This window comes from Flavilitoribacter nigricans DSM 23189 = NBRC 102662, from assembly GCF_002646595.1.
GTDB lineage: Bacteria > Bacteroidota > Bacteroidia > Chitinophagales > Saprospiraceae > Flavilitoribacter > Flavilitoribacter nigricans.
Genome location: NZ_PDUD01000040.1, coordinates 1 through 115,343, shown reverse-complemented (window position 1 = coordinate 115,343; position 115,343 = coordinate 1). Strand labels below are relative to the sequence as shown.

The window sequence follows — 115,343 nt, the reverse complement described above, 5'->3', positions numbered from 1 at the left end:
CAACCCCCGGGAAAGCGGAGGAAACCGGGGCGGAGATCGTACAGCAATTGGACCAGATCCTTGCGCAGGCCGTTCTTGCGATTTTTCCAGGTATCCTGGGGGAAGAGGGAGATCATATCGAGGTCCAGCTCGCCTTTGCCGCTGAAGGTGATCCGTAGTTTGGCTTTGGCCTCGGTTTTGGTCGCAGTGATCTCGGTGGCGTAATTAGCCCATTGTTTGGAGGTAGGAATGATGGTACCGGCACCGAGTACATTCCCGGCATCGTCGATAAGTTCCAGGGTGATCCTGCGTACGTTGCCGGACCTTTTGGCGGCCCGCAGCGTCAGATCGTAATGCGCACCCTGGCGGATACCCATACCTCTGAACCCTTCGTTGATAATTACATACTGATCCGGGTTATTCACTTCGACCCGGCAGAAATTAAACTTTTCCCCATCGTGCAGGGATTTGATCACCGTCGCGTAGCCGGAATTGGGATTGAAGGCCAGCTTTACACTATTGGGTTGTTGCCAGCCCATCATGGGTTCGTCGAATTCAAAGGACCGGTTTTTGATCATTTCCGGATAGAGCCCGCCGTCGGCCGCGAAGTTGATGTCTTCGTAAAATATACCGTACATCGTGGGCTGGATCCTGGCCACCGATTGCGAAACGTCAACGGTGAGATTGTTTTGGGCCAGTGCGAAAGAACCGAAGAGCAACAGGCTCACGAGAAGGGGCCAAAATCTTGTTTTGTACTTCATAAGTGGTTGGTCGTAATTAATGATATGGTTTCTGGTAACGGAGTCCGGATCATGCCTATTACCGTCAGATCCGGTAGTCGAAATCCAAACACTAATATAGCGGCCGTATCCGGTTTTCCAAAAACCATACCCTAATTCCACCGGCTTGTGCGTAGCGAGAGTATCGAAACACCCGTCCGGCCTTTATTTACGGACCATATCATTCGGTAGTGGTTCGGAATTGATACACTTCAAAATGAAATCGCGAAACACCGCTTCTCCTTCTTCCAGCGCTGCAACCGGTATCCTTTCGTTGAACTGGTGGATGCTATTCAGATATTCCCGGTCCATTCGGATGGGCGTACTGGCAAAGGCGGTAATCCCCCGCGCGCGGAACTGACCGAGATCGTTAAAATTGGGTTGCATAATGGAGATCGGTTCGGCATCCGGATAAGCCGCTTTGAGGGAGCCGGCCAGGAATTGATAAAAGGGGTGGTTATCATCCGAAGGAGTCATGGCGGGGGCTTCGTGTACCACCGTTACGTAGATGTCGTCATTGCGCAGCCGTTGCCTCACTTCTTTAATAAAATCCGACGTAGTTTGTCCGGGCATCAGCCGGCAATCCAGGTGGGCGGTGATCTTGGAGGGAATGACGTTGATGACGTCGTTGTGGCTGTCCATTCGCGTAAGCGTGACGGTATTGGAGAACAATGCGAACATTTCCGGTTGTTTCCGGACTTTGGGAATGATCGCCCATTTGAAAAATTTGGGGTTTTTCAGGGCAAAGGCATTCACTCCTTTTTCCAGTTGGCCCAGCTGTTTCAGCAGGTCGACGTTTACCGGGGTGTAGATGGCTTTTTGTTTGCGTTTCAGTAGTCGATCCAGCGCCAGCACCATTTCCTTATTAGCGTATTCCACGGGAGTAACGGAACCGTGACCGGAGGTGGTTACTTTCAGTTCCAGCTCCAGCCAGAGCGGTCGCTTGTGTGCCACGGAAATACCGAATAAATCCTGATCGGGATCGCTTTTCAGCACCTGGTCGATCGAGGGCGGGCCTTCTCCGATCACCACGGTAGGGTTTAGTTGTTCCAGGAAATTATCCAGAACGTACCGGATACCTCCTTCGCACTGCGTCTCTTCGCAGGAAACGGCCAGCAGGGTCACGTTGAAAGGAAGCTGGGTGCCCTGGAATTGGCGGGCAGTTTCAATAATGCTGAAAAGTTGCATAATGGCCGGTCCTTTATTATCAAAAGCTCCCCGTCCCCAGATATCGCCGTCCAGGACTTTACCGGAAAACGGAGGATGAGTCCACTGGGCACTATCACCGGCCGGAACGACATCCAGGTGGTTCAGGAAAATGATATTCGGAAGCTCCGGAGAAAGCGGAGCAATGGAGGCGGCAAAATTGAAATTTCCGTTTTCCTGCCCCATCGGAGTAATATACAGTCCGTTCTCCTTAGAGATCTGTTGGAGGAACTGTCCGGCTTCTTTCTCATTGCCGCTGACGGATGGGATCTGCAGGTAGTGGCTCAGCACTTCAGTCATACTGAGTTGCTGTCCTTTAAAACTTACGGTTAGGTTGTTGGGCGGGCTGTTCTGGCCGAAACCCTGTGGTACCAGTCCGCAGACTATGGCGATGGCAAAAAAATATTTCAGGATCATAATTGTAGTCTTGTGTGAATCGGGGGCCATTCAGTGATTAAAATGGAGCGCTCGCCCTTCGTTTTCCGGTGATATCCGATATCGGTCTGGCGCTCCTTTGGTTTTGAGCAAAACCTTTCGGAAAATCCCGAAGCGCTTTGCGTAGTGTCTATTAAACTCTTGTTTTGGGAAGCGAGTTCTTTTTGAAGGCGGGGATTTTTCTGCAATAGGTTGTTAATCAGTAGGTAGGGGTAGGTTTGGATTTGTTGGAATTACCACTTTTTTGGTTGCTGTACCGGAGCTTTTATGACTGGCTGTAGTACTGCCTGGGAGCTGTATTTTTGAATCTGAAAAAGGCTTGTTTTGAAAAGTTTAAAATGGAACTTTTTATTGGTTTAAGTGTTTAATATTCAGAGTAAAAGTTAAAGAAATGAACGATCTGGCAGCAAGGGAAAATTTGTACGATAAGCTGGTCCGTCTGGGACTGAGCCGGTCGTGGGCCCGCCGCAAAGTGCGGATGGTACGGCGCCTGCAGGAAGACATGCTAAAGAACCTCGTTTATGTCGTTTTTCAGCGTAAAGATGGGGTAGTGGTTCGCAAATTAGCTACCCTGAATCCGGCGTTCCTACCCGAAGGGAAAACCACGGTCATGCCGCGTCCCGATCATCCGGAGCAGATCATTTTCTGGAGTGTGGGTGACGGTGGATACCGCAGTTTCCTGGCTCAGAATCTTTTGAAAACAGAACAGCCCGAATCTATCGAAGCCCTGGTGGCGGAGCGCATTAAAGGTCGCCGAAACGCTTCGGGCAACTAGGCTGTCAACGTCTAACCACTATCCAGTACCCACCGTATTTTTCGAATTATATCTACAGTAAGAGACTTTCCGCATTTCGCTTCCCTGATCGGTTTATTTCCGGGATAACCTGCCGGCTTTCCGGGATTGTTTTTTCACCCTTCTAATAAAGGCATTCCCGACCTGACGGAATTTTTGAGGATCAGAAAACCAGGGATCGTGGCAGGCTCCATCGAAATAAACGATCTCCGATTGGGGTAAGACCAGGGCGTATTCATTCACCGCGGATAAGTAACGGCAGGGATCCGAGCCGTTCAGGATCAGGGCCGGGAGTTGGATGCGATGCAGGCTGTCCATTACCGGCGCACTTTCCATACTTACCACGGTATGACTTCGGATCGGCCCCCGAAAGGCGTAGACTTCCTTCTCAATGGGCACTTTACGGCGGACCAGATCTCCGTTCTCAGCTATTGCCTCTACCCATTTATGTTCCTGCAGGGGAAATTTTCGAATGACGGGATCGGGCTGTTCTTCGGGGTCCCGGTGCTGCAAGTAGGGGCGGTCCCGGATATCCTTACCTTTTCCCATCCAGGGTACCAGGCCGGAAAGGATCAATCCCTTGATATCCTCCGGGTAATGATAGGCGTAAAGTAGCGCCAGCAGGCTTCCCCAAGAAGAGCCGGCCAGAAAGACTTTTTGGCCGGGGGCGTGTTCCCGGATCATGCGTTTCAGATCACTCATATGGTCTTGCCACAGATAGCGCGATCCCGCTTTGCTCCGGCCACAGCCCCTCTGATCGTAATAAATGATCCGGGCGGACCTTTTCAAAACGTCGAATTCCGGCCGCAGGTAAGTATGTTCCACACCGGGCCCGCCGTGCAGGATGATCACCACTTCGGATCTCCGGCCTAATTCCCAGTAAGCCAGTTGGGGACTTTCCTTAAGATATCCGGTTTGCGCGAAAACCGGTAGCAAAAAGAGCACATTTAAGCTTAACATCAAAGATCTCATGATTCCGATTTTAAGGGTTTATTCTATGCCTGAATTGCAATAGACATGCAGTAGTGGAACCATGTGGCGGAGGTGAAGCTACCTCCCGGATCGGACGATCTTTAAAGATAAGAAAAACGTGCAGTATTTACTTCATACTCCTTCGGATCCTGGAGGCGCATTAGGTTGGGCAAAACAAAGCCCCGGGACTCGTACCATTGCTGTTGAAACGGTATGTCCCGGGGCGTTGAGATAAGAGTACGGCAACTGGCGTCCGTACGGATATTCACAATAAATTATGGTACCGGTGATCAGGGGTACAACAGGTATTTTTCCCGCATTTTTTTATACTCACTGAGGCCGGGTTCCCAACTGGCCCGGATCTCCGCTTCTGAGGCGCCTTCCTGGAGTTGTTTCCGGAACAAACCGTTCCCGATCAGTTTTTCAATAACGCCCATCTGGTTACTCAGGCTCGAATCGAAAAACTTTTCCTTATGCGGATGGGCCTGGTACAATTCCATGATCCACTGGAGGTTGATCTGACCTTTTTGCCGGAGGAGATCGGTATCGTACTCCCGCAGGTCCAGGCCGTAGCATGCCTGGTCCATGAACAGTGGCGTTTCGGCCATGCCCTTGATACCGGTAGGCGTATAGGAAAATTCGTAAATGCCCTTCAGCTCGGGGCTGCCGATCACCGCAAAGGGGGTATAAGTGCCCCGTCCGTGATTAAGGTAGGTCCCTTCAAACATACACATGGAAGGATAAAGCAATACCGATTGCTGGGAATTGAGATTGGGCGAAGGAGGCACCGGTAGGGTATAGGGCATCTCGTGCGTATAATTGGCTACCGGTATGATCTTCAGCGGGCATTTCACCTGATCGGTAAGCCAGCCTTCCCCGTTGGCCATCTGGGCAAATTCGGCAACCGTGAGCCCGTGGGACATCGGTAGGGGAAACATCCCGATCCCCGACTTATACTGCATATCTAGGATCGGACCATCGATCAGATAAGCATTCGGGTTGGGGCGATCCAGGATCAATAGCTCTTTGCCGTTGGCGGCGCAGGCTTCCATCAGCCGCGACAAAGCGTTGATATTGGTATAGAAACGCACCCCAACGTCCTGCAGATCGTAGATCAGTACATCGACATCGGCGAGGTCTTCCGCCGTTGGTTTATTTTTGGAACCGTAGAGGGAAATGATCGGGACGCCGGTCTGGGTATCGATCTCGTCTTTCACCTTGACCCCGGCGCTGGCATTTCCCCGAAAACCGTGCTCCGGGCCAAATACCTTGACTATATTGACGTTCAGGGCCAGCAGACTATCCACGAGGTGGGTCGCTCCGATAATGGAAGTGGGGTTAGCCATAATGGCCACGTTCTTTCCTTCCAGATAGGGTAGGTACCGCTCCGTTTGGTCGGCGCCGGTTAGTATCTTCTTTTCGGGTTCCTGGTGGAGTTCATTATTGGTAGCAACCGGACGGCAGGCGAGCAGGCCGGTTAACAGGATAAGAATTATCCATCGCATAAGCACTAAAGGGTATTTATAGATTTAATAAATCAAACCCTAAAGCTATTCAAAAAAACGATGTACCCGTTAAAAATACATGGCGCGAAGTGATTTGGTTTTGGCGTACTTGTAACAGTCAGAATTCTCCAAACTGCTTCGGTCCGTATAATTTACTGCGTTGGCGGTTGCGATGATTCAGAAAACCCTAAGGGATCCAGTTGTTTTCATCGGTAGCGTAGAGTTGGCCGGTGGAATCTTGAAAGGGACGTGGTATGCGAATCAGGAGTTAAAAGTCCTGTAGGGACGAAATACAGGTAGTCCGTCCAATAATTCGGTAGGCTCAGCGTGCCGTAGGTACGCAATATGGTTTTACAGGGCGTATCTACGGCACCTCAGCCGGGAAATAATTATTTTGCTACCAAAATTTTTGTGCCCAAAGGGACATTAATTCCAGGTTCAATTCCTGATTGGCACAAGGTATCCCCGTTTGCGGCCACTTACTTCATTTGCCGGACGGTGATTTGCTTATCCTCTCCCATAGTCCATTCATCTCCCTGGACTTCGATGACCGATCCGATCTCCACCGCTTTGTATTGCGTGGGATCGCTTAGGTTGGCGGTACTGACCGTGACGAAGTAAGTCTCATTGTCCTCCGTTTTGATCTTAGCCGTATATCCGTCTTTTCCGTTTTGAATACCTTCCACCGTTCCTTTGATGAAATGGTCCGGGGCTTTTTCGGGTGCCGAGCAGGCGTTCAGGGTCAGCATAAATAAACCCAAAGCCGCTAATAATCTGGTCATGCTCATAAAGATCTTCAATTGTTTTCAATGGCTAAATTGCCTGAATAAGAACACCGGCCGGTATCAATTGGATGAACGGGCAATGGTTTTTAGAAAGACCTTAACGATATTTCAATTTTGCAGCGCACCGGTTTTTAATGCTCCAGTAACATGACCGTACCCAGCCCCCCGTCGGCGCATACGCTTACGATCGCTTTCTTCCCTTTTTCCATCCCGGCCAGTTCTTTAACCGCCTGACTGAGAATACGGGCTCCGGTGGCTCCGAATGGGTGACCAATGGAAATGCTGCCGCCGTTGGGATTGAGCCGTTCCCAGGGAAATGGGCCTAGGTTGGAGGAGACACCGGCTTTTTCCAGATGCGCCGGATCCTGAATGAGTTGCACATTCGCGAGTACCTGCGCCCCGAAAGCTTCGTGGATCTCCCAGAGGTCGATATCCGCCAGCTTCAGACCGTGGCGGGCGAGCAGGCGCGGGATGGCGTAGGTCGTCGCCATCAGCAATCCGTCCGCTTCGATGTTTACGGCCGCTTGTTCCCAATCGATCACCTTCACCGCATAACGGGCCTCGGAGAAGCGATCCAGGCCCTTGGCACCCGTTACCCACAATCCGGCGGCCCCGTCCGTAAGCAGGGACGAATTTCCGGCGGTGTGGGTGCCCCGCTCCGTTCGATCGAATACCGGGCGGAGTTTAGCCAGTTTTTCCAGACTGGTATCCTGCCGGGGAATGGTATCCTGGTCCAAACCGTTTACCGGGGTCAGCAGGTCGGTGAAAAAGCCCCGCTCCCGGGCCTGTAGGTAGCGCTGGTGACTTTGCAGGGCGATCTCATCCTGGGGCGCCCTGGCGATTTCCAGACGCTGGGTGGTGATCTCGGAATGCTCGCCCATGCTCAGTCCGGTGCTACGGTTGGATACACTGGGAATGTGCAGGCGGATATCCCGAAATTTCAACCGGCCCAACTGGTTCAGTTTGTCCGAAAAGGATCTGGCCTGGAAGAGGCGCCGTAGCCAGTCGGAAAAATTCTGACTCAGACCGAGTTGCACCCGGCTCATACTTTCAACACCACCCACCAGCGCGACGGTATCTTCACCGACCATGGAGGCGGCTTCCATCGCGGCGAGCATACTGGTGCTGCAGGCCATGATGGTCGTAAAAGCGGGAATACGTTGGTCCAGCCCGGCATCCATTACGACTTCCCGACCGATATTGCTGTAGCCCAGATTGGGCGCGACGGAACCCCAGATCAAAAAATCCGGGCTGAGGGATTGTTCGGTAACCATAGCCCGAACGACGGGCACGGACAACTCGATGGCACCGAGATCCTTAAACGCCGTATCCACTTTGGCGAAGGGGCTTCTGCGTCCGGCGACCAGCCAGACTTCTTTTGCTGATTTTTTCATAATCGTATACATTTATCCGGATCTCAGGATCTCCATTTGCTATACAGCCAGTAGGCGGCCAGTAACCAAAGTAGGATGATCAGACTACCGGCCAGCCAGTTCTTCTTTTTATCGAAGGTGATCGTTTCCGCCATGGCCCGGCATCGATCCATTGTTTCCGCCGGGATAAGTCGGATGGCCAGCGCGATCAGCACCGGAACGATCAGCAGATCGTCGATCCATCCCAAGATCGGAATAAAATCCGGGATCAGGTCGATCGGACTCAGCGCATAGGCTACCGTGAATAAAATGATTAACCTGGCGTACCAGGGTACCAGATTATGGCTGACGGCTACCCGCAGGGCTTTTAATTCCTTTTTTAAGCCCTTTACCCAATTCAGAAATCGTTTTTGTATGGACATCTTGTTCGGTTCTAATGGCGGGAAATAGCCCTGGCTGGTTTATTTCCCGCTTCCTATTGCAACAGGTATTTGGTGGTATTTGATCGATAGATCGGAAAAAGCTAATGGCGGTTTTTATATGGAGGAATTAGCAGCGCTTTTTCGCTTCCGGAAGGAGCGCTGGCCGGCCGAATGATCGTCACGATATCACCATACCGAACATTTATTTCCATTATGGTCTTTTGGGGCGATACTGAGGGGAGGTCTTCAAAATATTCTTTGGTTGACCCTGGTCTGCTGGCAACATAATACGTTGCCTCTATGAAGATGTTAATTTTCATTTTAAATAAGTGATTTCATAGGACATTAAAAACTTATGCTTATATTTATGAAAACGCTTACAAATAAGTGCCTTTTTTCAGAGTATAAATAATTGAAGAACAAGTACTTAATTCATGTAAACGATTACATTTAAACGACATTTTATGGCAAATCTGAAAGATGTAGCGAAGAGAGCGGGCGTTTCGACGGCCACCGTTTCCAGGGTCATCAACGGCGACAGCCGGGTGCAGATGGATACCCAGCATAAGGTTCAGAAAGCCATTAAAGAATTGAACTACCGGCCGAGCCGGGTGGCCCAGCGATTGCGGTCCAAAGGCAAGGAAAGTAAACTGATCGGATTGGTGTTGCCGGACATCGAAAATCCGTTCTACGTGGATATGGTCAAAGGGATCGAACTGGCGGCCTATAACAAGGGCTATTCCGTCATCATCGGCAATTTTTCCCAAAACAAGGCCCGCTCCGAAATGTACATCGACATTCTGAAGGCGGAAGGCGTCAACGGATTCATTGTGGCGCCGGTGAATAACGATGACCAAAAGGTTACGGAACTGGTCAAGTCCGGCTACCAGGTTACCTGTGTGGACCGGGATATTGCCGGGGTAGAAGTAGATGTGGTGAAGGTGAACAATGAGGAAGCGGCATACGGAGCGATCAAACATCTGATCGATCTGGGACACCGGCGGATCGGCCACGTTGGCGGTCAGTGGGATATTCCCACCACCAAAGCCAGACTGGCCGGTTACAAGAGAGCACTGCTGGAAAGTGGCATCCCGGTAGAGGAGGACCTGATCATCACCAGATCCTCCGATTTTCAGAGTGGGGTAGAGTCCACCAATACCTTTCTGGATATGGAACATCCGCCCACGGCCCTGTTTACCGGAAACAATCTGCTGACCCTGGGGGCGCTGCGGGCCATTCACGCCCGGGAACTTCATATCCCCAAGGATATCGCCATCGTCGGTTTTGACGACATGTATTGGTCGGAATCGCTGAATCCGCCGTTAACGGCCGTCCACCAGGACGGTTTCGAAATAGGAAGGAGGGCCACGGAACTCCTGCTCAACCGCATGGTGGAACCCGACCGCCCCTGTATAAAAGTGATCATGGATGCCAAATTGAAGATCCGGAAATCCTGCGGAACGGAATCCCCTTCCGCTGCTAATGATCAGTCATAAGTTTTAAAGGTATGAAAGAACAAATGCAAAAATACCGGGGCGTTATTGTGCCCATGGTTACACCGATAAAGGCAAACGGTCAAATTGACGAAGGTGCCGCTATTAAGATCCTGGCCAACATCACGGATGCCGGTGCTTTTCCTTTCGTATGGGGCACTACCGGAGAGGCAATGTCCTTTTCCGTGGCCCAACGCAAAGAGTTAATGCGGGTAGTGAAAAAGTACGCCGGTGAGGTCGTTACCTACGTCGGTATAACGGCCAACAGCTTTGCGGAAACGGTCGAACTGGCCAACTACGCCCACGAACTGGGTTACGACGCCGTCGTTCCCCATCTGCCGACCTATTATCCGCTGCACGACGCTTTGATGACTCGTTATTTCCTCCAACTGGCCGATAGCACGGAAGCTCCGATCATGCTCTACAATATTCCCATCACAACCGGCATGTCGATCCCCTTACCGGTCATCGAAGAATTGAGCCGGCATCCCCGGATCGTCGGACTTAAGGATTCGGAAATGGGAGAGGAGCGTTTGCAGCAAAACCTCAACCTCTGGAAAGAGCGTGAGGATTTTGCCTTCTTCCTGGGTTGTGCCGCCTACAGTGCGCGCGGGATGTTAGGCGGCGCACAGGGCATTGTGCCCAGTATGGCCAATCTGATTCCCGGCCATTACCAGGCGATCGTCGATTACGCATTGGCCGGAGATCCCGAAATGGCGATCTTGAATCAGCAGATCTGCGACGATGTCTCCAGTTGTTGCCAGAAAGGACGTACCGTGGTGGATGCCATACCCGGCCTGAAATACATGCTCCACCTGGCGGGCTACTGTACGCCGGAAGTGGCTATGCCGATGGCTCCGCCGGATGAAGCGAACCGAAAACTGATCCACCGGGCATTAGTACCGATGATCGAAAAATACAATTTGCCCGTCCGGCTCCAACCGGTGGCGGCGACCTTTGCCTAGTAATTTAAGTAGCGAGGACAGTCACCAACGAGCTGTTCCGGAAAAAACCACTTGTAGCGGAATATGAAAAAACCTGTAATCGGCATAACGATGGGAGATCCCGCGGGGATCGGGCCGGAGATTATTCTCAAGGCCTGCACGGACCCCGAGGTCAGGGCGATCTGCAATCCGGTGGTTATCGGAGAAACGTGGGTATTGGAAGCCAGCAATCAAACGGTCGGTAGCGATTTGGAGATCCGTTCGATCACGAAGATAGCGGAAGCAGATTTCGCCTTCAATATACTGAATGTCTTTGATCTGAATGTGCTGCCGGAAGCCCCGCTGGAATACGGGGTGGTAAAAGCCGAATACGGCAATCTGGCATTTGAAGTCATTCGCAAAACGATTGAACTGGCGATGGAGGGGGAGATCGATGCTACCGTAACGGCTCCGATCCACAAAGAAGCATTAAATCTGGCCGGGCACCAATTTGCCGGGCACACCGAAATATACGCCCACTACACCGATACGGCAAAATACGCCATGATGTTGGCGGAAGAACACTTTCGGATCGTGCATGTCTCTACCCACGTTTCTTTACGACAGGCCTGTGATCTGGTTCGAAAGCCACGGATACTGGAAACGATCGAACTGGCCCACCATGCGTGCCGGCAGTTGGGGATCGAATCTCCCCGGATCGGGGTAGCCGGACTCAATCCCCACGCAAGTGACGGAGGACTGTTCGGCTACGAAGAGACCGAAGAGATCATCCCGGCAGTGAACGAAGCCCTGGAAAAGGGATACCAGGTGGAGGGGCCCCTGCCACCGGACACCATGTACCCCAAAGCGGCGGGTGGATTTTATGATTGCTGTGTGGCCATGTACCACGACCAGGGGCATATCCCCTTCAAAGTGTTGGGCTTCTCCTGGGATAACGATACGAATAAAATGAAAAAGGTAAAAGGGGTGAATATCACCCTGGGTTTACCAATTATCCGGGTTTCGGTAGATCACGGGACCGCCATGGAGATCGCCGGAAAGAACATGGCCAGCCCGGATGCAATGCGGCTTTCTCTGGAGTATGCAGTAAGATTTTGTCAACAAAGAAAACTGGTTGCCTGATGCACATTGTAATAGCGGATGATCTGACTGGTGCAGCCGAAATTGCCGGGGTAGGTCTAAGCCGCGGGCTAAAAGGAGTGGTATCCACCACCGTGGATCCCGGAGCCGGAGCTGATCTCTGGTGTCTGGCTACGGATACGCGCTCCTTTGCCCGGAAGGAGGCCGGTGAAAAGATCGAAGCCTCTACCCGGGAGCTCCATAAACTGCATCCGGATATTTTTTACAAAAAGATCGATTCGGCACTCCGGGGAAACGTCATGCTGGAATGCGATGTCTTTACCAAAACGCAGGGACTGGACCGGGCGATCATCATTCCGGCCAACCCCAGCCTGAACCGGATTGTGAAAGACGGCACCTACTATATCAATGATGTGCCGCTGGCGGACACCAATTTTTTCAGAAGTAAAAAAGGATCATCCCGGCTGCTGGATCTGATCAATCCTGATTTCCGGGATCGCACCCGGGTCATCCGGGAGATATCGGACATTGACGGTCCCGGCTTCTATATCGGTGAAGTAACCAATCACGAGGACCTGTTGAAATGGGCGGCATTGGCGGATCAGGATGTCGCCCTCTGCGGCGGCAGTGATTTTTTTGATGCCCTTTTAGAATACAGGGGGTTGCATCTGGCCGGCAATCCGGAGGAAAAAGTACCCTTCGGAGAACGGCAGCTGCTCATTCTGGGTAGCGCTACTGTGGACAATGAGTTTTTGATCAAGCAGATATCCGATCAGGGATTCAGCGTCTCCAATATGCCCTGGGAAATATTCAATAATGCCAAATTTTCGGCATCAGATATCGAACAGTGGTACGAAGAAATAAAGGTGATCTACGAAAATTCCAAAAAGCTGGTCATCACGATGAGCTACAAGGATCTGCCTTTTGAAGAAAGGCCTCACCTGAAGGTGGCTCTGGGCGATCTCATAATCGCGATGATGAAGCACTCCTCCGTGGATGAACTATTTGTAGAGGGCGGAGCTACTTCCTACGCTATACTGAATAAAATGGAGGCCGACGAACTTTACCCCGTGCAACATCTGGCCAGAGGGGTGACCCGCATGGAACTGGCCAAATATAAACCCCTGAAAATGACGCTTAAACCAGGCAGTTACAAGTGGCCCGATTCCATCTGGCCCCGACTCAAAATATCATTTTAAAATAGGTACAAAAGCAGGACATGCCTAAGCTACATTTGATCGATTATATCATTATCGTTCTTACCCTGGTAATCTCGGTTGGGATAGGAGTATGGTTCTCTGCCCGGCAAACGGATACCAAGCAGTACTTCAAGGCCGGTGGCAATCTGCCGTCCTGGGCGATAGGCCTGTCCATTCTGGCTACCCTGATCAGTAGTGTCACCTTTCTGGCGTATCCCGGTGAGGGTTTTTCCTCGAACTGGATCCTGCTGGTACAGGGGCTGATGGTGCCCATTGTACTGGTGCTGATCATCGGCTTTGTGGTACCCCTATACCGGAAGGTAATCAATCTGAGCGCCTACGAGTATTTCGAAAAACGGTTCGGGCTGTTTGCCCGCATTTACAGTTCCCTGGCTTTCGCGCTGGTACATTTTGCCAAGATGGGTACGGTACTGTATCTGTTGGGGCTGGCCATTTCCAGTCTGATAGGCATAGATACGATCGCCGTCATCTGGGGGCTCGGCATCTGCGTGATCATTCTGACCTTGCTGGGAGGAATTGAAGCGGTCATCTGGCTGGATGTAGTGCAGGGTATTCTACTGATTGTCGGTGGGATCATCACCCTGATCATCCTGATCAGCTCCATCGACGGTGGGATCTCGGAGATCATGCGGGTAGCCTCGGAGAACGGACGTACGGGATTCGGTCCCTACGATCTGGATTTTTACCATCTGACTTTCATCGTCATGGCCCTGAACGGGGTCTTTTACGCTTTGCAGAAATACGGCACAGATCAGACCATTGTCCAGCGCTACCTGACCGCCAAATCTGATAAGGAAGCCATCCGGGCCTCCCTTATTGGGGTATTGCTCAGCGTGCCGGTTTGGGCGCTCTTCATGTTCATCGGTACGGCTTTATTCGTGTACTATCAAACGGCTTCCGCCGGATTGCCGGCAGACATCAAGCCGGATGAGGTATTTCCGTATTTCATTAGTACCAGCTTTCCGGTCGGCCTGGCGGGTTTCGTTATTTCCGCGCTCATCGCGGCGGCGATCTCCAGTCTGGATTCCGACCTCAACTGCCTGTCGGCGGTATATGTCGAAGATTACTACAAACGATTTAAACCGAAAAGTACGGAACGCGATCAAATGCGGGCCGGTCGGATCACAGTGGCCGTTTCGGGTATCCTGGCGCTCCTGGTGGCGACCACTTACGTCACCGCCGGCAATAAAGGGGTACTGGGTATTGTCTTTACGCTTTATGCCATATTCTCCGGGGGCATCGTCGGCATGTTCCTGCTCGGCTTATTCACTACCAAAGCCAATAAACAGGGACTGCTCATTGGGATCATCGCCTGCGTGCTGTTCACGGCCTACGCACTGCTGACCTCCACCCCGATCGGTATTGAGGACAAAAGACTGTTGCTGGATCTGGGCAGTTGGAATTTTGAGCAACACAAGTATATGCTGGGGGTTTACAGCCACCTCCTGGTGTTCGGCGTAGGCTACCTGGCCAGCTTATTTTTCAAAGAACCGGAAGCAGATATAGCACTAACCTATTACGGTCGAAACCGATAACAAAAAACATCTCTATGGAACCTATGACAAAACACAAGGCCAATATATTATTAACAAAACCCATCACAATGGAGAATAATTACATCAAGATCATTCTGATGGCTTGCTGCGTATTATTTGCAAGTCATTTGAATGCCCAGTTCAGGTTCGGGGATAAGCCCAGTATCGGGCAGACCCTGAACGTCGACCCGGTAACCGGGGTCGCCACTTTTTTACTCGACTTCAATACGGATAAACCCAGTAGCTCCTGGTCGGCTGATCCGGAAATTTCCATTAGCTTTCAGAAGTGTCAGACCAACCGGGGTTTCCAGTCCAAGGTATACGAATCGGATGATCCCGCTGCCAGCACCATATTCAACGACGACTTTAAAGTCCGCCGCTGGAACAGCAACGAAAACGCCGTACACATGGCGAGCATCGATTCCATGGAAGCCATTTTCGACAAATGGGCGGAAAAATATGCCGGTACCGAAGATTCTGTGAAAAACACGATCTGGAAGCCGTCCGCCTGTCTGTTCGACGTCAATGGCGATCCGGATAATCAGGCATTTGGTACGCATCCGGGCCAGTACAAGAAGGTCGAATACGGCTATCAATTCAGCTTTTCCGGAACGGCTGTTATCTCGGATATTGAATTTGAACTAGATACTTACGACGCCGGCAACACGGGACAAACGGCCAGCTACGATCTGATCGTCGCCATTGGCAGTGAGAGCAATATTGTGTCTACCATCGAGGACATCTACGTCACCGGTTCTGGTCAAAAAACCGTTAAAGTTGCCGAAGCGATCGGTATGGATTACGCCGAATTCAGCAACCAGAAAGTCTATTTCTGGGTGAGTACCGAAGGTACGGGAACCCCCATTGCCCGGGATAGCTTCGATCCGACCATTGTATTTGATAACATGACCGTTGCCTACCAGCTGCCGGTTTGGGTAAATCCTCCCGCAGGTGCCGTCGGCAATTCCATTCTGGACAATCTGGATGACCCGCTGGTAGCTCCCGAAGGCGTAGCGACTTTGACCTCCATTCACCTGCAGACGACTTCCCGCCTGGGTGAACTGGTGATCACCAACGATCTGCAGGATCCCAGCGTAAAACTGCTGGACTTCCTGGAATCCGGTGCCCTGAAAGCCAACGACGGCTCCGGAAATTACACGGTTGATGTACCCTATACGATCGAACCGGCAATTTATGATGAGTTCGCCGGGCAATGGACCAAAGCCCGGATCACCGTGGGCGCACCGGCCGAAGGGACCATTGATGACGATATGATGCTCTACTTCAACGCCACGCCCCGTTCGGCAGCCCTGGAATTTGCCCGGATCGAACTGGATGCCGGTACCCGGATCTGGTTCGACTACTATATGAAAGGAGATGTGCCGCTCGGTAGCCTGCTCTATGTAGGTGCATTGGGACCGGACAGCCCGATCCCGAGTGATTCCGTCACGATCGATCAACTGGAAGCAGCCGGTTACACAGTGACGCTGATCGATGATAACGACGTAAGCGACGGCGGATACGATTACAGCCCGTACGATGCGGTGGTATTCGGTGAGTCTACGAGCTCCAGCCGCGTGGTAGCTTTTGGTAAAACGGATAATTATCCGATCCCCGCCGTAATCCTGGAGCCGCTGGCTGTACGGGATGACAAATGGGGATGGATCACCGACCGGGCCGATTTCACGGAAAACCGGGACTGCCTGGAAGGGACCAACTCCTTTACCATTCTGGACACAACCCACTACATCACCAGCATCTATAATCAGGGGCAGGTCATCGATTGGACGACCGCCATCTGCGGTATGCCGGAAACCATTGCCGCCTTTGGCTTTGATCTGGATCCGTATGTCGACGGTGCTATGGCCCTGGCCAAAAACAACAGTACGGCGGTGACTACCCCCAACCTGTGGGCCATTCCAGCCGGAACGGCCGTGGAAGGAGGTACCAAAACCACGGACCATAAGATCGTGTTACTCGGTATCCACGAGTTCGGGATCTATGGTAAGGACGATGATATGACGGAGTACGCTACCGAAGATTTCTACACCTTACTGACCCGTTCGGTGGAGTGGGTACTGATGTCCGATCCGGTAGCATCCAAAGGCAACCTGCTTTACGTAGGAGCGCTTGGGCCGGATAATCCCATCCTTAGTGACTCGGTGTCTATCGCTCAGATCGAAGCGGCCGGTTATACCGTAACCCTGGTGGACGACAATGATGTTACCGACGGTGGGTATGATTACAGCCCTTACGATGCGGTCGTATTCGGTGAGTCTACCAGCTCCAGCCGGGTCGTCGCTTTCGGTACGATCGATAATTATCCGATCCCCGCCGTAATCCTGGAGCCGCTGGCCGTACGGGATGACAAATGGGGATGGATCACCGACCGGGCCGATTTCACGGAAAACCGGGATTGTCTGGAAGGAACGAATTCCTTTACCATTCTGGATAATACGCACTATATCACCAGTGAGTTTGAACAAGATCAGGTGATCGACTGGACAACCGCGATCTGCGGTATGCCGGAAACCATTGCTGCCTTTGGTTTTGACCTGGGCAAATATGTAGACGGAGCCATTCCACTGGCTAAGAACAACAGCACGGCCGTAACCACGCCCAATCTCTGGGCGGTACCGACCGGTTCTTCGGTAGAGGGTGGTACCAAAACGACGGAACATAAGATCGTCTTGCTCGGTATCCACGAGTTCGGTATCTACGGCAAGGACGAAGATATGACGGAATACGCAACGGATGATTTCTACACCCTCCTGACCCGCTCTATCGACTGGGTACTGCAGGAAGATGTGGTAGAGCCGGTGGCCAACCTGCTGTATGTAGGCGCCCAGGGCCCGGCCAACGTAGTGCCGAGTGATTCGGTCTCTATCGACCAGCTCGAACAGGCTGGATACGCCGTAACCCTGATCGACGATAACGAAGTAGCTGCCGGAGGGTACGATTACAGCGGATACGACGCCGTAGTATTCGGAGAATCCTGTAGCTCCAGCAATGTGGTGGCCTTCGGAAATACGGATAAATTCCCCATTCCCTGTCTGATGTTCGAACCGCTTTCGGTACGCACGGATAAGTGGGGCTGGGTAGTTAATCCGGACCCGGGTACCTACGGTAACAGCGATTATCCCGGATTCAAGGAAGATCGCGATTGCCAGGAAGGAACTACTTCCCTGCAGATCCTGAATAGTAGCCACTACATCACCAGCGACTACATGCAGGACGAGGTAATTCCCTGGAGCACCGCTACCTGCGGAACACCGGAAACGATATTTGCTTTCGGTTTCAACATCAACCAGGATATGAGCGGCGGTATTCCGCTGGCTAAAAACAATAGCCTCGGTATTGCTGATGCCAACCTTTGGGCCATGCCGGCCGGAACCACTGTTACCGGCGATACCGTTACTACCGAACACCGACTGGTCGTATTCGGCATCCACGAACTGGGTATCTACGGTAAGGATGATGATATGACGGAATACGCAACTCCGGAATTCTACAACCTGATGTTGCGCTCGGTAGAGTGGATCCTCGGGAACGGAGACGACGGTGTAGTTGGAACAGCTGAAAAACCGGAAATTACCCGTAACATCCTGGCTTACCCGAACCCAACCAAAGAGCAGGTAAGACTGCGGTTTGATCTGGAAACTGCCGGAACGGCCAATCTGTATCTGTCGAATATGATGGGACAAAGAATTGAGATCTTCCGTAATCAGCAGTTCTTTACCGGAACGAATGAAGTGGAGGTTGATCTGAGCCGACTCACTCCGGGCGTTTACGTGTACCAGTTGGAAGCGGAAGGAAAAGCCTTCGTCGGAAAACTGATGATCGCCGAATAATGACGCACTTTGAATAATTGAGGCAGAGCGTATAGACACAGTACCGCTTTAGGACCAGTGGGTTTCAATATGCCGGATACTGCTCCCGCCGGGGACTATACGCTCTGCGCTCTAACTGATCCTGAATTTATTATTGAATTTTTTCACTCACAGCAACAGGATCCGGCTGCTTACCCTATGGTGACCGGGTCTCGATTATTAACAATTTAAGCCATAAAAAATGAGAACTTTTACATTCATTCTTACGCTATCTATTTGCATGATCTCCCATGCGCTCGTTTTTGCCCAACTCAATACCGGAACGGGTGTACCATGGGGCGAACTGAGTCCGACCGAGCCATTGGTCCTGGATGAAAATTTCCAGGGATTTGAATTTTTCCATTCGGACGAAAACCCGGATATGGGGAACAGCAGTAACGCCTACGACGAGGCTGGCGGGATCATTTACGGTTATAAGAACGACACGACCATCGTTGATGCCCTGAATGCACCGGGTATTAAGATCGGTTATTACTGCACCCAGTGTGCTTACGCTCCCGACTGGCAAACGGCTTACGCCTATCAGCAGGAGACGGAGAATACGGCTAATGTATCTAACGGTTTTGTAGAAGTGAGTCGGAATTTTCCTTCCGATCCTCCAACCATTGCCGGCGAATTTGTAGTAGACCTGCGGCAACTGGATTTCGTTGAAGTGATCCAGTGGACCCACTCCAGTACGGGAGGTAACAAAAGAGGGGTAATGCTGCAATTTTCTCTGGATGACGGGATGACCTGGGATACCCTGCGCTACCAGCCGGGCGGAGCAGCTTTCGGGGATAGCTTCACCAAAGATCCCACAACCGGTATCAAAACGCCGAACGGTTACCGCGCGGATCCCTCCGCTTTTGGGATGACCTGGGAAGATGGCGTTTATGCAGAAAACGTAATGCTGAAATTCCTGGAGGCCGGCGGTCAGACTCCCCGGATCCACGACCTGAAAGTCTATGCTTCCTTTACACCGATGACGCCGGTGGTTGATCTATACGAGAACGATCTGCGGATCGAGCAGGTCAATCGCCTGATCAACGTATCCGAAATTGCCGATATCGCCGTGTACCACACGAACGGACAACTACTGAAAACTGCCACTAATTCCGATCAGCTCCATCTTACCGAACTGCCATCCGGGCTTTATATAGTCCATGTCCAGTCCGGCAAGAAATTGAAATCTAAAAAAGTCTTTATCCGATAAGGGATTACCGCCGTCACCGTTGCCGAAATTGCCCGGTCAGCGGTGCGCAAGAGCCTGATCACCAGGTTTTTTGGGATTTTTCGACAGCTGGTTTTTAATGAGCTCTGTCTGCTAATCAGGGAAGGGTGAATACCATGATCCACATGATGGTACAGCCCTTCTTATACCAGGTGCGGTTTAAAACTAAGAAAATGTCAGTACAAGCATTCCAATTACCGAAAGGGGGAGTGACCGCCTTTATACTCTCCTGTATTCTTTGTTTGCTGGGGCCATTTCAAGGATATTCCCAGAGCAACAACCCGATAAGCGTTACCGGCCAGATTAGCAGTGAAGAAGGAGAACCGCTGATCGGGGCCAATATCCTGGTTAAAGGCACCTCCGAAGGAACGGTCACGGATTGGGAGGGCAAATTCCAAATGCAGGCCGGAGCCGGCGATACCCTTGAAATTTCCTACATAGGTTTTAACAACAAGCTGGTACCGGTGCAGGGCCGGAACAGTATCGATATTGTGCTGGAAACCAATGCCACGGGCCTCTCGGAGGTAGTGGTCATTGGTTACGGTGAAGTGAAACGGGCGAATCTGGTAGGTTCGGTCTCCAGCCTGTCGGCGGATGACATCGAAGATATTCCGGCCATTAACCTGACGAGCCTGTTGGACGGTCGGATGCCGGGGGTCAATGTGTCCCCCGCTCAGCCAACTGGTAATCCCGGCGCTCAGACGCGGGTGCGTATCCGGGCGGAAACCACTTTCGGTACTTCCGGCGGCGGAGCCAAGGATCCGGCACCACTGTATATCGTGGATGGTTTTCAAATGACCCAGGAAGAATTCGATGTACTCGATCCTACGCAGATCGAAAGCTTTTCGGTACTGAAAGATGCTTCGGCTGCCGTTTACGGAAGTAAGGGGGCCAACGGGGTGATCCTGGTCAAGACCAAACGCGGTCGGGTCGGCAAACTGAGTGTGAACTATTCCGGTAGTATGGGCCTGAGTGACGCTACCCAGCAAACGGAAATGCTCAGTGCTTACGATCACGCCCGGATGCTGAATGCCATCAATGTGGATAATCCCGGCTACGTGCCGATCAGCGCCGAAGAACTGGAAGCCATGCGCAACCTGAATTACAACTGGTTGGAAGATGCCTGGAAACAGTCTCTGCTGTCCAATCATTCCATCAACTTTTCCGGCGGTACGGAAAAGATCAAATACTTTGCGGGCGGTTCCTATACCTACACGGAGGGGAACTTCGAACAGATGGATGTCGGTAAATATTCCTACCGCCTGGGCCTGGATGCGCAAATCACCAATGACCTGCAGGTATCGGCTACCGTAGCGCTGGATAATCGCAATTTCAAACGGCCTTATCTGTCCGGGGCCGGCATCAATACCATGGAGGGCCTGTTCCAGCAATTGCTGCAGGCACCTAAATGGACGCCTCCTTTTATCGACGGATTGCCGGTATATAATAACCTGGATTTCAATCCGATGGCTTTGTTTAATTCCGGTAGTTATCGAAGTGATCTGGATAAAGGGAATACCCTTAACCTGCGGGCAACCTATAAATTCCCGACTATTGAAGGCTTATCCGCCACCGCTTCAATCAGTCGCCGGGAGGGATACAGCTACACCAAAGAATACAACATTCCCTATACGCTGTACGAATTCCAGCCGCAATTCCAGTATATCCTCAGCGACCAGCTGATCTCGGAGCAGCTGATCAACAACCGCAACCGGATCTCCGAATCGTTTTCCAATAAGCAAAATTATCAGTTAAACCTAAACCTCAATTACAATAGATCCTGGGGGGAACATACCCTTTCGGCTTTTGCCACCTACGAACAGATGGAAGGCAAATCTTCCGGCTTCGGTGCCCTGGCCGAGAATCTGTTGATCTACGGTGTGGAAACCCAGCGGGCTTTTGATTACCTCTCGGCCGTCAGCCAGGGTGCTGTTTACGAATCGGGCGATCTCGGCGCGGTGGCCCGATTGAACTATTCCTTTGCCGACAAATACCTCCTGGAATCTACGGTGCGCTACGAAAGCACGGTACTATTCGCTCCCGGCGAGCGGTCCGGATTCTTCCCGGCGGTGGCGATCGGCTGGGTGGCTTCCGAAGAACCTTTCCTAAAAGAGAATGTGAACTTTATTGACTATCTGAAATTCCGCCTGTCCGTCGGTCTCACCGGTTACAGTTCCGTGGGTGCTTATGAGTACAATCTGAGCTATGCGCCTTCCGGAAGTTATCTCTTCGGTGGGTCCACCGCCGTTCCCGGACTGGCCGTCTCCGGTAAAACGGATGTGATCAGTAGCGGGGTCAGCTGGGAAAAATCCCAGATGCACAACCTGGGCATGGACCTCAAACTGTTGCAGGGCCGCCTGAGTTTTGCGGTGGATGTATATTACACCAAACAATACGATATCCTGGACAAGCGGACGGTTGAGTTCCCGCAAAGCTCGGGGATCACCGATCTGCCCAGTGAGAACCTCGGTCGTTTGAACGCCTGGGGCTACGATATGTCCATCGGCTATCGCGGGCAACCCAGCCAGGATTTCTCCTGGAACATCAGCGGCAACTTTTCCTTTGCGACCAACCGGATCTTACAACGTCCCACGCAGTGGGCACCCAACGATTTCCGCTATCCCATCGGACAGAGTACTTTCGCAGCCGGACGGGAAGAAGGCTATTTCACGGAGGGCATCATCCGCACCCAGGAACAGCTGGACGCCATCAATGCCATGTGGGTGGAAACCTGGGGCCACGTCTATACGATTGAGGGCAAACCGGCCGAAGTGGGTAGCCTGTACTTTCAGGACATCGGACGACCCGGAGATCCCAATCTCGGCGAACCGGAAACCGTTTTCGAACCGGACGGCGAGATCCACCGCATCCACGATAAGACCTACATTGAACGGGTAAACGACAACTTTACCTGGAAAAACCTGCTGCCGACCAACATCAGTCTCGGTTTTACCTGGAAGAACTTCCGCGTCAGTACCTTATGGGGCATGGCCTACGGTATTTCCAACCAGGTAGTAGATAAACTGGCCCGCTCGGTGGTGGGTGCCCGGGAAAATTCTCCGGCATTCTGGTCCGATTTCTGGTCGCCGGATAATACCGATGCGGCCTATCCCAACCCGAAATTCGGGACCTACAACGAATGGGCCTCTACCTTCTGGATGCGGGATGTTTACCAGCTTCGGCTGAAGAACGTAAATATATCCTACCGCCTGCCCCAGGAACTTTCCGAAAGAAGAGGCATTCCCGAACTGAGGATATTTCTGGCCGGAACCAATCTCTGGTCACCGATCAGCACCTTTGATTACAAAGAAGATGCGATCTCCCGGTACAATACCTATCCTTTGCTCCGGTCGCTGAGCCTTGGCCTAAACGTGAGAATGTAAAAACCAGATGAACATGAAAGCAAGAAAAAATCAGTGGATAGTTCCCTTCAGTTTATTGTTTATCCTGTTGACGGGTTGCAGTAAAGTACTGGACAAATACGATCTGAACGTAGTGGATGACCGGATCTGGGAAGATGAAGGTCAGGCTATCCTTTATCTGAACAACTTATACGAAGATAATATGCCTCCCATGTCCCTGGGGGCCAACGATGCTTATTCCGACGAGACTTTTTCTTCTTCGCAAGCCATAACGGATCTGCTGTACGGTTTTTTCGGTGCCAGTGATATCGATGCGGTACAGGCATTACACCGGGATAATTACCGGCTCATTCGCCAGATCAATATCTGCATCGAAGGACTGGAGCGCTCCTCGCTGGACGAAGAGGTGAAAAGACCGATCCTGGGCCAGGCTTTGTTTTTCCGGGCCTGGAGATACTGGGAAATGGTGAAGCTGCACGGTGGCATTCCGATGGTCAACCGCGTGCAAGACCCCTTCCTGGAAGCGGACCTGAATGTGGCCAGAAGCCGAACGGGAGAATCGGTTGATCTTATCGTCGCCGATCTGGATCTGGCGATCGATTACCTGCCGGTTGAATGGTCGCTGGACCGCGACCGGGGCCGCATTACAAGTGGTGCGGCGGCGGCTTTCAAAGGCCGGGTGCTGCTCAACTGGGCTAGTCCACTTTTCAACCGGGGCAATGACCTCAGCCGATGGCAGCGGGCCTATGATGCCAATACCCAGGCGGTAGACCTCCTGGGACAGATGTCCGTACCCCGGGCTTTGCATCCCGATTTTAGCACCATTTTCACGGTTGATGTTCTGAATAATACGGAAGCGGTGCTTTACCGCCGTTTCGATCCGGGAGCCGGCGCTGATTATACCAGTGGTTGGGAAGGCCGGGTGCGTCCGCCGTCCGGCGGTGGAAGCGGGTCGTCCACGCCCACCTGGGAACTGGTGCAGGCGTTCCCCATGCAAAACGGCAAACATATCGAAGATCCCGAATCGGGTTACGATCCGACCTACTACTGGCGGGATCGCGATCCCCGTTTTTATGCGACCGTTGCTTTCAATGGCAGTGAATGGGAAATGAACGGTCGGGAAATGACCCACCAGTGGACCTATATCCGGAATATCCACGAGAATAACCGCTCGCCGGCTACCGGTTTTTACAACCGCAAAGCCACCAACCCGGAAATTCCGCAGGAAAATATATCGATGACGGGAACGGACTGGCACGAGATCCGTTACGCCGAGGTGTTGCTGAATCTGGCCGAATGCGCCAATGAACTGGATAACCGCAGCGAAGCGCTGGAGCTGGTCGGTCGCATCCGCCAGCGGGCCGGCATCGACGCCGGTGACGGTAATTTCGGCATCGCTGCCTCGGTGAGCAAAGAGGACCTCCGGGAACTGATCATGATCGAGCGGCAGGTGGAATTCGCTTTTGAGAACAAGCGATACTGGGACCTGCGGAGAAGACTGATGTTCCGGAATGACCTCGGCCGCTATGTCAAAAAACTGAATGGAACCCAGCGACACGGTCTGCTCATTGAGCCGGCCTCTCCTTGGGATGAACGCATCCTGGATGCGGATTCACCCTACCGGGGATGGAGACGGATCGATACGGTAGTGTTGTTCAATCACGTCGATATCGAAGATGCCGAATCCTACAACAGTTATTTCAATACGGAAACCCGGGTACTGGAAAGCCTTATCGGGGGGACGACCCAGAGTTTGAACTACCTGGACCTCTACGATTTCTTTGCGGTTCCATCTTCCTTTTTACAAAGCGCTCCATTGGTAGAGCAGACCAACGGCTGGGTAAACGGCTCTTTTGATCCCCTGGCCCAGTAAAGACCAGAACGAAAAACGACCTCAAAAAACAAGTAATAATGAATGATTCAATCAGCAAAAAACTGATCCTGTTCCTGTGCGGGATGTCTCTGACCTGGGGCGCTTTTGCGCAGGTGGTGGCTTTTCCCGGAGCGGAGGGATACGGCCGGTTTGCTTCCGGTGGCCGGGGGGACGGACTGACCAATGAGGTCATAGAGGTCACCACCCTGGAAGATGATCTCGACAATCCGCCCGCAGGTAGCCTCCGCTGGGCCTTTGACCAGGCTATCGTGGAACGCCAGGATCCCATACTTGGAAGTTATTTGGTGAAATTACCGATCACGATCGTGTTTCGCGTCGGCGGGGTCATCAACCTGAAAGGCGAATTGCGGGTAGACCGGGATAATATGACCATCGCCGGACAGACTGCTCCCGGCGACGGCATTTGCATTCGTGGTGCCACGACTAATTTTTCCGGCAGCCGCAATCTGATCGTCCGGCACATCCGTTTCCGGCCGGGCGATGAACTGGGCGAGGAAACCTCTGCCTTCCGGATCGAGAACGGCGGCAACTTCATCATCGACCATTGTTCGATGAGCTGGGCCATTGAAGAAACCACGCATTTTTCCAGTAACGAGAATACGACGGTGCAATGGTGCATCATCAGCGAATCCCTCTATCAATCGATCCACAAAAAGGGCAATCGGGGCTACGCCACCCAGTGGGGCGGCGAATACGCCAGTTATCACCATAACCTGCTGGCCCATCACAACTCCAGAATGCCACGGATAAACGGTTCCAACCGGAACGATGTGGAATCGCTGGTGGATTATCGCAATAACGTCAACTACAATTGGGGCAGCCGGGGCGCTTTTTACGGCGGTGAATTTGAAGGGACTGACGGGCAGGGATTCAGTTACGTCAATGTCGTAAACAACTATTTCAAACCCGGTCCGGCTACCAATGAAACGATAATCTTTGCGCACCCATCCTACAATCGTTCGGGAGTAGAGGTCGACGGATACGCCGACTGGTATTTTTCCGGAAACGTCATGGTGGGTTACCCCGAAATGACCGAAAATAACTGGCAGGGAGTGGATGCTTCCTCCGTCGGTGGGGTGGATAATATTCGTTCCGAAACGGTTTTTGTCAAAACGGACGGTGCTCTGGAACAGTATGCCGATTATACCGAGTCTGCCGAAGAAGCTTATACCTCCGTACTGGCCGGTGTCGGCGCCAATTTGCCCCGGCGGGATACGATTGACGCAAGAGTGATCGCAGAGGTGGATGGGCAGTTACCCATCGAACGTTATGTATACGAAACGGAAGACGGAACGCAAACTCCGGTAAAAGGCACGGCATCCGGACTGATCGACACCCAGTGGAATCTGGTACCCGATTCCCTGCGGGACCAGCAGACGGCCTGGGACGTATACGAAACTTCTGTTGAAGCGCCGATCGATACGGATCACGATGGTATCCCCGATGAATGGGAGATCGCGCGCGGTCTGGATCCGATGGATTACAACGACGGCCGTACGATCACCGCAAATGGCTACAGCAACCTGGAAAATTATCTCAACAATACCGATCATACGGTAGCTACTTACGAACTGGACCCGGAACTTCCCTTCAAGGTCTATCCGAATCCCACCGCTGGTCAGTTGACTATTGAGTGTGCAGAGCGGCTCCAGCGGGTTGATGTGTTCAATCTGTCCGGTCAGCTTATGCAGTCGGTGCGGAACGAGGCCGGTATTCACTCCGTGAATGTCGAAGGTCTACCCGCCGGTATGTACGTACTCAGAGCCCTTACGATAAACCGGAAGATCGTTTCGCAGAAGGTCCTGATCGCGAAGGATTAAGCAATCATTTATCATACTAAAATTAAAACGTCCGATATGTACTATATACGAATAGCAGCCTTACTGCTCTTTTCCTTTTCAATCGCAGAAACTACTTATGCCCAATATCCCCAGGTGCCGGATGATGTAAAAATGGCCACCAATAAGATGATGGATGCCGCCTACGCCCATTCGGACAGCATGTGGCAACTGGCCTTGCCCATCATAGAAAAGGAGGCCGCTGAAGGTCGGCCGTATATTCCCTGGGCCAAAAGACCTTATGACCTGCCGCAGGCCAGTATTCCCGCATTTCCGGGCGCTGAGGGCGGCGGCATGTACTCCTTCGGCGGACGGGGCGGCAAAGTGATTACGGTTACCAGTCTGGCCGACAGCGGCCCCGGTACCCTGCGCGAAGCCTGTGAGACGGGTGGAGCCCGTATCGTGGTTTTCAACGTAGCGGGTATTATCCGGCTCAAATCGCCCCTGATGATCCGGGCACCCTACATTACCATTGCCGGACAGACGGCACCCGGAGACGGAGTTTGTGTAGCCGGTGAAAGTTTCTGGATCGATACGCACGACGTGGTGATCCGCCATATGCGTTTCCGGAGAGGAGAGACCAATGTCGGACGGAGAGACGATGCCATCGGGGGCAATACCATTGGCAACATTATGATCGATCACGTTTCTGCCAGTTGGGGCCTGGATGAAAATATGTCCATGTACCGCCACATGTACGATGACGGAACGGGAAAACCAACGGACGAAAAATTACCGACCGTTAATATCACCATCCAGAATTCCATTTTCTCCGAAGCGCTGGATACCTGGAATCATTCCTTCGGGAGTACTCTCGGCGGAGAGAACTGCTCCTTCATGCGCAACCTGTGGGCCAACAATACCGGTCGAAACCCATCCATTGGCTGGTACGGCATTTTCAACTTTGTCAACAATGTGGTCTTCAACTGGATGCACCGTTCCATCGACGGCGGCGACTACCGGGCCATGTACAATATCGTCAACAATTATTTCAAACCGGGCCCCGTAACCAATCTGGAACGTCCCATCAGCCACCGGATACTCAAGCCGGAATCCGGCCGGAGCAGGTTGGATCACCTGGTATTCGGTCGGGCCTACGTGGAAGGTAATGTCGTGGAGAATAACAAGCGGGTCACTAATGACAACTGGGCCGGCGGCGTACAGGTAGAAGATATGGCCAATGCCGGCGAATACCGCGATCAGATCAAATGGGATCAGCCGTTGCCCATGCCGGAAATGACCATTCTCGATGCAAAGTCTGCTTACAAGTTTGTACTGGAAAATGCCGGTGCCACTTTGCCGAAAAGAGACCCAGTGGACGAAAGGATCGTTCGCGTGGTGCGTACCGGTGAGATTGAATACGCTGCCGATGCCCAACCGAGTGAGCCACAGTTCAAACACCGTCGGCTGCCGCCGGATTCCTACAAGCTGGGCATTATCACGGAAATAAGTCAGGTGGGCGGATATCCGGAATACCAGGGAGAACCTTACCAGGACTCGGATATGGACGGCATGCCGGATGAATACGAAAAGCAATACGCCGAATTGGGGCTGGACCCCAATGATCCGAAAGACGCGCAGCAGGATTGCAACGGTGACGGATACACCAATATTGAAAAATACATCAACGGTATTGACCCAACGAAAAAGATCGATTGGAGCAATACACTGAATAATTTTGACACTTTAACCGCAAGCAGAAGTTGTTGTTCCAACTAGTGGGACAACATAATTTTCGGGCTTTCGCCAGATGGCAATGTCATGTTGCCATTTGGCAAAGCTACTTTTTTTATTGGGTAATAGCCTGAAAATTACGCGTTTGCTGTTCAAAATAAATTTCATTCCCGACCGCTGACTACGAAAGATGCCGGTTCAATAACCCGGACGGGCGGGACTACTTCGACAAACAACTGGTAAACGATTTTATAGATTCATTAAATCCCTACCGACAGGACGCACCAAAGATATTGGAAAAGCTAAACGGTTTAGTGTACATGCAAAACAGGACCATCCGCCATTTATTGAGGAACCTACTGCTGGTTTCGATCGTGCTGCTCCCCTTCACGGGCAAAGCGCAATCGGAAGCACTGCCCTTGCTGCGGCCGCAGAATGGCGCACTCCTGTATACGGCGGATAGCCTGGGAAACCGGATCCCCGATTACTCTTACTGCGGCTACCGATCCTCGGAAGTGGAATTACCGATCGTCCCGGCGGTATTGGTCGTACAGCCGATGCAAGAAGATGCGACTGCGACCTTGCAAGGGGCCATTGACCACTTGTCAACCCTGCCGGTACAGGCAAACGGATTCCGGGGAGCTATATTACTGGAGGAAGGTCGCTACCGTTTGAACGGCCGGTTGACGATCCGGCATTCGGGGATCGTAATTCGCGGCCGGGGTGCGGAAACGGTCCTGGTCGCCGGTGGCACCGACCGGCAGACCCTGATTCGGGTACTCGGAAAAGACGATCGGGAATGGTCGGCCAATACTCCGGTAACGGAGGCTTACGTCCCCGTCGGGGCCCGGGAATTACAGGTAGAAAACCCGGAAGCTTTTCGGGCCGGAGATCAGGTCACGATCCGGCGTCCTTCAACTCAAACGTGGATCGATCTGCTGGGCATGAACGAATACGGCGGTGGCACGGGCTGGCTGAAGTGGCGGCCCGGCGAACGGGATTTGCTCTGGGAACGAACGGTCCTTGCCGTTGAGGGCTCCCAACTGCAACTGGATGCCCCGCTGACCTCCGCGCTGGATACCGCCTACGGAGGTGGCACAGTAGCTAAACTACAATGGCCGGGAAGAATTGAACAGATCGGTATTGAAAACCTGTCGCTGCAATCGAGTTACGATCCGGAAAATCCGAAAGATGAAGGCCACTGCTGGAATGCGATCTCCTTTGAGTACGCCCGTAACGCCTGGGTGCGAAACGTGAGTTTCCGGCACTTTGCGGGTTCGGCGGTGGCGCTGTACGAAACGACCGATCAGGTAAGCGTGCAGGATTGCGTGTCAACCGACCCGGTATCCGAGATCGGCGGAGAAAGAAGAAATACCTTTTTTACCATGGGCCAGCGTACCCTTTTTTTGCGCTGCTACGCTGCACTCGGACGGCATGATTTTGCCGCCGGATTTTGTGCCCCAGGACCCAATGCTTTTGTCCAGTGTACGAATTATCTGCCTTATGATTTCAGCGGAGCCATCGATAGCTGGGCCTCGGGCTTGTTACTGGACAACGTACTGATAGATGGTCAGGCTATACGATTCTCCAATCTGGAACGTACCCGGCAGGGAGCCGGCTGGAATGCGGCCAATAGTATGATCTGGCAAAGCGCTGCCGCTAAGATAGAATGTTACAATCCGCCAACCGCCAATAACTGGGCTTATGGCGTCTGGGCCCGCTTTGCCGGGGACGGACATTGGTACGAAGCCAACAGCCATATTCAACCGCAGAGTTTATTTTTTGCCCAGTTGGCGGAACGAACCGGCAGAGAATTAAACTCCTTTGACGATCAACTCCTGAGCTATCGGGGCGCATCGACGAGCAAACCCAGTCACGAGCAGGCGGCGGAAGCCACCGAATTTGTGGCTATGCCGGCCCCAGACCTACTCCATCTTATCGCAAGGCATGGTCTTCCGGAATCACTCGATGCTAATCTGTCGGGAGCAAGGATTATGGAACCGGTACTGCCGACAGAATCAGGCAACAAAACTTCGGCAGCCGCTTCGGTTAGCGTGCGAAATGGGCTATTACTTTTTCAGGATAAAATACTAACCGGTCGCCAAATGGGCGTGCCCTGGTGGCGCGGTGACGATCGGCCTTTCAATACCGAAAAGTCCCAGCCGGCGATCACGCGATTTGTTCCCGGCCGGACCGGACTCGGCTACACGGACGAACTCTCCGCAGTAGTCGACTACATGGTCCAGGAAAAGGTCGCCCTCGTCGAGCACAATTACGGACTTTGGTACGATCGTCGCCGGGATGATCACGAGCGGGTACGCCGGATGGACGGTGACTCCTGGGCCCCGTTCTACGAACAACCGTTCGCCCGCAGTGGGCAGGGGGAGGCCTGGGACCGCCTGAGTAAATACGATCTGACCCGTTACAATCGCTGGTACTGGTCGAGACTGGCGGATTTTGCCAGAATTGCCGAACCGAAGGGGCGGATCTTGATGCACCAAAATTACTTCCAGCACAACATACTGGAGGCCGGTGCCCACTGGGCCGATTCTCCCTGGCGTCCGGCCAATAATATCAACGATACCGGTTTTCCGGAACCGCCGGCCTACGCCGGAGACAAACGCATCTTTTTTGCCGGACAGTTTTACGATGTGGATCATCCCGTTCGACGCGCTTTGCACAAGGCTTACATCCGGCACGGGCTGGATCAGTTGAAGGACCGGAGTAATGTACTGCAAAGCATCAGCGCCGAATTTACCGGTCCGCTGCACTTTGTGGAATTCTGGCTGGACGTGATCGCCGAATGGCGCTCCGAGAATAACTCCAGGAACCTGATCTGCCTGAGTACGACCAAAGATGTCCAGGATGCAATTCTGGCTAATCCAAAATATGCCAAACTGGTCGATGTGATCGGTATTCAATACTGGGCTTATCGCGCGGATAGTTCACTCTACACACCACTCGGGGGGATCCATCTGGCACCCCGGCAAAATGCCCGGCTGGAATCCCCTGGCAAGCGGTCCTTTGCGTCCGTTTACCGTTCGGTGTCCGAATATAGGCTTCGTTATCCCGATAAGGCCGTCATCTATTCCGAGAACGGGGATCCGAGATGGGGCTGGGCCATCCTCATGGCCGGAGGCTCTCTGCCGCCGGTACCGGAAGAACTGCCGGAAGCTTTCTACGCGCTGGCGGCAAGCATGCACCCGGTGAAAGGATCGGGACCGGCTACCGGCTACCTCCTGGAAAACGATCGGGATGAAATGATCATTTATCTGGTAGCGGGAAGCAGTGTGCGTCGCAATTTGCCGGCTGGGAATTACCAGGTCGATCATTTTACGCCACGTGGGAAAGCCGTGAAACGAGAAAAATGGACTAGCCGAAAAGGACCCTTCACATTCAAAAATGACTCGGAAGCGGACTTGATACTTTGCCTTCATAAAGACAACTGGAAATAAATTAATGCAAACGCATGAAGTGGTTTAAATACATCTTATCCCTTTGGGCAGCTTTGTTGCTGCTGGCGTGTCAGTCTACACCGGCACCGGAAGAGCAGGTAGCAGAAATATCGGACGGGCTGCCCGCCCTGAAAGTTTCGGAAAATCATCGCTTCCTGGTACAGGAAAACGGTGATCCATTCTTCTGGCTGGGGGATACCGGGTGGTTACTATTCTCTACCCTGGACCGGGAAGAAGCGGACCGCTACCTGAGCCACCGCGCGGAGCACGGCTTCAACGTGATCCAGGTAATGGTGCTCCACGAACTGGACCTGGCGAATGCCTACGGCGATTCGGCCCTGGTCCGGCAGGATGTCAGCCAGCCTTTACTGACCCCGGGCAATGAACCTACGGATTCTATAGCTTACGATTTTTGGGATCACGTGGATTACATCATTGATCTGGCGGCCGAAAAGGGACTGTATATGGCCCTCGTACCGGTTTGGGGAAGCAATGTAAAAAGTGGCGGGGTCAATCGCTCCCAGGCGGATGTATATTCCAAATGGCTGGCAGAGCGGTATAAGGATCGGTCCAATATTATCTGGCTCAACGGCGGGGATATTAAGGGTACGGATTCCACGGCGGTTTGGCAGGTGATGGGGGAGAACCTGGACCGTTACGATCCCAACCACCTCATTACTTTTCATCCTTTCGGTCGTTCTAAATCCTCTACCTGGTTTCACGACGCAACCTGGCTGGATTTCAATATGGTACAGACTGGTCACCGTCGCTACGATCAGGATGACTCGGAGCTGGCCTATGGACAGGATAACTGGAAGTACATCCGGGATGATTATCAGTTAACGCCCGTTAAACCGACCGTGGACGCAGAGCCGTCATACGAAAATATTCCCCAGGGGCTGCACGATTTTTCCCAGCCGCGCTGGCTGGCCCCGGATATCCGGCGGTATGCTTACTGGGCGGTTTTTGCCGGTGGTTTTGGGTTTACCTATGGGCATAATGCCGTGATGCAAATGCACCACCCCGGAGCCAAAGCTCCTAATTTCGGCGTGGAAATGAACTGGTGGGATGCGCTGGATGCACCGGCGGCTCTCCAGATGAAGTATCTGAAAGAATTGATCTTGAGCCGGTCCTATCTGGACCGGGTTCCGGATCAATCCATCATTGCGGGCGAGGCCGGTGAAAAATACGACTACGTCATTGCTACCCGCGGCGACCACTACGCTCTGGCTTACACCTACAACGGCCGTACTTTTGAAGTCGACCTGGCTAAACTGGGTAGAGGCGAGATCAAAGCGTCCTGGTTCAATCCGCGTGACGGTCAGGCGGAAGTGATCGATTCCTATCCGGGTGAGGGCATTGTAGCATTTGATCCACCGGGAGGAGTAGCGGACGGAAACGACTGGGTACTGGTGCTGGATGCACAGGCAACCGGAGATTAAAGAAAGATACGGACTACCAAAATCAGTCAAAAGAACGCATGAAAAACGTTTTGCTTTATATCGCTTTCCTGCTGATGGTAATGCCTTCCTGCCAGTCCGCCAAGGAGGTTTATCTGTTCAGTACCTTTCGGGAACCGGCGGATAAAGGTCTGTTCCTGGCCTATAGTTTCGACGGGCTCAACTGGGAAGATCTGGGCGGACCGTGGCTGGCCCCGGAAGTCGGCACTCAGAAAGTCATGCGTGATCCATCGGTAGTATCCGGTCCGGACGGCACCTTCCACATGGTGTGGACCTCTTCCTGGCGGGGCGATCTGGGATTTGGGTACGCCAGTACGAAGGACTTCATCAACTGGTCACCACAGCAATTGATCCCGGTGATGGATTTTGACACGAGTACGGTCAATGTCTGGGCGCCTGAGCTCTTTTACGATCAATACCAAAAGGAGTATATTATCATCTGGGCCTCCACCATTCCCTACAAATTTGAAAGAGGGATCGAGGCGGAAGACAACAACCACCGGATGTATTATACCACCACCCGGGATTTCCAGAACTTCAGCGAAACAAAACTCTTTATTGATCCGAAATTCAGTGTAATCGATGCGGTCATTGTAGAGCGGGGGATAGGGGATTATGTACTGGTGCTCAAAGACAATACCCGGCCGGAAAGGAACCTGAAGGTAGCCTTTGGCCCTTCCCCCCTGGGACCCTACAAAAATATCTCTGAACCCTTCACCGGCCAGTTTACCGAGGGGCCGACGCTGATCCGGAAGGATGATGCCTGGTATATCTACTATGACGCCTACGAGCTCAAGCGCTACGGTCTCCATAAGACCACGGATTTCATCCATTTCGAGGATGTTTCCGATCAGGTTAAATTGCCGGAAGGCCATAAGCACGGTACTATTTTTAAAGCCGATCGACGCCTGCTCAAAAACTTGATTAAAGCAAACAAAAAAGCAAAATAAGCATGATTAAGCGGAGTATCGTTTGCCTGTTTTGGATCCTACTGACCTGCATGAGTATGTGGGCTCAGGAAGGGATCTACTATACGGGTGATACCAAAGTGAATGTAGATTACCACCACGGACAACTGCCTCCCGCCATGGGAGTGCACAACATCCAGGTAATGCGGGCGAGCCGGGAACAGCCGGAAACTGCCGATGGAATTGGCTGGACCTACAACCACGCTCCGATGCTGGCTTACTGGAACGATCGGTTTTTTCTCGAATACCTCAATAATCCGGTGGGTGAACACATCGCTCCGGGACGCTCTATGCTGGTTACTTCCCCCGATGGCTACGAATGGTCCGCTCCCGAAACGGTTTTTCCGGAGTACCGGATTCCGGACGGTACGTACAAGGAAGGTGCCGAGGAGGTAAAAGCCAAAAACCAGATGGCCGTCATGCACCAACGTATGGGGTTTTACGTTCCGGCTTCCGGGGATAAATTACTCTGCCTGGGGTATTACGGTATTTCCCTGCACGAGAAAGATAGCCCGAATGACGGGAAAGGAATCGGACGGGTGGTACGCGAGATTAAGCAAGACGGCTCGTTCGGACCGATCTACTTTATCCGTTACAATGCCCGGTTTAATGCCAAGAATACCCATTTCCCTTTTTATAAAGAAAGTAAGGACCGGGATTTCGTTGCCGCCTGTGATGAATTGCTGGCCGATCCGCTGATGATGCAGCAATGGGTGGAAGAAGCGGACCGGGATGATCCGCTTATCCCGCAGAAAAAGCAGTACAAGGCGTTGAGTTTCTATCATCTGGATAATGGAGAGGTAATCGGTTTGTGGAAACACGCCCTGACGGCACGCAGCACGGATGAAGGAAAGACCTGGTCTCAGCCGGGACGGGCTCCGGGTTTCGTTAACGGTAATGCCAAGATCTGGGGACAAAAAACTTCCGATGGCAAATACGCTACCGTCTATAACCCTTCCGAGTTTCGTTGGCCGTTGGCCGTATCGGTTAGTGATGACGGATTGGATTACCAAAATCTCCTGCTGGTAAACGGTGAAATTACGACGATGCGCTACGGCGGCAACTACAAGTCATACGGCCCGCAATATGTTCGGGGTATCCAGGAGGGGAATGGCACCCCTCCGGACGGAGACCTTTGGGTAAGCTACAGCATGAATAAAGAAGATATCTGGGTGTCCAGGATTGAAGTGCCGATCCGGTCCGAAGCGACCGCCCAGGTAGACGATAATTTTTCGGGCCCGGATGCAGAAGCCGCTTTCTCCGCCTGGAATATTTACAGTCCGGTTCGGGCGTCCGTTCGTCTGGAAGACCGGCAGGGCGATCAGGTCCTGGCTTTACACGACGGTGATGCCTTTGACTACGCAACGGCCAGCCGCCTGTTTCCCGCTTCCGAACACGTTTCGGTGGAATTTGAGATCCTGCCGGGACAAAATGATCACGGGCAGTTGCAGGTCGAATTGCAGGATCGGGAAAACGCACCGGCCTTGCGCCTCATCTGGGATGAGGACGGCTACCTGAAGTACAAGGACGGTTACCGGGTAAAGAATATCAGCACTTATAAAAAGAACGAGTGGTCTACCGTCCGACTGGAGGCCGATGTGAAAAATCGTTTCTGCAGCCTGTTCATCAATGGGGAGCAGGTGCGCAATTTTCTGTTCTTCAATCCCGTACAAAGTCTCCAGCAGCTCCTGTTCCGGACCGGCGAAACGCGGCGCTTTCCCAATGCCGATACACCTACGGATCAGGATTATGATGTGGACCAGGCCGGTAAAAACGTTGAAGAGGCTGTATTTTTCCTAAAGAGCCTGACGACTGCTCCGGTACAGAAATCCAGAGCGGTGTTGGATATCAAGGATTACAAAAAGTACGTGGATTATTTCAACCGGATGGAAGATGAAAACATCGTGCAGGCGATCCCCAACGATCAATCCTGGGACTGGATGCAGGAAAATATTCCCCTTTTCGACTGTCCGCAGGACAACTTCCGCGAAATGTATTATTACCGGTGGTGGTCTTTCCGCAAACACATCAAACGCACCCCGGTGGGCAATGCCATAACGGAGTTTCTCGTCGAGCGATCCTACGCCGATAAATTCAACCTGATCGCCTGTGCGATCGGCCATCATACCTACGAATCCCGCTGGCTACTGGATAATGATTACCTAAAGAGTAATCTCCACGTTTGGTACCGGGGTCTTGAGGGCGATCCGATGGGTAAACTCCACAAATTCAGTAGCTGGACGGCCGACGCCGTGTATAAATATTACCTGCAATCCCTGGATACGAGCTTTGTTGTTGATCTGCTACCCGATCTGGTGAGCGATTACGAAAACTGGGAAGTGGAACGTCAACTGCCCAGCGGATTATTCTGGCAGGAGGATGTGAAGGACGGCATGGAGGAACAGATATCCGGCGGCCGCCGGGTCAAGAATCGCCGGCCGACGATCAACAGCTATATGTACGCCAACGCTAAGGCGATCTCGGCCATGGCCGGACTGGCCCGCAAACCGGATCTCGCCGAAACTTACGATGAAAAGGCGATGACGATTAAGGCACTGGTGCAGGATAGCCTGTGGAACGAAGAGAGCGGTTTTTTCGAGACCATTCGGGAAAAGGGTGGATTTGCCGAGGTCCGCGAAGCGATCGGCTATATTCCCTGGTATTTCAACCTGCCTGATGCCGGCTACGACAGCGCCTGGGCCCAGGTGCTGGATCCGGAAGGTTTTCTGGCACCTTTCGGACTGACAACCGCTGAGCAACGCCATCCCGAATTCCGGAGCCACGGTTGCTGCAACTGCGAATGGGACGGAGCGGTCTGGCCCTTCTCCACCTCGCAGGTGCTGACGGGAATGGCTAATCTGCTCAATAATTACGAGCAGGAAGTGGTCGATAAAGCCGACTATTTTGAACTTTTGGACACCTACGTAGAATCACAGTATTACCGGGGCCGCCCTTACATCGGAGAGTATCTCGATGAGACCACCGGCTACTGGCTGAAGGGAGACCAGGAGCGTAGCCGGTATTACAACCATTCCACTTTCAACGATCTGATCATTACCGGTTTGGCCGGATTGCGTCCGCGGCCGGATAACACAGTGGAAGTTAATCCCATGTTACCGGCCGATCAGTGGGACTGGTTCTGTTTGGACCGCGTGCCCTATCACGGAGTAGAACTGACCATTATCTGGGATAAGACCGGGCAAAAATATAAGCGCGGAGCGGGGTTGACGATCCTTCAGGATGGCCAGGAGATCGGCCATGCGGATGAACTGGGGCCGATCCTGTGCGAATTACAATAGGCGAACTTTTACAGCAAAACGAAAACAACATGAAACCAACTCATAAAACGCCTTTCCAAAGCGGAGCAAACTGGCCGTTGCTGCTCTTCTGCATGATCGGGTTGAGTCAGTTGTATAACTGTGCAACTCCGGCAGAAACAAGCCGTAACCCTTTACCGGATTTTCGAACCGGTATCGTTCAGGAAGCTTTTGTCTACGAGCAGGCGCCTTATCCATCCTGCCACGCCGCGACGATCGCCGAAACGCCCGACGGTTTGGTGGGAGCCTGGTTTGGCGGCACCCACGAACGTCATCCGGATGTCGGCATCTGGGTTGCGCATTACCGCAATGGTAAATGGACGGAAAGCACGGAAGTGGCCAATGGCGTGCAGAGCGATACGCTGCGCTATCCCACCTGGAATCCCGTACTCTTTCAGATACCCGACGGTGATCTGCTGCTTTTTTATAAGGTCGGTCCGAGCCCTTCTACCTGGTGGGGAATGTTAAAGCGATCCACCGATGGCGGCATGACATGGAGCGAGGCCGATAAGCTACCTGATGGCTTTATCGGACCGGTAAAGAACAAACCGGTCCTGCTGCCCAACGGTAACCTGATCGCCGCCTCGAGCACCGAAGGCGACGGCTGGCGGGTCCATTTCGAGATCAGTTCGGATCAGGGGAAAAGCTGGCGTAAGGTAGGACCGATTAACAATACCAGTGTCTACAATATAATCCAGCCAAGTGTACTGCAACACGAGGATGGTCGCTTGCAGATCCTGTGCCGAAGTCGCAATAGTGTACTGGCCACCGCCTGGTCGGATGATCAGGGCGAAAGCTGGTCGCTTGTGCGGGAATCGGGCCTTCCGAACAACAATTCCGGAACGGATGCGGTCACCCTGGCCGACGGCCGGCAGCTGGTAGCTTACAATCACGTTAAAACGCCCATCGGGGCTAAAAAGGGACACCGGACACCGCTCAACATTGCGGTATCCAGGGACGGCAAACACTGGGAAGCCGCGCTGGTGATCGAAGATTCGGATATCAGTCAGTATTCCTATCCGGCGGTGATCCAAACCGCCGACGGGATGGTGCATCTAATGTATACCTGGCGGCGCGAACGGATCAAACACGTCGTGATCGATCCGGATAAACTGCTTACGGCACCCATCGTGAATGAGCGCTGGCCCGAATAATAAATCCGACTCCACTAGAACCACTCTGCACAAAAATCAAAGCGATCTCCATGAGAATTACCTTACTGCTGTTGAGTCTGACTCTAAGCGTATTGCCTTCGATGGCTACGGCCCAGCATACTTCCGATTACAAGATTGCGGTCTGTGACTGGATGATCCTGAAAAGACAAAAGCTGGGGGCATTCGATCGTACCGCAGAGATTGGTGCTGACGGACTGGAACTGGATATGGGCGGACTGGGCAACCGGCCCACATTTGACAACAAATTGCTCGACCCCATTCAGCGCCGGCAATTCATTGATGCCGCCGAGCGGACCGGCTTGGAGATCGCTTCCATCGCCATGTCCGGCTTTTACGCTCAGAACTTCGCCGAACGGGAAGGTATCGAACGCATCATGGATGACTGCATCAATACCATGCAACTACTGGGCGTGCAGGTGGCCTTTCTGCCATTAGGTGTACAGGGCGATCTGGTGAAATTCCCTGAGAAAAGAGCGGCCGTTGTGGAACGCCTGCAATTATTTGGGAAGAAAGCCGAAGCGGCCGGAGTGGTCATCGGCATCGAAACGGCCCTGCCCGCCTCCGAAGAAGTGGAATTGCTCGAAGAGATCGGTTCGGATGCGATAAAGATCTACTTCAATTTTCAAAATCCGCTGGAAGCCGGTCGGGACCTGTACGAAGAATTGAAAACCCTGGGTAGAGACCGGATCTGTCAGATCCACTGTACGGATACCGACGGCGTGTTGCTGGAGCACAATACCCGCATCGATATGGAGCGTGTAAAAAAAGTACTGGATGAACTGCAATGGAGCGGCTGGCTGGTGATCGAGCGCTCCCGGGATAAGGATCAGGTTAGAAATGTAGTGGGAAATTTCGGTGCAAATACCCGGTATCTAAGATCCGTATTTCAGGAATAACCGCTGGGGAAACCGCCGGTGGTGTCATTTATCCTTGACAAGCCTCAAACATGAAAATCTACCTCTTAACTATAGTTTGTACACTGAGCTTTGCTCTTCTGAACCCGGCAATCGCAGCCGATATTTGGGTGGCCCCCAATGGGAATGACGGAAATCCGGGTACGGAATCAGCTCCCTTACTGACTATCGCCATGGCCCAGCGAAAAGCGCGGGAATTGCGGCGACTGGGTGATCCATCGATTGCGGATGGGATCAATATCATCCTAAAAGACGGTAAATACACCCTGATCGAACCCCTGGTCTTCCGGCCGGAAGATGCCGGTACGGCGACCAGCCCCACCCGGATCATTGCAGCTCAGGGCGCCAATCCCATTCTAAGTGGCGGAACGACCATCCGGAATTGGAGCCGTTTGTCGGGAGAACTGCCCGGCTTGCCCGAAGCGGCGCAAGGCAAAGTGTGGGTAGCGGATATTCCCATCGTTGATGGCCGGCGACTCCTATTCCGTCAGATGTGGGTGAACGGCCGCAAAGCAATCCGGGCGAGCACCCTCAACGACGGGCCACTGGATCGGATCCTCTCAGTAGATAAGCAGCAAGAAGAAATGTGGATCCCGGTTCCGGATTTTGATCTGTATGCGCCCGGGCAACTGGAGTTCGTGATCCACCAGTGGTGGGCCATCGCGATGTTGCGGGTCAGTACAGTAAGCGTGGAAGGAGATCAGGCCCTGGTGAAATTTCGGCAGCCGGAAAGTCAGATTGAGTTTGAACACCCCTGGCCGGCTCCATTCATTGACGAAAAAAAGGAACAGAACGGCAACTCGGCCTTTTACTTTGCGAACTCCCTGGGTCTGCTGAATGCTCCGGGAGAATGGTATGCCGATCTGGCGACCGGCAAGCTCTATTATTGGCCCAGAGTGGGGGAGGACCTGCAAAAAGACGAGTGCATGGTGCCGGTACTGGACCAGATAGTGCAGATCAAAGGAACGCTGGATCAGCCCGTCAGTCATCTTTATTTTGACGGAATTGGTTTTGAGCACGCCACCTGGTTGCGTCCCTCGGTCAAAGGGCACGTGCCTTTGCAGGCGGGCTGGTCGATCACGGAAGCCTACAAGCTGAAGGAACCGGGAACGCCGGATAAAGCCGGTCTTGAAAACCAGGCCTGGATCGAACGGCAGTCCGCTGCGGTAACGGTGGAAAACGCCCATCAAATTCGCTTTGAGCGTTGTCGTTTTGAACACCTGGCGGCGACGGGACTGGATTTTGTCGGCGGAACCCATCACAATCTGGTGCAAGGCTGTATCTTTCGGGACATTGGTGGTACCGGTATTCAGATCGGATTTTTCGGAAGTCCGGAGGTGGAAGCCCATTTGCCTTACGATCCCAGCGATGAGCGGCTGGTTTGTCAATTTGAGACCATTGCCAACAACCGCATCACGGATTGTACGAACGAGGACTGGGGCTGTGTCGGGATCAGTGTAGGATACGCCCACGACATCAACATCGAACACAACGACGTCAGTCACCTCAATTACTCCGGGATCTGTGTCGGCTGGGGATGGACCAAAACGATCAACTCGCTGAAAAATAACCGGGTGTTTGCCAATAATATCCACCACTTTGCCAAAAATATGTACGATGTGGGCGGCATTTATATGCTTTCCGCCCAGCCCAATACGGAGATCCGCGACAACAGCATCCATCATCTGGAAAAAGCGCCCTACGCGCATATTCCCGATCATTTTCAATACATCTATTTTGATGAGAAATCTTCCTATATCCGGGCCATCAACAACTGGACGGAGCAGGACAAGTTCTTTTCCAACGCACCCGGTCCGGGTAATGAGTGGGAAAATAACGGTCCGGCAGTGTCCGACTCGATCCGGCTTAAAGCCGGACTGCAGGAAGCCTATCAATATCTTTTAAAACAGTAATGAAAAATTATGAAATACATAGATCTGAAACTGATAATCGCATTTGTCCTGACCACTTTCTTCATCGTTCCTGTCTCCGCCCAGGTGGACCTGGAGGAATCGCAGCTTGATCCGGAGTATACCCAGGTGCTGATCAAACGGGTCGATAAATTCCTGAAAGATGTGGGGATCAAAGATCCGGCTGCCTACGAGCGGGTACGCGATATCGTAGTCGGACAATACCAGGCGATTAACTGGATCGAGGAACAACGGGACGAAAAATTAGCAGCAATAAAAGCGAATACAGAGCTGGCACCGGCAACCGCTTCCGCCCTTAAGCATGGACTCAAAAGTGAAGCTGACATGGAAATCTTCCGCCTGCACACCCATTTTTTGGCGCAATTGCAAACGGAACTTAGCCCGGAGCAGGTAGATGGTATAAAGGATGGCATGACCTATGGCGTGCTGGACCGTACCTACGGTGGTTATCTAAACCTACTACCGAAACTTTCCGATGAGGAGAAACGGTATATTTTGGCTAGTTTGCTCGAAGCCCGCGAACTAGCCATGGACAAAGGTTCATCGGATGCCAAACACGCCACCTTTGGAAAATTCAAAGGGCGGATCAACAACTATTTGTCCCAGCGGGGTTACAACCTGAAGCAGGCGGAGATGGAGTTGAAGGAAAGAGAAAATAAAAAGAAAAAGGAGAGAAAATAAACCCGGACCAGTCGAGAATTCGTGGGTACCGGTAGAAAAGATCTGTCTCAAATTACTGATAAAGTTGGGAATCATCGAGGCAGTTCCTAGTTGAAGCAATCGTTATTGAAGCCAGATAATCCGTAATATGAAAAAGTATACTATATTTTTTTTAGCTCTTCTGTTTGTTGGCCTATTGTCCGCCCAGGATCTCGTGTTGGAGTACGATGAGCCCGCCCTAAAGTGGACGGAGGCCTTACCCGTAGGTAACGGTCGCCTGGGAGCAATGATCTACGGTGGAGTAGAGGAGGAGATCATCCAGTTCAACGAAGAAACCCTCTGGACCGGTGGCCCCCATGATTACGCCAATGAAGGAGCCCATGAATATCTGGACGAAATTCGTCAATTACTCTGGGCCGGCAAACAGGATGAAGCGGAAGATCTGGCCACCGAACATTTCATGAGTGATCCGATGCGGCTGAAAGCCTACCAGCCGTTTGGCGATCTGGTCCTTTACTTCAATCACATTGCTCCGGCGATGAATTATAGCCGAAAACTGGACCTGGCTAATGCCATAGCGGAAGTGAGTTATAAAGCAGATGGTGCCAATTTCAAAAGGGAAGTGATTGCCAGTTTTCCGGACCAGCTGATCGCTATACATTTAACAGCCGATCAGGCGGATGCGCTTAACTTCAGTTTCAGTCTGGATTCCAAACATCACCTGAAATCCATATCCACAGACTTTGACCGGCAGATCCTGGATGTAAAGGTATTCGACGGAGAAATGGAGGGAAAGGCGATGCTGATGGTCAAGACCGACGGCATTATCTCACCCAGTTACCACGGAATAAGCGTGCACAGCGCCACCGAAGCTACCTTGTATCTGGCGGCGCATACCAATTTTGTCAATTACAAAGATCTAAGTCGGCCCGCTTCCCGCTACATCGATCGCTCTTTCCGGAAATTTACGGAACTGAGCTTTGCTGAGATCAAGGAAAAACACCTTGAAGATTACCACGAATTATTCGACCGATTCCGGATCGATCTGGATCAAACGGAAAATAGCAAACTGACTACCGATGAACGGATCTTTTCGTTCTGGAAGCAGCCGGACGATCCGCAATTGCTGGCCCTGTACGTGCAGTACGCCCGCTATCTGGCCATTGCCTCCAGCCGGCCGGGTACGCAGCCCGCCAACCTGCAGGGGATCTGGAACGACCGGCTGGAACCATCCTGGGATAGTAAGTGGACCACTAATATTAATTGCGAAATGAATTACTGGCCGGTAGAAATGACCAATCTACCGGAATGCCACGAGCCCCTGTTTCAACTCATTGAAGAGTGTGCCGAAACCGGAGCGGTAGTGGCCAAAGAACATTATGACGCCGACGGCTGGGTGCTGCACCATAATACCGATATCTGGCGGGCCGCCGCCCCGGTGAATGCCTCCAATCACGGGATCTGGGTAAGCGGCGGGGCCTGGCTCAGCCACCATTTGTGGGAACATTTCCTGTTTACGCAGGATACGGCCTTTTTACGCGAAAAATATCCATTGATCAAAGGGGCCGCTTTGTTCTTCAAAGACTTCTTGGTGGAAGATCCGAAGACGGGTTATCTGATCAGTACGCCCAGTAATTCTCCCGAGATCGGTGGTTTGGTGGCCGGTCCTACGATGGATCACCAGATCGTACGCAGCCTGTTTGCCATTACCAGTGAAGCGGCCGGCATCCTGCAAACGGACGCAGGACTGGCCCGCGAACTCAACGATATGCGGAAAAAAATTGCTCCCAATCAGATCGGGAAACACGGGCAGTTGCAGGAATGGATGCAGGATATTGATGATCCCGGTGAAAAACACCGGCATGTATCGCACCTTTGGGGACTGTATCCGGGCAAGGAGATCAGTCCGCAACAAACGCCGGAATTGGCGAAAGCCGCTCAGCAGTCCCTGGCCTTTCGGGGTGATGAAGGCACGGGTTGGAGTCTCGCCTGGAAGATCAACTTTTGGTCGCGCCTCCTGGACGGTGATCATGCCTTTGATCTGATCCACCTATTGCTAAGCCCCGCAGAAACCGAAGGCAGGACGACCCGGGGCGGTTCTTACCCCAACCTGTTCGACGCTCATCCGCCTTTCCAGATCGATGGGAATTTCGGTGGAGCGGCCGGCATTCTGGAATTAATGCTGCAGAGCCATCTGGGGTGGATTGACCTTCTACCGGCGCTGCCCGCAGCATTGAAGAACGGTTCCATTGCGGGGATCTGCGCCCGGGGCGGATTTGAACTAGATCTTTCCTGGTCGAATGGACAACTCGATGAGGTGCGGGTGTTGTCCAAAGCCGGAAAGCCCTGTACGCTCAAATACGGCGATCGCGAAATTACCTTCGATACGCAAGCTGGAACAAATTATACGCTGAACGGTAATCTGGAGATGCAATGATGAGAAAGTGCTGAGAGACCTGGCTATTCAGTCCAGCCAGGACCAGCGGTTAGCCCAATCCTGCAGAAAGCTGCGGCGGTGCCGGGAAACGGTCTTTACCCCCTGCTGCTCTTCCAGAAACAGGTCCGGATCCGGACGGTCAGAATACCAGTTCGATCCAAGCTGGTAATCATCCGGCCCGTTTTTACCCGGCCAGGGGGTAATACTGACAAACTGACCCTTAAGCCCATCCAGTTCGGGGATCTCACTGGAGGTGATGTAGGTACAGATTTCCGGTTTTTTGGAAGCGTAGCGTACCCCATAGATGCCGTCACCCAGGTAATAACCGGGCCAGATCTGCCCCGAAATTTCCAGGGTAAAACAGGCGGAATCGGGAGCAATCTCCAATTCCGGTCCCGGGAACGACCATTCGATGACCGCGTAAGCCGCTACCGTATCGCTAACAGTGGAATTGCGATTGAAAATTTTCCTGGAACTATGGTCAATCGGCACGAAACTTCCTCCCCAACTCTCACCCGTCGGATCATCCGGATCTCCATCCAGCACATAGGCTAAGGAAGGCGTGTCACCCATTTTAATGTTTCCATCGTAGTAGTTTTTAAACGCCCGACCCAGGGCTCCGCGTTCCCGAATGTGATGGCTGTAAAAACCTTCATTCGTCAGGTCTTCGGGGCAGTCTTCGTACATAAACCAACCCCGGTAGGTCGCATTCGCTTCGATCATCCAGAGGTCCGGATGCTGCTTGGCGATGTAGGCATAAGCATTCACGCTCCACTTTTTATTGGGGCCGCCGATCCAGTACACCCGGATGTTCTCTTTGATGTCGGGGGCGTCGTGCAGGGCCTGGGCCAGATCTTCCAAACCGCCCCAAACCAAAACCCAAAGCGGTCGGTCGTCGGACCGGCGGGCGCAGGTGATCATCCATTCCGATCCCTCGGTTGGGGATGCGTAGCCGGCAAAAGGCGCCCCGTCGATAGCTCCCTGTTTGACAATGTCTCTGAGGCTATCCGTTGCCGGTAGATCCGGAGCGTGCACCAGTAATCGCTCCCGGTCCTGATCGTATAGATCGATCATTTCCAGGAAGTGTTCTTTTCTACCGGGACCGTAGGGAGAAGCGACCAGCCCTTCGAGCTGTACCCGGTCGGCGTACATCAACAGGTGGATCATGGATTGCTGATCATCGGGATCCGTGCCTCCGATATCGGAACTGATCAAGATGCGGGGTTTGGGCGTTTCGGAGGTGGGATTATCGGCCGGTGTGCAGGCCGGGAAGAAGATAAACGCCAAAAGGCAGAGCCGGATCAATAAGCTGGCAGACATACGGTGGAAGTTTTTGTGAATACTAAGAAATGGATTGGACTACCTGTCCTTTAGGTAATTTACAAACGGGACTTGAAACAGGATCTGCCGGGCCGCCAATAAGTCGATATATTCCTCGTAAATATCCTGTTCAATGGCCTGCAATTGCAAAGCGTTCTTAATTTCCATCTCTTGCTGGTACAGTTGTCGTAATGGAGTTGAAAAGGATTCGGGCGTACTTTTTTGTACGATGGATGCACTCTGCCGGTTGCCCGCTTCCAGTAAATCGGTTGCATAATCCAGGGTGGCAAACAGCCCTTCCAGAGCGGAACGTTGCTGTTCGAGACTACGGTTGTCGAGCGTTTTTTCCAGGGCCGTTTGGGCTTTAATAGCTTCCTGTTCGATGCGTAGTTCTTCCATCTTTAACTTGCGATCCGAAGCGAGTGGGATATTTAAACCGAGGCCTAGCCTTACTTTTTCCCGCCAAAGATCATCGTGCGGACCGTTGTATTCCATCTGCAGGAAATCAAAGATCCGACCACCTTCGGCCTTTTCCAATTGCAGCTCTGCCGTATTTACCCGCATCTCCTGCTCCAGTTCGGGATAGCGCAGGGTGTAGGCCCCGGTAGTGGGTGGTAGTATTGATTGCCGGATCGCATTCAACGGGATGAGGTCCGTAAAATCCGGATCTCCTCCCGAAGGACGGAGGGCATTCAGCTCCTGCTCCAGGGAAAAAATGTCGATCCGGATTTCCTGAATATCCTGTTGGATCTCCAGGACTTCTTTGATGGAAATTTCTCGCGCTGCCGCTAATTTTTGGATCACGAGTTGCTGGTCGAGCAGTACCACCAGCAGTTGCCGTAGACCATCCAGTGCCCGACTGCGATCGTACAGTTTTAACCATTCGGTGTAGGCGCGGACGATCCAATCGGCTCTTTCCTCTTCCCATTCAAGCGTAGCCCCGGCCCGGTACTGGCGATGCAATTCGGATTGTGCTTTGCGGATCTTGCCGGTACTGGGGCTCACCCGCAGGAGATACCGTTGGCGATCCGGTGCGAAGTCGTCCGTCTCAGTTCGGATATCGATCTCTTCCAGCCAGGAAGGTCGGAAGTTTGCAGGGGCGTATTCCTGCCGGACCTGGTCGAACGCCTCCAGGTTTTGCCGGAAATAAGTGTCGGAGCTGAGCGTTCCCTGGCCGAATAGGGGGAGCAAAAAGATGAAGCCAAACGACAGGCAAACCCATTTTTTGCCTATGGATAAGATAGAAAGACTGCTCATTCCGTTCCCTTTAATTCCACCAGTTCACTGCGCGAAGCGGTGCGTTTTTCCAATGGATGCAAAAACTCAAGTACGACCTTTTCCTTTTGGAGGAAGCGGTTATCCGGCGTAATGGACACCAGGACTTCCCGGCCGTAGGTTTTCATTTCGGGTACTTTGCGCATACGTTCCGGGATCTCTACAATCCGGGAACCCAGACCGGAAACCACTCCGTAACAACTGATCCCTTCGTCCTTAGTGGAGCGGACGATGAAGGTATCCTGCAATGCGACTTCCAGAATAAGGTCTTCGTGCACATACCCTTTGACCAGGGTGGGGTTGGGTTCGTAAAAGGTAACCAGGGTATTGTAAGCCGGAATATGCTCGGCTTCTTTGCAGTGGATATTGCCAATCAGTCCATCCTGCGGGGCGGTCAGCTCGATATCGACTACCTGGTTGGCGCGGTCAAAATCGCGTTCGGCTTCCAGTCGGTCGATGGCGATCCGGTAGGGATTTTTCCCCAGTCTGATCTTTTCTTTTATACCGTTGATCTCTTCGGCGTAACCGGCCGACAGTAGGCTGTGCTCTTTTTTCAGAGTGTTGATCCGGGTGGTAACGGGCTGATAATCAGTTTGGTTGGGCCGGACGCTTTGCAGATCTTCGTACAGGGAGTTTTGGAACTGCTTTTGTTCTTCCAGTTTTTGGATCTCGTCTTTTATACTTTCCAGTTCCAGGATCTGCTCCTGTTCCAGTAAGCTGATCCTATTTTCCTGTTCCGCGAGCCAGCTTTGTTCTTCCGCTCTCAATTCCGCCATTTTGAACCCCTGGTCTTCCATGGTTTCCTTAGACTTGATGCGTTGCAACTGAAGCAGTGGCGTACCGGCCTTAACGGTCTGACCGGGATGCACGAGTATGCTGGCCACGGCCACCGGATAGTTGAAATTGATCTCCGTTTCCTTGGTTTCCGCAAAGCCGTAAAACAATGCTACTTCCTGATTATAATATCGGTTGAATGCCCACAGGGACAAACCCACCGCTACTATTGCTACATAGAACAGATTTATAGATCTCATTTAAAGTCGTTTTGGCATTCCGCCTAAAGATCGCTGGCTCCTTTGTTGAAGCGGAGTCGAAGGTCCAGTATACCCGGTAGTTGCTTTAGCGCGCCGGCCAGTTCCGATCTCAGGTGATGCTTTTTCAGCCGGAAGGTGTAATCCAGGTCGTACCAGGTTTCCGGATCCGGCTCGTTTTGATTTTCTTCCTCCGAAATCTCGCGGGCGCTGCGCAGGCGCGGGAAACGGACCTGCTCCAGTTCCATGGCGGCCGCATATTTGCGGAGTAAATTTTCAATCTCGCTCTGCAAATTTCCTTCCCTGGGAATAGTGACGCGTAGCCTGCCGGTCAGCTCTCCGGAATCGGCCAGGGGAGAAAAATGGAGAATGAAGGCGGCCAGACAAAAACCGACCGTTCCGACCAGGGCAATGGTAAATCCGAAGACACCGCAGGCGATACCGCAGGCCAAAGCGGCAAACATGAAGGCCATATTCCTGGGATTATTCAGGCGGGTACGAAAACGGATGATCGCCAGGGCCCCCAGCATGCCCAGCCCCCTGGCCAGGGAATCACCGATAGCCTGCATCACGGTGGCCGCGACAATGGAGATCAGCGCCATGGACTGCAAAAAATACAGCGGTCGCTGCACACTTCGGTCGGTCCATTCGTAAGTAACAACGATCAGGGAAGCGAGGAAAAAGGAAAACAGGACCGTGATCGTTATGCTTAAAATGGTTGGATTTTCCGTATTGCTTTGCGTGATCAGAAATTCGAACATGTAATGATTATTTCAGGATGATCGTCTTGGGCAAAAGTGCCTGTTTATGCCCCGGTCAACATGGCCGGAGCAATAAAATAGTAGCCGATTCGAGGCTTTGATCATCGCTCGTGTCGCTTGTTATAAAAGGCTGAACACCTGCTTGTAAAATGCGGCTGATTTCCGGAGTTGCTGTCAGTTAGAATTGTGGAAATTACAGCCTTCAAATTTACGGTTTATCTTAAAAGTATCCTAGTCAAATCCGGTTTTAACGGGAATTAGTCGATACCGGACGAAGACTGAAAACCAATGGTGACAATTGTTATTTTTTCTGTGAAGTATTCTGGGTGACGGCCAGGGAAATAACATGATAAAAACTGGCCGATAATTCAAATTTAGTAATAGAAATCAGCCGTATATAACGAAAAAAAGCCACCAAAATTACCGGGCTAATGATCCCTGAAGAAGGCCGGTAAATAATAACGTTAAATACCGCTCGGGAGCGCAGAAAAGCCCGGTTTGATTCAGTTGCCGGGTAATTTATAATTATCTTAGAGCCACTCTTTTAGCGCAGGTTTTTGCGATCTGCGGAGCGTACGACCCAGATTGGCTTCCTTGCTATTTGCAACATTAGATCATACCCATTAGACAGCTTGATCTTACTCGCTTTGCTAAACGGCAACGCCGGCTGGAGTATTCAATTATTTTAGAGCGTGTTTAGGAATTATTAATCGGGCTGCAAACGCCACTTTTTTGTTTATACTTCAGCTATTTTTCAGTCCGTACCTTCCCCAGAACGGGCCCGTATGGGCAGGTATGCACTTCAAAATAACCTTCGTCTAAACGAAAAATTGACTGTTTTCGCCGCAAAGAAAAAATCCCAAACACACTCTTACAAACGAATAACCGATCAAAAGATTAAACAAGATGATTAAAGGATCACTACCCAGGATCTGGATGGTAACGGCATTGCTTTGTTGTACCGCTGCCGTCCTCAGGGGGCAGGGAAAAATACTGATCACCGAATTTATGGCCAGCAATTCTACTACGATTGCCGACGAAGACGGTGATTACAGCGATTGGCTGGAATTGTATAATGCGAGTGAGGAAACCATCCATCTGGAAGGTTGGTATTTGACCGACAAAGCCGATAACCTGACGAAATGGGAGATCCCGGACGTTTCGCTCGAAGCCGACGAATACCTGTTGATCTTTGCTTCTGAAAAAAAGCGCAATTCGCCTTCCGCTCCATTACACACCAATTTCAAACTTACGGCATCCGGTGAGTTCCTGGCGGTCGTCGAGCCGGACGGAGTGACCATTTCCCACGCTTACGCACCGGCATTTCCCATTCAGCGGGAGGATTTTTCCTACGGTCTTTACCAGGGGCAGACTATATTTTTTGACCTGCCGACCCCCGGTGCCGAAAATGCCCTGGGTGAGATCGTTCAGGCTCCCCAGTTCAGTCATACCCGTGGATTTTACGATGCCTCTTTTGGGCTTGCGCTCACCGGCATCGGCAACAATCTTGAGATCTACTACACCACCGACGGTACCCGGCCCAACGCAGAGACCGGCACCTTGTACAGCGGACCGGTGGATATTACGACGACCACGCCTTTCAGTGCGGTCGCCATTAATGCGGATGGGCTGTACAGCGAAATTATCACCCAGACTTACCTGTTTATTGCGGACATCCTGCAGCAACCCAATGATCCGGGGGGTTATCCCGCTACCTGGAGCCCTTACAAGTTCCGGGCCGGCAACGCGCCGGCGGATTACGCCATGGATCCGGAGGTAGTCGAAGCGCCCGAATACAAAGACCTGATGGATGATGCCCTAACCTCCATCCCGACCCTTTCGATTGTCACCAATAAGGGATTCCTGTTCTCCCATCTCAAAGACAGTGAACTCGGGGGCATTTACATATACACCGGCAACAGTGGAGCCAGCGGTACCGGTCAGGACTGGGAACGTCCGGCATCAATTGAGTACTATGATCCAAACACTCAGGAGGAATTTCAGGTGAACTGTGGGCTGCGATTACACGGTGGCAATAGCCGGGTGCCGGAAAACAGCCAGAAGCATTCGTTTCGGGTATCCTTCCGGAGTCAATATGGTCCTTCCAAACTGAAGTTTGACCTGTTTGACGAACCGACCGCGACGGATGAGTTCAATGCCCTGGTTTTCCGGGCGGGTTACAATTATTCCTGGGTGAAAAACAGCGGTGTCCAGCGGGAAAATGCCCAATATCTGCAGGATCCGTTTGCGAAGGTGACCCAGCGTGCCCTAGGGCAGGTGGCGGCGCACGAAAAGTTTGTTCACCTCTACCTAAACGGTTTGTATTGGGGGCTGTATAACATTTCCGAAAAGCTGACCAACGACTTTATGGAATCCTACCTGAAGGGAAAGGAAGATGATTTTGATGTGATCAAGGACCACGGTCTGACGGTGGATGGTTCCTGGACGGCCTGGACCCGATTGTACGAGCAGACCAAAGCCGGTCTCGGCAGTAACACCAATTACCAGAAGGTGCAGGGGAAAGATCCGGACGGTACCGTCAATCCGGCGCTGGATAATTTGCTGGACGTTGAAAATCTGATCGGATATATGCAGTTCAACATGTATATCGGCAACGAGGACTGGGATCATAACAACTGGTTTGCGGCCCGTAACCGGGTATCCAATGAGGCCGGTTTCCGCTTTTTCGCCTGGGATGCGGAAACCTCGATGACCAATGTCCAGTACAACAATGTTGACGAGAACAATGAGGAAAACCCCAGCTGGTTTTACCACGAATTGCAGGATAATGCTGATTTTCGCATTCTTTTTGCGGACCACATTCAGCGAAACTTCTTCAACGGCGGACCGCTGACGCAGGAAGCAGCAAGCGCACGATATCAGGAATTGGCGGACGAGATCGATCTGGCCATTATTGCCGAATCCGCCCGTTGGGGGGATTACCGCAAAGACGCGGATCCATCGGATGGCGATCGGTTCCTGTACACCCGCAATGATTTTTGGTTGCCCCGCCTGCAGGACCTGATGAATAACTATTTTCCCTTCCGTACCGATATTGTCGTGCAACAGTTCACGAATTATGGCTTGTTCCCGACGATCAAAGCGCCGGAATTCAGCCATTACGGAGGAGCCATGCAACAGGCCATCGATCTGGAAATGACAACCAATTACGGGGAGATCTTTTACACTACCGACGGTAGCGATCCCCGGCAGCAGATCACCGCAAACGTTTCTCCCGCAGCCCAGCGTTATGATGGGGCGCTGCCCGTTGGCTCCCAGCTAACCGTTAAAGCCCGGGCAAAATCGGGCAGTGAATGGTCGCCGATCACGGTGGCGAGTTACGATTTTACCACGGCGGCGGTTTCTCCCGGCGCGATGGAAAAAAGTCTTTTCGGTGGCAGTTTTCCCAACCCGTTCGCGGAGTCGACGACTATTTATTACCACCTCCCCCAAAGTGGCCCGGTTCAGATCCAGTTGTTCACCCTGGACGGGCGACAGGTAGAAACGCTTTTTTCCGGATATCAAACCCGGGGTCGACATGCCCTGGAATGGCACCCGCAGCATCGCGAACGCGGAATTTTCCTCTACCAGATCAAAACGGAAGACGAAGTGTTCCTGGGCAAGGTGATCCGGAATTAACGGGCCGATAACTGGATAGCATACTGACCGAAGCGGTTTGGGAATCCTGACTGTGACTAGCACGTCAGGACCAACCCACTTCGCGTCATGTATAGATTTACCAACCTGCTTCCCAATCGTTATTTTTCTGTTCAGGATTGCCCGGTTTTTTGATGGTCTCTAAGGGTATTACTTCATTTTATGCGACGGTTTTATTTGAAGTAAATGTGCCTTTAGGTACAAAATGAAGGTAACAAAATGACCATTTCCTGGCTTAGCGTGCCGTAGGTACGCAATATGGTTTTACATGGCCTACCTACGGCACGCTGAACTTGCCGAATTATTGGAAGGCTACCTACATTTCGTCCCTACGGGACTTTTCACCCCTGATTGGCATAATACAAGTTATTGCGCGAACGCCAGAAAGGGATATTCTGGCAGTAGGAATTGAAATGCTATCCGTGATTGTTAGTGAACGTCCCTTCCGGATCAATGATCCCGAATCGCGGGATCGTGTATTCAACTACTTTCCGCATCTTCCACATTTAATGCCCGTTTTTCCCGCTGACGACGCCAGTAATTACCCAGGATCGATCCGGAAATATTCATCCAGGGACTGAAGACGGCGGCCGCGAGGCCCAGCGTAGCCAGTTTGCCCATCACTCCCGCCAGACCGGAAGCCATGCCGCCGTTTTGTAGGCCAACTTCCAGTGCCACCGTCTGACAGGAATCCCGGTCCAGTCCCAGGGCCCGGCTGATCCAATAGCCAAAGGTGTAACCGAGGGAGTTGTGTAGAATGGAAACCAGCAGCATTAACAAACCGACGGTCAGGATATTTTCCCGGCTGGCGGCGGTAGTCACCAGGGTAAAATATACGATCCCGAACATGGACAACATGGGCATAAAACCCCGCACCTTATCGGAATAGGTGGTAGCCAAGTAATAGAGTTTGCCCGCAATAACGGCGCCACCCAAAAAGCTGATCAGTTCTATGGCGGTGAGCATGCCCACGGAAAGGCTGGAGGCCAGGCGATCCCACAGACCGAGCGTCAGTGCCGTTAGCCAGATCACGGCGATGATGAAGATGATGTTTACAATGCGGATCCAGCGTTCCGGCCCCGATTTGAACAGGTCGTATAACATGGCCGCTCCGATCGGAACGATCACGATCTTGATGATCTGAATACACATATCCAGAAAGTGGACTTCTACATAAGTGCCAGCCAGGATCTTCATGAGCAGGGGTGTCATGATCGGTGCCAGCAGGGTAGCTACGGCGGTCAGGGTAACCGATAAGGTCAGGTTAGCCCCGGCCAGATAAACCATCACATTGGAAGCCAGACCACTGGAGCAGGACCCGATGAGGACGATGCCCGCCGCAATTTCCGGGTCAAAATGAAAGATCCGGGTCAGCGTAAATCCGACGACGGGCATAATGGAGAACTGGCAAAGAATACCGACCAGCACCCCTTTGCCCATGCTGCGGATATTGGTGAAATCCCGGAAGCTCATCTGGGTACCCATGCCAAACATCACTAGTTGAACTACGATGAGGATCAACCAGGGATTTCTGAGGTCAAGGTCCCCCCAGGATAAAAAAGCAGCGGGATAGAGCATGCCGCAAACGATGGCTACGATGATCCAGGCGGTGTACTGGTAATTTTTTAGAGACGGCACCGCACCCAAACCGAAGGCCAGCGTGATGGCGCTTCCAACCGCCAGAGGAGCCTGCCAGCTTTCCAACTGAAAGAGTAGTGCAATTAATAACAGAGCGAGGGCGGCAAGCCCGGCCCGCAGGGCGATCTTTCGGATCGTTATCATGACCTAAGGGTTTGGATCTGGCAAAAGAACAAATGAATTTTTGATCGGAGAACGGGGTCCGAATCCCTACAGAATTTCCGCCAGATGCTGGATCGCCAATTCCGGACTGGTGATGATGGGCACCTTTTTGTCGGCTTCCGCAAGCTGACCAACCACCCGGGCCATCGATGCCTGGGCCAGCAGAATGACGTCTACCTGCTGGGCCAGTTCCTTTAGGGCATTGGCTACCATCCGGTCGTGCACCTCGGGCTGACCTCCCATCAGGGCATCGAAGGCACCGGCACACAGCCGGGAAGTCAACTTGATCTCTTTTCCCGCATGAACTGCCCGACGGCGTACTAAATCACTAGTTGGCTCCAGGGTAGTAGGAAGAGTGGCAACCACCCCAATCCGGGTGCCCATCTGCACCGCTTTATCCGCCATGGGCTGGTCGACGCGCAGCACGGGTATCTTAGTCAGTGTAGCCGCCGTTTCTACCGCCGGCCCGATCGAGGAACAGGTCACCAGGATGTAATCAGCGCCGGCTTCTTCCGCCGAGGTAACGTAGTCGACTACCCGACGGGAAGTGTCCGGCGTGAGTGCCCCGCGCTCGATGGTGTTTTTGATCAGACTGTCGTCCGAAATATTGAAGATCTTGAGATCCTTATCGGCCAGATATTTGTCCGTCAGTGCCTGGAATACCGGCACCAGGGTGGCTGAGGTATGGATTAGTCCTAATGTTTTTGCCATAGTTTCAGATTTATATTTTTCCATTTTTTAAGGTTTCAAAATAGGTCGCATCACCTACCTGGCCACCTTTGATATTCACCTCGATACCGTCTACCGGTGAACCAGTGGCGTAGGCCCGGCAGACGGGAGCCCCGGGAAAGGCCGGAGCAATCATTTCTACCGCCTCAATTCCCAGTTCCCTTGCTACAAAACTCGAAGTGTCACCACCGGCAATGACCAGGCGATCGACCGGTGATTGTGCCAGCGCCGCCCGGGCCGAACGGCCCAGCAACTGCCCGAATCTGAGGGCGGTATAAGCTCTTTTTTGGGTTTCGTTCCAATCCTGGCGAGCAAGAAAATCCCTGATCTGCGCGATCCGCGGATCATCCGGACCCTTGGCGGTATGCAGGATCACACTTTTATTCCGCCGCAACTGATCCAGTATCTGATCGCGGTAATGGGCAATGAATGGTTCCGGATCGGCGGCTTCCAGGGCCGCAAGCTCGACTGCGACCTCCGCAAATCCCCGCTGCAGGGCCCATTCGATCTGATCGGCCGTGATGGGAGATACACTTCCCGAAAGTACCAGCATGGGCTCCACTTTTTGCAGACTTTCCCACTGGTTTCTTTCCTGGAGTTGTCCTTCCGCCTTCCAAAGATCACCGAGGGCTTTCTCTATTCCGGATGATCCCACGGAAAAAAGGGGATGCAGCTCGCGGGCCAACTGATCGAAAACCTCGCCGATGTGGATCATTTGCCGATCGTACATGGCGTCAAAAAAAATGATCTTTTTCCCGGCTGCAATTTCCCCGTTCAGTTTGTCGATCAGGGCGTTCGGCCCGGCTTCCAGGTCGGTCAGGTCGACCAGGCCGATAGGCAGGCCGGTTTGCCGGGCCAGATGCAAACGCAGATCACTTTCCGTCGCCGGGGTGACCGGGTGCGCCCGCATGGAAGGATGCCGGTCGAGCCGGTGAATGGCTCCCCGGCTACCGATCCCCATGCGGGCGAACAGATTGCCGAATGCCGCGTAACGACCGAGGTGGGGCGCGGCTACCAAAACTGGCGTAAAGGGATTGCGAAAAACCTCGAGGCCCGTTTCGATGGCCGTGCCGATATTACCCGTTTCGGGGGAAGAATCAAACGTGGAACAAACTTTATAATGAACGTGGGTTGGACGAAGAGACTGCAGACTGGCAAATGCCTCCCGGAGCGTTTCGGCCATGGCTGCGGGTTCCATCGTCCGCGTCATGCCGGCCACGCCGATGGCTTCCGGATCCCCAAAGCGCCGGATCTGATCCCGGGACGGATTGTCCAGGAACAGCACGGTGCGGGCTCCCGCCCGACTCAGGAATTCCAGGGCGTCCGTAGAGCCCGTGAAATCATCGCCGTAAAAGGCCAGTTTTATGTTGTTGTCTGCTTCCATTTGTGATCGTTAGCCGAATTTTTCTACCGACCTTCCAAATTCAAGGTGTTTGGCGGCGGCTTCTTCCAGTGTCAAACCGGCCACCGCGCTTTCCCAGGCCTGACGCAGCGCCCGAACGCCCCCTTCCGGGCCGAGCGGGTGCGCTATGATACCCCCACCGGCCATGTACAACAGGTCAGTAGTCTTGGTACGTTTGTAGGTCTCGAATGCCTGGCCGCCCCATTGCCCCGAAGATACCACTGGCAGTACCGACTCATTGCCGATGAAAGGCGTGTGGCAGGATCGGATGGAACGCACCACAGAATCATCCGATTCCCAGAATTTATTCTTGATGCCGTTTACGTGCATCTGGTCTACACCGGCGAGTCGCCAGATCTTGTTATAAGCCGGGAAATTGATACCCAGTAAGGGGTGACGGTTGAGCATGCCCCAGCCGTTCCGGTGTCCGTGGATGGACAGTGCGCCCCGGTCGCACAAGCGTTTTACTCCGGACCAGCCGACGCTATTGATACTTACCATGGCGCAGGTGCCTCCGGCTTTTACCACCGTATCGTAATTGGCTTCCATCGTTTCCAGATCGCCGGTAATATTGAAGGCATACATCACCCGCTTTCCCGTGCGATCGGCAAAATTATTGATGACCCGCATGATCTTTTCCACCCGGGCGGCAAACGGGGAATTGGCCGTAGAGGTCATCAATTCATCGTCTTTGACAAAATCGATGCCGGCTTCGGCAAGTGTTTTTACCAGTTGGGCCGTGTATTCGGGCGTAAGTCCGACACTCGGTTTGATGATGGTGCCGATCATCGGGCGTCCGGCCGTTACGCCGGCCAGTTGCATAGTGCCCTCCAATCCGAACGCTGGTCCGCGGAAACGATCGGTGAAGGTTGCCGGTAGTTCAATATCATCGAGTTTCAGGCCGGTAAATTGGCGCAGCTCATACAGATTGCCCTGAATGGTCGAGATCAGCGCCGGGATATTGTAGCCCACATTGTCCAACGGCCAGGAAACTTTCACCCTGGCCCGCTTGAAAGTAGTATTAGCGGGCGTATCGCCGGGTAATGCCGGTTCGGATACTTCTTCCAGCAGTTCGATTTGTTCCACCCGGGCGGCAAAACGGGTCTTGAGTTCGGCGGTTTCACCGGGTACCGCGACAAAGGTTCCGCTGGATTGCTCGCCGGCGAGGACCGCTGCTGCGTCTTCCACGGGGTAGGGGGTCTCGATGAGGTAATAGGCCGCTATTCGTTCCATGATTCGAATTTAACGATTAATCAATACTTCGATATCCTTCGCCCGGGCCGGTGGTTCCACCCGAATGATATTTACCTGCCCATTCCGTAATTCGGCTTCGATCCGGGTATCTTGGGGAGCATGCAGTTTGAATCGAACGTCCCACTCCGCGGGCCAGGCGGGGAACAGGTAGATCTTGTCCCCGTGGCTTTGCACCAGCATTTCCTGCAGACCGATCATGCCCGATCCACCCCAGTTGTGATCGGGTACCCAGTCGAAACCGGGCCCCCAGAAAGCGGGGAAGCGCCGACCGGAATCCTGCAATTTCAGCACACTCAGTTGCTGTGCCTCCTCGGTCAAACCCAGTCTGGCCGCGAAAATATTGTACTGCTTCCAGCTGATATGATCCTTGAACCGGAGTACATCCGGATCGTAGCGGTAGGTGTTAACCGCCGTTTCCAGATCGGGCCGCCCGATGCCGTAGATCCCCCAGGGGTAAACCGGGTAAAGTTGCGGGGCTTCGGTATTGTTGACGCGTTCCCACAATCTAGCCGGAGCGATCGTCCGGTGCCCCGCAAATTCGGTAAAACTCAAGGGCGGGATACGTTGGCGAAAATCCTGCCATTTTTGGCGCTCTTCTTCATGCAGGTAATGATCCGGCAGTGCCAGCAGTTTTTCGGTAACGACCTGCAGACCCGCAACGGTGGAACTGGCATTGTAGGCCATCTTGTAGGTTTCACAGGAAGAGCCGGGATACAGTACCAGATGCCCCTGCTCATCCAGCGTTTTTCTTCCTCTATTTTTAGCCAGGTACTGGTAGTGTTCATCGAAAAAGGTCAGGCAGCTGGTGATGAGTGGGATATAGTCCGAGATATCTTCCGCCCGGTAATCGTGCAGCATTAAAGCCATCAGACAGAATTCCAGGGCCGTGTCCCACTGGTATTCCAGCCAGGCATTGTACATCAGGCCGGCGTCATAGTCTGCCGGGCGTTTCCAGCCGTATTCCGTGCAGTTGGGTAGACCGAAATTTTCGATTTGTTCCGTAAAACAGGCGCCGTCGTGTCCCCAGTACACCTGGCTGCGTAGCTCGGCATTGCCGAGGATGCGGGTGTAAAATTCAAGTTGGGGCCGCAGGAGGTCAAAATCGCCCGATCGGAAGAGGGGGAAATACACCAGGCGCTGGTTTTGGGCGGTAAAAGTACCGCCGCCCCAGTTGCGGAAATCGGGACTAAAAGCCCGGGTGGAATCAATAAATCCGGGATCGTAGGTAAATAATCCACCGTTGAATTTGGTGGGATACTGGCCAAAAGCATTGCACCCCAGCATGTAGCGGAACAGTTGGTAGTTGCGTCCAATTTGCCATGCTTTGGTACTTTCAGCTATCTCGTTTTCCTCGATGAAAATGTAGCTGCGCTCCCAAAAATCGGCCCACCACTTCCGTGTTCTTTCGCGGGCACTGGTTTCCGGGCTTTCGGTGTATTGCCGAAGGGCGGTTTCCCAATCCGCCGGGCTCGGGTACTGGCCGGTATGGAGTTGGATCTCCAGTTGGTGTTTTTTTGCGGGCGACCGGCTTTCCAGTTTCCAGCCGCGGTAGGGCGTCGACTGGTAAGTACCGTTCAGGGTGCCGGCGGGGACGAAATTGTCACCCCGCATTTCTCCTCCGAAGGTGAGCTGGTGTAATGGATCAAACAGTTGATCTTTGACGGCTTCCAGTTGTTGCTGCTGAACGGTTTGATCGAAAACGGTCTTTCCCTGGTTGTGGTGGTAAAAGAGCACGGCATTCTCCACAAAATCGATCTCGTCTTTTTTGGTCATCAAGCCTTCCGGCAGTACCCATTTGTAGGAGGTGCCGAAGCCTTCATTTTTTTGTAGCAGTTTATCCTGGAAACGCCAGTTCTCGTAGGTTGCTTCCGCTTTGACCGGAAGGTTGCTGCTGATCTCGAGATGGATTACCGGAGCAAATACATCAACCCAAAGGAGGATGTCCGCCGATCGATTACCATTTTGGCCACTGATCTTGACACTGCCCTCGGTTAGATCGAGTTCCTGCCGGAAGTTGGTGCCTTCCAGTGGATTGGGAGATAACTTCACCCGTACCCGCCCCAGTTTCGGCATCGCATTGTTTTCATCAAAAGTGCCGCTGCGCGCTATGTAGAATAGTAGTTCCCCGTTTTCTACCCAAACGTTCAGCCCGATATCACCACCCCCGCACGGCATTGACTCCGAAGCGTCCCGGCTTTGCTGATCCCATACGATATGGTACTGGTCCAGTCCGGTCAACTGGCCAAATCCATTGGTCATATAGAACAGCAACAGGATAATAAGCGGGACGTTTTTCATGTGAAAATTGCTTTGCTCATCAGGGAGTAAGTAGATGCTATCTGATCATGATGGTGATCCATACGATCACTCATTTTCCAGATCAAAACTGAGATACAGCGTTCCCTGCTGCTTACCGGACACATCCTGCGGTTTGGAGGAAGGTCCCACCAGGTCCGTAGTGTTCACCTTATTCCGGACGGCGGGAATGACATCCAGCACCGAAATACCTGAATTGGGGAATGTGTACAGCAAGGCATCCCGGCCGTCGCGCGGGGCATAGACGCCCAGATAGTTATCGTAATTTTCGGTCCCGATCCGGATCTTTCCTTCCGCGGTCGTCAGTTCCATCCAGTGCCAGTTCCCGAAATAGCCCTTGAATTCCGGGTAAACAAAACTCTCGCCGGGAATCGGATCATTGTAGTCGTTTTCCCAGATATCCAGACTGGTGCCGTGCAAACGGTTTTGCCAAACCCGGTAGGGGCCTTCGCCCAGCCATTTTTTTGATTGTACTTTTGCCTCCGGATAGTCAAATTTGATGCCCATCAGTTCGACCACTCCCTGGTAGGCATATTCGTAATCCACCCGGATCTCCTTCCCGGAAGCGATCTCCCAGCGCACTTTACGAAGCGGGCCAAAATATTCGGCGGTGATCACCGCTTTGCCGCCCTCCAGTTTGGCCTGAAAATCGATCAGTTTGGAGGTTTCCGAAACGTCTTTGTAGATGCGGTCGACTCCTTTGGGCAGGTTTTCCGCAACCCAGCCATCCAGACTGCGATCTCCCCGCCGGAAAGCTACAAAACGGGGGCCCTGACCAAAGCTTAGCTCCGATTCTCCCTGACTCACTTTTAGCAGCTCCCCGCTGCTGTTGGAGAAATGCAGGGCCTGACTGCCGAGCTGCACAATGGTCTGTGATGGTTCGGTTACGATATTGACGGACTCAGTACTTTTCTTTTCGACCATTTCGATCCGATCGGCCAGATTCCAGGACCAGGTCCAGAGGGATTCACCGTTTTTTCCGATCGCGGTGAGCCGGATAGCGTCTGCATCAGCAAGGTCCGGAAGTGGAAGTTCCAGTATTCCCGATTGCTGGGGCGCGACATCCGGACCTGCTTGTTGTCCTTTTTTGAGGACGTTCCGCACCCCGTTAGCCGAAAAATCGAGTACCTCCCACGCAAAAGTACAGGCATTTAAATTGGTAAAATCGTAGCGGTTCTCGACGGAAAAATTACCGTCAAAATTTCGTTCAAGCTTTTCATTGGTCACCACTACCGGCGACCAGATCTCTTTGACGGTATAAAAACTGCCTTCTTTTTCCAGATGCGGCCCCAGCAGACCGTCGGCCCCGTGGTTGCCGTCATTGTCGATGCGGCCGCCCTGGTCCGTCCGAACGACGCCCTCATCCGCATATACCCAGAGTAAAGCGCCGCCGCACAGGGGATGGTTGCGCATCAGTTCCCAATAATCGTGGAGGCCGCCGCCGTGCCCGCCGTCGTAGAGTCCGTGCAGGATCTCAGTGGGGAAGAAGATATCCTTTCCGCGCAGGTATTCCTGGGTTTCACCGTAGGAGCGATAATGCATGGTCTCAACCCCGTTCAGATCCTGTTGCGGGTGAATAACGGGGCGGCCCTGCGGATCCCATTTGCCGAATTCGTCGTCCAAATCGGTATTCCATCCGCCTTCATTTCCGTTGTCCCAGAAAATGATACTGGGGTGATTGACGTCGCGTACGACCAGTTCCTTCACCAGTTTAATGCCCACACCGGTATCGTATTTGCCGTGCCAGCCTCCGAGTTCATCCAGGACGTAGAGACCCAGCTCGTCACAGGCATCCAGGAACTCCGGATTCGGAGGGTAGTGCGACATGCGGACGGTATTCATGTTCATTTCCTTGATCAGGCGCACATCTTCGTAATTCTGGGCTTTGCTGAGTGTCCGTCCGGTTTCTGGCCGGAAGCTATGTCGATTGACGCCTTTCAGCAGGATCCGCCGGCCATTCAGGTAGAAACCATCCTGCTCCCGGATCTCAAAAGTTCGAAATCCAACCAGGTCCTCGACACGGTGGAGGAGGTTATCCCCTTCGTACAGTTCTATCTCCACAGTGTACAAGTTCGGGGTTTCCGCCGTCCACAGGTCGACTCCTTGCACCTGGGTGCTCAGCACCGTTTTGTCGCTGCCCGCCGGGATCGACTGCTCCAGGGGCACGCCGATCTGATTGCCGGCTGGGTCCAGGATGCGGCTCCGAATTTTATGGTTTGCTCCGAGCGCAAAGCCGGTATACACCTCGGCCAGAAAACGACCATCGGCCCGGGCATCCAGTGCGACCCGATCGATGTATTGGGCCGGACGCGATTCCAGGTAGACTGGCCGGAAAATACCGCCGAAGTTCCAGTAATCCGCACGGCGTTCGGCCAGGTTGACACTGGTATTTTCAGATTCTTTGCTGACCGTAACTTCCAGCAGGTTTTTCTCGCCGAAGCGGATCAGATTGGAAATCTCAAACCCGAAGGTATAAAAACCGCCCTGGTGCAGACTTCCCGCCTTCTGGCCGTTCACCAGTACCCGGGTGTCGGTCATAACCCCTTCAAAAACCAGTCGCAGACTCCGGCCCCGCCAGGATTCCGGCACCTCAAATTCGTATTTGTACAAACCCTGCTCCGTCGGTATCCCCGGATCGGTCGGTTTCCCGTAAAAGTTGACGCCGTAATTGTAGGTGCCGAATCCTTCCTGCTCCCAACAGGAAGGTACCGGAATGGTGGTCCATTCGTCGCTCTTTCTACCTGCGGTGCAGAAAAACTCCCAGTTAACGGCATCCTCTGGGCCATGGCCCGACAGATACATCCGTTCGGTTTCCACCGCATCCTGGGCAAATCCGGTAATTGTCAGCAGTAAACCGGTAATTACAATAGCTATTTTGTGAAGCTGCATTTTCCTGTGTTTTCGATAAAGCAGATCGTCCGGTATGCTGCCGCAATCTGCTGAGAACTTATTTTACAAGTACCTTTTGCACCCCCTGTTGTCCGTCGAACCGGTAGTGGACCAGATAAAGACCAGGTACCAAATGTTCCAGTGATATGCGGTTGGAAGCCCGGTTTTGCAGGAGGACCTTTCCGCTGAGGTCGTAGATCGATACCCTTTCCGGTTTCCCTTCGATATATAAATGCCGGTTACTGACGTAGATCTTGGTGTGGTCTGTAACTTCCCGGACAGCCGTTTCGATGCCGACCAATAAGGTACCGCTACCCACGAACATGCCGGGTTGAGTGATGGCATTGTAGAGCCCATCAGCAAGTTCGCTACCGTTAATGATCGCCCGGTCGACCCGTACCACGGTGTCCAGTTGTATTCTGCCGTTCAGGATCAGGTTGACCCGCAAGGTTTCACCGGCCGACTGCTCGTGCGCGAGTACGACCCGATTATTAAAACTAACTTCGATCAATCCCTGACCAAAGGCGTTGGCGCTGACACCCTCAAAAGCGATGACGGATGTGGCACCACTGCTGGGCGGCTGTTTCAGGTCCCAGGTGCCGGTGAAATCCCGGTTGTCTCCGGCCAGGATAACCGTTCCCCGGTTTTCCGTATCGGCCCGTAGATTGTAGGCCGTGATCCGGGCATTGCCGCTGATAGGACCTCCCAGGTACATGCTGTGGTCGGGAACGGCCCGGCTGTTCATATTGAGACTGATATCGCCCAGAACTTCCAGGGGCGCATCCAGAGAGAATCCCGTTCCGGAGGTCGCGTATCCCAGACTGGTGCCGGCTTCAAGATAGATCGTTCCGGTAGCGCGGTGCGCCCCCCGCAGTCGGATACGACCGCCCTGCTGGACAATTATATCCGCCGGAAAAATGAAGGGCGTAGTTTCCATTTCAATTTTGGTGGTTACGGTTTCACCCGCTTCCGGTAACAGGGCCGGCTGGAAGTGTGTCGGTTCGTCCCAATTGCCGTTTGCACCACCGATAAAGGTGAAAGATCCCGGCCGGCCCACCTTGACCAATCCCGGCCCGCTAATGATCTCGGGATGGGTTTCGGCAGAATATTCTCCGACAGTCTGTAAGCTATCCCCAAGGTAGAACTCGCTCACTATAATATCTTCCAGCAGATGGAGCTGACCACCCGGCAGTACGTAAAGCGGCGTTTCGGGAAAAAAGGCGCCACTGGCTTCCACCCGCAAGGTGCCCGTACTATCCACCCGGACCCCTCTGGCATTGCCCAGCGCTTTGGTAGTTGCAGCGGTCAGTTGGCCATTTATGATGTTCCAGTAACCGGTAAAATCCGGGCTGCTTTCGTTGAGGACCAGATTGCCGTTCCCGGATTTATCCACGCTATGAACGCCAATAAGTTCGGCGTACAGATTAAGGGTATCCGTGATGCGGAAAAATAGACTGTCTTTGGTACGGATCCGTCCTTCCAGGCTGAGGTCTTTTTCGCTGGTAAGGGAAGCCTGAGCTACCGTTAACAGAGTGACTTTACTGGGCGCAATAATTTCGAGACTTGCCCCCTGAGACAGGTGGAGGTCTGCGGCAAAATGCCCGCCGTCAGCAGTGACCAGATACGGTCCTTCCACGTAGGCCGCCTGCGCGGTGTCCGGTACGCCCTGCGGGTCCCAATTGGCAGCCGCTTTCCAGGAAGTGGTGGTATCCGCACCGACCCAGAAAAAATTCGGTATAACGGGAGCTTCGGCGGTTGGGTCCCAGCCGTCGTTGCCGGAAACGACCATTGGTAGAGTATAGGCTTCCGCTTCTTCCGCGGTCAAGGCTCGTATTCCTACCCAATCGGCGCGTCCGCTCATATCCGCTCCCGCTCCGGTATTTTGGTATTCGTATAAATGCAGATCGGGACTGGTATCCGCATAGGCCATATTCCATTTGGTGGGCCAGCCCAGCGGGTCGATCTTTTCCGTCATATCGCAGTACAGCCAGGCCACTTTGGGGTAATCGTTCCAGGGGCGTCCCAGGGCCACCGTGGCACCGTCGTCGCCGGCGCGTGGACTGTTCAGGGCGTAGGTGAGCTTACATGCATTGAAAACAAAACCGTAGAATTGTTCCAGATGGGTAGAGGGCGCCGTGATCCAGCCGCCACCCCAGCTCCGGATCTCACACGCCTGGAAAAAAGCAATGCCGCCGCCGTAGATATAGTCGGTTCGTCCGAGGATCAGACAATTCTCGAAATAGGATCGCCGTCCGCTGCTCCAAAAATAGAGGGTGTCCTGATAGCTGGTCAGGTTACAATTGCGGAAAACGACCCGGTCCGCACGGATAGTGACGGCCTGGGCCTGGCCCACGGGGCCGGCGGTATTCTGGATAGTAAGATTTTCCGCGCGGAAATCATCTCCCATCACCGTGAAGGTAGCGGAGGTTCGGATGTTGTCTCCCGACCACAATTGCGCATCCTCCGCCGGGCATCGACCCTGGTATCCACCGCTGCTGCAGTCGTGCAGGTGGTAACTGATGATGGTCTCTTCCCGGCTTTCGCCGATCAGCACTACATTGGTCTTGGTGGCCGGAACGATCAGTTTTTCGGTATCGTACAATCCCCGTTTGATATAGATGATCGTGGGTACTTCACTGTTATTGGGAACGGCATCGATGGCCGCCTGGATCTTGCTGTAATCGCCGGTGCCGTCCAGCGCAACGATAATATCCGGAGTAAATTCCTGCCCGAATAATGGTCCATTCCAGCAGGAGCAGAGCAGCAGGCCGCAAAGTAAAATCCGGAAACTAAATCTTGCAAATAGGGTCATGATGAATCGGATCATTTGGTGAAATGGTAAATCTAAAGGAATTGAATGCTGCGGGAATGTCCGTAATTCACTTGGATGTAGCATGATTTCACATGATCGGTTGAATGTCTGCGAAAAAATAGAGTATTGATCCAGTTGTCATCTTTTCCGAAAATCTGAAACGGCCCGGGATCATTCGTTGAACCCGGCCGTGGATCTATGAAGGGAAAATTGACAATATCTTGCTCCGCTCCTTCCATCAGTCGATAGGCAACCAGACGGACATTTCGGCCAGTCCGCGGTTATCCCAGGCGAAATAAGGGATAAGCTGTAGCTTTATTTTATCCGCACTTTCGGTATCGATCTCGCGGTAAAGGGTATTGTTCCAGTTGGAGCGTTTATTCCAGTGGAATTCACCTTCCAGGGCGGTCAGTTTGGCCGAACCGATGGTCTTTTGTACCGGTTGGAGCACGATGTTCCGGGGAATGCTGATATCGAATAAATTGCAGTTTTCCGGCAGATCGTTCCCTTCCAGACAGTATACCACCGGACCGTATTGTACAGCCACCTGATTCCGGTTGCCTTCTACCAGCGGATTGGATTCGATCAGTTTGGCCCGAAGTGGCAGATGTAGTCGCACGCGGTCTCCTTTTTTTAGATCGTTCTCGAGTGCAACGTATTGGCCACCCCGGAGTCCACTGTCGACCACCTGGCCATTCACCGAAAGCTCGGCTTCTTTGGCCCAGGCCGGTACGCGCAGATAGAGGCCGTACCCGCGCGGGAATTCCTGGATCCGGATGTTGATGTCTTCCCCGAAAGGATAGTCGGTATCCTGACTCAGTTCGATCCGCCGACCGTCCCCCAAAGTGGTTTTCAGATCATTGGAACCGTAGAGATTGACGTAAAGACCGTCATCCGCCAGATTGTAAATATAATTCTGCAACTGAGCGATGGTGCGTATGGTATTCGGCGGACAGCAATTGCAGTAGCTGATATACTCCTCCCGGTCTTTGGACCAGCGCAGGTCACTGCTCAGATCATCGGTATTGACACAGAGCGGATTGGTGTAGAAATAACCCTTGCCGTCGAGGCTGACCCCGGCGAGCAGGCTATTGTACATCACACGTTCCATGAGGTCGGCGTATTTGGCATCGGCGGTCACCTGCAGCATCCGCCAGTTCCACAACAGATTGCCGATGTTGGCGCAGGATTCATTATGCGCGGTGAGATTGGGTAACTCGTAGGGGCGACCGTAGGCCTGGTGGACCTGCTGGATGGTATTTTGCTTGTAGGTCGTGCCGTTGGGCGAAACCCCGTCGTACAACGCGCCGCAGGCGCCGGTAATGTACATTTTGCGCTGCACCAGATCCTGCCAGATCAGGTCCAGGGCCTGGAACAGGGAGTCGTCGCCCGTTTCGGCGTACACATCGGCCACACCGGCGTATAGGTAATTGGCCCGGACTGCGTGCCCCACCGCTTCGGTCTGTTGTTTGAAAGGGATCCGGTCCTGATTGTGGTCCGTGCCGTTCTCTACCAGACTGCGAATGTCGATCAGGTTCTCGGCCAGTTCCAGGTATTTCGGATCTTTGGTGGTACGGTACATCTCCACTACGCCCATATAGTGCGACGGGCAGATGGCATTGCGTGCCAGTTCGGCCGAGGCTCTTTTGTAAAAGTTGTAGAGAAAATCGGTCGCTTTTTCGGCAATATCGAGCAGATTGGACTTGCCGGTAATTCGGTGGTGCAGACAAGCGGCCGTCATCAGATGGCCCATATTGTAAGTCTCAAAATCCAGCCGTTCGATAAACTCATGTTTTTTACCGGGCTCATTGATCGCTTTGATCAGGGCTTTGGTGTGGATGTAGCCATCCTTCCGTTGCCCCTTACCAATGACCTCAATGATCCGGTCGATCTCCCGGTCCAACTGCGGGTCCTTAGAAACCGAAAGGATCATGATCGCCCCTTCCAGCATTTTGTAAAAATCCCCGTCGTGGAAAGAAGGGCCCTTGTGGGTGCCCTCCCGGAGCCCAGCGGCGATCTCAAAATTGGTGTAGGCGTGGCTGATCTCCTCGTCCATATAATTCCCCAGCATATGGGGGACCATCGAGGATTCGCAGACCTCGAATCGGTCCGCCCAAAACCCTGCAGTCCAGTGTACGTCGCCCAGGTTCACACCACTGAGTTTAGCGTACGGGCTGGCGCTGGTGACGGTAATGGCTCTATCCTGGGCCGTTCCCGGACGGCTGAGCAGGCAGCAAAAGAACAAAATAAGAATGGCTGAATAAGTTGTCTGCTTCATATCGTTTTAATTAAATCAGTTAGGGGTTACTGTGGTCGGCCGAACCGATCAGCGTACCGTTCAATTGATCGTAATGGCCACATTTGCCAAAAATCCAAAGGGAATATGGTAGTAGGTATCCGTCCAGATGGCCAGATCTTTCCTGGTTTTGCGTAGATCGTACCAGTCCGCCTCACCCCGGCCGTCGGGGAATCCTCCGGCCCCGGTAAAACTGTTCGGCCCAACCTTGATCAGTTCGCCGCCCCGATGGTGATGGGGCCCCAGCAGGTTGCGCAGCGAATTGACTATTTTGAGTTGAATGGCATTCCGGCCTGGTTTTATATAATCAGTGATATCCGTCCGATACGGCGACCAGCTCAGGGTATCCACGAACTGCTCGTTGATGCTCACCTCAATAACCATGGCCGCCACTTCCGAAAGATCCAGGGTGTAGCGTTTACCGGGTTCCTTTTCGTCGATCTCAAAGGAATTGGCAAGTGTGAAGCTCCCGGCATAAAATGGATATCCCTGGAGCGTCAGGTTCTCCGAAAACCGGCTTTTTTCCCGATCCAGGAAATAGTCTTCAAAAGCATAGGCGGGCCGGTCGGCCAGATCCTTGGATCGATTACGCTGGGTATCGGAAATGGTATCTACCTGTTCGGAAAATACGCCGAAGTCTCCGGTCAGGTAAATACTTTCCAATTCCGTTTCGTACCGCTGCGCCGGTTCCGGACTGAGTGGATCCGGTGGCGAAAAGCTGATCTGCAGATCGATCTCGTTACGGCCGGTGCGAAGTAAGCTGGTGATATCCCGGCTGGCAATCCCCCGGTCGATGAAATAGTCCCCGTTTTTTCCGAAGGTCACCGTTTGCCGGTTGACCTGTATTTGTCGAAAGTTATGCGGACGCTCTATGGCCAGCGCGCACTGTTCCGGCAGGCTCTGGATGGCGGCCGAAAACTTCAGCCGCAGGTCTCCCCGGTATTGCTCCTCTTTCAAGCGGTTCCAGATACCGATAACCGGCTCGGGTTCGCTGTAGGTCTGCCCGCCGTCCATGGAATAGGCGGCAAAATCGAGAAGCAGGGCGTTGGGATCCAGTCTTTTGCCCAGCCAGGGCGTTTGTAGCTGTAATCGGGCAGTTGTGGACCGGGGCGAATCACTTTGCCGAAGGTTCGGTACATTTTTACTGAGCTGTCCCGTTGTGATCCAGTAAAATCCGCCGGGGGCCAGTTGCAGGGAGATATTCCCATCAGGATTCGCCAGAAGCCGGGAAGTACTACCTTCCGCCGGGTCCCAGAGCACCGGATCGGTTGTTCCCGCCGGCAGTTGTATCTGCATGCTTACTGCGGAAACATTGGAGCGGTTGTAGAGCAGATAAAACTGGTCGGGCCCGGCCTTTCGGGTCTGCAGCCAGATATCTTCTGCCTGATCGCCATCGATCCGGAGCGCGGCTGGTATCTTTTGCGTCAGTTCTTTTTCAAAGGTCTCACCGTAAAGTGACGTAACGGCATATCGCAGGCGGCTCAGTGCCTGCGGATCTTCCCGGCCGTCAAAATACCGGGGCAATTTTCCCGTACTGAAAATAGCGCCTCCCGCTCGGGAAAATTTTAACAATAGCTGAAGCGTAGTCCGTCGCAGACTCAACATGGATGGGAGGATGACGTATCGGTACTGCATCTCACCGACCGTTATCCTATTGGCGTCCACCTCGCCGATATCGCTGAGGATCTCCTCGTCTCCCATGTCGAAATCTATGTGGTGATCCTGCAGGCTTTCTAGGACCTGCAGCGTGCTACCGGTAAACTCCCCTTCATTCCTGCTTTTGAGGTATTCACTTTCCAGCGGACTGATCACCAGTACCCGGGGATCGTATTGGCCAACGGTAGCGGCGTAACTGATCCGGCCCAGATAATCCTCGATTATTTTGTTATACGGCCAGTAGGGCTGGTGGTAGGAGAAGGTTGGTGGATAATCTCTTTTTCGGGCGCCGGTAATGCTGTACGAGGTCAGGTGCGGGCAGAAATGGTTGATCCCCAGAACGGCGTGCCAGCCGCCCAGCCACTTCCTTTCCTGGAAGTTGATGTTCTGACCGCTGATTCCGAATAGCTCGCTCAGTCGCATGCGTTTGCCGTACTGATTGGCAACGCTGCTGAGATATTTGGCAGTGATGATCCGCTTATCGATGGTGAGTCCCAGATGATCTATGCCGGGCTGCTGCATGCTGCGGTAGTGGAGGGAGGAATTACCGATGCGGTCCCGTACTTTTTGTAAGCCATCCTCCCCCAGAAAATGGCCGGTAAGTTGAGCTCCGTGCTCTGCACAAAATTCGGCGATCTGCCGGGTGTAACTTTCTTCGAACAGCAGGGATTTAGCCCGGTGGTATTGCCAGCGGACTTCCCGCCAGTTTCCTTTTTCTTCGAACAGCAGATCGACCTGATCACGCAAAGCATCTCCGTACAGTTCCCAGAATTTTTCTTCCAGATAAGGAGAGTAGGAGAGGGTACCGTAGTGTTTGGTGCCAGCGGGAAAATAGCGGGCGTGGATATGGGGCTCGTCCGTAAAGATGAAAAGTTCTCCGGCTTTGATCTTCGGGCCGAATTTTCCAAAATAGGGGAGATGGGTACTTTCCATGAACTGCCGCACCGCTTTCGGATTGTAAAGGTCGACGTAACAGGTGCCGTTGAAAATATCGTAGCCGTATTGCGCCGTATACTGAATGTATTGAAATGCACTGTCCTTCTTAAGCACGGTCGATCCGGGGGGCAGGGCCGTTTCGAGGTCGAGTTTCGCCAGCCCCTTCGCACGGAAATCTTCGGATTGTTCCGGAATGAGCCCGCCGGCATAGCCGCTGGGCCATTTGTCCTCATCGTAGAACATGGCCCGGAGTTGAACGTCCCGGGCGGATTCTACTGCCACATTCATCAGCTCCCACCATTCTTCACTAAGGTAATCCGTGAGCAGTCCCTGGCGGCTGTGCAAATAAAAGCCACCGAAACCGGCCTGTTTGAAATCCCGGATCTGCCGGCTTAGTTCTCCGGCCTCCAGACTGTCGTTAAGGGAGTAAAACGGATGGGAACGAAATTCATTGGGAGGATCTAAAAACCAGTCGTATTTAAATGAATAATCCGCTATCGGCAAAGCTGCATTCCGTTCGACTGGATCCGGAACGGGATGGCTCCGGCAGGCAAACAGGAATACCAGCACTGCGCACGGCCCAATAAGACTGATTTTGATATTAGATCTCACCTTGGTTTTTCTGTTCTTGCTTTCAAATAATAGGCGAATGCAGCCCAATATAGGGACAAAATCTTTTGTTGGAGTGCATAAAAACAAATAATTAAAATTCTTCTAAAATGTAAACGTTTACACGATAATTATTCTCTTTTTTTACCAAAAAAGACAAATTTTTCAGATACTTTTAGGCTTCTTTGGAGACGAAAAATTACCGGACTAAGCTCGGGTGATAGAAAAGATTTACTTTTTAATTATGAAAAATAATATATGTAAATCTTTATCGAATATGTAAAAATGAGCGATTATGGGAGTGTTTTATCCTGAGGTGCTGATGGCGATGACTCAATGCTAAATTTGATTCTGATGATGGGATAGCTCCGGCTGACTTTCAAGCGAAAATCAAAAACAAATGCTTGAATTTGTCGAAAAATGTAAACGTTTTCACGTTTTATTGCCCCAAAATCGGTTTCATTTTTAGTTGATTATTTACAAAGTCGGAGTGGACTTTGCAGATCCCAAAAAAGAATGAAATGATATGCTGTAAATCACTTTCCGGAGGCCCCCGGCAGGTCCATTTTATTGAGAGGAAAGCCGTCGGCTGGTAAGCGGAAAATGCGCTGGAAGTAGTCCGGAGAAAAAGCGGCACACAACCGCTATCTTAGGACTTTCTCGACCATGCTTTCTTTCCCGGATCGGAGAAATGATCAAAATTGCCTACATACCTTCAACAAATTGAGAGATGCCTTTACCAAAAAATCGCCTTAAAAACTGGCTCTGGCTTGCTGTCTGGACCATTTTGCTGGGTGCCTGTAATCAATCGAAGACGGTCTCACTGGTTAAGGCCGCCGACCTTTCCCCGAGGATAGCATTCGCCGCTGAACGTCTTTCCGCAGCCTTGGAAGAGCAGGGCTATCAGGTGGCACACACCCAAACGCTGGATACCAATTCTAATCGTCCTTCTATCGTGATCGGGCTTAATTCGGATGATCATCTGATCGATCAGACCTGGATGAGCAAAAATGAGCAAAAGGAAGGGTATCGCATTCAAAAAAAAGGAGGTCAGACTTGGATAGCGGGAAAAGATGCCAGCGGCGTACTCTACGCCTGCCTGGATCTGGCGGACCGCATCGCCTCCAAAGGAGGTATCCCGGAAGCGATCGACCGGAGCGAGCAACCGGAGATGGTACTGAGGGGAACCTGCATCGGCCTGCAAAAAACGGAATACCTGCCCGAAAGGGAAGTGTACGAATACCCGTATACTCCCGAAAATTTCCCCTGGTTTTACGATAAGGAACTTTGGATCCAATACCTGGACATGATGGTGGAAAACCGCCTCAATTCCCTTTACCTCTGGAACGGACACCCCTTCGCATCGCTGGTGCGTTTGCCGGATTACCCTTATGCGGTAGAAGTGGATGATGACACTTTCGCCCGCAACGAGGAGATCTTCGGTTTTTTGACCGAGGAAGCGGACAAGCGCGGTATCTGGGTGATCCAGATGTTTTACAATATTATTGTATCCAAACCCTTCGCCGAACACCATGAGATCGAAACGCAGGACAGGTCCCGGTCGATCATTCCGGTAGTGGCGGATTATACGCGTAAATCCGTCGCAGCCTTTATCGAAAAGTACCCCAATGTGGGACTGATGGTGTGCCTGGGCGAGGCCATGAATACGATCGAGGACGATGTGGAGTGGTTTACCGAAACGATCATTCCCGGCGTTAAGGACGGCCTGGAACGCCTGAACATCAGCGAAGAACCACCAATTGTGCTCCGGGGGCACGACACCGACCCCAAACGGGTAATGGACGAAGCTTTGAAAAGTTACCGGAATCTTTACACCACCGCAAAATACAACGGAGAATCACTGACAACCTACGAACCCCGGAATTCCTGGGTAGATGTGCACCAGGCACTGAGTTCGCTGGGATCGGTCCATATCTCCAACGTGCACATCCTGGCCAACCTGGAACCCTTTCGCTACGGTTCGCCGGATTTTATCCGGAAAAGCACCGTGGCCATGCACGATCTGCAGGGAGCCAACGGACTGCATTTATACCCGCAGGCTTCTTATTGGGACTGGCCCTATACCGCCGATAAAACGGATCCCCGCCTGCTGGAAATGGAACGCGACTGGATCTGGTACGCGGCCTGGGCCCGCTACGCCTGGGACTGTCGACGGGACGAAGTGGAGGAGGATGCCTACTGGTCCGAACGACTGGCCCGTTTTTATGACTGTGAAGCCGGTGGCGGAGATATTCTGACGGCTTACGAGGAAATGGGCGAGATCGCGCCTAAATTGCTTCGCCGCTTCGGGATTTCCGACGGCAACCGGCAGACCCTGTTATTGGGGATGTTCATGAGCCAGCTGGTAAATCCCGATAAATGGAATGTCTACCAAAGCTTCGTGGACAGCAACGGCCCGGAAGGCGAACGGCCCATCGATTACGCCCGGAAGGAAGCTGCCGGGGAATCCCATAGCGGAGAATTGCCGCTGCCCCTGGTCGAGGCGGTGAAAGCACACGCGGCACGGGCCGTGGAAGCTATCGAGCGGGCGGCCCCATCGGTGCAGGCCAACGCGGCGGAATTTGCCCGCCTGAAAAACGATGTATACTGCTACCGCGACATTGCGGACTTTTTTTACGAGAAAGTCCAGGCGGCCATGAAAGTGCTGGAGTATAAATACCAGGGTGATGTAACCGCACTGGAAGCGGCCGGCGTCCACCTGGAACGGAGTCTGACCCACTTTGCGGATCTGGTGGAGCGGACCGAAGATACTTACCTCTACGCTAATAGTATGCAAACGCAACAGCGCCGGGTACCGATCTCCGGTCGGGACGGAACGAACAAGACCTGGGCGGAATTGCTGGTCCATTATCAGAATGAATTCGACAACTTTCAAAGAAATGTAGCCACCCTGCAGGACAAGCAGGAGGGCGCCGCTACAGGACCGAAACGGGCGATCCTGCAACCGGCATCCATCACTATTCTGAGCGAACACCAGGGGACTTATGATTTGCGGGCGGGGGCCAAAATTTATGCGGACCGCGACTATCAGATCCTGGAAGTAGCGCCGGAACTGGGGAAACTGCAGGGTATCCGCTTTGGGGACCAACAACAGCAGGAGGAAGGCACCATCCTGAAATTCGAGAATCAGGACACGGTGAAGATCGTCGTGGGGTATTTTAATACCAACAGCTATACGACCTTGCGTCCGCCCACGCTGGAAACGAACGCCAGTGCCAACAACCGGGGGCAGGCCGATATCAAAATTGCCAATGCCCTGCGAATGGACGGGTTGTATCCGGTCAATATCTATACCTATACCTACGAACCCGGCACACACGAACTAAAACTCGGAAAGGGTCGGGTGCTGATCCTGGGAGCAGTTACCGGCGACACGGATATTAAAATGCACGATGCCGGAATTACGGACCAAAAGGACGGCGCACCGGTCGACTGGCTATTTTATTAGCAAGTAATTACTACTATTTATCCCTCGGCACCATTATGAAATTTAAAATGACCATCCAATTAACTCAGAAGCATGATAAGATCAGTTAGCCGGGCGCTTGTTGCGCTGCTCCTTTTTGCCGGAATAGCCGGATGCTCCGAGCCGGAGCCGCTGCCGACAACAGTCTCTGCGGAGAAAATGCAGGAAGTCTACGAAACCATCCGGACGCCGTACAAATACGGCTTGATCATGGTCCCGGATTCGGACACCCTGAAAATTGATTGTCCGACCATCTTTCGGGAAAACGATCACTGGTACATGACCTACTTTATCTTTGACGGCCGGGGATATGAGACCTGGTTGGCGGAGAGTGAAGACCTGTTGCAATGGAATACGCTGGGCACGGTATTGTCCTTTTCCGACAGCACCGACTGGGATGAAAATCAAAAGGCGGGTTATCCGGCGCTGCAGGATCCCACCTGGGGTGGCTCCTACGAACTACATACTTATGATGATAAATACTGGATGCCTTACTTCGGCGGTAGTTCCCGCGGGTACGAAAAAGGGTTGCTCTCGGCGGGTATGGCTTTTACCGGCCAATCTCCAACTTCACTGCACGAATGGCAGCGACTGGACGAACCGATCTTTATGGCTACCGACAGTAACGCCCGCTGGTTTGATAACAGCACGATTTACAAGACCTGGGTCATGGAAGATAAAGAACAACTCACCGGATATCCCTTCGTGATGTACTACAATGCCCGGGGGGACAGTATCAATCCGGCGCGGGGTGCCGAGCGCATCGGCATGGCGGTCTCCGAGAATATGGTGGACTGGCAGCGCTTCGGAGATACTCCCCTGATCAATCACCACAAAGGTATCTCCGGGGACGCCGTGCTCCAGAAGATCGACGATATCTGGGTGATGTTCTACTTTGGCGCATTTTGGCCCACCCGGGAAGATCATCTGGCCTTCAACCGCTTTGCCTGTTCCTACGATTTGGTACACTGGACGGAATGGGAGGGGGAAGACCTGATCGCTCCTTCGGAACCCTACGATGACATGTTCGCGCATAAGTCCTGTGTCATTCAGCACGAAGGGGTGGTCTATCATTTTTACTGTGCCGTCAATAAGGGGCAGGATAGAGGCATTGCCGTGGCTACCAGCCAAGACTTGGGCACGAGTAGTTTACACTTTAAATCTTCGGAGGAGCACCCGCAATGAGACCAATACGCCTTTACCTGCTAATTCAGCTAGCCCTTTTATCCTTACTGTTCGGAGCCTGTGGTTCGGTGAACGACCCAGGAACGATTACCGAATCGGACGCCTTCACGGCCCAGCCGTGGGTTTTCTGGTACTGGAATGATGCCGCCGTTTCCAAAGCCGGCATTACCCTCGACCTGGAAGCGATGCAACAACAGGGCATCGGCGGCGCTTATATTTTCTTTATCCGGGGCGCTTCCGATCCACCCAAATTTACACCGCCCGCGGTGCAGATGACGGAACACTGGTGGGATCTGGTGCGCTTTGCCTTTGCGGAAGCGGAACGGGTGGGAATCAAACTTGGATTACACGCCTGTGACGGATTTACCACTGCCGGCGGTCCCTGGATCAGTCCGGAGAAATCCATGAAGAAGGTGGTGTGGGCGGATGCCTTGCTCACGGCCGGGGAATGGTCGGGCGATCTGCCCCAGCCGGAGACTATCGAGGGCTTCTACCAAGACATTAAAACCTATGCCTATCGGGTTGATCCGGAGCAATTGCAGTCTAGTTACCTTTTAAAGCCCCTAGTTACTACCAACCTGCCCGATACCGACGTTTTCTGGTTAAACGATCCTGCGATAAAGGACCAGCGGCTGCGAGCGGACGAACCGGGTTGGATCCAATTTGAATTTGATAAACCCTTTACCTGCCGCTCGATCACAATCAAAGCTGCGGGCAATATTTTTCAGGCCCACCGTCTGATCGTGGAAACCAGTAATAACGGAACCAATTTTCAACAACATACCCGCCTGCAGCCCCAACGGCAGGGATGGATGGACGGCCAGGTGGATGTGACCCACGCCATTCCTCCGGCTACCGCCAGATATTTCCGGCTCCGCTACGATCCGGAGGGCACGGAACCAGGGGCGGAAGATCTCGATGCAGCCAAATGGCGACAATCGCTCAAAATACCTGGCATTGAATTATCGGCGGAAGCTAAAATACATCAGTACGAAGGCAAAAACGGGTCCATCTGGCGGATTGCCGACCATACGGCGCACAAACAATTCGACCCTGAACAGTGGATATCGCCGGAAGACATTATAGACTTGACGGATCGGGTCGATGCTAACGGCAAATTACAATGGACCATACCTGCGGGCAACTGGCGCGTTCGCCGCATCGGATACACTTCCACGGGCAAAACCAACTACATCGGCGGTGGGGCCAAGGGCCTGGAGTGCGATAAATTTGATCCCGCTGCTGTGGAACTCCAGTTTGACAGCTGGCTGGGCGCATTTTACGAACAGATACCACCGGAGACGATCGAAGAAACACTGAAGATCTTCCATGTCGATAGTTGGGAATGCGGGAGTCAAAACTGGTCGGCGTCCTTCACGGAAGAGTTTGCCAGTCGCCGGGGTTACGATCTGCTGCCGTATTTGTTGGTCATGACGGGAGTGCCGGTGCAATCCGCTGAATTCAGCGAAAAGGTATTGCTGGATGTGCGGGAGACGATCGGCGAATTGGTCCGGGACAATTTCTTTGGGACCTTTAAGCAGAAAGCAGCGGCCAAAGGCCTGCTGTTCAGTGCCGAAAGTATCGCCCCGGTGATGGTTGGAGACGGAATGCTGCACCACGGTACCGTCGATCTGCCCATGGGTGAATTCTGGTACAACAGTCCGACCCACGATAAACCCAACGACATCCTGGATGCGATCTCGGGCGGACATATCTACGGGAAGAAGATCATTCAGTCGGAGAGTTTTACGGAAATCCGGCTGGACTGGGACGAACATCCGGCCAAACTGAAACAGGACCTGGATCGCAATTTCGCACTCGGCATCAACCGTATTATCTTCCACGTTTTTAACCATAATCCCTGGGTAGATAAAAAACCGGGGATGACCCTCGGAACAGTTGGCTTTTTCTACCAACCTAATCAGACCTGGTTCGCTACCGGCGGCCCGGCCTGGATGGACTACATTACCCGGTGTCAGGAACTGCTGCAGACTGGTGTTCCGGTAGTAGATGTGGCCGTTTTTACTGGAGAGGAATTTCCCCGCCGGGCATTGCTGCCGGATCGTCTGGTGCCGGTTTTACCCGGAATATTCGGAGATACGATCCTGCGCCGGGAGAAAGCCCGTCTGGCGAATAGCGGGATCCCGACGCGGCAGCGACCGGCAGGAGTGACCTCAGTGGCCAATATTGCCGATCCGGTCAACTGGGTCGATCCGCTGCGGGGAAATGCCTACGATTCCTTTAACCGGCATGCCTTATTGCGACTGAGCGAAGTTCGGGACGGAAAGATTGTCCTGCCCGGCGGAGCTGCTTATTCCCTGCTGGTGATCCCAGGCTCCCGAAGAATGATGCCCGAAGGCAACCGGATGAGTCTGGCGGTCGCGAAGAAGATACTCCAACTGGTACGGGAGGGTGCTAACGTCTACATGCAGGAAAAACCGACGCATTTGTTGGAACTCGAACCGGCCTCCAAGCAGGCGGAGTTCGATGAAGTGATCCATACTTTGTTCGCAGGATCGCGGGGAACGGAATTGGTCGCCACCAAGATTGGGAAAGGGCAGCTCATTACGGGAACCTATACGGCTGATTCCTTTGAACCATTCGGTCTGGCCAAAGATGTAGTGATCGGCAAAGCCGACGATCCGTCTGCTCAAAACATCGCCTGGAACCATCGTCGTCATGGAGATGAAGAGGTGTATTTTATTGCAAATCAATCGGATAAAGTCCAGGACTTGGATCTTTCATTTAGGGTGAGCGGTAAAACGCCGATGCTTTATGATCCCAATCGGGATCAATGGCAAAGTTGTAGCCAGTGGCAGACAGCCGGTGAACGGACAACCCTCCCCCTGCGACTGAATGCCTTCGAATCCCGTTTTGTAGTTTTCGGCCGGCAACAGGAAACCGATCGAACTTTTGAGAATAACTGGCCGGAATATACTCCGGTGCAGGAACTGAACGGAGCCTGGTCCGTTTCTTTCGACACCGCCTTCGGTGGCCCAGCTGCGGCCCTGGAGTTCAAGCAACTGATCGACTGGACGGCGCACGAATCGTCTGCCGTACGCTACTATTCCGGCACCGTCGTTTATTCCAATAATTTTGAATGGAAGGGTGAAGAGGCGAATGATAGCCGCTATTACTTATCATTGGGTGAAGTGCACGATCTGGCCCAAATAAAAATTAACGGCGAAGTATGCGGCGTAGCCTGGACCGCTCCCTACGAAGTCGATATAACCGATTTTCTCCGGGCAGGCAATAACCTGCTGGAAGTAGAAGTCAGCAATACCTGGGCCAATCGCCTGATCGGTGATCATGCATTGCCGGAAGCGGAAAGGGTGACCTGGACCACGGCACCTTATCGCCTGGAAGGCCGGGAACTGTTGCCGGCTGGTTTATTGGGGCCGATCACTATTTTCAGCGTGGAGTAGTCGCTTTAGGCTAAACTCGAATTAAAACTCTAAAGTCCAGACTATATGTCCGGAAATGCAGGAACTAGAAAAATCAACATTATGAAGATCCTAAGCAAGACAGCCCTGTGGCTACTGCCGTTGTTGCTGTTCGCTTTTAGCCAACCGAATGCGGAATACCGGGTTATCCATACTTCCGTGGACAATATGGAAAATCCGACCGGTGTAGAATTGGAGACTTTCTTTTTTAGCTGGAAACTGGACGCTACGGAGCGGCAGGTCAAACAGTCCGCCTATCAGATCCTATTGGCGGATGCTGAAGATTTTTCAAAAGCCCATCTCATCTGGGATAGTAAAAAAATAAAACAGGAACAGAGCATTTTAATTCCCTACAAGGGGCCAAGTCTGCAACCCGGGAGGACTTATAACTGGAAGATCAGGTCCTGGTCGGATAAGGGCCATGCGTCTGACTGGAGTGCGGTCGCTCAGTTTACCACCGGGTTGTTTACGGAAGCAGACTGGAAAGGTGCCGAATGGATCGCCTACGATCAGATGCCGCCCGAAAACCGGCTGGTGCCCGGAATTCACCATCCCGGAAAAGCGTATCGAGGGAAAGATCTGGGATTCCATAAATTACCGATTTTCCGCCGGGAGTTCAGCCGTCAGAAGCCATTGAAAAAAGCGATGGTGTTTGTCACTGGTCTGGGACATTATGAACTCTATCTAAACGGTGAACAGGTCGGCAATCGGGTACTGGCACCGGGCTGGACCCACTACGATGCAGAGGTGCTCTACAATATTTTCGACTGTACCGAACAGATCAAATCCGGCACCAATGCCCTGGCAATGATGCTGGGCAACGGTTTTTTTGTTGTACCCAACAGCCGTTACCGCAAGGTGATGACGGGCTACGGCAATCCCATGCTGAAATGCCGGCTGCAACTGATCTACGAAGACGGTACCGAGGAGAACATCGTCTCGGATACCAATTGGAAGACCATTCCCGGCCCCATTACCTATTCCAGCATGTACAGCGGTGAGCACTACGATTCCCGCCTGGAACCGGATAATTGGCAACTGGCCGGTTTTAACGACCGGGACTGGCAAGCGGCGATCCGCGTCCCGGCTCCCTGTGAAGAGCTGAAACCGGAGCGGGATTATCCGGTTGAAGTTACTCAGGAATTGTCGCACGGGGAACTATACGCCAATCAGGAACAAGAAAATTCCTGGACCTATGATTTCGAGCAGAATGCATCGGGAATGTTCCGGGTCAGGGTGCAGGGCCAACCGGGCGATACGATCCGATTGGTACCCGGTGAACTGATCTTTGATAGCTACGCCGTCAACCAGAAGGCGACCGGCAGGACGCACGACTATAGCTACGTACTGAAAAGCAATAAACCGGAAATCTGGCAACCCCGATTTACCTACTACGGTTTCCGCTACATACAGGTGGATCGGGCGGTGCCCGCGGGAAAGGAAAATCCGGATGAACTGCCTGTGATCCTCGATCTGAAGATGCTCCACATGCGCAACGCCATGCCGGAAACCGGGCAATTTGCCACTTCTCATCCTTTATTCAGCCAGATCAACGATCTGATCCGCTGGGCTATCAATAGCAATGTGCAGAGTGTAGTCACGGATTGTCCGCACCGCGAAAAGCTGGGGTGGCTGGAACAAACCTATCTGATGGGGGGAAGTATCCACTACAACTACGACGTTTACGGCTTGTATAAAAAGCTGGTCAACGATATGATCGTGGCCCAAACCGACGAAGGGCTGGTGCCGGCCATTGTTCCGGAATACGTGCGTTTCGGCGGAGATTTCACGGACTCACCGGAATGGGGAAGCGCCGGGGTGATCGTACCCTGGCTGATCTACAAATGGTACGGAGATCAATCAGTACTACGGAAAGCCTGGCCGATGATGGAAGCCTATGTGGCCTACCTCCGCGATAGATCTGAGGACCATATTGTTTCCCACGGACTGGGCGATTGGTACGATCTCGGCCCGGAACGTCCCGGCTACTCCCAACTGACCCCCAAGTCCCTCACCGCCACTGCGATCTATTTTTACGATGTACAATTATTGAGTAAAATAGCCGAATTATTGGGTAAGCATGAGGCACAAAGGGAATACCACAACTGGGCGGAAGCAATTAAAACTGCATTCAACTGGGAATTCTTTGATCCGAAGACGAAGATCTATTCTACGGGTAGCCAGACGGCTATTTCCATGCCGCTGGTGCTGGGACTGGTCGCGGAGGAAGACCGTGCGGAGGTGGAAGCGACGCTGGTCCGATCTATCGAAAATTCGGATTTTGCCCTCACCGCCGGTGATGTTGGTTTTCATTTTCTGGTCAAAGCCCTGCAGGATTCCGGGAACGGATCGATCATTTACCGAATGAACGCCCGGGATGATGTACCGGGTTACGGCTATCAATTGAAGAAAGGTGCCACCGCCCTGACCGAATCCTGGCAGGCACTGGAGGTGGTTTCGAATAACCACCTGATGTTGGGGCACATCATGGAATGGTTTTACAACGGTTTGGCCGGAATTGGTCAGGCAGCCGATGGCGTGGCCTACAAGGAGATCGTGATCCAGCCGCAGATGCTCTCCGAGATCGGGTATACGGAAGGTAGTTTTGAAACGCCCTACGGTAGCGTACGCTCTGCCTGGAACCGGACGGATTCGCGGATAGAGTTGGAGGTAAACATCCCGGTAAACACCACCGCTACAGTCGTATTACCGGCTACGGAATTGTCCAAACTGACCGTAGATCATCTACCGCTGAGCGCTTCCGGAATACGATTTGAAGAGGACGCTTCCGGGGAGCATATCCGCGTTTTTGTAGGTTCGGGAGAGTACGGGTTTGTGGTTAGCTTATAGCCAGACTCTTTTATTCATTCGGCTTCGTAAATTAGTATTCCGCATTTTCACCTTCCCGCTTTTTCTTGTTAGAGGTGAGCAAGACATCATTGGTGGCAGAACTCCCTTTTTTATCCTGACACAAAATTGGATTGGGATCTGGCGCTTTATAGACCGTCCGGATCAAACCGCTTTGTGTCAAGCATATAATTTCCCGTACCTAACCATCGTTAGTCTAATCTAAACGGCACCCGGACCACTACGGATCAAAGCCCCTCTTAATGATCTGAACCGGTTTATTCAGATCCGGTCGCCAATCTTTGATGGCCGGAGCAAATTGGGCCTGCTGTAATCCAGCTGGGCCTTTGCCACATTGGCCACCCTAATCTTTAAACATCAATCAACACACCAACTTCATGAAAAGGCATCTCTTTGTACCGCTCTTTCTATTGCTCATTCTGCTATCCTGTCAGCGATCGGAAACCGGCATTCCCGGGCAGTCCGGTGTGACGGCCGAAAATGCCCTGGCTAGCTATCTCGATAATGATGACCCGACTTTTTCCTGGGAAGTAAGGACCACCTACGATATTGCGGGCGTCAAGGTTTACGATCTGCTGCTTACTTCCCAGACCTGGCGGGAACATCGCTGGGTGCACCAACTGACCATACTGGTTCCGCCGGAAAATAATTACGATGGGGCATTGCTCTACCTCAATGGACGGGGCATTCGGGACGGCGAACCCGACTGGCGCGGATCCAATGAGATCACCTCTTTGGTGCTGGCCCAGGTAGCGCTGAAAAATAAGGCGATCACCGCCGTTCTGTGGCAGGTGCCAAATCAACCGCTGTACGATAATCTGAGTGAAGATGCCCTAATCTCCTATACCCTGCACCAATTCAAAGCGGACGGCGATTTTACCTGGCCCCTGCTGTTCCCGATGGTCAAAAGCGCCGTAAAGGCCATGGACGCGATCCAGGAATTCAGTCAGGAAGAACTGGCCGCCAGCATCGATCGTTTTGTGCTGACGGGTGCCTCCAAGCGCGGTTGGACAAGCTGGTTGACCGGAGCTGCCGACCAGCGGGTAGCCGCCATTGCACCCATGGTGATCGATGTGTTGAACATGCCGGTCAATCTGCAGTACCAGCTTGACGTCTGGAATGATTACAGCCCCCAGATCAATGACTATGTGGATCTCGGCATTGTGCAGGAAGTAGAAACGGGCAGAGGCCCGGAAATTGCCCGGATGATCGACCCCTACGCCTACCGGGCGAACCTGACGATGCCCAAACTGATCGTCATCGGCACGAATGACGAATACTGGCCGGTTGACGCGATCAAGCACTATATTGACAATATCCCGGGAGAAAATTTGATAACCTATCTGCCCAATGCGGGCCACGATCTGGGTGGGGGAGAAGCGGCCATTCGGGCGATCAGTGCCTTTTTCGGTCAGACCCTTAACGGAGCGCCTCACCCGCAAATCCAGTGGGATCTGAATTACGATAGCCGGGGGATCAGCCTGGAAGTTAACGGTACGATGGATGCGCTACAGTCGGTTGCGCTCTGGTGGGCCGATTCGGAAGATCGCGATTTTCGGGATGCCAGCTTCACCAAGCAGGACCTGGACCTGCCGGGCGGGGCGGAACTTACCACTCCAATCGATTATCCCGACTCGGGATTCCGGGCATTCTACGTGGATCTGGAATACGCGGATGCCAACGGTGGCACCTACACCTTAAGTACCCGCATGTTTGTCGCAGATACGGATGAAGTATTCGTAGATTGAAAATGAAATAGAAAGGTTTGGGAATCATTCCGGATCTCCGGAGAAATGCTCCCAAACCTTTCCAGTCGGTTTAGTTAGCGATCAATACTTTCCGGGAAAATTGCCGACCGCCGATTTCCACCTGGACTAAAAATAGCTCGGCGGAAAGCTCAATATTCGACAGGGGGATCTGCAGGAGATTATCACCGCTGACCATTTCCCGCCGGATGGTGTGCAACACCCGACCGTGGAGGTCCGTCAGTTGGATATTTGCGGTCGAGTAAGCTTCGGAGGATACCAGCAGGTTCAGCGTTCCCGCTTTACTGATCGGATTGGGGAACAGCACTTTCAGGTCATAGCGATTGCCTGCACTATTCACCCGCTGGATATGACTACTGATCCCCGCCGGTTCCGCTTCGTAACAATCGGTACTTTTCAATTTTTTACTGATGATCAGGCCGCTTTCGTCCATCCATTCGATCGTCAGGTATTCCTTGTTCAGACCGGGTACGTCATCGGTAGTGAAATAGTTATTCCCCGGGGATGCATTGATCACGCCACTCTGATTATCATCATCGTGACTCCAGGAAACCTCCACCGCGAATGAATTGGGGTTGACCACCAGCCATTGCAGTTCACCGGCTACATCGTAATCACAATCGGCATAACTTTTCAGGTTATTTACCTTTAGGCCGTTACCTGCATACGCTCCGATGGGAGTAATGGCAATACCGTTCTCATCCACCAGCGGATTACCGAAGAAATCGGTGGCCGGAGTTTCCGGGATGTGGGAAAAGATGCCGGTTCCGGCCTCCGGGAAAGCCGGATGTGGCCGCTCTTCACCGGCTTTGATCGCCGGGCTGTCCTTGAACAGGCGGTAGCCGTCGGCTTCCAGTTTGCCGGCTTCAACGTATTTCGGATCGGCCTGGATCGCAGAGGCATCCAGTTGTGTGAAGGCAGTATTGATGTCTCCGAAGAACAGGTTATTCGAAACGTCCAGCGGCCCCGGATTGGTGGATAACAATAGCTCCGCACCGATCGTCGAATTGTTTTCGGTCTGGAAGATGTTATTGTAAATAAAGGCGTCCTCACCGTTGATGGAGATATCCGGTGTAAATCCGTTGCCGACGTAAACGGAGTTGTTGTAGATGTAATTCCCGGCCGACAAAATGCCGTTATTACCCGCATAATCGGAGATCCAGAGGGTATTCCCCTTATTGTCCCGCAGTCCGTCATTGACACTGATGTTGTACCGCCAGATGCTGTTGATGTTGTCACCGAGTATTTCGACAAAGCCACCTTCGGAATCTTCCGAATAATTGTACTGGAATAGAACATTCTTATTGCCGTAATCGATGTGCATGCCGTAGGAGTCACCACTGCCCCGCACGTGTCTGGAGATATTGTGCTGGGCAATAATATTGGTGCAGCTGAAGAACCAGGCTCCGCTGCCGCGACCGATCATCTTATCGGGAACAGTCTTAGCGCCGGTAGCGTGAAAGACATTGGACTCAACTAGGGCGTTGTAGGCGTTGGACAGGACGATACCCGAACCGCCGTTCTCCCATACCGTATTGTTGCGGAAAATGATCTCCCGGTTTTTGATGAGGTCCCGCTCGATCGTTTCCGAGCCGTTAAACCGCCTTCTGGCCCAGAATCCGATCTTACCGATCCGGGAGAAATAGCAGTCTTCCACAATAATGTTTTCCATGTATTTAACGGACCCCGGGTTGCTGTTGCTCGTTTCGGCAAAGATCCCGGTTACCTGGATGGCATTGAATGGTACGAGATTGATATCGGAAACGGAGAAAACGTCCGTTATCGTCAGGTTCCGGAAGGTAAAATTACCGGTGATCCCGTCGCTGTCATTCAGCAGTAATATTCCGGACGCGTAAGTGTCGGGAACCCCGGTCCGTGAGCTGCTACGGGGATTGGTGATGTGCAGATCGGAAATTTCAATATTGCTTTTATTGATGATGACGATCGTCTCTGCGAATGATCCCTGGCCATCGTCGGCCATACTGCCGTCCAGTATCGGTTGCTCGCCGGTTCCGTAACTACTGATAACCAGCGGAGCCTCGACGGTACCACTGGCGGATACAACCAGTCTGCCGTTGAACACATCACCCGCTTTGAACAAGACCTGGTCACCGGTGATCTGACCGAGTGCCGTGGTTCGGGCCAGGGTTTTCAGAGGAGTTGCGGGAGAATAGCCGTCATTACTGTCATCGCCATCCGTAGCGCTCACGTAGATGGTCTGCGGTATGCTGGTGATCAGGGCGTTGACCTGGGCGTTATTGAAAATGACATCCTGCGAAGCCGTAGTGGCGGCAATCTGGATCTCCGTTTCTCCAAGTCCGGCGTTGGGAGTGAATTGGACGAATCCTTCCGTGCCTCCGGCTTCGATGGTAATGGTCGCGGCGGAAAGCTGGTATTGGGAACTAGTCAATCCATTGACCGATAGTGCAAAAGTTTCGGTATTCTCCACCGGGGTACCATCCGTAGAAACGATAATTTCGACGGTCTCTCCGGGCTCCAGCCGTTGCTTCGTCAGGGACAAGGCCGCGATTGGTGGCGTAAAAGCATAGGCCTCTATCCAGTCGATCAGGGGGCTGGGGGTATCTCCGCCGATCGGACGAATCTCGATGCTATTGCTGCCGGCCGCGAGTTCGGCATTGATCGCAGCGTAGCGGGCCGCACCCTCGAAACAAAAATTCCCTACGGGCAGGGAAGTGATCCGGGTGGCGACTCCGTTGATGAAAACATCCAGGCTCTGCGTGGCACCTTTACCGAAGTAGGCGAATCCGATCTTATAGTAGCCGGCATCGGTTACTTCCACATTGTTGAAACTTAGGGTATTACTTGTCGACTTGTCGAGTTTTACAAAAGCCTGTTCGGAAGCATTGTCACAGCCGGAAACGACCGTAGCGCCCCCAGAAAGACTTCCCGTTTCGGCTTCGGCAAACCACTGGTGGACGGGGAATTCGCTCAATTCCAAACGATCCAGAAAAGGAGATGGCTGCCCCTGCACGGGCGCCAGCGTGAGGTAATTGGTTCCCGCCTGCAACGGCAACCTAACGGTGGCGCTAGCGGCCGGACCTTCAAAACACCAGGAGGCGGGTAAGAAGACCTTTTCCTTTACCGGAAAGCCATTGACGTAAAGCTGCAGATAGGTAGACGAGGATTTATAGAAATAGTCGATGGTCAGTTCATAACTGCCACTGCTGTTTACATTAATATTGCCGAAAGTCACCTGATTTTCACTGTCACTCTCCAGGCGGACAAAAGCTTCGTTAGAGGCATTACCGCAGCCGGAAGCCACAAAGGCCGCACCGCTGAGAATGCCCTCTTCTGCTTCCGAACTCCAGTTGGGGGGAGGGGCAATATCTATTTTTTCTACCTGGACATTATCCAGCATAAAACTGTTGACCCCAAATTGGTAGACCTGAAACTGAGCTTTGGTGATGCCCGCAGGAATAGTAAAGGTTGCAGTGGTGGTCCCGAAACTATTGGAGGTCACATTTTCAATTCTGGCGGCATTCGTGGGATTGATCGTGCCGTTGGTGGTGCTTAATTCCACATTAGTTATGGGCATAATCGTGTTATTGCCGGCGTCGTCTTCGGTGCGAATACGGACGAAATAGACGGTATTCGTTACGGAAATATCCAGGGTAAGCCGGTAGGATTGTTCGGCTTCAACTGGGAATAATGGAGATCGCAGGAAGTGGTCGCCGCCGGTCGTATTGGAAGCGAGCAGTACCTGGGTGGAATTGCCGTTGGTGCCGGATGCTATTTCGGAAGATCCATTGGACAGATCCGTATATCCAATTGCACTACCCGCAGTACCGAGGGAATAAGCTTCAAAATTTTCATCGTAAACCAGATCCGGTACGATGCGCTCGGTGGAGATGTTGTCCAGCATGAAACTGTTGACGCCAAACTGGTAGATCTGGATCTGGGCGCCGGTCATCCCGGCCGGAACGCTGAAGGTGGCCGTTGTGGTAGCGAAGCTATTGGCCGTTACGTTTTCGATCCTGGAAGGGTTACTGGGGTTGACATCGCCGTTACCGGGCACCAGCGTTACATCGGTTGTCGACAATACGATATTGTTGCCGGCAGCGTCTTCCGTTCTGATCCGGACCATATAAACCGTATTGGTGAGGGAAATATCAAAGCTGAACGTGTAGGTCTCATTTTCCAGGACCGGGAACAGCGGCGATCGCAAAAAGTGGTCCCCTCCGCTTGTATTGGAAGACAGCAAGACCTGGGTCGCGTTACCGTTGGAACCATCAGCTACCGCTGAAGTCCCGTTTCCCGTATCAGTGAATCCGATGGTACTGCCCGCGGTACCGGTGGCGTAGGATTCAAAATCTTCCTGGAGGGTTTGGGCGTAATTCGGGAGGCTGAGTACTAATGCTAAGAGGCTGCAATAAAGAGCTTTCATGGTCTTATTTTTGTGGTAAAATCAAATCATTTGACCGATTTTGCGAAATCATTGACTGATTTTATAGCTTCGATCAAAATAATTATTGGATCAAAGGTAGCTGAAGGGAATATTGAAAAAGGGTGGGAATTGGTTCAATAACAGGGGTATATTAAGCCAAATCGCTATTTGAGAAGCTCTTTTTGGTGAAAGTTACCTATGGAGAGATTAAAAAAATTACGAGATCGGCCGGAGATCAGGATCCGTAGGCCCGTAAGGTAACGGAAATGCGCCGGCCGGTATATTTTGTAAAATGGGGTACCTCATGGGTAAAGTGTTTATTGGTGTCCCAGGGAATGATCAGTACATCGCCGTTGACGACCGGAAAATCCAGGAAGCCCTCTCCCCGGAATGGTCGAAAGCGAAAAATCCGGGTTTCTCCGTGGGATATGGTTACAATGGGCGTTCCGGGTACCAGCCCTTTGGTAGAATCGCGGTGCCGACCGATGTAGTGTTTCGAACTACCATCGTACCAGTTGATGAGCAAACTGTTTAATTCCGGGTGGATATTTTCCTGACACCATTGGAGATATTTTTGGTGCCCGGCGTGGATCGGCAGGGCATTGTTCCTGGAGCCGGTATATTCGTAATTTTTGCCGTAAGCCTGTTGCCATCTCGGCGTAGGTACGCGCTTGCCGTGTATGACTACTTCGTGAAAGTCATCGGGGTGCTCCCGCCAAAGTGCAGCAAAATCCGGTTGATCCAGTTTGAAGCGATCGACCTGGTGGTATTTTTCAATGAAATGATCACTATCCAGGAATAGCTTTTCAAATTCATTGCTCTGATCAGCAGCAAAAAGATCCAACTGGCTCATTTGGTCTGGTTTGAAGTATGAATGAATACGCTGCAAGAAGCAACGGAAATTTAGCCGGATAAGTTTCCACCGTACCGTGCTTAATACTTCCCCAAAATGAAGTCCCAACTGAGGGTTTTTCAACTATTCGATCCGTTCCCGGTCTTTGGTAATAAAACAAGCTAAAGTAATGATCGAAATGATAAGAGTTTCCCTTTTGATAGTAGGGATCGCCATGTTTACCGGTATAACCGACGGCAAAGCAGCCCTTCTCCCCGATACGCTGAAGACCAATACGATCTTGTTTCGGGTGACGCACCCCGATCGGGATCAAATCTCCTATCTTTTCGGCACCCATCACGCTTTTGGGGAGTCTTTTTTTAACGAACTGCAGCACGCGGGTGATGCCCTCGGGAGCTCCGATCTGCTCATCAAGGAAAATCTGAATATTCCCGGTCACCGCGCCGAAGACATTATCAACCTAAGGACTTCAACCACTTCCTGGAAGAAGTTTTTGAACCATTCCGATCTGGCTTTCGTCAGCAATGTTCTGGCGGCAAGTCCGGTCGATCTCCAAAAAATGACGCCCACGGAACTGCATACCGTTTTGAGCAGATATTACAAAGAGAAAGTCTGCCTCAGTAAAGATCCGACGGACAGCCATCTAACTCTCGACGATTATATCGGTAGTCTGGCGGAAGCCCATCGGATAAGAATGGTCGGACTGGAAACTACCGAAGAACAGATCGAACTGATCAATCGCGATGTACGGGGGATGCCCCGAAAAGTGCATAAAAAGAGACTAGCCGCGATCATTGATCGCCTCAGGCGTAAAAGTGATGATAACTGTCGGGAAATAGAATGGTACCGAAAGATGGATTTTGATTACCGGCTTACCCAGGCCTGTCAAAATCGTTTGGTCTTAACGGACCGAAACGAGCGTTGGATGGCAGAAATCGAGCCCTATTTGAAAACCAATAACTGTTTTATTGCGGTAGGACTGAGCCATTTGATGTTTGAATGTGGGCTGATCGCGCAGTTAGAAGAACGGGGATATACTATTGTACCGGTGGCGGTGAGGTGAGTGATCCATACTCTGCGTATCTGAATCCTTCGGTACTTCAAAAGAATGAATGTAGGAGAACCCCATTACCTCCAAGGTCTCATTTTCAATTCATTACCAGTAGGAAAAAGGCTGGAGCTGTACCAGGAACGGGAACTAATCCCCGCATTTAGCGATTAGAACCTTTACTGATCAGTCAAAGCTAAACTTGACGCAGACCGGTTTGGAGTACCCAGACCGCTTGTACGTTAGGTTCATTTTTTAAATTAAATCCATCCTACTATGATGAAAACGACATTCAAGCAGACCCGGGAGAAGATCCACATCGGACCTGCCGTTACCTACGAGAACCTATGTATTTTCCCTTTGATCAGTAGTCAGGATAGTGCCTTGAATTATCTGGGCATGAAAACAGCTTTGACTAAAAAACTGATCGAGATCCAGGAAATCAGTGAGGCCGGATCCGTACCTGATCTGAATGTTGTCAACCACTCGGAATTACCAGTCCTGATCGTTGATGGGGAAGAACTGGCCGGCGCTAAGCAGAACCGGATCGCCAATACTTCCATTTTGCTGGCGGCCGGAACTACCACCAAGATCCCGGTGAGCTGCACGGAGCAGGGACGTTGGCGGTACAACAGCCGGTCGTTTTCCGACTCCGGTATTGTGATGTCTTCGAGAGCCCGGGTGAGCAAAAACCACCGGGTAAGCTCCAACCTGAAGCAGGCGAGAGGTTTTGACGCCGAACAAAGAGAAGTCTGGCGCGATGTGGAAAGTCTGCATTTCAGAGGGTCTACACGTTCGGATACACACGCCATGAAAGATGCTTACGAGTTGAAGCAGAAACAAATAACAGCTTACGTCCAGGCCTTTCCACTGGAGGCAGGACAAAAGGGAATGATCGTCTTTATGAACGGTGAGTTGGCCGGGATGGATTATGTATCTCGTTTTGCCGCCTACGCGGATGTACACGAAAAGTTCCTGAAGAGCCATGCGATCGAAGCTCTGACGGAGATCAAGACCGGCTGGTCGGTCGACGGCTTTGAGGAAACAGCCGAAATGTTCCTGGACAATTTGCTGACCCTGCCCGCCACCGAACACCCTTCGGTCGGACTGGGAAAAGATTTTCGGCTGGAAGGACCGGATGCCGGTTCCGCTATGCTGACCTTCGGCGAAGAAGTTGTCCACTGGAACGCCTTCCCGAGTTCCATGATCGATAATCCGGGGCGGTACATCGGTTAGTGAGCTCAACTAATCGTTTTTCACCGATAACTTATACTTGCCTGGAAGCGGTTTGGGGTAATGCTCGAACCGCTTTCCTTCATTATAGAATTTACTTAATGAATTTTCCGAAACGAAAATTTACCCTTATCTTATACCAAGGCTTAACCTAACCCAAACCTAACACCTTGCGAACCCTGATCCTACTCACTACGCTGATCACCGGCCTCGTGCTGCCGACGGGCACCAATGCAGTGGTGTATCACCATCCCGTCCAATTCAAATCCGAACTTTCACTCCTCTCGTTAAATCTCTTGGATCAGCAAGGTTTAAATAACTCATCGATCCATATTAAAACTCTGGAAAAGCAACTGGGGCGGAAACTGAGGTTCATGGAAAGGGTTGGGCTTTGGATTTTCCGGCGAAAAATGAAAAAAGCTGCCCGGCGTCAATTTAAGGGGAAGTCCCAACGGATCCCTAATGGTAGAGCGCTGGTACTGACCCACAAGCGAAAAGCCAATAAGGTTCGCTATATCCGGATCGGTCAAAAGGTGGCGGTCCTGTCCAAAGGTGCTAGCCAAAAGATTGAAGGTAAACTTGTGGATATTCAGGAGAACAGTGTCGTTATCAGCAAAAAAAGTGGAGAAATAGTTGAAGTCCCGATCAATGATGTTTTTCGGATCAGTAAAAAATCAAGCGGTGCCGCGATCGTTCGGGTGATCGGGGCCATATTCCTGATCATTTCGATTCCTTTTTTCGTTCGCGGGGGCCAGGAGAAAAAATCAGCTAATCAGACATCAGGTTGCGCAACCAGTGCCGCTGCGACCGCCGCGGCGATCGCGCTGATCACTTTTGGCTATACGCTCCTTTTGATTGGCCTGGTGCTCCTGATCATTGGAATAGCGGCTGCCCAAAGTTCGTACGATCTGACGGAAGGCTCGGATTGGGAACTAAGCGCCAAAAAGGCAGATCAGGGATCTTAAAAGCTTGCGCAGTTTTGGGAAATATTCCTATCCGGCACAAGCCACTAAGCGGAAAACCTTAAACATAGTCTTCACTCCAATCCCATTTTTTGTGCAAGGCTTCCATTTCTTTTAATTCGAGTATTTCGGATTCGGACATTTCTTCCAAAGGCGGGAGATCGGCTCTTTTTTGCCGGTAGAGTCTGATCATTTCCTTTTCAACTTCTTCTCTTTGCCATTCTTTGGAGAGGGCTCCCGAGTTGGGTAAACCGAAGGCAGACAGATAAAGAATAGCCAATACCATAACGAAAGCGGGGATAGGTAATCTTAGCCAAAAACCGACCGACGGTAAGTAAAAACTCAACATCAGTAAGATTATCGTCGTGAAGGAAAACACAATAGCACAGATGAAAAAGGCCATTTTTGCTTCTACTTTTTTCTTGGCCTTTTTGCGGAGGTCCTGATCCATTTTAGAGATTTCAGATGAGTAAAAAACCTGGGTGCAGTAAGGTGCTTTTCAGGTGTATGATCGGGGCTCAATTTCCGGGCTTGCCCAGCAAAGCACAAGATGAATAGACGGACGAGCCGATAGGATTGACGAAAGGCGTGAATCCTCATTAGGGATATTGAACTTTGCTCAAAACCGTACTTTCAAAAGATCAGCTTGCGGAAGTTTGTACCTTGCTTATCTTAGAGACGATTTTCTACAATGGTAATTCTGCATAACCCTCAAACCATCTTAAAGTATGGCCCGCTCCAGGTTTGTTCTAGCCTTAATCGTGTGGCTGACCACCAGCCTTTCCGGTTTCCCGCAAAAGGCGGCGGCGGATCAGCAGATACTGGATTTTGACCTTGCTCTGAAGCAATACCTGGAGGTTGAGAAAAAAATCGGGGGCTATATCCGGACGCCTAATGGTCGGTTACATTACCTGCGGATCGGCCCCCGGACCGGCCAAACCCTCATCTGGCTGCACGGTACTTACGGGCACGCCTATGATTTCCTGGACTTTGCCGACATCCTGGCCGCCCGTGGCTATCAGGTCATCGCGCTGGATTACTACGGACACGGTCAGACCAAAATACCGGAGCATCCGGTTTCCATCTACCATCTCGCTGACGATCTAAAAATGCTGATGGATCATCTTGTTATCGATGGAGCGATTGTAGGCGGTCTGTCCAGGGGAGGTACGATCGCCACGGCTTTTTACGATGCCTATCCGGAGCGGGTGAAAGCGCTGATCCTGGCCGATGGAGGATCGGTTTCCTGGGTTACGGAAGTACAAAAGTTGTCGGAAGAAGAAGCCGGTCAGCGATTCGGACAATTTGAGGCACCGGTGAGCCAAGCATATCCCACGCAGCGTCAGGCTTACGATGCGCTGCAATTCGGTCCGGACAGCTCCAAACACTTCAGGAAACTGAATGCTATCCAGTACATCGATACGGTTGGATGGAGTTTTAATTACAATCTGGCGCAATGGTTATGGGAAGACAATCTGGAACACGTGCTGGACGGCGCTTTCCGGCCCACCACCGTACCCCTGTTTGAGGCAAGTAACACCATGCTCAATCCCAGTATCGTCTACCGAAATCTGGACGTGCCGATGTTGATCATCGATCCAGTAAAGGCCGGAGACTGGCTGATGGATTTTGAAGATGAGAACCGGGCGCTTCGGGACCAGCACCCGGAATGGATCACCCATTTGATCTACGAAGACACCTACCACAATATGCAGTTGGACCAACCCGAACAGTTCCGCTCGGACATCCTGGCCTTCTTAAAAAAAGTAGGCAGGTAAGATTTTCAAACTCTAATATACCGGATATGGCCATCGACGGATCAGCAGGTAAGGACAGAAGCGGCTACTGGGATAGATTTCGGTCCCGCTTACTGCGGGATTTTGAGGCAATTTTTGGGGTGTCTTACCAGATCTGGGTGATCAATACCAGCGACGAAGCGGAACTTTTTCTCTGGGAAAACTGGCAGAGGCTCTATCTGCTAGTGGACACTTTGCTGCGTACCAGCAGGGATGATGCTTTCATTCGGACCTATCAGTCATTTGAATTTGAAAATAAATGGTTGGGGTTTGGCCGAATGAAATGGAACGAAACCAACAACCAAAAATGGACCTCTAAATACCGGTCGATAGCGTACCAGAACCGGAAGCTGCAGTTCTTCAATACGGAGATCTGGGCGCCCGACTGGAATACCTGCATTAAAAACGGACGTGGCCCCGATGTATTCATCAATGTTTATCATCACGAAACCATTAAGGAGATCCGGGAAGGAATTGTGATCGCGATCCCGCGCAGCGCTGCCCGGAGTAAGGACGCACTGCTAAAACTTACCATTGAAGCTTTGAGCGATGCGATCCCTCAATCAACAATTGCAACGGTGGACCGCCACTGGAATCCCGGAAAGGGTTTTGTCAATAGGGTAGAGGATATGAATGCGCAGGAGCTATTGAAAATTGTAAACGGAAACCGATAGGATAAACCGGTAATTTTAGAAATACTCCCAAGCCAGGGAGCGATAAATTATTTCATATCAGTCCGTAACATTTTTACAAACAGTTTTCAAATTCACCGAACACGGCTTTTATCCTGCTTGTTATAGTAGTGTATTTCAAAATTCAGAAATGCCTATTTATTAACCTGATAAAACCATTATATTATGTTACGTTATGCATTAATTTTCTTCGTTGTTGCCATTATCGCAGCCGTTCTTGGATTTGGTGGATTTGCCGGTGCTATGGCCGGAATCGCAAAGATCCTTTTCTGGGTATTTATTGTACTGCTGGTAGTATCTCTACTGTCCGGTGCCGTGAAAAGAGTATAAACAGAACTAATATAACGCCAAAAAGATATATTCAATTTTGGCATAGACAGTAACGAAATACAGATAGTTTATTCCGATAAATTGTCTGGAGAAGACGGTTCCTTCCCGATTGGGTTGGGACCGTCTTTGTTTGTTTAAATGTGCTAAGGTGTGAATGTTTTAAAGTGTGAACGTGAGTTTCTGGTAAGGAGATGTGGCCACGTTCCTGTAATGCACCAAATCACCTGTTGTCAAGTATAATTTGCCACTTTTCATAATCGCCCCTATATCATTCCTTACCCTTAAATTCACTTTTCAGGTGCTTTTCGTAGTAGGCATGGGAGTAAAGATCTACCCGGCTTACCGGATCATCGACATGGCCAAGTACCCTAAAAGTCGCAAAATCTTTGGGCTGCATTGAGGCCAGGGTTTGGTTGGCGATCTTTTTATCGTCTACCCAGATCGCGTATTCACTGGCATCCTGCCACTTGTTTAGCAACTGGGTGGTTAAAAAGTCATTTTTCGGAGCCGGCGGCGGAGCGGGGACGTCCATTCCCACTTCATTGGTCCATTCTCCCGGAACCGGAGGGACCGTGACTGCATCTTTCTGCGGATCAGTCAGGGTGCAGGAACAAATGAGGGCCACGGCAAATAAGGTGATAATCGATGTAAACTTTTGCCAGAAATTTACACTGGAAATACTTTCAATTTTCATCATGAGAAAACGTTTTTTGGTAAGTGAAAAATTTAGTGGACTAGCCAAGGGAAAGGATCTTCCTTTCACGATCTGAGCCAGTAGAAGTTGCTGGTACAAAGCCACATTACGATGCTTTCGCAAAACGGATCGATCACAGAGGAATTCGTGATTCATCCGGATAGCCCTTTTGAAAAAATAAAGCAGGGGTTGGTACCAGAATAGCAGACCGAGACATTCGATAAACAAAATATCCAGGCTGTGTTTTTGGTGTTGATGCGCTTGTTCGTGCTCTAATATTTGGACCGGTATTTTGTGGTTCCTCCATCGGTCGGCGGGAACGAAAATGAAGTGAAAAAAGGAATAGATAGGGGTTGGTTCGTTGAGCAACACTAGTTTGCTGTTTCCTACGCTTTGAATTTCCGAACTTTTTATCCTGCTGGCAATATTCCTGATGCTATTCGTCAATCTGATCAATTTTACCAGGACGCCTATCCAGTAGATCATTAACAATACGGGAATAGCACTACCGCCTTCACCGGAAAGCGAACTTCCGGAACCTGTGCCTTTCAGGTCATTACCTAAAATCTCGTGGTTAGAAACCACCGGGACCATCTGGGTGGGAATTGTAATTTCAAAGGTTAATAAAGGGGCGCCGAAAGCAATGATCAGGCATAGGAGGAGATAGATCCGGTTGAAGGTAAAGCTATGCAGATGGGATAATACAATACGGTACAGTATCCAGGTGACAGTCAGGCAGAAGGTAGACAAGACAACATATTCGATCATACTTCTCTTTTTTGGAGGTGCCGGTCATTGATCTCCGGGATACCTTCTGATTGATCATCAGTTGTTTGGAGTGGATTTTTCTATTAAAATAGATTTGTTTCTACAAATGTAGAATAAAAATCCTGCTTTTGCAAGACTATGGTAACAAAAGCCGCTTTTCCCATATCATTTCGGCATCTGAACAGATAGGAAATTTCCATAATGTCGGTCGATTACCGAACATCGCGGCCGCTGGTCCGATTACCGTAATAGCAGCACATCTTTTTGAATGATATACCTGCCCCAAGGTCATTTAATGTATTCTAAAGATTGTTCCTATTTTTTCATCCACGAGTGTTCCTGATTTTTAGCAGTTGGCCCGTAAAGAGGGTTTATTTGATGGTGCTATCGGTTGGTACGGTCACTTAGCTACGGCTGGGTTCCGGTACGGTCCGCAAGCCTGGTCAAATAACGGACTCTATTTGGCTTGCTGCCAAAATTTCAGACTCGATCTAATCAATTCATCCCTCATGAACAAAATTGATCCATGGGACAGCCCAAATGCCAATGACCGGCAATTATCTGTAGACGAAGCGAAAATACTGGACCAGCTTGGACTCACCGGAGATTCGCGCCGAAAGTTCCTCAGCCGGGTATCGGCCGCCAGTCTGAGTGTCCTGGCTTCTCCTTTTTTTACCGCCGAAGTTTTCGGAAAAGCGATCAGTAATAATCCTGCGGCAAGTCCGGAAGAGCTGCTCAACGTGATCCTGGTGGATCTGCGCGTGAATGATACCGTAAAACCGCTCCAGCTGGATTCCCGCATGACTTTACTGGATGCTCTGCGGGAGCGCCTGCAACTGACCGGCACTAAAAAAGGGTGCGATCACGGTCAGTGCGGAGCCTGCACGGTAATGATCGACGGTAAACGCAAGTTATCCTGCCTTACCCTGGCGGCTACCTGTAAAGGCAAAGAGATCACCACCATCGAAGGCCTGGCCGGGGAGGATGATCTGCACCCCATGCAGGCTGCATTCCTCAAACACGACGGTTTTCAGTGCGGGTACTGTACGCCCGGTCAGATCTGTTCGGCGGTCGCTCTACTGGACGAAGCGAAGGAGGGGGAAGCAAGTTACGTCACCGAAGCAGTTGGGGAAATAAAGGAGGATATACAGCTTTCCGAAGAGGAGATCCGCGAACGCATGTCCGGCAATATCTGCCGCTGCGGAGCCTATAATAACATTGTTCAGGCGATTATGGAAGTGCAGTCCGGGGAAGAAACACCGGCCCGCTGGGAGTTTGCTTCCGCCGAACAAATGAAAAAGGCAAAGTCATCCTAAGCAAATATCCGGAGTCTTCGGTCTATCTATATTCAACCGGAACCTACCTTCCGGGGTCAATCCATTTCAATTGAAAATCAATACCCTATGAGACCATTTGTTTTTACCCAGGCCCAAAACCAGGAGCAGGCACTAGCGGCGGCAGCCGCCAACGAGACGGCCAAATACCTGGGCGGCGGCACCAATCTGATCGATCTGATGAAGGAAGATGTTGAACGTCCATCCGAGTTGATCGAAGTTGCCGGGCTGGGTTTTCAGGAAATAAAATCTAATCAAAACGGCGGTTATACACTGGGAGCGATGCTCAGCAACGCCGATACCGCTAATCATCCGGATATTCGCCGGCATTACCCACTGCTGTCCATGGCCATGCTTTCGGCGGCTACCGCGCAGATCCGGAATATGGCCACCAACGGCGGTAATCTCTTACAACGCACGCGCTGTCCCTATTTCTACGAAACTTCCATGCCCTGTAATAAACGGGAACCGGGTAGCGGCTGTGGCGCCCGCAACGGAATGAATGCCCTGCACGCCATCTTTGGTTGGAATGAACAATGTGTAGCGGTAAATCCCTCGGATATGTGTGTAGCGCTGGCCGCAATCGGGGCTAAGGTACAGGTGCAGCGGGTAAACGGCACCACCCGGACGATCGATTTTTCCGATTTTCATCGTCTGCCGGGCGATCAGCCGGAAGCCGATAACACGCTGCAGCCCAATGAGCTCATTACCGCCATTGAGCTACCCAAGCCGGCATTTTCGAAGCATTATTACTACCTGAAGATCCGCGAGCGCTCCAGCTATGCGTTTGCCCTAATCTCCGTCGCTGCCGGCCTGCAGATCGAAAACGGAACTATTGTCCGGGCCGGACTAGCCATGGGTGGTGTAGCCCACAAGCCCTGGAAACTAACGCGAGCCGAGGAGTTTCTGACCGGCAAACTACCGCAAACGAAAAATTTTGAACAGGCGGCAGAATTGGCGATGCGGGAAGCCCGCCCGCTGGAGGATAACGAGTACAAGGTAGAAATGGGAAAAAAAGCGATCGTGCGGGCGCTTACCCAGGCTTACGAAAAAAACGCGTAAAACAAACACCATGAAAAACACAACACCATCAGGAACAGGAAATCCGATCGATCGGGTAGAAGGACATTTGAAGGTAAGGGGAATGGCAAAATATGCCTCGGAATTTCCGGTCAGCGGTAAAGTATACGCCCAGGCGATCAACAGTACCATCGCCAAAGGGGAGATCACGGCCATAGATACCTCAGAAGCCGAAAAACAGGAGGGCGTGATCGAGATCATCACCTACAAGAATGCCGAAAAGCTGAAGCGCTACGACGAAGAATTACCGTCTCTGTTGCCCGACGTCATCCAACCGGTGCTGCAAAGTCCCAAAGTCCACTACTACGGTGAATACGTGGGGCTGGTGGTAGCGGAGACCTTCGAACAGGCACAGTATGCCGCCCGACTGGTAAGATTTGAATACCGGACCGAGGAACCCAGGATCCACCTGGACCGGCAGCGGAGTGACGCCTACAAACCCGAGGAATCATCGGATTATTCCCGGGGCGATGTTGCGGCGGGAATGGCCGAGGCCGACGAGAAAGTCGAAGTGACCTACCATACGCCCATTGAGCACCATCACCCCATGGAGCTGCATGCGATCATTGCTTCCTGGGAAAACGGTGAGGTGAAGGCGTACGCCAGTCAGCAAATGATCGACAATGCGGCCATTACCATCGCCAATACCTTTCAGATCCCCAAGGAGAAAGTACGGGTCATTGCGCCCTATGTGGGCGGCGGATTCGGCTCTAAATTGCACGCTAAGCAACACGTAATCCTGGCCATCATGGCGGCCCGCAAGATCGGGCGTCCGGTGCAGCTCACCGTCACCCGGCAACAGATGTTTACCAATACCAATTTCCGGCAGCAAAACGAACAGAAAATGCAGTTGGGAGCCAAAAAGGACGGTACGCTGACGGCGCTGGTCCACGAAACCCTGTCGCACACGTCCACTTACGAGGAATACCAGGAATCCTGTGGTACCGTTTCCAAAATGCTTTACAAGGTGCCTAATAATAAAGTGAGCCACCGCCTGGTCCCATTGAATCTGCAAACGCCTTTCGCCATGCGCGCACCGGGCGAAGCTACCGGAAGTTTTGCCCTGGAATCGGCCATCGATGAGCTGGCCTGGAAGCTGAAAATGGATCCGATCGAATTCCGGATCAAGAACGATACGCAAACCGACCCCAGCAACAACAAACCTTTTTCTTCCCGTCTGCTGACGGAGTGTCTCCGCATTGGAGCCGATAAATTCGGCTGGGAACGGCGCAAAATGAAACCGGGCGCCCAACAGGAAGGCAACTGGCTGATCGGCTACGGCGTCAGCGGGGCATCCCGGGCGGCTCCCTACCGGGAAACCTCCTCCAAAGTCAAACTGGAGCTCAAAGGAGGGAAGGTCTACGCGACCATTCAGATGGATGCTACGGACATCGGTACCGGAAGCTATACGATCATCACCCAGACGGCTTCCGAATATCTGGATATTCCCGTGGATCAGGTGAGTGTGGAACTGGGCGATTCGCTGTTCCCCGTGACGCCCGGTTCGGGTGGATCCTGGGGCGCGGCTTCTTATGCCAACGGGGCCCGGGTGGCCTGCATGAATGCGATCCGCGAGCTCAACCAAAAACTGAATACGGACGAAGACCTGAGCATCCAGGCGTTGCTGGAGAAAAATGAACTCAGCTCCTACGAGACCACGGGTACGGCCAAACCTTCCGAAGCCTTTAAAAAACATTCGGTGTATTCTTTCGGGGCCAATTTCGCCGAGGTCTGGGTGGATAAGGATACCGGGATGTACCGGATCAAACGGATGGTCAATGTGGGTGCCTGCGGTAAGATACTCAATCCCAAGACCGCTTTTGGACAGATCATCGGCGGACTGACGATGGGCGCCGGTATGGTAATTGCCGAACAAAGCCGGATCGAACCTAAATACGGTAACTTCATCACCCGCTCCTTTGCGGATTACCACGTGCCGGTCAATCTCGATCTGGCGAATATCGATGTGGTATTTCTGCCGGAAGAAGATAAAATTGCCAACGAGATGGGCGTCAAAGGCATCGGCGAACTCGGCATTACCAGTGTGGCGGCCTCCATTGCCAATGCGATCTTCAATGCCACGGGAAAGCGGATGCGCGATCTGCCGATCACTCCGGAAAAACTGATCATGGCGGAGCCCGAACCGGATGCTATTTAAAATAAAAATTCCCCAGCCGGAGGTTTTCCCTAGCTGAGAGCAGTATTGACAAGCGGTTTGGTCCTGAATGTATTGGATACGTTGGGACCAAACCGTTTCCTGTATTATCTATCGAACGATTATAATTTAAAATCGACCCGTAATCCTTTCTCCTCTTTAACTATCGGATACTTTCCGGCCGGAATTTTGATCTCGTAGGCACGATCCTTGACTTTTAAGGTTCCGCTGTAGGCTTCTTCCATCAGGAAATATTTCTCGGAGAAGAAGGTCCGTCTGGCTCCTTCGGTCAGATCCGAATAGGATATGGACATACTGCCGAGGGACTGTTTGCTGAAATTGAGCCTGGCGATGGTTTGACGGTCGCCGATCCCCGCGATCTTCAGTTCACTGCCGATAATGCAGATCCCTTTGCCCTCACAATTTTTTTTGTTCCTTCCCAATCCGACTCCCGAAACGGTGGTATCTCCGGCAGCAGGCATGACGAAATTGGATGGTATTCCCGGGCTGGTCAGGATAAACAGCCCCAGCAGTAATTGATAATAAATAGCATTCATTTGGTGGAATTGGTTATTCAGTTTTCAATTGAATGGAAGTCTACCCAGAGTGGCGATAAAGGCACCGCCACTCTGGGTTTATTTTATCCGCCGATCTCGATCAGAAAGCCGGCTTTGGTGCGGGTAAGCTTGTGGCTTCCGGCCGGAATACTGATCTTCAGACTTTTTTCTCCCATTTTAATGGATCCGGTATAAGGGTCCTTCATCACGAATTCTTTGCCGGAAAACTGCTTCTCGATGGTCTTTTTCGTCATCGATTCGGAATAGGCCAGGATCCTGGATACACCTCCACTGCGGCTGAAGGTGATGTCGGCCTTGCCGAAGTTATCTTTCATTTCAAATTTTCCGTTGAAGGAGGCCGATACCAGACAGATACCGACGCCGTCGCAGGCAGCGGTTGGCCTGCCGTAGCCGATACCGGTGGTCGTAGTCTCGAAAAATAGTTCTGAGGATGCGGGCGCTACGGCTGCTTTATCAGCAGGTAAGAAAAACGCCAAAAGGGTAATAAGCACAGAAAATGACATGGATAATTTGGTTTAATGAGTGATTAAAAAATTGTATTGAGGCTGATCAGCATGACAAAACTATGGTGCCGGGGCAACGGAAAATTCACCCATTTGGGTGAATTTTTGGGGCAATAAAATGGCGGAAAGCAGCGCTCGCCGGGCCGGGCGTAAAGCTTCCGATGGCGGCGGAAACCACGAATAAAAGGCCTGTGGAGAGGTTTAAAGGCAGTTTCCTATCGTTGATGCTTGGAACAATACAGCGATCTGAATACTTTTATCCTTGATTAATTTCCAGGATAATGCCGCGTCCCAAGATCAGATTATGGATGTCCATTTGGATGAGCCTGCTGTCCGTAGTGCTGGTGACGGTCCTGTCGGTTTTCTTTTACCGGGCCTTTCAGACGGCCCTGAATGAGCGGGTGCTGCTGCAGTTGACTTCGGTCAAAAGATTAAAAAAAGTACAGATCGAGGCTTACCTGAACCGGATATGGGAAGATTTCACCAACGAACCGGTAGATGGCCCCAACCCTAATTCCTTTGTTATCGATGCCGATCAGTTGGACACACTGGGACGTAACGCCGGATTAGCATTTCAATCGCCCGTTGCCGGGATCTACGACCTAACGCCGTACAGCGACAGTGGAGCCTTATCCTTATTGCTCATCCGGCCATTGGATAGCCTGCAGTACGCCGTCCGGCGACATCCGGGAGCTGCCATTCAGCGTATACTGCTGGAACGCACGGGAATGGGGGAGAGCGGCGAAAGTTACCTGGTCGGTAGAGATTACCATCTGCGCTCGCTTTCCAGGTTTTTCCCGGAGCAGGCACCGTATAGTTTTAGGGCAGAAACCGAAGGGGTGAAACAGGCGCTTGCCGGAAAGCAGGGCACGGGCATCTTTCCCGATTATCGTGGCGTGATGGTCTACAGTTCCTACCAACCCATTCAATTCAAGCATCTGAACTGGGTGATCTTATCCGAAATGGACGTGGAAGAGGTACAGGCACCGCTGCTGGAATTAAAGCGACAACTGGTGGCCATCGTCATCTTTGTGTTACTCCTGGCCATCCTGATCTCCTATTTCATGGCCCGGGCGTTCTCCAAACCCATCCTCCGCATGCGGTCCCATCTGCATGACATGGCGGCGGGAAACTACGATATCACCATTAGTCCGGGTAAGGGACCGAAAGAACTGGGCGCCTTATTTACGGCGCTCGGCGATCTGAAAGCATCGATCAAAGGCGCTATTCATTTCTCCCAGCAGATCGGGCAGATGGAATTAAGCGCCGACTTTGAACCCCTCGGCGACAATGATAAACTCGGCCATTCCCTGCTGAAAATGCGGGAACAACTGATCCGCTACCACCAGTTGCAGGAGCAAAACAACCTTGCCAATCAAAAATCCTTCCTGAACGGTCAGGAAAAAGAACGCAGTCGATTGGCCAAGGAACTGCACGACGGTCTGGGGCCGCTGCTGACCAGTCTGAAACTTTCTATTCAGTCTACTGATCTGCCCGCTCCCCGGAAAACGCAATTGAAACAGCTACTGGATGAGATGATCGTGGAAGTCCGGAGAATGACTTATGATCTGATGCCCCAGGCGCTGCTCGATTTCGGAGTGGGAAAAGCGGTGGTGCATCTGACCGAAATGGTGCGAAAGAGCAGTAAGCTGAATGTACACTACGTCAATTCCATGAAAGATGATGATCCGGCAGGCCTGGATACGGAAACGCACATCAATTTATTCCGGATTATCCAGGAATTGCTGAATAATACCCTGAAGCACGCCCAGGCCGAAAATGTGCGCTTATCCCTCACTCAATTTGACGATAAGGTGGCCTTGTATTACCAGGATGACGGCAAGGGCTTTAAATTAGATGAGGTGCAATACGGTTATGGATTGAAGAACATCAAAGAGCGGGTTAAGGTGTTTAACGGGTATCTTTCCATTCACGCCGATGAGCATGGCACCGAAGTGGAAGTAGAAATTCCGATAAAAGATGAGTAAAATAAAGATCGCGATAGTTGATGACCACCAGCTGTTTCGGGACGGCCTGGCGGGGCTGTTGTTGAAGCATGAATACTTCGAACTTCTGGCGAGCCTGCCGGACGGCGAATCCCTGCTGCAATTTCTGGAAGAGCGGGAATCACCGGATATCATCTTACTGGACCTGACCATGCCGGGACTGGGCGGTTTTGAGGTATTAAAAAGGTTGAAGAAGCACTACAAAAAGATCAGGAGCATTGTCATTTCCATGCACGAGGATGGCAACTATATCGTAAAATGCGCCAAAGCGGGCGCCTACGGCTATCTGCTCAAAAATGCGGACGAAGACGAATTACTCACCGCCATTCACAAGGTATACCGGGGAGAACGATACTACAATGACGATATATCGGCCAGGATGTTCCAAAATCTATCCCTGCAGCAAAGCATACCGGAAAAATTGACCAAACGGGAGATCGAAGTGTTGCACCATCTTGCCGAAGGCCTGACCACCAAAGAAATGGCCGAAAAAATGTTCATAAGTACCCGTACCATCGAGACGCACCGGGCCAATATGCTGAAAAAACTGGACGTTAAAAATACCGCAGAATTGATCAAACGGGCCACTCAGTTGCATCTGCTGTCCTGATCCTGGCCTGGGAATCTACTAGAGCGGAATTAGAATACTTAGTTATTGTGGGTCTGTTTAATTAATTGTAAATCAGTATCGTATGTTGAGTTACGGGTGATGTCCCTTTACGCTACTCCGTATTTATACGGATAAAAAAATACCGAATTTCTCAGAGAGGAATCCTCTTCGACAGAATGTTTTATAAGTAATTAAGTTACAAAAACATCAAGTCTATGAAGAGATTACTTTTAGTGCTTACCGTTAGTATGATATTTGCCTCATTTGGTTACGCACAGCAAAAAAATGATCTGAGAGGGCCGCAAGCTAAGAATTACAAATCCTGGAAATATAAATCCGAAAAGAAAGCGGTTGTTGCCAAAGTATCCGGCAAAAAACTGACCGGCCCACAGGCAAAAAATAAAAAATCACTCCGGGCGGACGAGGCCGAGTACACCGCCGTCACATCGGGAAAACGCCCGAAAGTAACCGGACCAAAAGCTAAGAACTGGAAACTCATGCCACCGGAGGCCGCAAACACCGATGATGGTACCGATATCGCATCGGATGAGCCGAAACGGCCCGCAGATAAAAATCGGAAGGTCGAAATGGACAAGGATAATCGTTGACCTATCCTGGTAGTTTAGATGTCCTGATTGCCTTTACCATAAGTCATGCTAATCAGGAGTTAAATTTGGAGGAAATGTGAATTTAGGCACAAAATATAAGTAGCGAAATGATCATTTCCCGGCTTTGCGTGCAGTAGGTTGTAATATGGTTTTACATGGCGTACTTACAGCACGCTGAGCCTGCCCAATTATTTCACTGGCTACCTACATTTTGTCCCTCCGGGACTTTTAACCCCCCGATTTGGATAAGTTTGTTCCGAATTTTGGGTCAATGCGATATAGAGGCCCAATGGATGGCCAGACGTAAACTGTAGAGCGGTATCGAGGTAACTTGGTACCGCTCTCCGGTTTTTAAGGAAAGTTATTAGACAGATGGCCAATCTGGAGCGCCTGGCTTTAGATAAATAAGCTGGTAGACGCGTTGTCTTATCTCCTTTCGAAACATGTTGTGTTCCTTCTATCTTATGATCTCGGTCCATTACCTGAATTAAGTTTCCAAACTTTTCTTTTACCCATTTTGACTCCTGGCCTTAACTAATCAAGTCTACCAAATACACACTTTTCTAGCCCGCTTGATCAAGTGACCTTTCTCCAGGTCCTAATTTTCCGGAGCTTTGAATTAAGCTTTTAAGCGAAAATTTAAATCAAGTAAATCACACCTTAAAATTCCTGTTATTATGAAAAAGTTGATCTTGTTTTTTTCCCTCGCCATTTTTTCATTTGCTGTTACGCCGGTCGCTGCCCAGCATGGAGCAGAGGTAAGGAATACGGATTTTGCCTTCACGGTGGATGATGGATGCGGATTCTACGCCGTATCCGGTACATTAAAAAGGATTAGTTCAGAGAACGGTGTCGTGTATATCTATAAGGGTATCGCTACGGAAATTGCTACCGGAGAATCCGTGCCTTTAAATGTAAGAGTGGTCGAACACGGCAATCAAAACGGATTCACGCTTCCTTTCACCCTGGTGTTTCCTTCCAAGGCCGTAATACACTCGGTATTTCACATTAATGAAACCGAAGACGGCATCCATGTAGTTGAAGAGAGTTGGGTAAAGTGCAAATAAGCGCTCAACCTATTGGTAATACCTGCCGATAAAAGTGAATAATACAGTTAGCCGTTGATCGTAATCGGTCAGCGGCTTTTTGTGATAACATAGGCCCATTCGTAGCGTATGCTCCAATCAGTAACCTAATCCTATCGCTGGAGAAATGGATTTTTGAAATATAGCGTAATGCAGATAATTCCCTTATTCCCACTTTCTTTTTAGACAACTTCAACCGAACCTTCGAATAATAGCTATACCAGTTGGACAGTCTGGATTGAAAATCACTATATTGGTTGAGCATTGCCTGGAGCGGATCTCAATCCAAAATAATAGAGGAGATCAACCGGAAAAAACTCGATCCATGTTCAACAAATTGCTTCCCTACATTTCAGCCGTTTTCCTGTTTCTGATCATTAGCGTCATCTACTTTTATCCGCAATTCCAGGGTTTGGAAATGCCCAAGGGCGACCTTACCCAGTGGCGGGGCATGGTACAGGAAATCAAGAACTACAAGGCAGAAACGGGGAAGGACGCACTTTGGACGAACGCTATGTTTGGCGGTATGCCGACGTATCAGATCGATAGCATCCGTAAAGGAAATGGGTTGACGGTGATCCAGCAACTCGCCCGTTTGGGGATCCCTTCTCCCGCCGGATTGTTCTTTGTCGGGATGCTGAGCTTTTTTGTTATGCTGGTTGTACTCCGGGTGAATACCTGGCTGGCCATAGTAGGCGCTATAGCCTTCGGGCTCACTACCAATAATCTGGTGTTATTCGAAGCCGGGCACATTTCCAAACTAATGGCTATTCTTTATCTGCCGCTGGTCATTGCCGGTATGATCCTGGTCTTTCGCAAGCGCTATCTGCTGGGGGGAGCCATTTTCGCCCTGGGAACCGGCCTGAACCTCTGGGCCAGTCACCCCCAAATGTCCTACTATTTTGTGCTGACCACTGTCTTTTTCGGTATTGCCGAACTGGTAAAAGCGATTCGGGAAAAACAGCTGCCCGATTTCCTCAAAGCAGTCGGTACTTTAGTCATCGGCGGTTTGCTGGCGCTGGGGAGCGCTGCCTCGAATATATTACCGACGCTGGAATACGCAGAGGATACCATGCGGGGTAAGCCGATCCTGGAAGCAGCAGGCGGGATCGATCCGGGATCCAGCAGCCAAACGGAAGGACTGGCCTGGGACTACGCCATGCAGTGGAGTAATGCTACGATCGATCTCTTTTCCTCCTTCATTCCGGGTGTTGCCGGAGGGGCCACCAATGAGCCGGTGAGTCGCGATTCGGAGATCGGTCGGGAACTGACCCGCAGAGGGGCGCAATTGCCGCCAACTTTTGCTTTACCGCTCTACTGGGGAGGGGTGGGGAGTACCAGCGGACCAATCTATTTCGGGGCCATCGCCTTTTTCTTTTTCTTTATGGGGCTTACCCTGGTCAAGGGGCCCGTTAAATGGTGGCTGGCGCTGGGCGTGCTGCTCACTTTTCTGTTGTCAATGGGGGCTAATCTCGAATGGTTTAACCGCTTCATCTTTGAATATATTCCTCTCTACAATAAATTCCGGACGCCCAACTCGGTCCTTAGCGTAACGGCGGTGCTGGTGCCGGCACTGGGTTTTATGGCTGTCAACCGGATCATTAAAGGCGAAGTATCCACGCCGGAAGTAATGCGCAGCCTGCTGATCTCCGGTGGGATCCTTGGCGCGATCTGTCTGTTTTTCCTACTGCTGGGACCATCGATGTTTGATTTTACTCATCCCTCGGATCCCCAGCGGGCCCAGAATATCCAACCGGAACTACTGATCGCCATGCGGAAATCACTGATGCAATCCGATGCACTTCGCAGCCTGATACTGATCGGACTGAGCGCCGCCGGGATCTGGGCTTTTATCCAAAACAAGCTGGACCAGAAATGGCTGATGCTCGGTCTGGGAGCATTAGTGCTTTTTGATATGTGGGGTGTCGGTCGCCGGTACCTCAATGAGGATTCGTTTTATCCCAAAAGAGCGATCGCGAATACGCACGCTCCGCGCCCGGTCGACACCCAGATCCTGCAGGATCAGGCGCTCAGCTTCCGGGTATTGGACCTCACGGAACCCACTTTTGTCTCTACCCGCGCTTCCTATTACCATAAATCCATCGGGGGCAATCACGCCGCTAAGTTGCAGCGCATTGAGGACATCATTCAGCACCATATCCAGCAAGGGAATCAGGCCGTACTGGATATGCTGAATACCAAATATTTTATCCAGCCCGGACCGGATGATCAGGCTACCGCCGTGGTCAACCCCGGTGCTCTTGGTAATGCCTGGTTTGTCAGTGATCTGGAAATTGTGCCCAACGCCAATGCGGAGATCGATGCACTGACCGATTTTGATCCGTCCCGCACGGCCGTGGTAAATACAGAATTTCAGGACTATGTGAGCGGCCTCAATCCCAACGGCACGGGTACCATCGAATTGACCGCCTACGCTCCCGATAAACTGACTTATACCAGTAATACCAGCGGCGAACAACTTGCGGTATTCTCCGAGGTTTGGTACGGCCCCGACAAAGGCTGGAAAGCCTATATTGACGGAGAACCGCTTGCCCACATCCGGGTGAATTACCTGTTGCGCGCCTTACGGGTACCCGCCGGCCAGCACACCATTGTTTTTGAGTTTTCACCGGGGATCTATAAAGCCGGTGTAGCCATTTCTCTAATATCTTCTCTTATCATCATTTTGGGCATACTTGGCCTGGCCGCTTACTATGCCTATGGGTTCTGGCAGAACCTGCAACATCAGCCGGCTACAAAGGTTACTACCAGTCAAAAAGCCAAGAGAACGGTTGCCCGTAAAAAGAAAAAATAAAATAGGAGGCCTTAATGCACATACCGTGTTTACCCAAATAGCTTGGGAAATATCCGCTTCCAGGGTATAGACTTCCGGTCTGTCTCTGTCTTTACCTCTCATCTCAGTTTTTGGGGAAGCTTTATTGCGTTCGCCTGAATTCTGGCCAGGTATTTAAAAAGTTTCCATATTTAAATATTTGCAAGTTTATATGTTGTTTTTACTGGTTTTCAGGAAATTACTTTCTGTAAAATTATAGATCAAGGAAATTTTAAGTAGATTTATTTCCTCCATGAATTATCTGACGCATTATCCTTGAAACGAAGTGATCTAGTCCTGACATGCATGTAATAGTCGGGATTCCCAAAGCGCTTCGGTCAGCAACGGCTGTACTCCAATTGGCTGTATCCTGACTAGGTTTGACAGGCCAGGACCCAAGCCAATTTACATCAGTATAGCATTAGCTTTTATCTGGTCTCCTATCATTCATTTCAAAAACACCTTATTATGATGAACCCATTTAAGCCGATTTTCAGATGTCTGCTTTTGCTGGTCCTGGTGGCAGGCCTGCAGCAGCACACTATGGCCCAGATCAATGTCACCGGGCAGATCAGGGATTCCGAAGACAGTAGCCCGGTAGTTGGGGCCACTGTACTGGTCAAAGGCACCGGTACCGGCACCATAACTGATGTCGACGGTAACTTCAGTATCGAAGTGCCTTCGCCGGATGACGTGCTCGTCTTCTCCTATGTCGGATACGAATCCCAGGAAATTCCGGTGGACAACCAGCGCGTGATCAACGTAAGTTTAGCGGTATCCGCCTCCCAGTTGGATGAGATCGTAGTGGTTGGATACGGTACGGTCCGGAAAAGCGACCTGACCGGATCGGTAGGCTCCGTGAATGGAGATGAACTGAATTCAGTTTCCCAGACTTCGGTGGATCAGACCTTGCAGGGGAGGGTTGCGGGGGTTAGGATTACCCAAACGAATGCAGAACCCGGTGGTGGATTTTCGGTCAGGATACGGGGAACGAATTCCATTACGGCCGGCAATGAACCCTTGTATGTGGTGGATGGCTTACCGGGAACCAATCCGCTGAACTCCCTAAACCCGTCGGATATTGAATCGGTGGAGGTGCTTAAAGATGCTTCCGCTACGGCGATATACGGCGCGCGGGGCTCCAATGGGGTGATTATAATTACCACCAAACAGGGCAAAAAGGAAGCGCCTTTAACGGTCAACTACAATGTATCGGTGGGTTTACAGGAACCTTCCCGGATGCTCGACATGATGAATGCCCAGGAGTACATGTCCTTTTACAATGACGTCTACGCCGATCGGGGGCAAGCGGCCCCATTCAGTGCGGAAGATATCCGCAGGATCGGAAACGGTACCAACTGGCAGGACGAAGTACTACGTTCGGCCGGTGTGCAGGACCACCGTATTTCGTTTAGCGGTGGATCCAAAGAAACGCAGTACTATTTGTCACTCGGTTATTTTAATCAGGCCGGGATCATCCTGAACAGCGGATTTCAACGGTTTTCCGGACGCATCAATCTGGTACACGCCATTAGTGAGAAATTTAAAGTCGGGATAAATTTTAACAATAGTATTGAACATAAGACCAGTGCCCGGATCACGAATGGGGTAAACGTCGAGGCCGGGGTGGTCGGAGCGGCGCTACAGATGCCGCCTACGGATCCGGTATACGATGATAATGGCAACTTCGGGATTAGTTTGCAGGACCTGAGTAATCCCGTGGGGCAGGCGGAAACGATTGATGAATTTGACAACATCTCCCGCATGTTCGGGAATGCTTATATCGATTACAAATTTTTCGACGCTTTGAGTGCAAAGCTCAATTTTGGGTTCAGTCGCAGAAATATCGAAGGAGATTACTTTTTCGATACCCAAACCCTGATTGGTCAATTGCAGGAAGGACAAGCCAATAAAACCTTTAATGGCAACACGGATTACCTGATCGAATTTACCAGCCAGTACGATCCGGAACTGGGAGATGATCACCGTTTATCCTTACTGGGCGGTTTTGGCTATCAGCAGTTTGTCAGCACCGGCTTTTCGGCCACTTCCCGAAATTTCTCCAGTACGGCTTTCGGATCCAACAATCTGGGTGCCGGCGAGGCGGCCCAGAATCTGGTGACTTCCAGTAAGCAGGAGAATACGATCGTCTCCGGTTTTGCCCGCTTAAACTATAACATGTACGACAAATACCTGTTGACGGGTACCTTCCGGGCGGACGGCTCTTCCCGTTTTGGTGAAAACAACAAGTTTGCCTATTTCCCTTCCGGCGCTTTGGCCTGGCGTATCTCCAATGAGTCCTTTTTCCCGGAAGGCAACTTCATCGACGATCTGAAACTGCGGGCGAGTATCGGCATCAGTGGTAACCAGGAGATCGGGAACGGCCAGTCTCAGATATTGCTGGGCAGGGGGCCGGTTGCCGTACTGGACGGCATGGAATTTGAGTCGATCGCTCCCATTCAGTTGGCCAATCCCGATCTTAAGTGGGAAACGACGCAGTCCTTTAATGTGGGCGTAGATATGACCGTACTGGACGGCCGGATCAGCGGCTCGGTGGAGTATTTCATCAACAAAACGCGTGATCTGCTGCTGGCTTTACCGGTGCCGACCACTACCGGTTTCGGGACTTCTCTGCAAAATGTGGGCGATACGGAAAACCGGGGTTTCGAATTTAATGTGACCTCCCGAAATCTGATCGGCGCATTTTCCTGGACGACCAGTCTGAATTTTGCCACGCTGCAAAATGAAGTGATCAGTCTGGGAGAATTACCCCGCATCCTGCAGGGCGGTGTTAGGTTCCTCAATGATTTTACTTTATTGGAGCCCGGCGTGCCTATGAATTCCTACTTCGGTTATGAATATGTAGGCGTATTCCAGTCGGAGAGTGATATTGAAAATTCACCTACCCAGGCGAATTCCTATGTGGGCGGAAGAAAATTCAGGGACGTTAACGGAGACGGAGCCATTACCCCCGATGACCGAACCGTACTGGGCAATCCGTTCCCCAACCTTACTTTAGGTCTCAATAATGTTTTTAAGTTCAATAACTTCCAGCTTGAGTTTTTCTTTGAGGGACGGTTTGGTTACGAGCTGGCCAACGTAACGACCATTGATTCGGAAAACCCGATCGATGATCTGCGAAACCGGCAACGCTACGTCCTGGACCGGTGGACCCCGACCAATAATTCGAGCAACGTTCCCTCTTTTATCCAGCCTTCCCGATCCTTCGATTTCAACAGCCGGGTCGTTGAAGACGCTTCCTTTTTGCGCCTGCGGAATTTCCGACTGGCTTATAGTTTCCCGGGCATGGGAGGCAGGAGTATTTCGGGTTTGACCATCTACCTGGCCGGCCAGAATTTAATCACGATTACCGATTACCGGGGATATAATCCGGATATCAATGTGTTCGGATCTTCCAATACGGTGATCGATTATACGGCCTATCCGCTGGCAAGAACTTATTCGTTTGGGATTGATGTCAAATTTTAAACATTAAAACAATGAAAAAATCTATCCTATTTATATTCACAGTCACCGTACTCTGCAGCATCACTTCCTGCGATGGATTACTGGAAGAAAAGACCTATACGGCCCTGCAGCCATCGGATTTCTTTAATACCCTGGAGGATGCGGAGATTACCCTGAATTCGGTCTACGGCGAATTGAGATACAGCGATATTACCCGCGATGCCGTCACCCTGCAGGAGGTCTGTACGGATATTCACCTGGAAAGAAGTGGTGGTATTTATACCTGGAACGAACCCATCGAACAGTTTACCTGGAACAGCTCACACCAATGGTTGAGAAACGACTGGGAACGAAGGTACCGCGGAATATTCAAAGCCAATGTCGTACTCGATAATCTGGATCCCATCACGGGCGATGAAGACCGGAAAGAGGAAATACGGGCGGAAGCGGTCTTTTTGCGGGCGTTTAATTATTTCCTGCTTTACGACAAATTTGGCCCGGTTCCTCTGGTGACCACCAGCGTTACCAATGTGACGGACCGGCCGGCCAGAGCAACGGATCAGGAAATGATCGATTTTATAGAGGCGGAATTTAAAGCTGCCGCTACCGCTTTACCGTTGACGCCTCCGAAAAACCAGTACGGTCGCCCGACGAAAGGAGCTGCCCTGACGGCTTTGATGAAGCTCTACCTGATGACCAAAGACTGGAATAATGCCGCCGCTACCGCATCCGAAGTGATGAGCCTCGGTATTTATGATCTCTTTACCGAAGGGAACCGAACCGAGTTGTTCAGTCCGGATCACCAGCGTGACAATGAGTTTATTTTTGTTTCCGTCATGTCCGACACCCCTAATAATGATACCGGAGACGGCTGGTTGAGTCACGTGGTGCCGAGAGGTTACCAGTGGATGTACCCACCCCGGCAGATCTTTGCCGCCGAATACAAAATACGCTCGGCCTTTCTTGAACTGTTCGAAGCGGGAGACGAACGGCTCGATGCCTTCCTCTTTGAATTTGTCAATGCGGATGGAGAGACCATTGAGTTGGGTACGGATAATGTCCGGAGCCTCAAATTTCCGGAATATCCCACCCAGGGAGCCAGCCGCTCGTCCGACGATTTTCCCTTTTTCAGATATGCGGATGTGCTGTTGAGCCGGGCGGAAGCCCTCAATGAACTAAATGGCCTGGATCAGGAAGCGGTCGATCTGCTGAATATGGTGCGGGATGCTGCCGGTGTGCCCCAGAAAGCACTGAGCGACTTTGGCAGCGCTCAGGAATTCAAAGACTTCCTGCTGGATGAAAGGGGCCGGGAGTTCCATACCGAAGCCATCCGAAGACAGGATCTGATCCGACACGGAAAATTCATTGAGATGGCCATTGCGCGGGGAAAACCGGCACAGAGTTTTCACGTGCTTTATCCGATACCCCTGACGGAAATTGAGCGCAATCCGAATCTGATTCAGAATGAGGGGTATTGATCATTGAGCCCGTTTTGCCTAAAAAAGTGGGCTGGTTGTGGAGCGGTATCGGACTAGTTCGATATCGCTCCATACAAAATGTGGGCACCTACTTTTTTGTCAATAAGGACAGCTAATCTATCATATTCTTGCCAATTTCACTAAACTATAAAGAGATGTAGGATTTTGTAGCGAATGGGAGAATTAACCTAATCCTGCCAGGAGAATTTTCAAAGATTAGCAAGGTCTTTTTTGACAATGTCCAGATATTGGGAAAATTGAATATATGCAGGAAAAGCATTAGCCAATTCAGCCCAGTGTTTTTCAGCGGCCTGAAAGTATTTACGAGCCTGCTCTATTTTGCTTTGTTTTCGATTGAAGTCACCCAATTTCCAATAAGAAATGGCCAATCCGTTTTTAAAGGATACATTTTGTGGATATGCCTCATAGAGTTCTGTATTGAAGCGGGAGTATTCTTCAAAGAAAGTCAAAGCTTTGTCCAAATTGCCGAGCGCGGAATGGGTCTCCCCGAGTTTTTCATAAGAAATGGCCAATCCGTTTTTAAAGGATACATTTTGTGGATATGCCTCATAGAGTTCTTTACTCAATTGAGCATCCAGATCGTAGAAAGTCAAAGCTTTGTCCAA

70 protein-coding genes and 1 pseudogene (1 of these 71 running past the window's edge) are annotated in these 115,343 nt (G+C 51.8%); 43 read left to right on the top strand and 28 right to left on the bottom strand.

Features of this window, described 5'->3' with window-relative positions; all coding sequences use genetic code 11:
• A protein-coding gene (locus CRP01_RS32250; RefSeq protein WP_099154206.1) for an alpha-L-arabinofuranosidase C-terminal domain-containing protein crosses the window boundary here: on the bottom strand, nucleotides 1-740 show its 5' end (the start). 1,243 nt of this gene lie to the left of the window's left edge; only the first 740 of its 1,983 coding nucleotides appear in the window; the start codon lies at nucleotides 738-740; its stop codon lies beyond the left edge, outside the window.
• A 183-nt stretch (nucleotides 741-923) separates the two neighbouring features.
• Nucleotides 924-2,381, bottom strand: a complete 1,458-nt coding sequence (locus tag CRP01_RS32245) for a M20/M25/M40 family metallo-hydrolase (protein WP_170110626.1) — start codon at nucleotides 2,379-2,381, stop codon at nucleotides 924-926.
• 409 nt (nucleotides 2,382-2,790) lie between these two features.
• Between CRP01_RS32245 and CRP01_RS32240 the strand changes: the two genes are divergently transcribed.
• Nucleotides 2,791-3,174: an SH3 beta-barrel fold-containing protein gene (locus CRP01_RS32240; protein WP_099154204.1), complete on the top strand. Its 384-nt coding sequence runs from the start codon at nucleotides 2,791-2,793 to the stop codon at nucleotides 3,172-3,174.
• Nucleotides 3,175-3,267: 93 nt separating this feature from the next.
• Here CRP01_RS32240 and CRP01_RS32235 read toward each other — a convergent pair whose 3' ends face one another.
• From CRP01_RS32235 to CRP01_RS32215, 5 genes are all read right to left on the bottom strand, one after another.
• Nucleotides 3,268-4,164, bottom strand: a complete 897-nt coding sequence (locus CRP01_RS32235) for an alpha/beta fold hydrolase (RefSeq protein ID WP_099154203.1) — start codon at nucleotides 4,162-4,164, stop codon at nucleotides 3,268-3,270.
• 290 nt (nucleotides 4,165-4,454) lie between these two features.
• Nucleotides 4,455-5,669, bottom strand: a complete 1,215-nt coding sequence (locus CRP01_RS32230; RefSeq protein ID WP_099154202.1) for an exo-beta-N-acetylmuramidase NamZ family protein — start codon at nucleotides 5,667-5,669, stop codon at nucleotides 4,455-4,457.
• A 479-nt stretch (nucleotides 5,670-6,148) separates the two neighbouring features.
• Nucleotides 6,149-6,451, bottom strand: a complete 303-nt coding sequence (locus CRP01_RS32225) for a hypothetical protein (RefSeq protein WP_143473621.1) — start codon at nucleotides 6,449-6,451, stop codon at nucleotides 6,149-6,151.
• Nucleotides 6,452-6,585: 134 nt separating this feature from the next.
• Nucleotides 6,586-7,848, bottom strand: a complete 1,263-nt coding sequence (locus tag CRP01_RS32220; protein WP_099154219.1) for a thiolase family protein — start codon at nucleotides 7,846-7,848, stop codon at nucleotides 6,586-6,588.
• A gap of 23 nt (nucleotides 7,849-7,871) precedes the next feature.
• On the bottom strand, nucleotides 7,872-8,249 hold the full coding sequence (locus CRP01_RS32215; protein ID WP_099154200.1) for a YkvA family protein: 378 nt from the start codon (nucleotides 8,247-8,249) through the stop codon (nucleotides 7,872-7,874).
• 464 nt (nucleotides 8,250-8,713) lie between these two features.
• Between CRP01_RS32215 and CRP01_RS32205 the strand changes: the two genes are divergently transcribed.
• The 20 genes from CRP01_RS32205 to CRP01_RS32110 all read left to right on the top strand — a co-directional run bounded on the left by CRP01_RS32205 (nucleotide 8,714) and on the right by CRP01_RS32110 (nucleotide 44,706).
• Nucleotides 8,714-9,745 carry a LacI family DNA-binding transcriptional regulator gene (locus CRP01_RS32205; RefSeq protein ID WP_099154198.1) on the top strand — a complete coding sequence of 344 codons (1,032 nt, stop codon included), beginning with the start codon at nucleotides 8,714-8,716 and terminating at the stop codon, nucleotides 9,743-9,745.
• 11 nt (nucleotides 9,746-9,756) lie between these two features.
• The gene (locus CRP01_RS32200; RefSeq protein WP_099154197.1) at nucleotides 9,757-10,707 is read left to right on the top strand and encodes a dihydrodipicolinate synthase family protein; all 951 of its coding nucleotides are present in this window, start codon (nucleotides 9,757-9,759) and stop codon (nucleotides 10,705-10,707) included.
• 63 nt (nucleotides 10,708-10,770) lie between these two features.
• Nucleotides 10,771-11,808, top strand: a complete 1,038-nt coding sequence (gene pdxA / locus CRP01_RS32195) for a 4-hydroxythreonine-4-phosphate dehydrogenase PdxA (RefSeq protein WP_099154196.1) — start codon at nucleotides 10,771-10,773, stop codon at nucleotides 11,806-11,808.
• The gene (locus CRP01_RS32190) at nucleotides 11,808-12,965 is read left to right on the top strand and encodes a four-carbon acid sugar kinase family protein (protein ID WP_099154195.1); all 1,158 of its coding nucleotides are present in this window, start codon (nucleotides 11,808-11,810) and stop codon (nucleotides 12,963-12,965) included. Before pdxA ends, CRP01_RS32190 begins: the two co-directional genes overlap by 1 nt.
• Nucleotides 12,966-12,985: 20 nt before the next feature.
• Nucleotides 12,986-14,521 (top strand): sodium:solute symporter, encoded by a 1,536-nt coding sequence (locus tag CRP01_RS32185; protein WP_099154194.1) that lies wholly within the window; start codon nucleotides 12,986-12,988, stop codon nucleotides 14,519-14,521.
• Nucleotides 14,522-14,589: 68 nt separating this feature from the next.
• Nucleotides 14,590-18,372: a T9SS type A sorting domain-containing protein gene (locus tag CRP01_RS32180; RefSeq protein ID WP_170110625.1), complete on the top strand. Its 3,783-nt coding sequence runs from the start codon at nucleotides 14,590-14,592 to the stop codon at nucleotides 18,370-18,372.
• A gap of 220 nt (nucleotides 18,373-18,592) precedes the next feature.
• The gene (locus CRP01_RS32175) at nucleotides 18,593-19,603 is read left to right on the top strand and encodes a T9SS type A sorting domain-containing protein (RefSeq protein ID WP_099154192.1); all 1,011 of its coding nucleotides are present in this window, start codon (nucleotides 18,593-18,595) and stop codon (nucleotides 19,601-19,603) included.
• 191 nt (nucleotides 19,604-19,794) lie between these two features.
• Nucleotides 19,795-23,004 carry a SusC/RagA family TonB-linked outer membrane protein gene (locus CRP01_RS32170; RefSeq protein WP_170110624.1) on the top strand — a complete coding sequence of 1,070 codons (3,210 nt, stop codon included), beginning with the start codon at nucleotides 19,795-19,797 and terminating at the stop codon, nucleotides 23,002-23,004.
• A gap of 13 nt (nucleotides 23,005-23,017) precedes the next feature.
• Nucleotides 23,018-24,856, top strand: coding sequence for a RagB/SusD family nutrient uptake outer membrane protein (locus CRP01_RS32165; protein ID WP_170110623.1), 1,839 nt, complete (start codon nucleotides 23,018-23,020; stop codon nucleotides 24,854-24,856).
• A 38-nt stretch (nucleotides 24,857-24,894) separates the two neighbouring features.
• Nucleotides 24,895-26,697: a T9SS type A sorting domain-containing protein gene (locus CRP01_RS32160; protein WP_099154189.1), complete on the top strand. Its 1,803-nt coding sequence runs from the start codon at nucleotides 24,895-24,897 to the stop codon at nucleotides 26,695-26,697.
• Nucleotides 26,698-26,733: 36 nt separating this feature from the next.
• A complete protein-coding gene (locus CRP01_RS32155; RefSeq protein ID WP_099154188.1) occupies nucleotides 26,734-28,434 on the top strand; it encodes a pectate lyase family protein in 1,701 nt (566 codons plus the stop codon).
• A 275-nt stretch (nucleotides 28,435-28,709) separates the two neighbouring features.
• Complete coding sequence (locus CRP01_RS32150; RefSeq protein ID WP_099154187.1) at nucleotides 28,710-31,844, top strand: DUF6298 domain-containing protein; 3,135 nt, start codon at nucleotides 28,710-28,712, stop codon at nucleotides 31,842-31,844.
• Between the two features lie 14 nt (nucleotides 31,845-31,858).
• Nucleotides 31,859-33,286 carry a glycoside hydrolase family 140 protein gene (locus CRP01_RS32145; RefSeq protein WP_099154186.1) on the top strand — a complete coding sequence of 476 codons (1,428 nt, stop codon included), beginning with the start codon at nucleotides 31,859-31,861 and terminating at the stop codon, nucleotides 33,284-33,286.
• A gap of 38 nt (nucleotides 33,287-33,324) precedes the next feature.
• Nucleotides 33,325-34,254: a glycoside hydrolase family 43 protein gene (locus CRP01_RS32140; protein ID WP_099154185.1), complete on the top strand. Its 930-nt coding sequence runs from the start codon at nucleotides 33,325-33,327 to the stop codon at nucleotides 34,252-34,254.
• Between the two features lie 2 nt (nucleotides 34,255-34,256).
• Nucleotides 34,257-37,571 carry an MGH1-like glycoside hydrolase domain-containing protein gene (locus tag CRP01_RS32135; protein WP_099154184.1) on the top strand — a complete coding sequence of 1,105 codons (3,315 nt, stop codon included), beginning with the start codon at nucleotides 34,257-34,259 and terminating at the stop codon, nucleotides 37,569-37,571.
• Between the two features lie 29 nt (nucleotides 37,572-37,600).
• Nucleotides 37,601-38,743: a sialidase family protein gene (locus tag CRP01_RS32130; RefSeq protein WP_233752804.1), complete on the top strand. Its 1,143-nt coding sequence runs from the start codon at nucleotides 37,601-37,603 to the stop codon at nucleotides 38,741-38,743.
• Nucleotides 38,744-38,793: 50 nt separating this feature from the next.
• Nucleotides 38,794-39,660, top strand: coding sequence for a sugar phosphate isomerase/epimerase family protein (locus CRP01_RS32125; protein ID WP_099154182.1), 867 nt, complete (start codon nucleotides 38,794-38,796; stop codon nucleotides 39,658-39,660).
• A gap of 50 nt (nucleotides 39,661-39,710) precedes the next feature.
• Nucleotides 39,711-41,591, top strand: coding sequence for a right-handed parallel beta-helix repeat-containing protein (locus CRP01_RS32120; protein ID WP_099154181.1), 1,881 nt, complete (start codon nucleotides 39,711-39,713; stop codon nucleotides 41,589-41,591).
• Between the two features lie 9 nt (nucleotides 41,592-41,600).
• On the top strand, nucleotides 41,601-42,290 hold the full coding sequence (locus CRP01_RS32115; RefSeq protein ID WP_099154180.1) for a DUF3826 domain-containing protein: 690 nt from the start codon (nucleotides 41,601-41,603) through the stop codon (nucleotides 42,288-42,290).
• Nucleotides 42,291-42,417: 127 nt separating this feature from the next.
• Nucleotides 42,418-44,706 carry a glycoside hydrolase family 95 protein gene (locus CRP01_RS32110; protein ID WP_099154179.1) on the top strand — a complete coding sequence of 763 codons (2,289 nt, stop codon included), beginning with the start codon at nucleotides 42,418-42,420 and terminating at the stop codon, nucleotides 44,704-44,706.
• Between the two features lie 27 nt (nucleotides 44,707-44,733).
• Here the strand turns inward: CRP01_RS32110 and CRP01_RS32105 are convergent, their stop codons facing one another.
• From CRP01_RS32105 to CRP01_RS32090, 4 genes are read right to left on the bottom strand one after another with little or no spacing between them, the layout of a single operon-like run.
• On the bottom strand, nucleotides 44,734-46,026 hold the full coding sequence (locus CRP01_RS32105; RefSeq protein WP_099154178.1) for a nucleoside hydrolase-like domain-containing protein: 1,293 nt from the start codon (nucleotides 46,024-46,026) through the stop codon (nucleotides 44,734-44,736).
• 39 nt (nucleotides 46,027-46,065) lie between these two features.
• Nucleotides 46,066-47,283: a TolC family protein gene (locus tag CRP01_RS32100; RefSeq protein WP_099154177.1), complete on the bottom strand. Its 1,218-nt coding sequence runs from the start codon at nucleotides 47,281-47,283 to the stop codon at nucleotides 46,066-46,068.
• Nucleotides 47,280-48,335 carry an HlyD family secretion protein gene (locus tag CRP01_RS32095; protein ID WP_099154176.1) on the bottom strand — a complete coding sequence of 352 codons (1,056 nt, stop codon included), beginning with the start codon at nucleotides 48,333-48,335 and terminating at the stop codon, nucleotides 47,280-47,282. The genes CRP01_RS32100 and CRP01_RS32095 overlap by 4 nt, the downstream gene beginning before the upstream one ends.
• Before the next feature lie 23 nt (nucleotides 48,336-48,358).
• The gene (locus tag CRP01_RS32090) at nucleotides 48,359-49,093 is read right to left on the bottom strand and encodes a DUF4956 domain-containing protein (RefSeq protein WP_099154175.1); all 735 of its coding nucleotides are present in this window, start codon (nucleotides 49,091-49,093) and stop codon (nucleotides 48,359-48,361) included.
• A 906-nt stretch (nucleotides 49,094-49,999) separates the two neighbouring features.
• Between CRP01_RS32090 and CRP01_RS32085 the strand changes: the two genes are divergently transcribed.
• Nucleotides 50,000-52,732: an FN3 associated domain-containing protein gene (locus CRP01_RS32085; protein WP_099154174.1), complete on the top strand. Its 2,733-nt coding sequence runs from the start codon at nucleotides 50,000-50,002 to the stop codon at nucleotides 52,730-52,732.
• Nucleotides 52,733-53,230: 498 nt separating this feature from the next.
• On the opposite strand, the gene CRP01_RS32080 is transcribed toward CRP01_RS32085, so the two are convergent.
• From CRP01_RS32080 to CRP01_RS32040, 9 genes are all read right to left on the bottom strand, one after another.
• Entirely contained in the window at nucleotides 53,231-54,532 is a 1,302-nt protein-coding gene (locus CRP01_RS32080) for a bile acid:sodium symporter family protein (protein WP_099154173.1), read from the bottom strand.
• Between the two features lie 66 nt (nucleotides 54,533-54,598).
• On the bottom strand, nucleotides 54,599-55,261 hold the full coding sequence (locus tag CRP01_RS32075) for an aspartate/glutamate racemase family protein (RefSeq protein ID WP_099154218.1): 663 nt from the start codon (nucleotides 55,259-55,261) through the stop codon (nucleotides 54,599-54,601).
• A gap of 10 nt (nucleotides 55,262-55,271) precedes the next feature.
• A complete protein-coding gene (locus CRP01_RS32070; RefSeq protein WP_099154172.1) occupies nucleotides 55,272-56,663 on the bottom strand; it encodes a four-carbon acid sugar kinase family protein in 1,392 nt (463 codons plus the stop codon).
• A 9-nt stretch (nucleotides 56,664-56,672) separates the two neighbouring features.
• Entirely contained in the window at nucleotides 56,673-57,914 is a 1,242-nt protein-coding gene (locus CRP01_RS32065; protein ID WP_099154171.1) for a ribulose-bisphosphate carboxylase large subunit family protein, read from the bottom strand.
• 9 nt (nucleotides 57,915-57,923) lie between these two features.
• Entirely contained in the window at nucleotides 57,924-60,233 is a 2,310-nt protein-coding gene (locus tag CRP01_RS32060) for a DUF5703 domain-containing protein (protein ID WP_099154170.1), read from the bottom strand.
• A gap of 66 nt (nucleotides 60,234-60,299) precedes the next feature.
• On the bottom strand, nucleotides 60,300-63,140 hold the full coding sequence (locus CRP01_RS32055; RefSeq protein ID WP_099154169.1) for a glycoside hydrolase family 2 TIM barrel-domain containing protein: 2,841 nt from the start codon (nucleotides 63,138-63,140) through the stop codon (nucleotides 60,300-60,302).
• Between the two features lie 58 nt (nucleotides 63,141-63,198).
• Complete coding sequence (locus CRP01_RS32050) at nucleotides 63,199-65,952, bottom strand: pectinesterase family protein (RefSeq protein ID WP_170110622.1); 2,754 nt, start codon at nucleotides 65,950-65,952, stop codon at nucleotides 63,199-63,201.
• 238 nt (nucleotides 65,953-66,190) lie between these two features.
• Nucleotides 66,191-68,230 carry an aceric acid hydrolase gene (locus CRP01_RS32045; protein ID WP_099154167.1) on the bottom strand — a complete coding sequence of 680 codons (2,040 nt, stop codon included), beginning with the start codon at nucleotides 68,228-68,230 and terminating at the stop codon, nucleotides 66,191-66,193.
• A 60-nt stretch (nucleotides 68,231-68,290) separates the two neighbouring features.
• Nucleotides 68,291-71,452 carry a hypothetical protein gene (locus CRP01_RS32040; protein WP_143473620.1) on the bottom strand — a complete coding sequence of 1,054 codons (3,162 nt, stop codon included), beginning with the start codon at nucleotides 71,450-71,452 and terminating at the stop codon, nucleotides 68,291-68,293.
• A 727-nt stretch (nucleotides 71,453-72,179) separates the two neighbouring features.
• On the opposite strand from CRP01_RS32040, the gene CRP01_RS32035 reads away from it, so the two are divergent.
• From CRP01_RS32035 to CRP01_RS32015, 5 genes are all read left to right on the top strand, one after another.
• A complete protein-coding gene (locus CRP01_RS32035; RefSeq protein WP_099154165.1) occupies nucleotides 72,180-74,918 on the top strand; it encodes an alpha-d-galacturonidase in 2,739 nt (912 codons plus the stop codon).
• Nucleotides 74,919-74,990: 72 nt separating this feature from the next.
• Nucleotides 74,991-76,121, top strand: coding sequence for a glycoside hydrolase family protein (locus CRP01_RS32030; protein WP_099154164.1), 1,131 nt, complete (start codon nucleotides 74,991-74,993; stop codon nucleotides 76,119-76,121).
• On the top strand, nucleotides 76,118-79,546 hold the full coding sequence (locus CRP01_RS32025) for a glycosyl hydrolase (protein ID WP_099154163.1): 3,429 nt from the start codon (nucleotides 76,118-76,120) through the stop codon (nucleotides 79,544-79,546). Before CRP01_RS32030 ends, CRP01_RS32025 begins: the two co-directional genes overlap by 4 nt.
• 81 nt (nucleotides 79,547-79,627) lie before the next feature.
• The gene (locus CRP01_RS32020) at nucleotides 79,628-82,414 is read left to right on the top strand and encodes a family 78 glycoside hydrolase catalytic domain (protein ID WP_170110621.1); all 2,787 of its coding nucleotides are present in this window, start codon (nucleotides 79,628-79,630) and stop codon (nucleotides 82,412-82,414) included.
• 395 nt (nucleotides 82,415-82,809) lie between these two features.
• Complete coding sequence (locus CRP01_RS32015) at nucleotides 82,810-84,180, top strand: PhoPQ-activated pathogenicity-related family protein (RefSeq protein WP_099154161.1); 1,371 nt, start codon at nucleotides 82,810-82,812, stop codon at nucleotides 84,178-84,180.
• Between the two features lie 70 nt (nucleotides 84,181-84,250).
• On the opposite strand, the gene CRP01_RS32010 is transcribed toward CRP01_RS32015, so the two are convergent.
• Both CRP01_RS32010 and CRP01_RS32005 read right to left on the bottom strand, forming a co-directional pair.
• Nucleotides 84,251-88,603, bottom strand: coding sequence for a right-handed parallel beta-helix repeat-containing protein (locus CRP01_RS32010; protein WP_099154160.1), 4,353 nt, complete (start codon nucleotides 88,601-88,603; stop codon nucleotides 84,251-84,253).
• A 235-nt stretch (nucleotides 88,604-88,838) separates the two neighbouring features.
• Complete coding sequence (locus CRP01_RS32005; RefSeq protein WP_099154159.1) at nucleotides 88,839-89,456, bottom strand: alpha-ketoglutarate-dependent dioxygenase AlkB; 618 nt, start codon at nucleotides 89,454-89,456, stop codon at nucleotides 88,839-88,841.
• 169 nt (nucleotides 89,457-89,625) lie between these two features.
• Here CRP01_RS32005 and CRP01_RS32000 point away from each other — a divergent pair, with 169 nt between their 5' ends.
• The 3 genes from CRP01_RS32000 to CRP01_RS31990 all read left to right on the top strand — a co-directional run bounded on the left by CRP01_RS32000 (nucleotide 89,626) and on the right by CRP01_RS31990 (nucleotide 92,702).
• Nucleotides 89,626-90,519 (top strand): TraB/GumN family protein, encoded by an 894-nt coding sequence (locus tag CRP01_RS32000; protein WP_222845860.1) that lies wholly within the window; start codon nucleotides 89,626-89,628, stop codon nucleotides 90,517-90,519.
• Nucleotides 90,520-90,780: 261 nt separating this feature from the next.
• Nucleotides 90,781-91,740, top strand: coding sequence for an ARPP-1 family domain-containing protein (locus CRP01_RS31995; RefSeq protein WP_099154158.1), 960 nt, complete (start codon nucleotides 90,781-90,783; stop codon nucleotides 91,738-91,740).
• A 167-nt stretch (nucleotides 91,741-91,907) separates the two neighbouring features.
• Nucleotides 91,908-92,702, top strand: coding sequence for a hypothetical protein (locus CRP01_RS31990; RefSeq protein ID WP_099154157.1), 795 nt, complete (start codon nucleotides 91,908-91,910; stop codon nucleotides 92,700-92,702).
• 58 nt (nucleotides 92,703-92,760) lie between these two features.
• On the opposite strand, the gene CRP01_RS31985 is transcribed toward CRP01_RS31990, so the two are convergent.
• Nucleotides 92,761-93,150 (bottom strand): 2TM domain-containing protein, encoded by a 390-nt coding sequence (locus CRP01_RS31985; protein WP_099154156.1) that lies wholly within the window; start codon nucleotides 93,148-93,150, stop codon nucleotides 92,761-92,763.
• Between the two features lie 277 nt (nucleotides 93,151-93,427).
• Between CRP01_RS31985 and CRP01_RS31980 the strand changes: the two genes are divergently transcribed.
• The 3 genes from CRP01_RS31980 (at nucleotide 93,428) to CRP01_RS31970 (ending at nucleotide 95,517) form a co-directional block, all read left to right on the top strand.
• On the top strand, nucleotides 93,428-94,477 hold the full coding sequence (locus tag CRP01_RS31980; RefSeq protein WP_099154155.1) for an alpha/beta fold hydrolase: 1,050 nt from the start codon (nucleotides 93,428-93,430) through the stop codon (nucleotides 94,475-94,477).
• 26 nt (nucleotides 94,478-94,503) lie between these two features.
• A complete protein-coding gene (locus CRP01_RS31975) occupies nucleotides 94,504-95,169 on the top strand; it encodes a hypothetical protein (RefSeq protein ID WP_099154154.1) in 666 nt (221 codons plus the stop codon).
• A gap of 183 nt (nucleotides 95,170-95,352) precedes the next feature.
• On the top strand, nucleotides 95,353-95,517 hold the full coding sequence (locus tag CRP01_RS31970; RefSeq protein ID WP_099154153.1) for a DUF1328 domain-containing protein: 165 nt from the start codon (nucleotides 95,353-95,355) through the stop codon (nucleotides 95,515-95,517).
• 268 nt (nucleotides 95,518-95,785) lie between these two features.
• Here the strand turns inward: CRP01_RS31970 and CRP01_RS43075 are convergent, their stop codons facing one another.
• Together CRP01_RS43075 and CRP01_RS43510 are read right to left on the bottom strand one after the other, a co-directional pair.
• Nucleotides 95,786-96,214 (bottom strand): hypothetical protein, encoded by a 429-nt coding sequence (locus CRP01_RS43075; protein ID WP_233752803.1) that lies wholly within the window; start codon nucleotides 96,212-96,214, stop codon nucleotides 95,786-95,788.
• A gap of 12 nt (nucleotides 96,215-96,226) precedes the next feature.
• Nucleotides 96,227-96,697, bottom strand: a pseudogene (locus tag CRP01_RS43510) (M56 family metallopeptidase); the annotation flags it as partial.
• Between the two features lie 791 nt (nucleotides 96,698-97,488).
• Between CRP01_RS43510 and CRP01_RS43070 the strand changes: the two are divergent.
• The 3 genes from CRP01_RS43070 (at nucleotide 97,489) to CRP01_RS31950 (ending at nucleotide 101,551) form a co-directional block, all read left to right on the top strand.
• Complete coding sequence (locus CRP01_RS43070; protein WP_099154151.1) at nucleotides 97,489-98,295, top strand: 2Fe-2S iron-sulfur cluster-binding protein; 807 nt, start codon at nucleotides 97,489-97,491, stop codon at nucleotides 98,293-98,295.
• Nucleotides 98,296-98,382: 87 nt separating this feature from the next.
• Entirely contained in the window at nucleotides 98,383-99,375 is a 993-nt protein-coding gene (locus tag CRP01_RS31955; protein ID WP_099154150.1) for an FAD binding domain-containing protein, read from the top strand.
• Between the two features lie 10 nt (nucleotides 99,376-99,385).
• Nucleotides 99,386-101,551, top strand: a complete 2,166-nt coding sequence (locus tag CRP01_RS31950; RefSeq protein ID WP_099154149.1) for a xanthine dehydrogenase family protein molybdopterin-binding subunit — start codon at nucleotides 99,386-99,388, stop codon at nucleotides 101,549-101,551.
• Nucleotides 101,552-101,670: 119 nt separating this feature from the next.
• Here the strand turns inward: CRP01_RS31950 and CRP01_RS31945 are convergent, their stop codons facing one another.
• Together CRP01_RS31945 and CRP01_RS31940 are read right to left on the bottom strand one after the other, a co-directional pair.
• On the bottom strand, nucleotides 101,671-102,105 hold the full coding sequence (locus CRP01_RS31945; RefSeq protein WP_099154148.1) for a hypothetical protein: 435 nt from the start codon (nucleotides 102,103-102,105) through the stop codon (nucleotides 101,671-101,673).
• 83 nt (nucleotides 102,106-102,188) lie between these two features.
• Nucleotides 102,189-102,629, bottom strand: a complete 441-nt coding sequence (locus CRP01_RS31940) for a hypothetical protein (RefSeq protein WP_099154147.1) — start codon at nucleotides 102,627-102,629, stop codon at nucleotides 102,189-102,191.
• Between the two features lie 308 nt (nucleotides 102,630-102,937).
• On the opposite strand from CRP01_RS31940, the gene CRP01_RS31935 reads away from it, so the two are divergent.
• The 7 genes from CRP01_RS31935 to CRP01_RS31905 all read left to right on the top strand — a co-directional run bounded on the left by CRP01_RS31935 (nucleotide 102,938) and on the right by CRP01_RS31905 (nucleotide 114,717).
• Complete coding sequence (locus CRP01_RS31935; protein ID WP_170110620.1) at nucleotides 102,938-104,617, top strand: sensor histidine kinase; 1,680 nt, start codon at nucleotides 102,938-102,940, stop codon at nucleotides 104,615-104,617.
• Entirely contained in the window at nucleotides 104,610-105,245 is a 636-nt protein-coding gene (locus CRP01_RS31930; protein WP_099154145.1) for a response regulator, read from the top strand. Before CRP01_RS31935 ends, CRP01_RS31930 begins: the two co-directional genes overlap by 8 nt.
• A 215-nt stretch (nucleotides 105,246-105,460) precedes the next feature.
• Nucleotides 105,461-105,853: a hypothetical protein gene (locus CRP01_RS31925; protein WP_099154144.1), complete on the top strand. Its 393-nt coding sequence runs from the start codon at nucleotides 105,461-105,463 to the stop codon at nucleotides 105,851-105,853.
• Nucleotides 105,854-106,530: 677 nt separating this feature from the next.
• A complete protein-coding gene (locus CRP01_RS31920) occupies nucleotides 106,531-106,920 on the top strand; it encodes a hypothetical protein (protein ID WP_099154143.1) in 390 nt (129 codons plus the stop codon).
• A gap of 343 nt (nucleotides 106,921-107,263) precedes the next feature.
• A complete protein-coding gene (locus CRP01_RS31915; protein ID WP_099154142.1) occupies nucleotides 107,264-109,753 on the top strand; it encodes a YfhO family protein in 2,490 nt (829 codons plus the stop codon).
• A gap of 486 nt (nucleotides 109,754-110,239) precedes the next feature.
• Nucleotides 110,240-113,260 carry a SusC/RagA family TonB-linked outer membrane protein gene (locus CRP01_RS31910; RefSeq protein ID WP_099154141.1) on the top strand — a complete coding sequence of 1,007 codons (3,021 nt, stop codon included), beginning with the start codon at nucleotides 110,240-110,242 and terminating at the stop codon, nucleotides 113,258-113,260.
• An 11-nt stretch (nucleotides 113,261-113,271) separates the two neighbouring features.
• Nucleotides 113,272-114,717: a RagB/SusD family nutrient uptake outer membrane protein gene (locus tag CRP01_RS31905; RefSeq protein WP_099154140.1), complete on the top strand. Its 1,446-nt coding sequence runs from the start codon at nucleotides 113,272-113,274 to the stop codon at nucleotides 114,715-114,717.
• A 209-nt stretch (nucleotides 114,718-114,926) separates the two neighbouring features.
• On the opposite strand, the gene CRP01_RS31900 is transcribed toward CRP01_RS31905, so the two are convergent.
• The coding region (locus CRP01_RS31900; protein WP_143473619.1) for a tetratricopeptide repeat protein at nucleotides 114,927-115,343 on the bottom strand (417 nt) is incomplete at its 5' end.

What these genes read in the sequence shown, in the direction of transcription:
- CRP01_RS32245 (WP_170110626.1), bottom strand. Translation starts at nt 2,381, where the DNA reads ATGATCCTGAAATATTTTTTTGCCATCGCCATAGTCTGCGGACTGGTA.
- CRP01_RS32240 (WP_099154204.1), top strand. Translation starts at nt 2,791, where the DNA reads ATGAACGATCTGGCAGCAAGGGAAAATTTGTACGATAAGCTGGTCCGT.
- CRP01_RS32235 (WP_099154203.1), bottom strand. Translation starts at nt 4,164, where the DNA reads ATGAGATCTTTGATGTTAAGCTTAAATGTGCTCTTTTTGCTACCGGTT.
- CRP01_RS32230 (WP_099154202.1), bottom strand. Translation starts at nt 5,669, where the DNA reads ATGCGATGGATAATTCTTATCCTGTTAACCGGCCTGCTCGCCTGCCGT.
- CRP01_RS32225 (WP_143473621.1), bottom strand. Translation starts at nt 6,451, where the DNA reads ATGACCAGATTATTAGCGGCTTTGGGTTTATTTATGCTGACCCTGAAC.
- CRP01_RS32220 (WP_099154219.1), bottom strand. Translation starts at nt 7,848, where the DNA reads ATGAAAAAATCAGCAAAAGAAGTCTGGCTGGTCGCCGGACGCAGAAGC.
- CRP01_RS32215 (WP_099154200.1), bottom strand. Translation starts at nt 8,249, where the DNA reads ATGTCCATACAAAAACGATTTCTGAATTGGGTAAAGGGCTTAAAAAAG.
- CRP01_RS32205 (WP_099154198.1), top strand. Translation starts at nt 8,714, where the DNA reads ATGGCAAATCTGAAAGATGTAGCGAAGAGAGCGGGCGTTTCGACGGCC.
- CRP01_RS32200 (WP_099154197.1), top strand. Translation starts at nt 9,757, where the DNA reads ATGAAAGAACAAATGCAAAAATACCGGGGCGTTATTGTGCCCATGGTT.
- pdxA (WP_099154196.1), top strand. Translation starts at nt 10,771, where the DNA reads ATGAAAAAACCTGTAATCGGCATAACGATGGGAGATCCCGCGGGGATC.
- CRP01_RS32190 (WP_099154195.1), top strand. Translation starts at nt 11,808, where the DNA reads ATGCACATTGTAATAGCGGATGATCTGACTGGTGCAGCCGAAATTGCC.
- CRP01_RS32185 (WP_099154194.1), top strand. Translation starts at nt 12,986, where the DNA reads ATGCCTAAGCTACATTTGATCGATTATATCATTATCGTTCTTACCCTG.
- CRP01_RS32180 (WP_170110625.1), top strand. Translation starts at nt 14,590, where the DNA reads ATGGAGAATAATTACATCAAGATCATTCTGATGGCTTGCTGCGTATTA.
- CRP01_RS32175 (WP_099154192.1), top strand. Translation starts at nt 18,593, where the DNA reads ATGAGAACTTTTACATTCATTCTTACGCTATCTATTTGCATGATCTCC.
- CRP01_RS32170 (WP_170110624.1), top strand. Translation starts at nt 19,795, where the DNA reads ATGTCAGTACAAGCATTCCAATTACCGAAAGGGGGAGTGACCGCCTTT.
- CRP01_RS32165 (WP_170110623.1), top strand. Translation starts at nt 23,018, where the DNA reads ATGAAAGCAAGAAAAAATCAGTGGATAGTTCCCTTCAGTTTATTGTTT.
- CRP01_RS32160 (WP_099154189.1), top strand. Translation starts at nt 24,895, where the DNA reads ATGAATGATTCAATCAGCAAAAAACTGATCCTGTTCCTGTGCGGGATG.
- CRP01_RS32155 (WP_099154188.1), top strand. Translation starts at nt 26,734, where the DNA reads ATGTACTATATACGAATAGCAGCCTTACTGCTCTTTTCCTTTTCAATC.
- CRP01_RS32150 (WP_099154187.1), top strand. Translation starts at nt 28,710, where the DNA reads ATGCAAAACAGGACCATCCGCCATTTATTGAGGAACCTACTGCTGGTT.
- CRP01_RS32145 (WP_099154186.1), top strand. Translation starts at nt 31,859, where the DNA reads ATGAAGTGGTTTAAATACATCTTATCCCTTTGGGCAGCTTTGTTGCTG.
- CRP01_RS32140 (WP_099154185.1), top strand. Translation starts at nt 33,325, where the DNA reads ATGAAAAACGTTTTGCTTTATATCGCTTTCCTGCTGATGGTAATGCCT.
- CRP01_RS32135 (WP_099154184.1), top strand. Translation starts at nt 34,257, where the DNA reads ATGATTAAGCGGAGTATCGTTTGCCTGTTTTGGATCCTACTGACCTGC.
- CRP01_RS32130 (WP_233752804.1), top strand. Translation starts at nt 37,601, where the DNA reads ATGAAACCAACTCATAAAACGCCTTTCCAAAGCGGAGCAAACTGGCCG.
- CRP01_RS32125 (WP_099154182.1), top strand. Translation starts at nt 38,794, where the DNA reads ATGAGAATTACCTTACTGCTGTTGAGTCTGACTCTAAGCGTATTGCCT.
- CRP01_RS32120 (WP_099154181.1), top strand. Translation starts at nt 39,711, where the DNA reads ATGAAAATCTACCTCTTAACTATAGTTTGTACACTGAGCTTTGCTCTT.
- CRP01_RS32115 (WP_099154180.1), top strand. Translation starts at nt 41,601, where the DNA reads ATGAAATACATAGATCTGAAACTGATAATCGCATTTGTCCTGACCACT.
- CRP01_RS32110 (WP_099154179.1), top strand. Translation starts at nt 42,418, where the DNA reads ATGAAAAAGTATACTATATTTTTTTTAGCTCTTCTGTTTGTTGGCCTA.
- CRP01_RS32105 (WP_099154178.1), bottom strand. Translation starts at nt 46,026, where the DNA reads ATGTCTGCCAGCTTATTGATCCGGCTCTGCCTTTTGGCGTTTATCTTC.
- CRP01_RS32100 (WP_099154177.1), bottom strand. Translation starts at nt 47,283, where the DNA reads ATGAGCAGTCTTTCTATCTTATCCATAGGCAAAAAATGGGTTTGCCTG.
- CRP01_RS32095 (WP_099154176.1), bottom strand. Translation starts at nt 48,335, where the DNA reads ATGAGATCTATAAATCTGTTCTATGTAGCAATAGTAGCGGTGGGTTTG.
- CRP01_RS32090 (WP_099154175.1), bottom strand. Translation starts at nt 49,093, where the DNA reads ATGTTCGAATTTCTGATCACGCAAAGCAATACGGAAAATCCAACCATT.
- CRP01_RS32085 (WP_099154174.1), top strand. Translation starts at nt 50,000, where the DNA reads ATGATTAAAGGATCACTACCCAGGATCTGGATGGTAACGGCATTGCTT.
- CRP01_RS32080 (WP_099154173.1), bottom strand. Translation starts at nt 54,532, where the DNA reads ATGATAACGATCCGAAAGATCGCCCTGCGGGCCGGGCTTGCCGCCCTC.
- CRP01_RS32075 (WP_099154218.1), bottom strand. Translation starts at nt 55,261, where the DNA reads ATGGCAAAAACATTAGGACTAATCCATACCTCAGCCACCCTGGTGCCG.
- CRP01_RS32070 (WP_099154172.1), bottom strand. Translation starts at nt 56,663, where the DNA reads ATGGAAGCAGACAACAACATAAAACTGGCCTTTTACGGCGATGATTTC.
- CRP01_RS32065 (WP_099154171.1), bottom strand. Translation starts at nt 57,914, where the DNA reads ATGGAACGAATAGCGGCCTATTACCTCATCGAGACCCCCTACCCCGTG.
- CRP01_RS32060 (WP_099154170.1), bottom strand. Translation starts at nt 60,233, where the DNA reads ATGAAAAACGTCCCGCTTATTATCCTGTTGCTGTTCTATATGACCAAT.
- CRP01_RS32055 (WP_099154169.1), bottom strand. Translation starts at nt 63,140, where the DNA reads ATGCAGCTTCACAAAATAGCTATTGTAATTACCGGTTTACTGCTGACA.
- CRP01_RS32050 (WP_170110622.1), bottom strand. Translation starts at nt 65,952, where the DNA reads ATGACCCTATTTGCAAGATTTAGTTTCCGGATTTTACTTTGCGGCCTG.
- CRP01_RS32045 (WP_099154167.1), bottom strand. Translation starts at nt 68,230, where the DNA reads ATGAAGCAGACAACTTATTCAGCCATTCTTATTTTGTTCTTTTGCTGC.
- CRP01_RS32035 (WP_099154165.1), top strand. Translation starts at nt 72,180, where the DNA reads ATGCCTTTACCAAAAAATCGCCTTAAAAACTGGCTCTGGCTTGCTGTC.
- CRP01_RS32030 (WP_099154164.1), top strand. Translation starts at nt 74,991, where the DNA reads ATGATAAGATCAGTTAGCCGGGCGCTTGTTGCGCTGCTCCTTTTTGCC.
- CRP01_RS32025 (WP_099154163.1), top strand. Translation starts at nt 76,118, where the DNA reads ATGAGACCAATACGCCTTTACCTGCTAATTCAGCTAGCCCTTTTATCC.
- CRP01_RS32020 (WP_170110621.1), top strand. Translation starts at nt 79,628, where the DNA reads ATGAAGATCCTAAGCAAGACAGCCCTGTGGCTACTGCCGTTGTTGCTG.
- CRP01_RS32015 (WP_099154161.1), top strand. Translation starts at nt 82,810, where the DNA reads ATGAAAAGGCATCTCTTTGTACCGCTCTTTCTATTGCTCATTCTGCTA.
- CRP01_RS32010 (WP_099154160.1), bottom strand. Translation starts at nt 88,603, where the DNA reads ATGAAAGCTCTTTATTGCAGCCTCTTAGCATTAGTACTCAGCCTCCCG.
- CRP01_RS32005 (WP_099154159.1), bottom strand. Translation starts at nt 89,456, where the DNA reads ATGAGCCAGTTGGATCTTTTTGCTGCTGATCAGAGCAATGAATTTGAA.
- CRP01_RS32000 (WP_222845860.1), top strand. Translation starts at nt 89,626, where the DNA reads ATGATCGAAATGATAAGAGTTTCCCTTTTGATAGTAGGGATCGCCATG.
- CRP01_RS31995 (WP_099154158.1), top strand. Translation starts at nt 90,781, where the DNA reads ATGATGAAAACGACATTCAAGCAGACCCGGGAGAAGATCCACATCGGA.
- CRP01_RS31985 (WP_099154156.1), bottom strand. Translation starts at nt 93,150, where the DNA reads ATGGATCAGGACCTCCGCAAAAAGGCCAAGAAAAAAGTAGAAGCAAAA.
- CRP01_RS31980 (WP_099154155.1), top strand. Translation starts at nt 93,428, where the DNA reads ATGGCCCGCTCCAGGTTTGTTCTAGCCTTAATCGTGTGGCTGACCACC.
- CRP01_RS31975 (WP_099154154.1), top strand. Translation starts at nt 94,504, where the DNA reads ATGGCCATCGACGGATCAGCAGGTAAGGACAGAAGCGGCTACTGGGAT.
- CRP01_RS31970 (WP_099154153.1), top strand. Translation starts at nt 95,353, where the DNA reads ATGTTACGTTATGCATTAATTTTCTTCGTTGTTGCCATTATCGCAGCC.
- CRP01_RS43075 (WP_233752803.1), bottom strand. Translation starts at nt 96,214, where the DNA reads ATGATGAAAATTGAAAGTATTTCCAGTGTAAATTTCTGGCAAAAGTTT.
- CRP01_RS43070 (WP_099154151.1), top strand. Translation starts at nt 97,489, where the DNA reads ATGAACAAAATTGATCCATGGGACAGCCCAAATGCCAATGACCGGCAA.
- CRP01_RS31955 (WP_099154150.1), top strand. Translation starts at nt 98,383, where the DNA reads ATGAGACCATTTGTTTTTACCCAGGCCCAAAACCAGGAGCAGGCACTA.
- CRP01_RS31950 (WP_099154149.1), top strand. Translation starts at nt 99,386, where the DNA reads ATGAAAAACACAACACCATCAGGAACAGGAAATCCGATCGATCGGGTA.
- CRP01_RS31945 (WP_099154148.1), bottom strand. Translation starts at nt 102,105, where the DNA reads ATGAATGCTATTTATTATCAATTACTGCTGGGGCTGTTTATCCTGACC.
- CRP01_RS31940 (WP_099154147.1), bottom strand. Translation starts at nt 102,629, where the DNA reads ATGTCATTTTCTGTGCTTATTACCCTTTTGGCGTTTTTCTTACCTGCT.
- CRP01_RS31935 (WP_170110620.1), top strand. Translation starts at nt 102,938, where the DNA reads ATGTCCATTTGGATGAGCCTGCTGTCCGTAGTGCTGGTGACGGTCCTG.
- CRP01_RS31930 (WP_099154145.1), top strand. Translation starts at nt 104,610, where the DNA reads ATGAGTAAAATAAAGATCGCGATAGTTGATGACCACCAGCTGTTTCGG.
- CRP01_RS31925 (WP_099154144.1), top strand. Translation starts at nt 105,461, where the DNA reads ATGAAGAGATTACTTTTAGTGCTTACCGTTAGTATGATATTTGCCTCA.
- CRP01_RS31920 (WP_099154143.1), top strand. Translation starts at nt 106,531, where the DNA reads ATGAAAAAGTTGATCTTGTTTTTTTCCCTCGCCATTTTTTCATTTGCT.
- CRP01_RS31915 (WP_099154142.1), top strand. Translation starts at nt 107,264, where the DNA reads ATGTTCAACAAATTGCTTCCCTACATTTCAGCCGTTTTCCTGTTTCTG.
- CRP01_RS31910 (WP_099154141.1), top strand. Translation starts at nt 110,240, where the DNA reads ATGATGAACCCATTTAAGCCGATTTTCAGATGTCTGCTTTTGCTGGTC.
- CRP01_RS31905 (WP_099154140.1), top strand. Translation starts at nt 113,272, where the DNA reads ATGAAAAAATCTATCCTATTTATATTCACAGTCACCGTACTCTGCAGC.